The organism is Sanguibacter gelidistatuariae (genome assembly GCF_900096585.1).
Classification (GTDB): Bacteria; Actinomycetota; Actinomycetes; order Actinomycetales; family Cellulomonadaceae; genus Sanguibacter; species Sanguibacter gelidistatuariae.
This window is the reverse complement of sequence record NZ_FMYH01000004.1, coordinates 229,625-344,967: the sequence shown is the minus strand read 5'-3', so window position 1 is coordinate 344,967 and position 115,343 is coordinate 229,625. Positions and strand designations below refer to the sequence as shown.

Genomic DNA, 115,343 nt, shown 5'->3' with positions numbered 1-115,343 from the left:
CAGCGCACACCACGTGAAGAAGCCTGGCTCGTGCCTGAGTAATGTTACCTGAGCCCACCCAGGGGCAGGCTCACGAGGGCAGCCGGTCGAACTCCGTGCCATGGCGGGCTCCAGCGGCCAGTATCCTAGCGGTTGACACTCTTTGCCCAGGAGGTAACACCCATGCGTCTGCTCGTCACCGGCGGAGCCGGTTTCATCGGCTCCAACTTCGTCCACCTGACCGTGCGCGAGCGCCCGGACGTCCAGGTTACCGTCCTGGACGCCCTCACTTACGCAGGCGACAAGACTTCCCTCGCCCCCGTCGCGGACAAGGTCACCCTCGTCGAAGGCGATATCACCGACGCCGAGCTGGTCGACCGCCTCGTCGGCGAGTCTGACCTCGTGGTGCACTTCGCGGCGGAATCGCACAACGACAACTCCCTGACCAACCCGTGGCCCTTCGTCCACACGAACCTCATCGGCACATACACGCTGCTCGAGGCGGTCCGTAAGCACGGCGTGCGCTTCCACCACATCTCGACCGACGAGGTCTACGGCGACCTCGAGCTCGACGACCCGGCGAAGTTCACCGCGGACACCCCTTACAATCCGTCCAGCCCGTACTCCTCGACGAAGGCCGGCTCGGACCTGCTGGTGCGCGCGTGGGCCCGGTCCTTCGGCATCCAGGCAACGATCTCGAACTGCTCCAACAACTACGGGCCGTACCAGCACATCGAGAAGTTCATTCCCCGCCAGATCACCAACCTCATCGACGGCATCAAGCCCCGCCTCTACGGCAAGGGCGAGAACGTCCGCGACTGGATCCACGTCGAAGACCACAACTCCGCCGTGTGGACCATCATCGAGAAGGGCCAGATCGGGGAGACCTACCTCATCGGCGCCGACGGCGAGAAGAACAACCTCGAGGTGGTCGAGGCCCTCCTCGAAGCCTTCGGCCTGGCCAAGGACGACTTTGACCACGTCAAGGACCGCGCCGGCCATGACCTGCGCTACGCGATCGACTCCTCCAAGCTCCGCGACGAGCTCGGCTGGGAGCCGAAGTACACCGACTTCCAGTCCGGCCTCCAAGCCACCGTCGACTGGTACAAGGCCAACGAAGCCTGGTGGCGCCCCGCCAAGGAAGCAACCGAGGCCAAGTACGCAGCCGCAGGCCACTGACCGCACGTTGCACCACACAGAAGGGTCCAGGAGCGATGCTCCTGGACCCTTCTGCATTCACTCAGCCACACGCAGCAATCAGGCGGTGCGCCCTTCGCCAATGACCACCCGCGGAATCCCAGCCCACACCGCCGGGTCCGTCACCCGCCGCCCATCCACCAACAACCGCAACCCCGGCACCTGCGCCGGAGTGATCGTCCGATACTCCGCGTGGTCCGCCTGGACCACAGCAACATCAGCAGCCTGCCCGTAGTGGTAGGCGTCGAACCCCAGGCCGGCGAGCTCCTCGTCGGTGTACATCGGGTCGTGAACCACGACGCGCGCGCGCCGCCCACGCAGGGCGTCGACGGTCGCGAAGACGCCGGAGAACGCCGTCTCCTTCACTCCCCCGCGGTAGGACGCCCCGAGCACCACGACCAGCAGTCCCTCGAGCGAACCCAGCAGGCTCTCCGCCTGCGCCACGACCCGCTCGGGCACCGCGGCGTTGACCGCCCGCGCCTCCCGCACGATCGAGGCGTCCGGGTCGACCGACAGGTACAGCCGCGGGTACACCGGGATGCAATGACCCCCGACGGCGATGCCCGGCCGGTGAATGTGGCTGTAGGGCTGGGAGTTGCACGCCTCGATGACGGAGTAGACGTCGATGCCGACCTTCTCGGCGAAGGCGCCGAACTGGTTGGCGAGGCCGATGTTCACGTCGCGGTAGGTGGTCTCGGCGAGCTTGGCCATCTCGGCGGCCTCCGCGGAGCCCAGGTCCCAGACGCCGTTCGGCCGGGCCAGGTCGGGGCGCTCGTCGAAGGTGAGCACCGCCTCGTAGAACGCCTTGGCGCGGCGTGCGCCCTCCTCGCTCAGCCCGCCGATGAGCTTGGGGTACTTGCGCAGGTCGGCGAAGACCCGGCCGGTGAGCACCCGCTCGGGGGAGAAGACGAGGTGGAAGTCGGTGCCTTCTGTGAGACCCGAGACCTCCTCCAGCAGTGGCTTCCAGCGCCCGCGGGTGACTCCCACGGGCAGCGTCGTCTCGTAGGAGACGAGGGTCCCCGGAGTCAGGTGTTCACCGAGCGAGCGGGTCGCTGCATCCATCCAGCCGAAGTCCGGGGCGGCGGTCTCCTCGTCGACGAAGAGCGGCACGACGAGCACGACCGCGTCGGCACCGGGGATCGCGTCGGCGTAGTCGGTCGTGGCCCGCAGGCGCCCGGCCGGGACGAGCTCGGCCAGCTTCTCAGCCAGGTGCGCCTCGCCCGGGAAGGGCTCGGTGCCGGCATTGACCAGGTCGACCACCGCGGCATTAACGTCCACCCCGACCACGTCGTGGCCCTGGTCGGCGAACTGGACGGCCAGCGGGAGGCCGATCTTTCCGAGAGCGACAACTGCGATGCGCATGAACACCTTCACCTGGTCCGATTGAGTAGGCACAAATCTCCCTGCAGGATACTGCCCTCAGCGTCGCGCAAGGACAGAGGCGGCCATGAGCCGCAGCGGCGCCTCCCGCGCGAACAGACGCGTCAGGTCGGCGGTGACCACAGTCGTCGGGCGGCCGTGCCGCCGGCGCGCGTGAGCGAGCGCGATCAGCTGCCCGACGTCGCTCGCCGGGTCCGCGACCGCGCGCAGCACCGCGCAGTCGGCTCGGGAGAGCACCCGCTCGCATCCGGGTGCCGCGTGCAGGACGGCGCTCACGACGTCGGCCAGCGCCGCCCGTTCTGCGGGCGTCCAGAACGGCGCCGTCCGGTTGAGGAGCAGCCCGAACACGTGGATGCGGAGGAACTTCACCGCGGCGGCGCGGCGGGCGGGCAGCGGGAGCGCGGTGAACCAGCCCTGGCTCACGAGGTCTGTAAGAAACGCCAGCTCGGCCGTGACCGGGCGGGTGATCCCGGTGATCCGGTCCCCCGCGTCGTCCTGGACGAGGTAGGCCGGGCCGCGCCGGTCGAAGGCGATAGGCGCGCCGGAGAACCACAGCCGGGTCACGAAGGCCACGTCCTCGCCCACCTCGTGGCCGAGGGTGAAGCGCAGGCCGAGCCGCTCGAGCGTCGCGCGCTCGAGCAGGCCGAGCGGGGCCGAGCGGTAGGACAGCCGGTCCCGGACGCCGTCAAGCCGCGTGGTGCGCAGGGGACGGGCGGGCGGTGTGGGCACGACGGCCGCAACGGACCCGTCGGGGTGTGCCTTAGCCAGGCGCGCGATGACCGCGGCCGCACCGGTACTGCGCGCCAGGGCGAGCCAGGAGGCGATCGCGCCCGGGGCGAGCCGGTCGTCGGAGCCCATGACCGCCACGTAGGGCGCGCGGGCCGCGTCGAGGCCGTGGTTGAACGGGCCAGCAGGACTGCGGGTGTCGTCGGTGTAGGCGAGGACACGCACGCTCGACCCTTGGGGGACGGCCACGCCGGCGAGGTTGGCCTCGACGAGCGCGGGGGCGACGTTGTGCGCCACCACGGTTACCCGGACAGGGACAGGGTCTCCCGCCGCAGGACTCGTGGGAGTCGCGGCCGCGAGAGCCGAGGCGACGGCGCGCGCGATGGGACGCTGTGCGGTGTGTACCGCGATGACGACGTCGACCACTACGTCGGCCGGGCTGCCGGTGGCGTCCGTCGCGGTCATGCCCCGCGCCCCGCTCGGGCCAGGTCGTAGGCGTCGAGATAGCCGCGCCGGACCGTCTCAGGGCTGAACCGGTCGCCGAGGGTCGCGGCGACGTCCCCGGCGCTCAGCCCGTCGGTTGCCCGCCACACCCGCTCGATCGCGTCCGCGTAGGCCGCCGCGTCTTGGTGGTCCACGAGCTCCCCGACGCTCGCGTCGATGTACTCCCCCTGACCGCCGGTGGCGCCCACGACGACGGGGCGTCCGTGCACGAGGGCCTCGGCGGCCGAGACGCAGAAGTTGTCCGCCTTGGTCGGCAGGAAGAACAGGTCGGCCGCGTCGAGGGCCGCGCTCACCCCCGCGGTGTCGACGTTGCCGAGCAGGGTGAGCCGGTCGGAGACGGCGAGGTCGGCGGCGAGCGCGAGCGCGTCGTCGTGCAGGGGGCCGCTGCCTGCCCACGTGAGGCGGACGTCGTGGCCGCGGGACCCGAGCTCGGCGAGGCAGCGCACGGCGAGCAGCGGGTCTTTACGGTCGATCAGCCCACCCACCCCGACGAGCTCGAGCGGGCGTCCCTCCCCCGGGCTGCGCTCGGTGAGGGCGGCCGGGGCGGGAACGATGCACGGCACGATCACGGTGGACCGGTCGCGGCGTTCGGCGCGGATCGGGCGGGCGAGGTACTCGCACACCGCCGTGACGACGTCGGGCCGCCTCAGGAGCGGGCGCAGGACCGGCAGGGCGAGGCGCCAGGCGGGCGGGAGGGTGGCCGGGGTGGTCAGGCCGGACCAGTGCTCGGTGTGCACCCACGGCGCGGTGGGGCGGGTGCGGGCGAAGGGCAGCAGCGACGGGAAGGCCATGGTGTGCACGAGGTCCGCGCCGGCGAGCAGGGGCTCGAGCAGGCGGCGGGCACGCAGGATCTGGTCGGGGCGCTGGGGGGACATGACGATGCGGTGCACCACCAGGCCGTCGTGGTCGATCGTGTCGACGTCGGCCTCGCGGCGGTCGGCCAGGTGCGGGGCGATGAGGTGGACCACCTCGACGTCGTGGTCGCGGGCCAGGACGCGGACGTCCTTCTCTACGAAGGTGCCCACCGTGGGCGCCTTGGGGCTGGGGAACCACGCGGTCACGGCGATGATCTTCACGCCCCGACGCTATCAGCGCTGCCTACCTCGGCCGTGGCGGCGCGTGGGGGCGTCCCGGGCGCAGGCCCAGGTCAGCCGTAGACTCGTCAACCGTGAAGCTCCTCTCCGTGGTCGGCGCCCGCCCGCAGTTCGTCAAGCTCGCCCCGATCGCCCACGCGGCGGCCGCCGCGGGCGTCGAGCACGTGATCGTGCACACCGGGCAGCACTACGACCCGATGCTCTCCGACGTGTTCTTCACCGACCTGTCCATCCCCGCCCCGGACGTGCATCTCGGCGTCGGGTCGGGCAGCCATGGGCAGCAGACCGGTGCGATTCTCGCCGCGCTCGACGGCGTGCTCGAGAGGGAACGCCCGGACTGGGTGCTCGTCTACGGGGACACCAACTCGACCCTCGCCGCCGCGTTGTCGGCTGTGAAGCTGCACCTGCCGGTCGCGCACCTGGAGGCGGGGCTGCGGTCCTTCAACCGGGCCATGCCCGAGGAGCACAACCGGGTGCTCACCGACCACGCCGCCGACCTGCTGCTCGCGCCCACCACCGTGGCGGCCTCGCACCTACGCGCTGAGGGGCTGGGCGGGCGGACGATCGTCGTCGGCGACGTCATGACGGACGTGCTGCTGACCGTGCGGGATTCCCTCTCCGGCGCACCGGCGTCCGTGCTCACGAGCGCAGGGGTGAGCGCCGGGGACTTCTACGTGGCGACCATCCACCGCGCGGAGAACACCGACGACCCCGTTCACCTCGCCGAGATCGCCACGAGCCTCAAGGCGTTGGACCGCCCGGTCGTGCTGCTCGCGCACCCGCGGCTGGTGGCGCGGTCCGCGGCTGCGGGGATCGACTGGTCGGGTGGTGCTGTGGTACTGCATCCCCCGCTGGCCTACCCCGACCTGCTCGCCGCGACCATGGCGAGCGCGGGCGTGGTGACCGACTCCGGTGGCCTGCAGAAGGAGGCGTTCCTGCTGCGGGTGCCGTGCACCACGGTGCGGACGGAGACGGAGTGGGTCGAGACGGTCGAGCTGGGGTGGAACGTGCTCGCCTCCTCCGCCCAGGAGATTTTCGCCGGGGTGCAGCGGCCGGCGCCGGAGCCGACCGAGGCAGCGCCCTACGGGGACGGACATGCGGCAGAGCGGGTGATTCAGGAGCTGGTCGGCCGGGTCGGCTAGAGTTCTGTGACACACGCCACAGAGGTCGTTCAGTTCGCGACGTGGCGCAGCTGCACCGTCAAGGGACAACCGACTGCGGGGAGATGCTCTGATGCCCACCCCGCTGCCCTCCCGACCCGGCACCGTGCGGTCCATCGGCGGGTTCACCGTGGTCGATCTCGTCATCGTCCTGATTCTGGGGATCCTCGCCACGATCGCCGCCGTCGGGTACACCCAGGTGACGGACCACGCGACGACATCCGCCTCAGCTGCCCAACCCCGCCAGCTCGCCGAGACGGTCCCGGCGGCGGCACCCTCAGACAGCGCGCCGCTGCTGGATGGCGCCCTGGCCACCTCTGCCCTCGAGGAGCCGCACGGAATGCAGATCAACGATCCGCTGGCGGCCGCCGCCCCGTGGGCACCGCTGAGCACAGCCGGAACCTCCGACGACGCAGCCCTAGCAGACTCCACGCCGGCGCCGGCTGGCGAGCCGACCCCGGCTGACGAGCCGGCGCGGGCCAGGACGGCGTTCGGGTCCATGTGGGTCTGGGACAACTCCCTGACTCCTGACCAGGACAACCGCGGGACCGGCTACGCAGCCGCCGACCCGCAGACCCTCGTGGCCTTCGCTCGCCAGAACAACCTGAGCCAGGTCCACATCGCCGCACCGTGGGTGTCCGACGAAGGGCCCATCGCGGCCTGGATGGACGAGACGACCACAGCCCTGCACGACGCCGGGTTCGAGGTTGGCGTGCTCGGCGGCGACCCAGGCTGGCTCGACGACCCGTCACTGGCTGTGACGTGGACCCTGGATGCGATCAGCACACGCCCCGTCGACTACGTCGAGCTCTCCCTGGAGCCGTGGACGCTGCCTTCCTGGAACACCGACCGGGTCGGGACTGTCGAACGGTGGGAAGCCACGATGGACGCGGTCAAGGCCGCCCTACCCACAGGTGTGAAACTCGCCCTGGACGCCCCCTACTGGCTGGCGACTACACCCGCTCCGGACGGAGGCACGCTCTTCGACGCTGTCCTGGAGCGCGCGGATGCGCTCTCCATCGTGACGTTCGTCGACCACGCAGCAGACTTCGACGGGATCATCGCCCTGTCAGCTCCGGCCCGTACCGCCGCCGGCGCAGCGGGTATCCCGTACATGGTGGGCCTGGAGACGGACACCCCGGCCGTCGCCGGCGGTGCGGCTTTCACGTTCTACGACGACGGCGGCGATGCCCTGGTGCGCGAGGCCGAGCTGGTCGGCGAGGCCCTGGCTGGCGACCCGTTGTACGGAGGAGTGGACGTTGAGCACTACCGCGCGTGGCGGTCCCTCCTCGGTATGTCCTGACCGTCGACGTCGGGGCCGCCGATTCGCGCCGTCACCGTGAGCCCGAGGGAACGCGAATCGACCGTGCACCACGATGGTCACCGAACTTCCACTGCCCCCGACTACCAGTCCACTTCTGGTGCCGCTGTCTCAAGAGCCTCGATCAGCCGTGGTTCGAGGATGTTCTTGGTCGACTCGACAAAGGTTTTGGTGAGGTGGGATGCCTGCCGATAGACAAGCACCTCCCCCATCACCGCGGGGCACATCCCATCGGGGCAGATGACATCGTTCATGTCCAGCACACGGGTGCCGGGGACGAGGCGGGCGGCCTCGCGCTGGACCTCAGCCGTCAGGGTTTGTGTGCCCGGGAACGAGCAAGCTGAGAGGTTCTCCAGGTTCTCGGCGACGCACTCGTACACCTCCCCGGTCGGGGACGGGTTGTTGGTGAGCGCGATCACCGGGATGCCGCTGTCCGCGAGCTTTGCCCAGCGCGACTCGAGAGCGGCGACCATCCCCTCGTCGGTCGCTTCGCTCTCACTGTCCTCCGGGTCCGTGAGCGCCGCGCTCGAGTATTGAGAGGTCAGGACGACGTCGGGTCGCAGGGCTGTGATCTCCTCGACCGCACGCGAGTTCCAGTCCACGCACGAGGAGTAGATCCCTGCCTCGTCCCCGGTGGCGCCGTCGTAGAGACCGCAGGACGACTTGGTCATCGTGACGAGCCTCCAGCCGTGCGCGGTCGCGAGCTGGTCGAGGACAGGTTGCCACTGGAGTGCCTTCGAGTCGCCCACGAGCGCGATGACGTGCTCGCTCGCACCGTCTCCGTACTCGCACAGGACGACATTGCTGGTGGCCTGGTCCTGCTGACAACCTTCGGCGTAGGAGACCGGGACGTCTAGGGTCGCCGTCTCCGGGCTGGGGACGATGCGCTGCGCAGACGTCACTTCCCACAGGCTGCTCGCGGCTGCGGGGTCGTCTCGGACGACCTCCGCCCCCGGTGGCGGAGAACTCACTGGGTCTGTCGCCGTCGACGGGACCACCAGCACGAGGACCAGCCCTGCGGCGACGCCGACCGCGGTGAAGTTGGCCCCGACAGAGAGTGACAGCGACGTCGACTTGAGGCGCTGCGCGAAGCGGACCGGGTTCTCGACGAGGACAAGAGAGAGCCACGCCGGGACGACGGACAGGGCCACGATCGCGACTCCACGACCGACCCCGAGGTCGTCATTCCAGTAGGCGGTCGCGGCGATGAGCAGCGGCCAGTGCCACAGATAGAGGGAGTAGGAGAGTCCACCGACCCACACCATGGGCTGGGCAGACAACAGCCTCCCTGCGCCGGCGTCACGGGCGACCTCTCCGCCGGCCAGCACGGCCGCGGTGCCGAGCACCGGCACGAGCGCCAGATGACCAGGCCACGCCGTGTCGGCGTCGAACAGCAAGGCGCTCAGTGCGACGGCCGACAGCCCTGTCGCAGCCAGGATGGTCGCGTGACGGACCGGCAGGCGCCTGATGTGGGGAAGCGCGAGAGCGACGCCCGCGCCCACGGCGAGTTCCCAGAGTCTGGTCGGCGTCGCGAAGAAAGCGGCCTCCGGGTTGTGCCCCGTCTCGGTCACGGACCACAGGAACGACGGCACCGCCACGAGCAGGAGAGCGGGGCCCAGCAAGATCCGCGGCGACCTGCCGACCCGACGCGACACGAGCAGGACGGCGACGATGAGGATCGGCCAGACGAGGTAGAACTGCTCTTCGACGGCCAGGGACCAGAAGTGCTGGACCGGTGAGGCGCCGATGCCCTCGGCCAGGTAGTCGACGGACCGGTCGGCGAACCGCCAGTTCGCGACGTAGGCGGCGGCGCTGACGATGTCCCACCCGAACACCCGGCGGTCGGTGACCGGAAGGACGATGTAGGTCAGCGCTGCGGTGGCGACGAGGACCAGTGCCGTCGCCGGGAGAAGCCGCTTTGCGCGCCGCGCGTAGAAGGTGGGGAGGGAGATGCGCCCGGTCTTCGCGATCTCGCGGAGAAGGAGTCCTGTGATGAGGAAGCCCGAGATCACGAAGAACACGTCGACTCCGACGAACCCGCCCGGGATCCATGGCAGCCCTGCGTGATAGAAGAGGACGAGCCCGATGGCGACGGCCCGCATGCCTTCGATGTCCGGTCTGAACCGCGAGCCATGCGCCTGACGCGGTGGCGCAACCGACAACGACACCACGGGCGATCTCCATCTTCTGGTGCGCGCGAGCACCCTCGTCGGAGCGTGGGGAAAGGACGAGGGTGACTCTAGGCCCCGGCGAGGATCTGCTCAACGGCGGTCGCCCAGCCCTCGGACTGCACCTGCGCCGACAGCTCGCGAGCGCAGCCTGCCGAGGCCACCTTCCACGCCGCGACGTCCACCGGGTCGAGCACGTCCAGAACAGCGGCAAAGGCCCCCGCGGTGAAGTCCTGCGTCACCGCCCCCAGCCCGCGCGCCTCGACCTCGCGGGCCATCTCCGGGCTCGGCCCGACGATGACCCCCAACCGCGCCTGGACGTAGTCGAAGAACTTGTTCGGCAGCGTCCACTCGTAGTTGTAGTTCACGGGCGGCAGCACGAAGACTCCGACGTCGTAGGCGTTGAGGGTGCGTACCAGGTCCGCGTACGGGACCGGGTCGAGGACCCGTACCCGCGTCGATCCGGCGCATCGCGCGCGCAGCTCGGCGAGGTAGGCGGGGTCGTTGGGCATGAGCAGCAGGTCGAGGGTGACCTCGGCGCTCGACTGCTCGACGCCGTCGATCATCACCTCGAGGGTACGGTTGCGCTGGGCGTTGCCGCTGTGCACGAGCCGGATCGGGGAACCCACAGGCAGGGCGTCGAGCTCGGCGTAGGGCGCGGCGTTCGTCACGACGGTGACCGGGACGCCCAGCTCGCGGGTGTACCGGTCGGCGATCCCCTGCCCGACGGTGGTGACCGATGCGGCCCGGGTGACGAATCGCCTGCAGATCCACCGGATGTACGGCGCCACGAACCAGCGCCAGCGCGGCACCTCGCTGTTCTGGCCGGGGGCGTACTCGTGCAGGTCGGCGTGCACGCCGCGGCGCGGGGCGAGCGACAGCGCGAGCGGGACCGTGTCGACGTCGTCGGCCAGGATCACGTCGAAGGCGTCGACCGGCAGCACGCCACGAGCGTGGGCGACGGCCGCGTTGCCCCAGTAGACGCGCCGGTACTGGCGGGCCAGTAGCCACTTGGGGTCCTTGCGCCACGCCGGCAGGTCGGCGGGAACCTCGTGATGGGCGACGACGCCCGCGGGCGCGGGGCCGTAGCCGCACGTCGTCACGTCATAGATGCCGGAGAAGAGGTTGACCTGCTTGAGCACGCGCGCATCGTCGGCGATGGGCGAGAACGACAGGATGAGCAGCGACGGGCGGGCAGCCACGTCCGGATCTGCGGCCGGCTGCTGGCCGGGCGCGCTCATGTCATGCCGCTGGCGTCGAGCACCCGGCGGTACAGGCCGAGCAGCTGGGCGGCCTCGCCCTCCCAGGTGAGCTGCTGCGCGGCCGCGCGGGCCGCCGCGCGGAACTGCTCGGGGGCCGCGAGCACGTCGGAGACCACGCGGGCGAGGTCGTGCGGGGAATCGGAGCTGAAGACCTCCCCGACGCCGTAGTCGCGCACGATCTGCGCGGTGTCCGGCAGGTCGGCCGCCGCGACGGGCAGCCCCGCGTGGATGGCCTCGAAGAGCTTGTTGGGCAGGGAGTAGCGGTAGCTCAGGCAGGTCGGGCGGACGTAGACGACCGACAGGTCGGCGTCCGCGAGGGCCGCGGCGACCTCGGTCGGGCCGACGCGCCCGACGAAGTGCACACGGTCGGTCACGCCGAGGTCGGCGGCCATGACCTTGAGCGGCTCGATGTACGTCGGTTCCCCGTAGCCGAGGAGGACGAAGTGCACATCGGCCGGAAGCTCGACCATGGCACGCAGAGTCTCCTCGATGCCGCGCGAGGTGGTGATCCGTCCCCCGTACGCGATGACCTGGTCCTCGGGCCGCAGGCCGGCGAGGCTGCGCAGCCGTCCCTGGGAGGGGTCGAGCGGAGCGCTGGGCCGACCGGGGATGTTGCGCACCAGGGTGGGCAGCACGGGGAGGCGATAGGTGTCCTGCAGCCAGGTGGCGATCGACGGCGAGACGGTGATGACCCCGGCCGCTCGGCGGGCGTGGCGTCGCTCGCTGATCTTCTCGACGACCTTGGCGACGGGGCGCGCACCGGAGACGTTGCGGTGCGTCCATAGCTCGTGGGAGTCGTAGACGACCGGCACCCCGGCCCGGGAGGCCGGCGCGAGGGTGTTCGCGTCGTTGGCGTGCACGACGTCGGGGCGCCACTCGGCGAGCGCCTTGCGGGCACCGCGGTGGTAGATCGCGAGGCTGACGACCTGGTAGGTCTTCATCCACAGGCTGTCGAAGGTCTTCTTCGCGCGGGACTTCATCGACTGCGAGCGAGCCACTCCCTCCTGAGGCACCGAGACCGCGACAGCGGAGGGCACCGGAGCGGACGTCCAACGCGCGCGGGACGGTGCCGGGACGTCGACGATCAGCGCGCCCGCCGGTGCCCCCGAACCGACCCGCAGGACCTTCTTGGCGAGGGCCGCGAGCCGCGGCGCCGACCGGACCAGCTCGAACTCGGGTACGCGCAGCAGCTCGACGCCCGAGTCGAGAGTCTCCAGCCCCTCCGGGAAGCCGGCTCGCGCGCGGGCGACGGCGACGATGCGGACATCCGCGCCGGCGTCGTGCAGGGTCGCGGCGGTCTTGAGGACGCGGGCGTCGGCGTGGCAGTCGTTGTAGACGAGGACGCCGACCCGCAGCGGGCGGCCGTCGACCGTCGGGAGCACGATCGGAGCCGGTGAGGCGGCGGGCTGGTCCTGCGTGCTCATGCGGAGTCCTCGGCGGGTCGAGTCGGGGGCAGGGACGGTTCGTCAGCGAGACCGGCCAGTGCGGCCTGGTGGGCGAAGTCCGGCTCCGCGGCGACCACCTCGGCGAAGGTCCCGGAGATCACCAGCTCGCCGTCGCGCATGAAGCACACCGCGTCGGAGTGCCGGATGGTGGCGAGACGGTGCGCCACGACGATGACCGTGACGTCTCCGCGCAGCTCCTGGATCGCCTGGGTGACCAGGGCCTCGGTTCCGGTATCCAGGGAGCTCGTGGCCTCGTCCATGATGAGCACCATCGGGTCGGCGTAGAGCGCACGGGCAATGCCCAGTCGTTGACGCTGCCCACCCGAGAGGTTCATCCCCCGCTCGCCGATCGGGGCGTCGATGCCGCCCTCGCGGGCGTCGATGATGTCGAGCACCTGCGCCCGTTCCAGGGATCGGCGCACCTTGTCCCGGTCGATGCCCTCCTCAGTCCAGGACAGGGCGACGTTCTGGGCGACGCTCGCGTCGAAGAGGGACACCTCCTGGGGCACGTAGCCGACCCGCTTGCGCCAGGACGCCAGCACCCCGGCGAGGGGCAGGTCGTCGACGAAGATCTGCCCTGCGGTCGGCTCGAGCAGCCCGAGGATCAGGTCCACGAGGGTCGACTTGCCCGAGCCGGACGCCCCGACCAGGGCCATCGACGAGCCGAAGGGGATCGTGAGGTCCACCCCACGCACGGCCGCGCGGTCGCTGCCAGGGTACGTAAACGTGACGCCGTCCAGGACCATGGCGCGTGCGTCGTCGGGCAGGGGCGCGCCGGGGCCGGCCTCCAGCCGCTGCGCGGAGTTGCGCTTGCCGCGCTCGATCTCGTCGATGACCTTCTGGGCGAAGGGGATCGAGGCGGCCGTGGAGGCCATGATCGACTGGAACCGGGTGATCGAGGGGACGATGCGGAAACCAGCGACGCCGAACAGCGCAATCGCGCCGAGCGCGCCGCCGGAGCCGCTCCCCTCCATCGAGCCGACGAGGGCGGCGAGGGCGAAGCCGCCGACGAGGGCGGCCTCGAGGACGTAGCGCGGGACCACCCCGAGAAAGGACATGTTCGCCCGTGCCTGCGAGCTGCGTAGTCGGACCCCCTGGACCAGCGCGGACACCTCTCCGCCCTTGTCGCGCAAAGTGATCTCCTTGAGCGAGGCGACCATCTCGCTGACCAGGCGCACCGCGCGAGTGGAGTAGTTGCGGTTGTCGTGGCCGGCGGCCACGGCCTTGCGCAGCACCCAGCCGTAGAGGAAGGCCCCGATGAGGCCGAAGTAGACCACCGTGACGGCCGCCATGAGCGGCTGTGCGATCACGAGCACGGCGAGCACCGCGACGAAGGTGAATGCCTCGCCCGAGAGCATCGTGAACGGGATGAGGACGCCCGAGACGGTCGTGGCCACCCCGACGTCGGTCGAGCGGACCAGGTCGGTCGAGTTGCGCCCGAGCCGGTCCGTCCACGGGGAGACGAAGAAGGCGTCGAGCAGCTGGCGGCCGAGCTCCTGCTCGAAGCGGGCGAACCGGCGGGTCGCGAACCACTGCAGGATGATCGCGCACACGCCCTTCGTGATGATCAGCACCCCGACCACGATGAGCAGCCCGACAAACTCGGACGTCTCGTCAAAGGTCCCGAGCAGCGGAAGGGTCACCGACTGGTCGGAGGAGGCAAGCATCGGCGCCAGGGTGAGGGCCAGCAGACCGAGCGCCACGACGTCGAGGATGGCCAGCGCGCCGGACATCGCCGCAAAGAGCAGCACGAAGCGGCGGCTGCCCGCGGGCAGCAGCCTCAGCAGCGTCCGGACGGTGTGGATCAGGCTGGTCATGAGGGAGATCTGTCCTTCGGTGGGCTGAGGCAACCGGCCACGACGGCGGCGGCCTGCGCGCCCGCACGGGTGGCAGAGGCGTTGTCCTGGACCCACCCTGCCAGGCGCTCGCGCTCAGCCGGCGTGGGCCGCGCCGCCAAGGCACCGATCATCGCCTCGGCGACGGCCTCGACATCGAAGTTGGTCACCGCCCCCAGCGCGTTGTCGGTGATCACGGCCCGGGCCGGGCCGGGCCCGGCGTAGACGACCGGGGTGCCGCAGGCGACCGCGGCGAAGACCTTGGTCGGGAAGGCGAAGTCATAGCCCAGTCCTGGGCGCAGCGAGACCAGCGCCCCGTGCGCCCCGCGCAGCCACTGCGCGGCGACCTCGGGAGGCACGGGTCCGCGCAGCTCCACTGCTCCGTCGGGAAGCGTGGCGGCCCGGTCGGCGATCATCGACCACGCGCTGCCCTGGCCGAGGAACGCCACTCGGGCCTCTGGGACGGCCTCTCGCACGCGGGCGAGCGCATCGACGAAGATCTCCGCGCCCTGCCACTCCGACGCCGTCCCCGCGTAGACGAGGTACGGCGCCGTCGGCGCGTCGACGGCCGGTGGGCCTTCCGGGGTGAAGACGGTCGTATCGATCCCGTTACGCACGACCGTCACCGCGGCTGGGTCCACGCCGAGCTCACCGAGGCGGGCCGCGACGCCGTCGGACACGGCGATCACCGCGCGCGCCCCGCGCAGGGCCCAGCGCTCCATGGCTGCGACGACCCTCACGAGCGGCGCGGGCGCGCCGGTGCTCGCCGCGGCGTCGGACCACACGTCGGCCGCGTAGTAGACGTAGGGGACGCGGCGCAGCGCGCTGATCACCCGGACGACGACACCGGTGGTCGGCGGCGGCTCGCTCACTACGACCGTGGGCCGGCGGATGAGCAGCAGACGCAGGGCGAGGGGGGCGTCGAAGCTCAGGTACTGGAGGTAGCCGCGGACGACGCCGGAAGGGTCGCGGAGCACCGGCCAGCGCTTGACGGTGACGTTGGCGGGGAAACCCGCGGTGCTTTCGCCGGCCGCCCGGGCGGCCTCCGGCGTCGGGCGCACGGTGAGCACCGTGACGCGGCCGGCCCGCCGGCTCAGCGCGCGGGTGAGCGCGGCGAGCCGGAAGGACGCCGCCGCGGCCTCGGGAGCGAAGATGCGGCTGGCAACGACCACGTGTGCCGTGGGCTCTGCTGCAGGTCTCACCTCACCCAAGGCGGACGCTCTGCCCGCTCTGGGCCGATTCGACCATCGCCTCGGCGACCCGCAGCGTCGCCAATCCCTCCTCGAGGGTGACGATGTCGTTGCTGATCCCCAGGACTGCGTCCCGGAACGCCTCGTGCTCGACCCGCAGCGGCTCACGCTTGGCGAGGGCGAAGCGGATGACGTCGCCCTCGGAGACCCCGCGGAAGGCCGCGATCGAGTCCCACTCGGTGGCCACGGTGCCGTTGGCGTAGAACGTGAGGTCGGCGCTCGCGGTGTCCGCGACGAAGGCCCCGCGCTCGCCCGTGACGACCGTGACCCGCTCCTTCATGGGCGAGAGCCAGTTGACCGTGTGGTTGACGATCACGCCGTTGGCGAGCGTGCCGGTGGCCAGGACCATGTCCTCGAACTGGCGCCCACTGCGGTGGGCGACCTGGGCGGAGATGGTCGCGTAGGGGCTCTGCGCGACCCAGGCGGTGAGGTCGATGTCGTGGGAGGCGAGGTCCTTGACCACGCCGACGTCGGCGATCCGGGCTGGGAACGGCCCCTGGCGGCGGGTGATGATCTGGTAGATCTCGCCGAGCTCGCCGTCCGCGAGCCGGCGGCGCAGATCCTGCAGGGCGGGGTTGAACCGCTCGATGTGCCCGACCGCGCCGACCAGCCCGGCTGCCGCGAAGGCGTCGACGATCCGCTGCCCGGCTTCACCGGAGTTCGCGACGGGCTTCTCGATGAGCGCGTGCACGCCCGCCTCGGCGAGGGCAAGGGCGATCGCCTCGTGGTAGATCGTGGGGACGGCGACGACGGCCGTGTCGAGCCCAGCGGCGATGAGCGCCTGGACGTCCTGGAGCACCGGCAGACCGCCGGCGACGCCGTGCGGGTCACCAGCCGGGTCGGCGACGGCCACGAGGTCGACCCCGTCGACCTCACGCAGCACGCGGGCGTGGTGGCGGCCCATCGCGCCCAGGCCGATCAGCCCGGCGCGGAGGTTGCTCGAGCCGGCGGCCATCAGGAGCCGGCCTTGACGACCGCAACGACGCCGGCGACGATCCGCTCGAGGTCTCCCGTGGTCAACGACGGGTGCACGGGCAGGGAGATGACCTGCTGGGCGGCCTCTTCGGTGCGCGGCAGGTCGAGTCCCGGCGCGTACTTCTCGAGGGAGGGCAGGCGATGGTTGGGGATCGGGTAGTAGACCCCGGAGCCGACGCCGTGCTCCTCGCGCAGCGCCTGGACGATCCGGTTCCGGTCCCCGGCGACGCGGATCGTGTACTGGTGGTAGACGTGCACCGCGTCGTCGTGGACGGGCGGGATGGTGACCCCGGCCAGACCGCCAAGACCGGCGTCGAGCAGGCCGGCGTTGGTCTGGCGCTGCTCGGTCCAGCCGGCCAGCTTGGTCAGCTGCACCCGGCCGATCGCGGCGTGCAGGTCGGTCATCCGGGCGTTGAAGCCGACGAGCTCGTTGGCGTACTGGGTCTCCATGCCCTGGTTGCGCAGCAGCCGGACGTTACGGGCGATCTGATCGCTCGCGCAGGCGACCATGCCGCCCTCGCCGCTCGTCATGTTCTTCGTCGGGTACAGGCTGAACATCGCGAAATCGCCGAAGGAGCCGACCGGCGCGCCGTTCAGCTGGGCGCCGTGGGCCTGCGCCGCGTCCTCGAAGAGCAGGAGACTGAACTCGTCCGCGATCGCCCGCAGCTCGACCATCGCGGCCGGGTGACCGTAGAGATGCACGGGCATGATCGCCTTGGTGCGCTCTGTGATCGAGGCCCGCACGGAGGCGGGGTCCAGGCAGAAGAAGTCCGGCTCGATGTCCGCGAAGACGGGCGTGGCACCGGTCAGAGCGACCGAGTTGCCGGTCGCGGCGAAGGTGAAGGACGGCACGATGACCTCGTCGCCGGGGCCGATGCCCGCGGCGAGCAGGCCCAGGTGCAGGCCGGACGTGCCGGAGTTGACCGCGACGCACTGGCGTCCGGCCACGAGCTGGTCGGCGAACTCGGCCTCGAAGGCCTTGACCTCGGGGCCTTGGGCGATCATGCCCGAGCGCAGCACGCGGTCGACCGCGGCCCTCTCGTCGTCTCCGATGATGGGCTTTGCGGCGGGGATGAGTGGAAGACTCATGGTCACACGACCTCTCTCAGGGTGGCGTCAACAGCCTCGTACACGGTCGCGGTGACGGGACAGGACCAACGTCCGTTCCCGTCGTCGACCAAGGGGCGCCCGGCCTTGCCAACCCACCCTCGCTGGCGGGCGGGTACGCCCGCGACGATGGCAAAGTCCGGCACGTCCTTGGTCACCACGGCGCCGGCGGCGACAGTCGCCCAGGCGCCGATGCGCACCGGTGCGACACAGACCGCGCGGGCGCCGATCGAGGCACCGGTGCCGATCTCGACACCGACCGCGTGCCAGTCGTCGGCGCTCTTGATGGACCCGTCCGGGTTGATCGCACGCGGGTACTGGTCGTTGGTCAGCACGACGGCCGGGCCGATGAACACGCCGTCGCCCAAGGTGGCCGGCTCGTAGACCAACGCGTAGTTCTGAATCTTGCAGTCCGACCCCGCCCGTACGCCGGAACCGATGTAAGCCCCTCGCCCGACGACGCAGCGCTCACCGAGCACCGCTCCCCCGCGCACCTGGGCGAGGTGCCAGATCTGGGAACCCTCGCCGATCTGCACGTCTGCGTCGATGTCCGCAGAAGCCGCGATCTTGACAGCCATTCATCACTCCAGATCGTTCCGGCGCGAGAACACGACGTGCGCGCGCATTCGCGAGCCTAACGGAACTCGGTGCAAGAATGGCGCCATGTCTGAGCCCGCCGCACCGCCGCATCCGAGCTCAACCTCGGGATATGGCGCCGACTGGCTCGTCATCCCGCTCTTCAACGAGGCGTCCGTGATCGCCGACGTGATCGCCGACGCCCTTCCCACCTTCCCCAACATCGTGTGCGTCGACGACGGCAGCACCGACGGTTCGGGCGAGGCGGCCCGCGCAGCCGGGGCCCGGGTGCTCAGCCACGCCGTGAACCTCGGCCAGGGCGCGGCGCTGCAGACCGGGATCTCCTTCGTCTGCGAGCAGCCCGGCGCGCGCTCGCTGGTCACCTTCGACGCCGACGGCCAGCACCAGGTCGCCGACGCCCGGGCCATGGTCGACCTCATCGCCTCGGGCGAGACCGCGATCGTCTTCGGCTCGCGGTTCCTGGACGGGAGGACCAAGCCGGGCATGGTCAAGCGCGTCGTCCTGACGTTCGCGGTGTGGTTCACCAAGCAGAGCACCGGCATGCGCCTGACCGATGCGCACAACGGGCTGCGGGCCATGACCATCCCGGCCGCCCGGAAGGTCGACCTCACCCAGGACCGGATGGCCCACGCGAGCGAGATCGTATTGCAGCTGGGCCGGACGGGGCTCGACTGGCGCGAGTACCCGGTGCACGTCCTCTATACCGACTACTCCCGCGGCAAGGGCCAGTCGATCTGGAACTCGGTCAACATCCTCGTCGACCTCCTCTTCAAATAACTCTTCTCCTCTCTTCCCTCTCCCACGACCGAAGGAGCACCATGGGCGGCAACGTCCTGCTGATCCAGATCATCCTGCTCGCCGCCGTGGCGGGCATCGCGGTGCTGCTCACGCGCTCGACCGCGGGCGCCCGCCACCAGGCGATCCGCCGGCTGTGCCTCCTGCTCTTCGTCGTGGGGGCCGCGGCGTCGGTCATCTTCCCGCAGGTGCTGTCTCGGGTGGCGAACGCCGTGGGCGTCGGGCGCGGGGCCGACCTCCTGCTGTATGCGCTCGTCATCGCGTTCCTCAGCTACATCTCAACCAGCCACCGGCGGATGAACCGGATGTCGCGGCAGATCACCTTGCTGACCCGGGAGCTCACGCTCTCCGAAGCGCGCTCGGGCGCCGAGGCACCTCCCGAGGCGCACAGCCCCGCCACACCTTCTGACGCCCCCGACTCCGCCACGCCGGCCGAGGTGCGCAGTCCGCTTTCCCTGCCCGACGACGGCCCGCGCGCACCCTGACCTGCCGTTCTGTGACGGCCTTCACACATCCGACACGACACACGCGCACAACCGGGACCTTTCCGGCCTCCGGTCGCCCTAGAGTCTGCTGCTATGACTCGGTCCGTCGCGCCTCTGCCGCTCGCGCACGCTCGCACCCGTCCGCGCCGACGAGCGGCCCGGACAGCAGGGATCGTCTGCGTCGGAGCCCTGACCTTCGCCGTGGTGGGCGCCGGGGCCGCGTTCTGGACGCTGGACCACAACATCGCTCGCCTCCCCGTCAGCGACCTGCTCAGTGACCGTCCACCGGCTCCCGTCCGCGATCCTCAGGACCCGAACGCCGGTGTCCCGGTCAACATCCTGCTGCTCGGCTCCGACACGCGGGAGGGCGACAACCTCGCCCTCGGCGGCGCCGACGGGTCGGTGGCCTCCGACACCACGCTCGTGGTGCACCTGTCGGCGGACCGGAGCCGGGTCGAGGTCGTCTCCATCCCGCGTGACTCGATCGTCGATGTGCCCGAGTGCCGGACGACCAGCGGCAAGGTCCTACCCGCCGTCAAGGACACGATGTTCAACCATGCCTTCAGCCGCGGATGGTTCAACGGCGGAGACCTGACCTCCGCGACCGCCTGCGCGATGGCCACCGTCGAGTCCCTCACCGGCATCTACCTCGACGGCGCGATCGTCGCGGACTTCAACGGGTTCTCCGCGATGGTCGAGGCCCTCGGAGGAGTGCCCATCACGATCCCCGAGGCGATCTCCTCCCCCAAGGCCGGCGGCCTGGTCCTGGCGGCCGGGTACCAGGTGCTCACCCCGTGGGAGGCCACCCAGCTGTCCCGGGCGCGGACCGGGACCGGGTGGGGCCTGGAGATCGGTTCCGACCTCAAGCGCATCGAACGCCAGCAGGCCCTGCTCGCGGCGATGGCGACCGCGGTCACGGAGAAGAACCTGCTCACCGACCTGCCCGCGCTCACTCAGTTCGTCAGTGCGGCGACCAAGTCCTTGACGGTCAGCGACAGCCTCAGCTCGGTCCGCGATCTCACCGGTCTTGCGCTGAGCCTCAAGGCGACGGGTACGGACAACATCGTCTTCACCAAGGTCCCGGTCGCGGAGGCACCCCAGGACAAGGACCGCGTGGTGTGGACGGATGCGGCCGGACCCCTGTGGGAGCGGATCAAGGCTGATCAGCCGCCCACGGGCGCTGATCAGTAGCGATCTCCACAATCCCTCCACCAGGCTGCCCCGGCGACTACTCCGCCCGTGCGCCCGGCAGACCTAGGATTACCAATCGTGACGACTCCCCATGCCTCGACCCGGGCCGCCCAGCGTGCGCAGAACACTGCGGCTGCGGCGCGCGACCCCCGCCACGCTCGGACCGTCCGCACGCACTCCATGATGCGCCTCATCGGCCTGGTCCTCACCGGGGTATTCGCCTTCGTGGCCACCGGGGCCGGCGCCATCTACTACAAGATGCAGAACAACATCGAGTCGATCGACGTCTCCGACCTGCTCGCCGGCGTCGACGGGCTGCCCAGCGCACCCACCGAGGACCCCAAGGACCCCAAGGCCGGCGTGCCGGTCAACATCCTGCTCATGGGCTCCGACGACCGCAGCGGCGAGAACGCCACCATCGGCGGCGAAGCGGGAGGCATGCGCTCGGACACGACGATCGTCATGCACATCTCGGCCGACCGGACCCGGGTCGACCTCGTCTCCATCCCCCGCGACTCCATGGTCGCCATCCCGTCCTGCACCATGACCGACGGGTCCACGACAAAGGCGCAGAAGAAGGCGATGTTCAACTCCGCCTTCGCCACCGGCTGGGACAACGGCGGGGACATCGCCTCCGCGGCCGGCTGCTCCATGCTCACGGTCATGTCCATCACGGACGTCTACCTCGACGGCTTCGTCGTCGTCGACTTCGCCGGCTTCCAGTCCATGATCGACTCGATCGGCGGGGTGCCGATCTGCCTCCCGGAGGCCATCGTGTCCCCGGAGGCGAACCTCAACCTCGCGGCCGGGCAGCAGACCCTCAACGGTGAGCAGGCCCTCGGCCTCGCCCGGGCCCGCAAGGGCACCGGCCTCAACGGCTCGGACCTCACCCGCATCTCCCGCCAGCAGGAGCTGCTCGGCGCGACCGCGAACACCCTCCTGGACAAGAACCTCCTCACCGACGCACCCGGGTTGCTGAAGTTCCTCAACGCCGCGACGTCGTCGCTCAAGGCGAGCCCCGAGTTCGCCTCGCTGCAGAACCTCAGCGGGCTGGCCATGTCATTGCGCGGGATCGACGCCGCGAAGATCAACTTCCTCATGGTCCCGGTCGCGGACGACCCCGCGGACAAGAACCGCGTCGTGTGGACCTCCGCGGCCGACGACGTGTGGGCGAACATCGCCGCCGACCGGCCGATCGACGGTTCCACGCCGGTCGAGGCCCCGACAGACGCTCCGGCCGCCACTCCCGAGGACGCCGCCACCGACGAACCGACGAGCACGGCAACCACCGAGCCGACGCAGACCGCCACGACGACCGCTCCCCCGAAGGGTCTGACCACGGCCGCGGACACAACCGCCACCTGCGGTTGATCGGGTAACCCATGACTCCCGACGACCAGCCCCGTCCGGCCTCGATCCCGCCGCCGAGCTTCACCCCGCAGTCCGGTCGCCCGCCACGTCCCTCTGCCCGGGACTCCTCGATCGAGGTCGGCGACACCGGCGACGGCGCGCTGCGGGCAGTCCCAGCCAGCGTCGGCTCCAATGCTGGCGCGGGTGCGAGCCGTAGCGAGCCCACGCCGCCCGCTGTGCGCCGGACGTCGTCGGGCATGGCTGGCCAGCTGAGCGGCAACGCCCCGCGACCCGGTTCGTCGGGGCGGATCCCGGCACCGGCACCGCGCGCGGCCACGCCACCTTCCGCGCACCCGGCGCGCCCGGTCTCCGGATCGACCCGACCGGCCGCCTTCCCGCCCGCGGCAGGCACCAGCGTGCCCAGGCCTGTCCAGGGAGCCGCGCCTCTGAAGGCGGCTGCCGGTGCGGGCGGTCCCGGAGCGGTCCGGGCGCACGGCGCCGGGGCACCCGGCGGCTCAGGGCCGCACGGTTCGGGGCCGCACGCCCCAGGTCCCCAGGATGCGCGACGCGCCAAGCCACGCTGGGGCCGCATCGCGGCCCTCGCCGTCGCGCTGCTGCTTGTCCTGGCGATCGCCTGGCCGGTCGGGCTGCTGCTCTGGGCAAACGGCAAGATCAACCACATCGACGCGCTCTCGGGAGCCGCGAACACCCCAGGCACCACCTATCTGCTCGCCGGCTCCGACTCGCGCGCCGACGGCGCCGTCGGCGACGACGGGACGGAGGGGGCACGGACAGACACGATCATGGTGCTGCACGTCCCCGACTCCGGGCCCACGTCGCTGATCAGCCTGCCGCGAGACTCCTACGTCGACATCCCCGGCAACAAGGCCAACAAGCTCAACGCCGCCTACTCCTGGGGTGGCGCACCGCTGCTGGTCCAGACCGTCGAGGGCATGACGGGGCTGACCGTCGACCACTACATCGAGATCGGGTTTAGCGGCGTCGAGACGATCGTCGACGCGGTCGGCGGCGTCGAGCTGTGCCTGGACTACGACGTCAACGACCCCAACAGCGGCCTCGTGTGGGCTGCTGGCTGCCACACGGCGGACGGCACGACCGCGCTCGCCTTCTCCCGGATGCGCTACTCCGACCCGCAGGGTGACATCGGCCGAGCCGAGCGCCAGCGTCAGGTGATCGGCGCGGTGACCTCGGCCGTGCAGAACAAGTCGATCCTGTTCAAGCCGGGTACGCAGCGCGAGCTCATCAGCGCTGGGCTCGACGTGCTGACCGTCGACCAGGACACCAACATCATCGACCTGGGCAAGATGGCGCTCGCCTTCCGGGCCGCGAACGGTCCCGGTGGCGTCACCGGCACACCGCCGCTGAGCAGCCTCGACTACCGGCCGGGTGGCGTCGGGTCCGCCGTGCAGCTGAACGCGGAGCTCAGCCCGCAGTTCTGGACCGACATCCGTGACGGGAAGATGGCCGCCGGCGTGGTCGGAGGGCTGCCGCAGTAGGTTCCTGCTCTCGGGCCGCTCCCCTGCGGAGGGGCCCGAGGCGCTCAGGCCGTGAAGCCGGTGCGCTGCTCGCGTCCGGCGCGCAGCCGGGCGCCCTTGGCCTTGGCCTGCTCGCTCAGTCCGTCCTGGAAGTCGACCATCGCCTGGCGCAGCGCGAGGGACGCCTCGTCAGTCCCGCTCGCCAGGATCCGAGCGGCCAGCAGACCCGCGTTGCGGGCCCCGCCGATCGACACGGTCGCGACCGGGACGCCGGCCGGCATCTGCACGATCGAGAGCAGGGAGTCCATCCCGTCGAGGTAGGCGAGCGGGACGGGGACCCCGATCACCGGCAGCGGGGTCACCGCGGCGAGCATGCCGGGCAGGTGCGCCGCCCCGCCTGCGCCCGCGATGATGACGCGAAGCCCACGCCCGGCGGCCTCGCGGCCGTAGTCGATCATCTCGGTGGGCATCCGGTGCGCGGAGACGACGTCGACCTCGATCGCCACCCCGAACTCGGTCAGCGCGTCCGCGGCGGCCTGCATGACCGGCCAGTCGGAGTCCGACCCCATGACGATCCCGACGACTGCGTTGCTCATGGCTGTTCCCTTGCTCGGCTGACTTGTCATGTGCTGGCGCGTGGCGTGAGCCGCGCTATTCCCCGCGCAAGATCGCGGCGGCGGCCATCGCCCGGCGTCGGACATCGTCGAGGTCGGTGCCGCTGACGTTGACGTGACCAAGCTTGCGGCCCGGACGCACGTCCTTGCCGTAGAGGTTTACGCGGGCATCGGGGAACTGCGCGAGGACGGCCGGGAGCGCGTCGGTCATCTGGGCGAGGGAGCTGCCCAGCACGTTCGCCATGACGGTCCAGGGCGCAGTCGTAGCCGTCTCGCCCAGCGGGAGGTCGAGGACGGCGCGCAGGTGCTGCTCGAACTGGCTGGTCACCGACCCGTCGATGGTCCAGTGACCGGAGTTGTGGGGGCGCATGGCCAGCTCGTTGACGATGATGACCGGCTCGGCGCCGGGCACGCGCACCTCGAAGAGCTCGACGGCGAGCACGCCCGTCACGTCGAGCCCCTCCGCGATCGCGACGGCGACGGAGCGCGCGCGCTCGGCCTCGGCCGCGGTGAGGTCCGGTGCGGGTGCCACGACCTCGGAGCAGACGCCGTCGCGCTGGACGGACTCGACAACGGGCCACGTGCGGACCTCACCGCTCGGGCGGCGCGCCACGAGGACGGCGAGCTCGCGGGCGAAGGGGACCTTCTCCTCCACGAGCAGGGTCGGGCCGCCCGCGCTCACGCCGGCGAACCAGTCGGCGACGTCGTCGGGGGCAGAGACGACTCGTACGCCCTTGCCGTCGTAGCCGCCGCGGGACGTCTTGACGACCGCCTCCCCGCCGGGGCTCGCGGCGAGGAAGTCGGCCAGCTCGGTCCGAGCTGTGGCTTCGTCGCGGGAGAGTTCGGCCCAGCGCGGGCACGGCGCGCCGAGTTCGGTGAGACGGCGCCGCATGATGATCTTGTCCTGCGCCTGGACCAGCGCGTGGGGTCCGGGGCGGACGGGGGTGCCGGCCGCGACGAGCTCGTGGAGCAGGTCGTTCGGCACGTGCTCGTGCTCGAAGGTGAGGACGTCGGCGCCCGCGACGAGCGCGCGGATCGCGGCGTCGTCGCTGGCCACGCCGATCGGGGAGTCGACGACGACCTGCGCCGCCGAGGAGTCCGCCGCCTCGACCAGGACGCGCAGGTGCACGCCCAGCTCAGCCGCCGCGGGGGCCATCATCCGGGCGAGCTGCCCGCCGCCTACTACTGCAATCACTGGAGCTGCCACAGTGAGCCAGCCTAGTCGAGACCGGTGCGACCACGGACCGTGGTTCATACGGAATAGTCTTCGACCATGACGATGCAAGATCGCCCGAGCGACGACGATCCCGGCGCCATGACCAGCGTTGGCCTCACGGGGGCGGACGTGACGGGTGCGGAGGCCGTGGCCGCTGCCGACCCGGACGCGCGAGCACCCGGCCGGCGAGCCGCCCTGCTTGCACGGCTCTATGAGCTCATGCGGTTCGGCATGGTCGGCGGTGTCGCCTTCGTCGTCGACACAGGCTTGTTCAACCTGTTGCGCTTCGGTCCCGGTGATCTGCTCGAGGCCAAGCCGATCACCGCGAAGATCATCTCTGTGGCAGTGGCGACCGTGGTGTCCTGGCTCGGCAACAGATTCTGGACCTTCTCCGACCGGCGCACCGAGACTCACCTGCGCGAGTTCGCCGGCTTTGTCGTGGTGAACATCGGCGGGATGGCGATCGCGATCGCGAGCCTGGGTGTGTCCCACTACGTGCTCGACCTGCGCTCCCCGCTCGCGGACAATATCTCCGCGAACGGAGTCGGCCTCGTGCTCGGCATGGTCTTCCGCTACTACGCCTACCGCACCTGGGTCTTCACGGCCAAGGACCCCTCCCGCCCGCTGACCGCGGCGTCGAACTCGTGAACGGCTCGTCGAACTCGTGAACGGCTCGTCGAACTCGTGAACTAGCGCCGCTTCCCGCGTCAGGATGCCGGTGGCTCACGAGTTCGGCGAGCGATTCACGAGTTCGGCGAGGGCGACGCCGGCGACGTCGGGGCGCCCTCCGAGGGCGCCCTCCCCGAACGCTGGGTGCGGGCGAAGGGCTGCCTCGTGTCCGGTTTGGGCAGCCGTCCGCCCGCACTCAGCGGTCGGTTACCAGCTGCGGCGGCGTTTGGAGCGGCTGGAGATGGGGGCGCCGCGCGGCAGGACCAGCTCGGGGTCCATGGTCCGCGGGACCCCCGCCAGGAACACCGAGAAGACCGGCGGCCGGCGTTGGGAGAGCTCGAGGCGGCCGCCGTCGGCCGCGACCAGGTCACGAGCGAGGGCGAGCCCCAGGCCGGTCCCCCTGCCCGAGGTGACCTCCCGCTCGAAGATGCGCGGGGCGAGGTCGTCGGGGACGCCCGGGCCCTCGTCGGAGACCTGGATAGCCATGGCCCCACTGGGGCCGGACGGCTTGGAGTGGACCGTCGTCGTGCCCGCGCCGTGCTTGAGGGAGTTCTCGATGAGGGTCGCGAGCACCTGTGCGAGGGCGCCCGGTGTGGCGAGCACGTGGGCATCGGGTGAGACGTCGATGACGAGCTTGCGGTTGTGCTTGAGGAAGGTCGGCGCCCATTCCTCCTCCTGCTGCTGGACCACCTCGATGAGGTGCACGGCCTCGGTCGTGCCGCCCGAGGTGCGCGAGCGCGTCAGCAGGTCGTCGACCACCTGGACGAGGCGTTCTACCTGTTCGAGGGAGATCCGCGCTTCCTCCTGGACTTCCTCGTTGTCCCCGGCGGCCAGGGAGATCTCCTCCAGGCGCATGGACAGCGCGGTCAGCGGAGTGCGCAGCTGGTGGGAGGCGTCCGAGGCGAACTGCCGTTCGGCGGCCAGCCGCCCGGCCATCCGGTCCGAGCTGCGGGCCAGCTCGGCCGCCACGAGGTCGATCTCCTCGACGCCGGACGGTTCGATGCGCGGTCGCACCTGGCCCGATCCAAGCTGCTCGGCGGAGGCCGCCAGATAGACGAGCGGGGCGGAGAGCCGGTTGGCCTGCCACACGGCCGTGACGATGCCCGCGCCGAAGGCCACCACGGCCGCCGCGATGACCAGCATGACGACCTGCGCGCTGCGCAGGTAGATGTCCCAGTAGGACACCGCGACCTGGATCGTCGCGTTGGACTGCGTGAGGATCGGTCGCTCGACGACCTTGCCCGCGATCGGGTTCCCGGCGGACAGGTTGGTGCCGTCCGGGCTGACGACCTGGATGTACGCGGCGATCCGGCCGTTCTCCCCGCCGACGTAGCGGTCGAGGAACGCCTCGTCGATCGCCTCCCCGCGGGTCAGCCGCCCCTCGACCGAGCGGCCGAGCTCGGAGGTGCGTGCCTGCAGGTCACGAATCTCGTTGTCGCGAACGAGGTTCGCACCGAGGATGGCCAGCGGCAGTCCCAGGAGGATGACGGCGACCGCCACCGCGGAGACGGTGGCCAGCAGTACTCGACGACGCATGCTCTAGCGCTCCCGACCGGGGCTGCCCCACGCGGGGGCGGCCCGGAGTTCTGTCAGTTCTCGCCGGACTCGAAGCGGAAGCCCAGTCCCCGGACGGTGGTGATGTAACGGGGGGAATTGGCATCGTCACCGAGCTTGCGGCGCAGCCAGGACACGTGCATGTCGAGGGTCTTGGTCGAGCCGATCGGCTCTGATCCCCAGACCTCGCGCATGAGGGTGTCTCGCACGACGACGGTCCCGGCGCCCTGCACGAGGACGCGCAGCAGCTCGAATTCCTTGGTCGTCAGGTGCAGCTCGCGCTCGCCCTGGAAGGCGCGGTGCGCGGCGACGTCGACCTTGACGTCCTGGGCCTGGAGCTCCTCGGCGTCGGCGGGGTCGCCGTGGGTGCGGCGCAGCAGCGCCCGGACCCGGGCGAGCAGCTCGGCCAGACGGAAAGGCTTGGTCACGTAGTCGTCGGCCCCGGCGTCGAGCCCGACGACGAGGTCGACCTCGTCGGCCCGCGCAGTGAGCACGAGGACGGGCGTGGTCAGGCCCAGGCCGCGGATCGCGCGGGCGACCTCGAGGCCGTCCATGTCCGGGAGGCCAAGGTCGAGGACGATGAGGTCAGCAGCAGACGCGTTGTCGATTGCGCCTTGACCTGTTCCTTGCACAACGACGTTGTATCCCTCGCGGGAGAGCGCGCGCGCCAAAGGTTCGGCAATAGCCGGGTCGTCTTCTGCCAGAAGTACGTTGGTCATTCGCCCATGCTAGGTCATGAAACACCCGGGGGACCTATCGGGAGCGGTGCCAAACTCGTCACACGTCACGGCCGGCACAGAAAAGCCCCAATTGGCACTCGGACGCCGGCCGTGTCCCCCTCCGGGCCTGTCCCCCGCTCGCGGCCTCCCCCTGGGGACTGACGCGATATCCAACCATCGTGCCTAGGCTGGGCGCCATGAACTGGTACGACGCGATCGGCCGATGGTCCGACGCCCACCGCTCCGCCGTCGACATCATCATGACCGGTGTGCTGCTCGCCGTGATCGTCCCGTTCTCCGCGGCGACCGGCAGCGGTGAGTTCCTGATCATGTCCGAGCCCAACGGCCCTGCGCTCGGTGTGATGTCGTTCTTCGTCATCGCCCCGCTCGCCGTGCGCCGCACCCACCCGGTCCTGTCGGTGGTCCTCGTCTACGGCGCGATCCTGGGCCACCAGCTGCTCGGTGTCCCACTGATCATCCCGGCCGACATCTTCGTCCTGGTCGCCTTGTTCTCGGTGACCGTCTACGGCCCCCGCTGGGCGCACCAGGTGGCGATCACCTCGGGCCTGTTCGGCTGCTTCTTGCTCGGCGTCTTCATCGGCGTACAGGGTGACATGCTCAACGCGATCGCCGTGACGACCGTGCTCACCGGGTCGATGTTCCTGGCGACGTGGGCGTTCGGGCTCGTGCGCCGGGTCAGCCGCAGCTCGATCACCGCGCTGCGCGACCGTGCGCTGCGCCTGGAGATCGAGCGCGACCAGCAGGCTCAGATCGCCACCGCCGCCGAACGGTCGCGCATCGCCCGGGAGATGCACGACATCGTCGCCCACTCCCTCTCGGTCATGATCGCCCAGGCCGACGGCGGCCGGTACATGGCCGCCGCCGAGCCGGAGGCCGCCACCCGCACGCTGGGCACGATCGCCGAGACGGGCCGGGCGGCCCTGGCCGACATGCGGCGCCTGCTCGGGGTGCTGCGCAGCGAACCCGGGGACCCCGGGGCGGGTGAGCACGGCGGCACGCTCGCCGGCCTCGCGCCCCAGCCTGCGGCGTCGGACATCGAGACACTCGTAGCCCAGGTCCGCGCCTCGGGGCTGCGGATCTCCCTCGTGCGGATGGGTGTGGCGCGCACGCTGCCCCCGGGCACCGGGCTGACCCTCTATCGGATCTGCCAGGAGGCTCTCACCAACATCCTCAAGCACGCCGGCCCGGACCCGACCGTCACGGTTGTGCTCACCTGGGGCCCGCGCAGCGTCCAGCTCCAGGTGGACGACGACGGCCGCGGCGCCTCCGCGAACGGCGACGGCGCAGGCCAGGGCCTGCTGGGTATGCGCGAGCGGGCCGCCATGTTCGGCGGGACCGTCGTCTCGGGCCCCCGACCGGGCGGCGGCTTCCGTGTGATGCTTGACCTCCCGCTCCCCGAGCAACGCACCGATCCCGTCACCTGACCTGTCATCTGATCTGTCACCTGACCCAGCTCACCCACCTCACAAGGAGCCCGCGCAACCATGTACCTCGCGACCGAGCCCGCGCCGCCCATCCGCGTCGCGATCGTCGACGACCAGCAGCTGCTGCGGGCCGGTTTCCGGATGGTGATCGACTCCCAGCCGGACCTGTCCGTCGTCCTGGAGGCCGCCGACGGCGCCCAGGCGGTGCGCCTGCTGACCGACCACGAGGTCGACGTCGTGCTCATGGACGTGCGGATGCCCAACCTCGACGGGCTGGCGGCCACGGCGCAGCTCACCGAGATCTGGGCGGCCACCCGGGGCGAGGTCGTGCCGCGGATCATCGTGCTGACCACCTTCGACCTCGACGAGTACGCCCTCGAGGCGATCCGCGCCGGGGCGAGCGGGTTCCTGCTCAAGGACGCCCCGCCCGAGGAGATGCTCGGCGCGATCCGCACCGTGTTCTCCGGCGACGCGGTGATCGCCCCCTCGACCACGCGCCGTCTGCTCGACCGGCTGATCGTCCCGCTCCCCCAGGAACAGCTGGTCGACTCCGCCCAGGCGACCGCGATCGACTCGCTCACCGACCGCGAGCGCGAGGTGCTCCTGGCCATGGCCAGGGGGCGGTCCAACCAGGAGATCGCCGCGGACCTGTTCGTCGCGGAGGCGACCGTCAAGACGCACGTGGGGCGGATCTTGTCCAAGCTCGGGGCGCGCGACCGGGTGCAGGCCGTGGTCACCGCCTACGAGACCGGGCTCGTCCGTCCCGGGGAATGACCTGCTGCGCTCCGTCTCCCCCTGCGGGATGACATTGACGGCGGGCAAGACCCACCCCCAGCCCGACGCCGGCTCCCGGCCGCTCTCACTAGCGTGGGTCATGCGCTGAGGACCTGGGTCTACCCGGGCCTCGGCGACCATTTCTTGTTCCCCGCCGTACTTGGAGAATTCGTGGACACCACCGTGTACCAGACCCCGCCGCCCGTACCCGAGACCTCGACGCCCGCCGTGCGGGCTCGGTCCCTGACCAAGCTGTACGGCCACGGCGAGGGCATGGTCCGGGCGCTCGACGGCGTCGACGTCGACTTCGCCGCGGGGCAGTTCACCGCGATCATGGGGCCCTCCGGATCGGGCAAGTCGACGCTCATGCACCTGCTCGCAGGCCTCGACACCGCGTCGTCGGGCGAGGCCTTCATCGGCAGCACCGACGTGACCAAGCTCGACGACAACCAGCTGACCACGCTGCGCCGGGACCGCGTCGGCTTCGTCTTCCAGTCCTTCAACCTGCTGCCGATGTTCACCGCGGAGCAGAACATCACCCTCCCCCTAACCCTGGCCGGGGTGAAGATCGACGCCGACACCAAGGAATGGCTGGCCACCCTGGTCACAACCCTCGGCCTGGGCGAGCGGCTCTCCCACCGCCCGGCCGAGCTGTCCGGTGGGCAGCAGCAGCGGGTCGCGATCGCACGGGCGCTCATCGCCCGCCCGGAGGTCGTCTTCGCCGACGAGCCCACCGGGAACCTGGACACCCGCTCGGGGGCCGAGGTGCTGAGCTTCCTGCGCCGCTCGGTCCGTGAGCTCGGGCGCACCATCATCATGGTCACCCACGACCCCGCCGCGGCCGCCTACGCCGACCGCGTCGTGCTCATCGCCGACGGCCGGATCGCCGGGGACATCGCCAACCCGACCCCCGAGTCTGTCCTGGCCGGGCTGGACGCGCTGCGGACTTTTGAGACGACGGCCGACACGGGCGCGACCGGTCCGGGCGCGACGGGCACGACGGGCGCGACGGGCGCGACGGGCGCGACTGCGACCGGCGCGACCGCGCAGGTGAGCGTCTGATGTTTGGCCTCACACTCGCCCAGATGCGACGCAGCCTCGGCCGGCTGACGGCCGCGGGCATCGCGATCGTCATCGGGACAGCCTTCGTCGCGGCCACCCTGCTCGCCGGGGAGGTCCTCAAACGGTCCAGCTACGACTCGGTCGCGGCGAGCTTCGCCGACGCCGCGCTCATCGTGCGGCCCACCTCCGACCCGGACGCAGCCGGGTACGGCTCCCCGCTCACGCAGGGGGATCTGACCACCATCCGGCTGACCGACGGCGTCCGCGCCGCCGACCCCGTGGCGTCGACCTACGTCGTGCTCGGCCAGGGGGGCAAGTCCGTCTACCAGACCGTCATCGGGGTGGGTTCCGACCCGTCCCTGCAGCCGCTCGCGGTCACCGAGGGCGCCCTTCCCAGCAGTCCGGACGAGATCGCCCTGCCCGCCGACGTCGTGGCCAGGCTGGGCACCACGGTCGGTGGCACGGTCACGCAGACCGTGACCGTCGTGGTCCCCGGCGCCGGGAGCGAGGACGAGTGGGAGTGGGAGGAGACGAAGGTGACGCTCGTCGTGACCGGTCTCGTCGACGACCCCAACGGCGCGTTCTCGATGACCGGGGGGGCCGGCCTGCTCACTGATGACGCCATCCAGACGCGGATATCCTTCGACTTCGGCGGCGACGTCCAGTTCCGGGAGGCGACCGTCGCGCTCGAGGACGGCGCGGACGTGGAGAGCGTGCGCGCTGACCTGGAGTCCACGATCGGCCAACTGGGCTTCACCGTGCTGACCAAGGACGAGGCCGCGGCCGCATCCGTCACCGCGCTGACCAACGATGAGGACGTCTTCACCATGACGATCCTCGCCTTCGCCGCGATCGCGCTGCTCGTCGCGGCCCTGGTGATCGCGAACACCTTCCAGGTCATCGTCGCCCAACGCACCCGCACCCTCGCCCTGCTGCGCTGCGTGGGTGCGAGCAAGCGGCAGCTTCGCTCATCCGTCCTGCTCGAGGCGTCACTGCTGGGCGTGATCGCCTCGGCGATCGGCTTCGCGCTCGGCGCGCTGCTCGTGCAGATCACGGTCCTCGCCCTGCAGCGGGTCGACCTCGACATCCCCATCCCGCGGTCGATCACCATCACGGTCGCGTCCGTGGTGTGGCCGCTCGCGGTCGGCACCCTCGTCACCGTGCTGGCCAGCCTGGTCCCGGCACGCGCCGCGACCAGGGTCGCCCCGCTCGCTGCCCTGCGCCCGGCCGAGCTGGACGGGCTGTCGAAGTCCTCGAGCAAGGTCCGGCTGATCTTCTCGCTCCTGCTCGTCGTCGGCGGGGGCGCCCTGATGGCGATCGGTCTTGGGCTCTCGGCGTCGTCCTCGGTCGAGTTCGGTCTGATGACCGCCATGCTCGGCGGCGCCGCGTCCTTCGTGGGCGTGCTGCTCGGAGCGGTGTTCTGGGTCCCGAAGATCGTCGCGGGCATCGCCCGCCTGCTCAGCCGGTTCGGTGCGAGCGCCCAGCTCGCGGCCGCCAACACGGTGCGCAACCCGCGCCGGACGGCTGCGACGTCCACCGCGCTGCTCATCGGGGTGACGCTCGTGGCGATGATGTCCGTCGGCGCGGCCACCGCCCGCAACTCCCTCGCCACGACCCTCGACGAGCAGTATCCCTTCGACGTGGCGATCGACGCCGGGGTGATCAGCTCCGCGCCCGATGACGGGACGGACCCCGCAACGGGCCTGACCCCCGCACTGATCGAGGACCTGTCCAAGGTCTCCGGCGTCGCCGCCATGGCGCAGCTCTCCGGCACGAACGTCACGGTCACCTGGCCCGACGACTCGACCTCCCAGGACGTGGTCGTCAACGCCGTGGACCCGGCCGCCGCCGCCGCGGCGGTCAACCCGGATGGCCTCTTCGACGGCCTCGACGACCAGACCGTGGTCGTCGGCCTCTTCGTCGCGAGCGCCTACCACCTCGACTCGGGGTCGACGCTGCAGCTCGCCGGCGTCGACGGAACCGTCACGGTCAACGTCGTGGTGGCTAACATCGGCTCCGACAACATCATCGCGACGCCCGCGGTCGGTCGCGAGCTCGACGGCGCGGCCGTGGTCAACGGGGTGTGGCTCAAGATCACCGACCCCTCCGATGCCTCCGCCATCGTCGCCGACATCCGGGACACGATGTCCCAGACGCCGGCAGCACTGACCGGTGCGGCGATGGAGCGGGCCGCGATGCAGCAGGTGATCGACACGATCCTGGCCGTCATCATCGGGCTGCTCGGGATCGCGGTGGTCATCGCGCTGATCGGGGTGGCGAACACCCTGTCCCTGTCGGTCCTGGAACGCCGGCGCGAGTCGGCCACCCTGCGGGCCATCGGGCTGAGCCGGCGTCAGCTGCGCACGACGCTAGCAATCGAGGGCACGCTCATCGCCGGGGTGGGCGCGGTCCTGGGTGTCCTGCTCGGCCTGGTCTACGGCTGGATCGGGTCCACGGTCGTCCTGGGGTCCTTCGCGGGCGTCCGGCTGACGGTCCCGTGGCGCGACCTCGTCCTCGTCGTGGCGATCGCCATCGCGGCCGGGCTGCTGGCCTCGGTGCTGCCCGCCCGCAGCGCGGCCAGGACGTCCCCGGTCGAGGCGCTCGCGGTCGAGTAGGCGTCGAGTTCGCCCGGCCCGGCCGGCCGGACTCCTGCTAGCCGCCTGCCCCAGCTCCGGCCGGGCAACCCGGCCGGCCGCCTGCCCGGTCCCCAGCCACCCAGCTCCGGCCATAGGTGCACGGAATCCGCCTCGTTTTTCCTGAGGACAGGGCGGAATTCGTGCACCTACGGATGGGAGAACGGGGACCGGACGGGGACCGGAAGGGCGGGCTGGGTGGCGGGTGATCGGGGGTGAAACCTTGTGGGTCGGTCGTGGTCAGAACGCGCGGTTCGAGGGTCTGTGGATCGTCGGGATGTCCCCGGCGGGCCACGGGCCCTCGGTCGTTCCCGACGCGTGCAGGGCAGGCTCGCAGGGTGCGATCCCTCCTGCCCATCCCGCTGCCCGACCCCGCCACGCCACCCGCGGCTGGGTCCGGAGCCGCGTCGGCCGCGTCGGCCGCGTCACCCGCCGCGTCACCAGGACCTTCATCCGGCGCGCCCGCCGCCTTCTCCCCCGCGCCCCTCGCTCCACCCGCGGACCTCGACGGCGTGCCCGTCACGATGCACCCGGGCCAGGACGTCCATCTCGCCCTTGCCCGTCCGCTCGGCGAGCTGCGCGCCGAGCTCGCCGCCTGCACCGGCCGCCCCGAACTCGTCCACGCACCGCTCTACGTCGACGACCGCCGCCTCGACGATCACCACGTCGTCGGCCATCCCCCGCTCCTCGCCGGAGCCGTCCTGCGCACCACCCCGACCCCCTGCCCGACGCCGGAGCGCGCCCTGGCAGCGCCCGTCCACCTCGCGGTACTCGCCGGCCGGCGCGCGGGTGATCTGCTCCCGCTCGAGGTGAGTGGGACGGTCGATGCGCTCGGCGTCCGGCTGCGGGTGAGGCGAGACCGGCGGGGCGGGGTGCGTGTCGCGGTTCGCGCGGACCGTAGGCGGATGAGGCGCGGGCGGGCAGATCGTGGTCAGGTGGAGCGCGGCCACGCGGACCGCGGGCGGGCGGACCGTCGTCGGGCGGACCGCGGGCAGGCGGACGGGAGGCACAGGCGCGACGGATGCCGCCGCCGGGTGAGCCTGACCAGCCCGACCGGTCGGGTCAACGAGGTCGGGCGCGGCGGGTGCCTGTCGCAGTGGCCGCCTCGGGTCCGGTGGCCGCGGTCCCCGTGGCGTCGTTGGCGGCAAGGACACCTGCTGACCATTCAGGATGGGACGAAGCCCGAGCATCTGGCCCCGACCGTCATGGTCGAGCTGCGGGACCAGCCCGTCCTGGCTGAGCGCACGTACTCGGCCGTGCTCGCGGCACTCGAACCCGACGACGGTGGCCCACCTGCGCTCGCCGCGGGCACCCGCCCGATGACCGGCACCCTCCTTGCGGGCATGATTCCCGCGATCGGCTCGATCACGCTCGCGATCGTCCTGCACAATCCGCTCTTCGCGATCATGGCCCTCACCGCTCCTTTGATGATCCTCGGGCCACTGCTGGCCCGGCGCCGGCGCGGGCGCCTCGGCGGGAAGGAGACTGCCGCCGCACACTCGCCGACCGGTCACGGGTCGCGGCGCGCGGCCGGGCAAGACACCACGCTCCAGGGCTCGTGGGACAGCCCGTGGGGACGGGCCGCCCTGCGCGCCGGTGTGCCTCCCGCGGACCTGCTCACTGCGGCCGCGGCCTGTGCCGCCTTGCCTGGCCCCGTGCCGCCCGTCGTCGCCGGGTCACCGCCGCCCCTCGCCGGTCGAAACCCGGCACTGCCGGGCGACCTCTCAGACGGGTGCCTCGCCATCGTCGGCCCCCGGGCACAGGGGGCGGCGCTGGCCGCGCGGATGCTCGTCTCGTTGCACGCGGGCGGTCGCGGGGAGACCGTGACAGTCCTGTGCGATGCGTCCCGACGGGAGGCGTGGGCCTGGGCGCGCTGGCTCCCGCAGGCCCGGATCCGCGCGCCGTCCCCTGACCTGTCGCTCGAGGCGGGTCCGGGCGGGCTGCTCGTCGTGGACTGCCTCACGCTCGGTCCGCTGGTCACCCGCCTGGGTGCCTGGCATGCAACCCACGCCGAGCATGCCGCGCTCATCGTGCTGGTCGCCGACGTCGCATCGGTGCCGTCCTGGTGCGCGGCCCGGGCTGTGATCGAGGTCGGCGGTGGTGCTGGGGGTGCCGGGGGTACTGTGAGCACTGACCCCTGGGGAGCGCGCGTGGTGTGGTCCTCGCCTGGCACCGCCGAGGAGGTCACCACTTTCGACGGGGTCGCCCCAGGCTGGCTCGACTCGTACGCACGCCGGGTCGCGGCACTGAGCCAGCGCGGACGGTGGAACCATCTCCCGCGCCGCGCCGGAGCAGCTCTCACCGCTGCGGCGTCCGGATCGAATGCCGCCGACCGCACCCACGGTCTTCACCTCCCCCGCCGCGCCGCACTCATCGAGGTCCCAGGGATCTGGGAGGTGGAACGCCGGTGGCGTGAGAACTCTCATGGACCGGCCCGGGCGAGGGCGGCCGGGGGCACCGCCCGGGCGAACGAGACGCTCGAGGCGCGGATCGGCGTCGGGCACGGAGGGGAGGCGGTGACCATCGATCTGTTGCGCGACGGTCCGCACGCCCTCGTGGCCGGGACGACCGGCTCCGGGAAGTCCGAGCTGCTCCAGACGCTCGTCCTCACCCTCGCGCTCGCCCACTCCCCGGATGACCTGACCGTGGCGCTCGTCGATTACAAGGGCGGGGCGAGCTTCGGGGAGTGCGCGCGGCTGCCGCACGTCGTCGGGCAGGTGACCGACCTCGACCCAGGGGCGGCCGAGCGCGCCCTGACCGGGCTGCGGGCCGAGCTGCGCCGGCGCGAACGGCTCTTCGCCGGCGTAGGCGCCGGTGACCTCGCGACCTACCGCGCGCGGCGGGGCGGAGAGGGGGCGTTGCCCCGGCTGCTGATCGTCGTCGACGAGTTCCGCGCCATGGCCGACGACCACCCCGACTTCATCCCGGGCCTGGTCCGGATCGCCGCGCAGGGGCGGTCCCTCGGCATCCACCTGGTCCTCGCGACCCAGCGACCCAGCGGCGCGATCACGGGGGACATGCGTGCGAACATCTCGCTGCGGATCGCCCTGCGGGTCGCCGGGGTGGCGGACTCTCAGGACGTGATCGACGCGCCAGACGCCGCGTGGATCCCCGCGGACCTCCCCGGCCGGGCGGTCGTGCGGCGCGGCCTGGGGCCTCCGGAGGAGCTCCAGACCTACTTCGCGGGCGGCCTGACGACGCGGTCGGGGCCCAGGGTGTGGCACTCCCCGCGGGACGGGGCGGCCGACGACGCGTGCTCGCCGGACGAGGCCGGGGGCGCGGCGAGGGCGGCGGGGCTGGCGGAGGGGACGGCCGGGGTGGCCGTGGGCAGCCGCGTGACTCGCTCGCTCATGAGGTGCGCGGGCGAGGTGCGGGCCGGGGACGCGAGACCCGCGGCCGCCGACCCGGTCGCCGCCCTCGTCTCCCACGCGGTCCAGGTGGCCGCCCAGCTAGGGATCGGCCAGCCGCGCGTGCCGTGGACCCCCGCGCTGCCCACCCGGATCCGGTGGGAGGACCTGGACACAGCTGGTTCCCCGTCCTCCGTGCTCCTGCTGGGGCTCGCCGACCACCCGCAGGACCAGCAGCACCGCTCCTTCGGATGGGCTCCCGGCGACGGGCACCTGCTGGTCCTGGGCCGCGCTGGGTCGGGGCGCACGTGTGCGCTGCGCACCGTTGCCCGCGCGGCGCTTGCGGCCGGGCACACCGTGCACCTGCTGGGGTCGGCGGCCCTGACGACCGGCTTCGACGCGGCCGATCCGCACCTGGGGACCGTCGCAGACCGATGGGACCCGCGCCGGGTGGCCAGGCTCCTGACGGTGCTCATGTCGACGGACGCGGCCGCGGCCGCGGACGAGGGCGCGTCCGAGGGGCGCGGACCCATCCGGCACGTGGTCGTCGTCGACGGCCTCGAGGACCTGCTCCAGGCGATGAGCTCGCTGCACCGTGGCGCGGGCCTGGACCTGTTCTTGTCGGTGTTGCGCGAGGGGCCGTCCCGCGGAATCGCCTTTGCGCTGTCCGGTGCGGCCGTGCCGACGTCAGCGCTCGCTGCGCTGATCCGGCACCGGTTGATCTTCTGCGGCGGGGACAAGCACGAGGATGCCTTCCTCGGGATCCCCTCGGTGCTGGCCGGCCTGGGCGGAGGGCCTGGACGCGCCGTCCTGGTCACCGGCCCGACGCCGCTGCTCTGCCAGGTCGCCGTCGCCGAGAGCGTGGGGCATGCCGCGGGCACGGGGCTCGCGGAACCCGGGCTCGGTGGTCCCGGCCTCGGTGGTCCCGGCCTCGCGAGTCCATGGATGGACGCGGGCGTTGGTGGGGGCGCAGGTACGGGATCGGTGTGGTCTTCGCGGTCTGCGCGGCGGACTCGGATCGTGGAGGTGCCATTCCAGGCGCGAACGATGGAGGCAGCTGCCCCGGCACCCGGGCTGGTGCTGCTCGGTCGTGGCGGAGACGACGCGGGCCCGCTGTGGGTGCGCGTCTCCCATAGCTTCCTGGTCTGCGGTCCGCACGGTTCAGGACGCACCGCTGTGCTCGCCCGGCTGCTGAGCGCACCGAGCGACGCGGACGGTCCCAGCACCGGTTCCGGTTCCGGTTCCGGCGACTCGATCCTCGGGGTGATCAGCCGGGATGCCCGGCTGGCCGACCGTGCTCGCGCACTGGGAGACGTCCCGGTCCTGAGCCGTCTGACACCAGCGGCAGCCGACCGGTTCGTCGACGACGTGCATGCGCGTCTGACGGCCCGGGCCGGGCACCGACCGCTCCGGCCGCTTCGTCTTGTCATCGACGACCTCGACACGTTCTCCCTCTCGTGCCCCACGGCGCTGGATGCTCTGTGCGCCCTCGCCGACGGCGGAGCGGGCGGAGCGGGCGGAGCGGGCGGAGCGGGCAGCGAGGGCGGTGCGGAGGACGCCGTCGTGCTCGTTGCCTCGGCAACGACCGTCGCGGCCGCTGGTGCCTTCCGCGGCGCCCTGGCAGACCTGCGCGCGGCTCGCTATGGCCTGGTGCTCACCCCTGGGGTGCCGGGGAGCTCGGAGATCTTCGGGTCTGACCTCGGCTGGCACGTCGAGCCGGAGATGCACCGGCCGGGACGCGGCGTCCTCGTGGACGGATCGACGTCGACGTTCGTCCAGGTGATCGACGAGTCGGAGCCCACCGGGCCTCGGTAGTCAGTCCTGGTGGAAGGAGAAGGTCGTTCGTCCCGTGTAGTGAGACACCGGCGGGCTCAGGAGCCCCACGAGGGTGGCCCCACCCACCACCACGAGGACGCCACCGAGCACTGCGGCGCCTCCCTGGATGAAGCTGATCCCGACGAGGACGGCCAGCACCTGGACGGTGACCGTGGGCCCGCGGACCCACGGGCGCCCTGCACCCAGGCCCACGGCGCAGGCGAGCAGCAGCCAGGCCCCCAGCGCCGCACTCACAACCAGGGCGAGCGCAACGGAGACGACCCGGTCAGAACCGCCGAGGAGGTCGATCAGCCCGACGACGACCAGGACAACCAGCACCAGCGCCTCGAGCGCCAGCGCGCACGAGGTGATCCAGACGCTCAGCGGCTTCCACCGGGCGAGCCACGTCTGCGCACGACCGGGGGCGGGCGCGGGGGGCGGTGCGGCGGGGTCGCGATCGTTGCTAGCCATAGATGACTTCGACAATAACGGACGCTGGATGCCGCTGAGGACACTCGGAGGGGACCCGCCACGCGACGCCCCGGAACCAACCGGTTGAAAACTTCATCACAATCACAAGATTGGCACCATTCAGCCCTTGACGCGGGGCGTCGGGGCGTGCTTATAACTCACTCCAGAGTCGCGTTCGACCAATAGTGTGACCAAGGACTCAGTCGTCACACAATAGAAACCTTCCCGTAACCCTTGTGCCGTGGCTCATTGAGGTGTGAACTAGTTACCAGCAGTTACAAGCCCCCCACTGAGCCAGATCCCCTTCACAGGGCTGACTCCACCCTGCCTAGGAGATCCCATGGATTGGCGTCACCGCGCAGCCTGCCTCGACGAAGACCCCGAGCTGTTCTTCCCGATCGGGAACACTGGTCCGGCGATCCTTCAGATCGATGAGGCCAAGGCTGTCTGCCGTCGCTGCGACGTAGTCGATACCTGCCTCAAGTGGGCCATCGAGTCTGGCCAGGATGCTGGCGTCTGGGGTGGCCTGTCCGAGGACGAGCGCCGCGCCCTCAAGCGCCGCACCGCCCGCGCCCGCCGCGCCAGCTGAAGCACCCCAGCACAACTCGCGCCCAGCGCGCAAAAGAGCCCGGCCCCGAGAGGGACCGGGCTCTTTTGCATGCTCGACTTGCATGCTCGACTTGCATGCCCGACGCCGAACATCTCCGCTGAGTGCGGTTGTTTGGCTGCCCAAACCGGACATCAGGCAGCCATTTGACCGCACTCAGCGGGGCGGGCTAGGCGGGGAAGGCTAGGCGGGGAGTGTCAGGCGGTGACGCCTCGGAGGGTGACTGAGACAGTGACGATCGTCCCGCCGGCGTCGCGGGCCGCCCACTCGATCTCGCCCTGGAGCTCGTTGGTCACCAGGGTCCGCACAATCTGAGTCCCCAGCCCGCCCGAGGGGCCTTTGCCCTCGCTCATGCCGACGCCGTCGTCGGCCACGGTCACACGCAGGTGCTTGCCGTCGCGCAGGGCGTGAATCTCGACTGTCCCGCCGCCCGACTTGGACAGCCCGTGCTCGACGGCGTTGGTCACCAGCTCGGTCAGCACGAGCGCCAGCGCGGTGGCGTCCTGGGCGGGAACCAGGCCGAACGACCCGCTCTGCACGGTCCGCACGCTTACCCCGGCGGATGCGACGTCGGCCGCGAGGCGCAGCGCGCGTCCCACCATCGTGTCGAACTCGACCTCTTCGTCGAGGGTCTGGGACAGGCTGTCGTGCACCAGTGCGATCGTGGCGACCCGCCGCATCGCCTCCTCGAGCGCCTCCTTGGCCTCGGGCACCGTCATCCGTCGCGCCTGGAGGCGCAGCAGTGCGGCAACCGTCTGCAGGTTGTTCTTCACCCGGTGGTGGATCTCCCGGATCGTCGCGTCCTTGGTGATGAGCTCGCGCTCACGTCGGCGCAGCTCGGAGACGTCCCGGCACATGAGCACCGCACCGATGCGCCGCCCGTGCTCGGTGAGCGGGACCGAGCGGATCGACAGGCACACGCCCTTGGAATCGATCTCGGTGCGCCACGGCGCACGACCCATGACGACCAGCGGCATGGACTCGTCGACCGGTGCCTTGTGCTCGATGAGCGCGGTCGCGACCTCGATGAGGGACTCGCCGACGAGCGCGCCGATCACACCGAGACGATGGAAACAGCTCAGCGCGTTCGGGCTCGCGTAGAGGACCTCGCCCTCGGAGTTGAGCCTGATGAGGCCGTCACCGACCCGGGGCGCGCCGCGCCGCGGTCCGGTCGCGCCGTCGGGCGAAGGGAAGTCGCCGGTGGCGACCATGTTCATCAGGTCGTCGGCGGCCTCGACATAGTTGAGCTCGAGCCGGCTCGGGGTGCGCCCGCTGCCCAGGTTCGTCTGGCGCGCGACGACGGCGATCGCCCGGCCGGCGCGGACGACCGGGACCGTCTCCTCGCGCACCGCGTACGTCCCGAACCAGCGCGGCTCCCGGGAACGCTGCGTGCTCTCCTCCACGAGGGCCCGTTCGAGCTGAGGAAGCAGGCCCTCCGGGGCGAAGGACCCGACGATGTCGTCGTAGTGCACGGTCGCGCCCGTGCTCGGCCGGCACTGGGCGACCGCGATGAACGCGCCGTCTGGCATGGGCAGCCACAGCACGAGGTCGGCGAAGGCTAGATCGGAGATGAGTTGCCAGTCCCCGATGAGGAGGTGCAGCCATTCGGCGTCGGCGGGTTCCAGCAGGCCGTACTTGGACACAAGGTTGCTCATGGTCGACACAGACGAAGCCTACGCGGACGACGCGAAGAGACCGTGTTCGGTAGGCTCAGGACACCTGACACCCGCCAAGGAGACTTCCACGATGCGCGCGAGCATTGACCTTCAATTTCCCGTACCGACGGACGCAGTCGTGCGGCTGGTCAATGACGTCGAGTTCATCCGGCTCAAGGCCGAGCACGTCGGCTCCCGCGTGGTCCAGGTCGATGTGACACCCGGTCCCGACGGCAGCTTCACGTCGTCGGTGCGCCGCACCATCGCGAGCGACCAGATCCCGCCTCAGGTGCGCTCATTCGTGGGCAACGAGCTCGAGATCCGCCAGACCGAGGCATGGGCCGAACCGATGGACGGCCCCCAGGGCCAACGCCACGGCACGGTGTCGGTCGAGATCACCGGGGCCCCCGTCCGACTGACCGGATCGATCCTCCTGGTCCCCACCGCGGATGGATCACGCATGACCTACACGGGCGAGGTCAAGTCCCCGATCCCGATCTTCGGGGCGAGCATCGAGGCGGCCGCCACGGAAGCGATCCGCAGCGCACTGACCCAGGAAGCCGCCTACGCAACGGTGTGGCTGGCGGGTCAAGAACCGTCCTGAACCGGCTTCCGCTCCCCGGGCACCGGGCCCAACGTAACGATTTCGCATACGGCTCCCAGCGCACAACGCCCTGACCTGCAGTTATGCAAATGACGCCCCCACGAACACCCTTCGACAGATCAGGCTTGCTTGACAGGTGGAACCGCTCCCACCAAGATCGTTAATGGCGCATGGGAGCGCTTCCAGATATCTGGGAGAGTGTGACCACGCACGTATTGACGAGCACCTCCCACGAGATGGCTCGAGATCCTCACGACAGACACGAACGGCGCAGAAGCCGCACGTCGACAAAGGAGTCCTCGAATGACCAGCATCATCCGTACCCGCCGCATGGCAACCGTTGTAGCCGGCGCGTCGATCTTCGCACTGACCCTCTCTGCCTGCTCGAGCGACGGCACCGAGAAAACGCCCGAGGCGTCGAAGGGGGCCGACGGCAACATCACGCTGACGGTCGCGACCTTTAACCAGTTCGGCTACACCCCCGAGCTCCTGAAGGAGTACGAGGACGCCAACCCCGGCATCAAGGTCGAACAGACCGTCGCGGCACTGTCCGGCGACGCTCGCACGAACCTCACCACGCGCCTCGCGGCTGGCGGCGACGGACTGGCCGACGTCGAGGCCATCGAGGTCGACTGGATGCCTGAGCTCTCCGAGATCGCCGACAGCTTCGAAGACCTCGCGGGCCCCGACGTCACGGGCCGCTACGTGCCGTGGAAGGAAGCCCAGGGTACCGCCGACGGCAAGCTCATCGGCCTCGGCACGGACATCGGCCCGGAGGCCATCTGCTACCGCGCAGACCTCTTCGAGGCTGCTGGCCTGCCTTCCGACCGCGAGGGGGTCGCCGAGCTGCTCGGCGGTAAGGACGCCACCTGGGAGAAGTACTTCGAGGTCGGCCACCAGTTCGTCGCCAACTCTGACTCGGCCTGGTTCGACTCCGCGGTCGCCATCATGCAGAGCCAGATCGGCCAGCTCCCCGCAGCGTATGAGAACGCGTCCACGGGTGAGCCCACGGACCTCGCTTCGAACACCGTCATCAAGGGCATGTACGACACCATCCTCACGGAGTCGGTCGACCTGTCCGCCCGCCTCGGCATGTGGGGCGACGACTGGGCCGCAGGCTTCCAGAGCAACGCCTTCGCCACGATGCCGTGCCCGCCGTGGATGACCTCGGTCATCTCGGGCAACGCCGACGGCGTTGACGGATGGAACGTTGCTGACGTCTTCCCCGGCGGCGGTGGCAACTGGGGCGGATCATTCCTCACGGTCCCCTCGACCGGCAAGAACACCGCCGAGGCCGCCAAGCTCGCGACCTGGCTGACCGCCCCGGAGCAGCAGGCCAAGGCCTTCGCCTCCGCCGGCACCTTCCCCAGCCAGATCGAGGCTCAGGCTCTTCCGCAGGTCAAGGACGCCACGAACGAGTTCTTCGCTGACGCTCCTGTCGGCCAGATCTTCTCCAACCGCGCCAACCAGATCAGCGCGACCCCGCCGTTCAAGGGCCTGAACTACTTCGCGATCCAGCAGATTGTCATGGATGCCCTCAACCGCGTGGACATCGACGGCGGCAAGGCCGACGACTCTTGGAACCTGGCGCTGACCAACTTCGGCGAGCTCGGCTTCTGAGAAACGCAACGGGTCGGCTGACACCGCCCGGATGACAACGACGGGCGCTGCCGGAAGGCACAACCTTCCGGCAGCGCCCGTCCGTCCACATCACCACCTTGCTCACCCGTGCAGGCCCGCCCGCACATCGCCGAAGGAACCCCATGGCCGTCCTGTCCCCACCAAAGCCATCAAGCGATGAAGACCGAATCCCTCGACGGATCGCCTTCAGCCAGAAAGTTGGCAGGTGGGATGTAAAGCTCTCGCCGTACCTCTACATCTCACCGTTCTTCATCCTCTTCGCGATCACTGGGCTCTTCCCCCTGATCTACACCGGCTACGTCTCGCTCTTCGACTGGCACCTGATCGCCGGCAAGCGCGCGTTCGTCGGCTTCGACAACTTCGACGCGGTCCTCCACTCGCCGAGCTTCTGGAAGGCGCTGCGCAACACCTTCTCGATCTTCCTGCTCTCCTCCGTGCCGCAGGTCGTCATGGCGATCATCCTGGCCGCGGTGCTCTCAGCGAACCTCCGTGCCAAGACCTTCTGGCGGATGGGCGTGCTGCTGCCCTACGTCGTGGCCCCGGTGGCCGTCGGACTCATCTTCGGCAAGCTCTTCGCGGACGAGTCCGGCCTCATCAACGCCGTCCTCACCCACATCGGCCTCGATCCGGTCCGCTGGCACGTCGACATCCTGCCCAGCCACTTCGCGATCTCCACGATGGTCAACTTCCGCTGGACCGGGTACAACACCCTGATCTTCCTCGCCGCGATGCAGGCCATCCCCCGCGACCTCTACGAGGCCGCAATTCTTGACGGCGCCGGTCGCCTGCGCCAGTTCTTCTCGATCACCATCCCGCAGTTGCGTCCCACCCTCATCTTCGTGATCATCACGTCCACGATCGGTGGACTGCAGATCTTCGACGAGCCGCGCATGTTCAGCTCCGGCGGCGACGGCGGTGCGAGCCGGCAGTGGATGACCGTGACGATGTACCTCTACGAGCTCGGCTGGGGCAACCAGAAGAGCTTCGGACGAGCCTCAGCCGTCGCGCTCCTCCTTTTCCTCATCATCGTCATCATCGGGCTGATCAACTTCCTCATCACGACGAGGATCGCCACCTCCGGTGACATCAAGGTCAAGAAGAGCAAGTCCCGCAACTCAAACAACCGGAGGACGCGATGAGCTCCATCCCCGTCATCGCCCAGACCGCAGGCAAGGGCGCCGCACGGTCCGCAGCCAAGCGCCGCAAGGCCAAGCTCGCTGGCCCGGATCGTCGGCCCGGCTGGGTCACGTACGTGATTCTCGTGATCGTGCTACTTATCTCCGCATACCCCTTGTACTACGTGATCCAGCTCGCGTCCTCGGACTCGCTGACGATCGTGCGCAACCCGATCCCCGGTCTTCTCCCCCAGGGCAACCTGTTCACGAACTTCAGCCGCGTCTTCGACTCGAACATCCCGCTGGTCAAGGGCTTCATCAACTCCCTGACCATCGCGGTCGTCCAGTCCATCACTGTGGTCATCTTCTCGACCCTGGCTGGTTACTCCTTCGCTAAGCTCCGTTTCCGGGGCCGCGGTCCGCTGCTCGTCTTCGTCATCGCGACGATGGCCATCCCGTCCCAGCTCGGCATCGTTCCGCTCTTCATCGTCATGTCGGAGATCGGCTGGTCCGGCAAGATCATCGCCGTGATCGTGCCCGGCATGGTCACCGCCTTCGGCGTGTTTTGGATGACCCAGTACCTCGAGGGGGCACTGCCCTACGAACTCATCGAGGCCGCCAGGGTCGACGGCGCTTCTATGATCCGCACGTTCTGGCACATCGCCATGCCGGCGGCCCGTCCTGCGGCGGCGATGCTGGCCCTGTTCACCTTCATCGGGAGCTGGACGGCCTTCTTCTGGCCATTCATCATCCTGGGCAGCAAGAACCCAACCCTGCCGATGGTCATGCAGTTGCTCAACTCAAACTACTTCACTGACTTCTCGCTCGTGATGGCCGGCGTGCTGCTGTCGACCCTGCCGCTCGTCGTCGTGTTCGCCTTCGCCGGGCGCCACCTGGTTGCCGGCATCATGGCGGGCGCCGTCAAGGGGTAGTTCTCCCCACACCATCCCTCGATGACCTGATCGGTCTCGAAGGACTCGTCCGGGGCGCAGCCGCAACTGCGCCCCGGATGAAGCAGTCGCATCGGCGGGGCGCACTCACGCTCATGTCTAGCCGGATTTCGCCGCTGCCTGTCGGCTTCCAAGGCTCCTGGTGCGCCGACAGCATTGTGGGCACTAGCATCAATCCGCGACCCACTCATGTTCCAAAACTAGCCAGGAAACGTCGTCGGCCGCAGTGGCGCGGCCGAGAGGAGACATGATGGGCCAGCAAGCTCCCACATTGGAGGAGGTCGCGCATGCGGCCGGTGTGTCACGGTCTACGGCGTCGCGCGCGATCAACGGCGGCTCACGCGTCTCCCCCGAGGCCCAGCAGGCGGTGGACGACGCGATCGCCCGGCTCGGGTACGTCCCCAACCGCGCGGCCCGCTCCCTCGTCACCCGCCGCACCAACTCGATCGCCCTGGTGGTGCCCGAGCCCGACGAACGTGTGCTGACCGACCCGTTCTTCGCCGCCACCGTGCGCGGCATCAACTCCGCGCTGCGGGACTGGGACCTGCAGCTGGTGCTGCTCTTCGCCCAGCCGGACGAGACTCCCGGGCGAATCTCCCGCTACCTGCGCAACGGCCACGTCGACGGCGCGATCGTCGTGTCCCACCACCGCCGCGACGACCTCGAGGGCGCGATCGAGGACTCCAGGATCCCCGCTGTCTTCGTGGGCCGCCCGTTCCGAGACTTCCCCGGCCTGCGCTTCGTCGACGTCGACAACGTCGCCGGAGGCTTTCTCGCCACGAACCATCTGATCGCCCAGGGCCGCACGAACATCGCCCACGTCGGCGGTCCCTCGGACATGGCCGCCGGTGAGGACCGCCTCGCCGGTTGGCGCCAGGCGCTGACCGAGGCGGGGATGGCCGAGGGGCCGCTCGCCCGCGGTGACTTCACGACCGTCTCCGGTGTCCAGGCCATGGAGACGATCCTGGCCCTCGACCCGACCGTCGACGCCGTCTTTGCCGCCTCTGACCTCATGGCCATGGGGGTGCTTCGGGTGCTCGCCAAGCACGGCCGATCCGTGCCCGAGGACGTCGCCGTCATCGGCTACGACGACCTCGGCGTCGCTGAAGGCTCGGTGCCCGCCCTGACCACGATCAGCAACCCGGTCGTGCGGATGGCGAGGTACGCCACGGACGAGCTGCTCGTGAGCCTCGGCTTCCTCGACAAGGACGACTTCGTCGCCCAGGCGGGCGATTCCGTGCCCGTCGTCGAGAAGGACGGGCACATCATCCTGGCCCCCGTCCTGGTGCCCCGCGCCTCGTCCTGACATCCCCGCTCGTCACAGTTCTGATCCGTCGCAGTTCTGATCCGTCGCAGTTCTGATCCGTCGCAGTTCTGATCCGTCGCAGTTCTGATCCGTCACAGTTCCGATCCGTCGCAGTTCCGATAAGGAGCGGCCATGACCTCCACCCAGCCGGATCCGGCTGGGTCGGGCGCCCGACCGACGCACTGCACGAACGCTGGGTTGCCCAGGGTCTCGCCTCGGCCAGGAGCAGCCACGAGCCGGTCCCCGCGGACCTGCGGATTGCCGTCGCGCACGCCCCGATCCTCGACCTCGGGGTGCAGGACACAGGTGCGGACGGCGCCGCGTGGGCCCTGACCAACCGGGCCCTGCCGGTCGGGCGCGGCGGGGAGGAAGACGCCGGCCTCGCGTTGGCCTGGACCCTGCGCGGGGCACCCCACACCTACCGCAGGGCCGACCTCGCGGCCGTAGCCTGCGGGGTGTCCCCGTTCAGCGAGCCCGATGCCGCCAGGCGGATCTATGGCGCCGCCAAACCCCTGCGCGCCGCAGGGATCGACGTGCTCGACGCCCTGCGGACCGTCGCCAGTCATCTCCACGAGATCGTCACCGAGCCCATGCCCAAGGGCGAGGTCTCCAGCCGGCTCACCCCCCTGCTCCCCGCCCCGTACCTGCGCTGGTGCGCGCCCTGCCACGCGACCCATACCTTCGAGATGCCGTTCCGCCTGGCCGCCCTGCAGGCCGGGCTCGACCTGGTGCCCGGCACCTCTCCCCCGACGCTGCGACCGATCCCCGGGTGGCACCTAGATCCCTTCCCGCTCGCGCCCCCCGAACAGGAAGGGGATCAACCACCCGCTGGCCCGCGCGACGTCCTGGCGAGCTTCCGCCGGTTCTACCCCTACGCCGGCCCCAAGCACGCGGCCGCCTATCTCGACGCCCCGGTCGCCGAGGTCACCCGGCGCTGGCCCCAGGTCACCGCGGAGCCGACCGACCAGGCCGGCGCATCGGGCGCGCATGAGCACGGGGAGTCGGGCGCGCTCCGACTGCTCGGCCCCTACGACCCCTTCCTCCAGCTCAAGGACCGTGAGCTGCTGATCTCGGACGCAGCCCTGCGCAAGCGGGTGTGGCCCACCCTGGGACGGCCCGGCGTCGTCGTGGCCGACGGCACAGCGATCGCGCTGTGGCGTCCGCGGGCGACGGGCCGTTCGCTCAGCGTGCGCCTGGAGGAGCTCGAACCGCTCGCCCGCAGCACAGCCGCGCGAATCGAGGGCGAGGGCGCGCGGCTGGCCGCCCACCGTGGCCTGACCTTCGCGGGAATCACCCGGCTCTGACGCTGCGCCTCGCGCCCGTTGGCGTAGGTTGACGTGAGTGAGACCCACACGATCACCAGGAGCGACGACGATGTCACCTACCACTGTCTCCGGGCCAACGGCCCCGCCTATCGCGGCGGCGCCTCTCCCCTCCGAGGCCGCCCGCCCGTCCGCCCGCGGGGGCGCCGACGGGTCCGCCCAGAGCCGCAGCGAGGCCTCCCTCCCGTGGGCGAACGCCCTCGGTCAGCTCGCCGGAGCGGTCCGGATCCTGGAGTACGACGAGGGCTTGCACGAGATGCTCGCGACGCCTCGGCGGGAGGTCAACGTCGCCATCCCGCTGCGGCGCGACGACGGCCGGATCGAGCTGTTCAAGGGCTACCGCGTCCAGCACAACGTCTCCCGAGGTCCGGGCAAGGGTGGCCTGCGGTTCCACCCCAGCGTCGACGTCGACGAGGTCCGCGCCCTGGCGATGCTCATGACGTGGAAGTGCGCCGTCGTCGACATCCCCTACGGCGGGGCGAAGGGCGGTGTGGGCATCGATCCGCTCGCCTACAGCCAGGCCGAGCTCGAGCGGGTGACCCGCCGGTACACGAGCGAGATCATGCCGATGATCGGTCCCGAGCAGGACATCATGGCGCCCGACATGGGCACGAACGAGCAGACCATGGCGTGGATCATGGACACGTACTCGGCCAGCCAGGGGTACACCATCCCCGCGGTCGTGACCGGCAAGCCGATCGCGCTGGGCGGGTCCCTGGGACGCACGACGGCGACGTCGCGCGGCGTCGTGCATGTCACGCGGGCGGCCCTGGCGCAGGCGGGGAGCGACCTGGCGGGGGCGACCGTGGCCGTGCAGGGCTTCGGCAAGGTGGGGGCGCACGCCGCGGACATCTTCGCCGCGGAGGGCGCCCGGGTGGTCGCCGTGAGCGATCAGTTCGGTGGGCTGCACAACGCGGACGGGATCGACGTCGCGCGGCTCCTCGCCCACGTGGAAGCCACGGGGTCGGTCGTCGGATTCGACGGCGCGGATCCCATCGACAACGCCGCCCTGCTCGCGCTCGAGGTCGACGTCCTCGTTCCGGCCGCGGTCGAGGGCGTGCTCGACGCCGTCACCGCGCCTGCGGTGCGAGCCCGGTTCGTCGTCGAGGGCGCCAACGGCCCGACCACGGCCGAAGCCGACGCGATCCTGGCCAGCCAGGGCATCGTCGTCGTGCCGGACATCCTCGCGAACGCGGGAGGCGTCGTCGTGTCCTACTTCGAGTGGGCGCAGGCCAACCAGGCCTACCGGTGGACGCTGAGCGAGATCGAGAGCCGCCTCGCCGAGCGGATGCATACCGCCTTCGCCGACGTGACCGACGTCGCGGCCCAGCAGGGCCTCACCCTGCGGGACGCGGCCCTGGTGATCGGGGTCCGCCGGGTAGCCGAGGCCCACCAGATCCGAGGCCTCTACCCCTGATCCACCCACCCGTCCCCACCCGCTGAGTGCGGTCGATCGGCTGGACATTCCCGACATCGGGCAGCCGTTTGACCGCACTCAGCGGAAGAGGGCGCGATGCTGGGCGGGTCCCGTCCGGCTCCGGGCGGGTCCCGTCCGGCTCCGGGCGCCGGCGGTCAGTCTTCGGAGAGGGGCTGGCGGGCGGCCCAGGCGTGCAGGTCTGTGCGCGGGCCGGTGAAGAAGGGGACCTCGTCGCGGACGTGGCGGCGGGCCTCGGTCGCGCGCAGGTCCCGCATGAGGTCGACGATCCGGTCGAGCTCGGCGGCCTCGAAGGCGAGGATCCACTCGTAGTCGCCGAGGGCGAAGGCGGAGACGGTGTTCGCGCGGACGTCCTTGTAGCCGGCCGCGGCCATGCCGTGGTCGCGGAGCATCGTGGAGCGCTCGTCGGCGGGCAGCAGGTACCAGTCGTAGGACCGCACGAAGGGGTACACGCAGATGTACTTCTCGGGGGCCTCGTCGGCCATGAACGCGGGAATGTGGCCGCGGTTGAACTCCGCCGGGCGGTGCAGGGCCGCGACCGACCACACGGGCTCGAGGTGACGCCCCAGGTCGCTCGCACGCAGGCGCTGGTAGGCGTGCTGGACGGACTCGATCGAAGGTCCGTGCCACCAGACCATCAGGTCCGCGTCCGAGCGCAGCCCGCCGACGTCGTACCAGCCGCGCACGGTCAGCTCGGTGTCGATGCCCGACGCCGCGCCGCCCACCGCGGTGAGCGCGGCGTCGATCATGGCCGTGCGCTCGGCGTCGTCCGCGGGCAGCGTCTGGACCGTCGAGAACACCGACCACATGGTGTAGCGGACGGTCGCGTTGACGGGCTCGGTGCTGACGAGCTCGCCGGTGTCGGGGCGGTGGTGGGTCTCGGGTGCGTGCGTCATGGGTGGTGGCCTGCTCTCAGGTGGTGGGGTCGGACGGCTGATGCAACGGTATCGCCGTCAGGTGTACAGGCCGGTGCTGCACAGCGCGGGCACGCCGCTGTCCTCGCCGTCGCGCCGGCGGCAGCAGCCCGGGCGGCACACGGAGTCGAAGGCGCCCATGGAACCCACGGACTCCTCCGCCACGTCTTCCCCGCGGGCGAGGGCTGCTCGCTCCAGGACGAGGTCGACCAGACCGGCCACGAACGGCGCCCGGGTGCCGACCGTGCCGGCGCGCACGGCCGTGAGGCCGAGGTCGCGCGCGGTGGCCAGGGCCTCGGTGTCAAGGTCGTAGACGACCTCCATGTGGTCGGAGACGAAGCCGATCGGGGACAGCACGACGGCGCGCGTGCCGGCCCTGGCGAGCTCGCCGAGGTGGTCGTTGACGTCCGGCTCGAGCCACGGCTGGCTGGGCGGGCCCGAGCGCGAGCAGTAGGCCAGGGTCCACTCGACCGGGTGGCCAAGCTCGGCGGCGACCCGCTCGGCGACCACCCCCGCGAGGTCGAGGTGCTGGGCGGAGTACGTGGCGCCGGAGACCGCGGAGGCGGCCTCCATGGTGAGAGGGATGGAGTGCGTGACGAAGACCAGGTGGGCTCCGGTTCCGTCCGCGAGCTCGCGGTACGCCTCGACGACCGCGTCGACGTTCGCCTGGGCGAAGCCGGGGTGGTTGAAGTAGGAGCGCACCTTGTCGAACTGGATACCCGTCGACCCGTGCTCACCCAGCTCGCCGCGGGCCTCGAGCGTCAGCGCGAGGTCTTCGCGGTACTGACGGCACCCCGAGTAGGAGGAGTACGCACTGGTCACGAGGGCAACAGCGCGCTGGGCGCCCAGGTCAGCCAGCTCGGCGACGGCGTCGCGCGTGTACGGCTCCCAGTTGCGGTTGCCCCACACGACGGGCAGGTCGATGCCCCGCGCGGCGAGCTCGGCCTCGAGCGCGGCCTTGAGCGCAAGGTTCTGGCCGTTGATCGGGCTCTTGCCGCCGAAGCCGTAGTAGTGCTCCCCGACCTCCTCGAGGCGGGCGTCGGGGATCCCCTTGCCGGCCGTGACGTTGCGCAGGAAGGGCACGACGTCCTCAGGCTTGTTCGGCCCGCCGAAGGAGTAGAGGAGGAGGGCGTCGTAGGGGAGCGGGGAGGGACGCGAGCCGTCGGTGGACGGTCCAGGCGCCGGGGTCTCGATGGCCATGCCTGCCATCATCGCACCGGTTGCAGGGGTGCCGCGGAGAGAAGCCCACAACCTCCGTTGTGACGTTGAACCGACACCCTGTCATCTTCGCGGCGGCAGTACGACGGCGGCGCGACGGCGGCGCGACGGCCGTGCGGCGGCAGCGCGGCGGCAGCCTCAGCCCGTCGCCCCGATCAGCCAGTCGAGCGCCTCCCGGGCTGTCCACTCCCCCGGGTGGATCGTGGCGAGCCGCTTCGCGCCGTCGATGTCCACCCCGAGGGTGAGCAGCCCCAGCTCCTCGTGGCCGTCCGCGCGCTGCTGCCCGAGCCCGACGTCCGCGGTGAGCGCGTTGCACAGGCAGACCCGGCCGACGGTGTCCTCGACCGCGCCGCCCTTGCGCACGTACACGTGGACCGGTTCCGCGGGGCAGCGGTAGCCGACCGCGCCCGTCTCGCGCTGGTAGGGGGTGCGCAGGTAGCCGAGGTCGCACAGCCGCGGGCGGTCCGCCAGGACCTCGGGGTCCGAGAGCGTCCCGGGGACCTGGGCGACCTTGAAGGGGAAGCCGGTCGGTGAGGCGAAGGGGTCGGTGCGGATCTCGAGGGTGCCCGCGCGCAGCCGGGTCAGCAGGTCGTCACGCAGACTCGGGTCGAGGCCGGACTCCTGAGCCAGGGCGAAGACCGTGCCCACCTGCACCCCGGCGGCCCCGGCCGCGCGCGCGGTCGCGAGCGCCTCGGGGGTCCCCTGCGATCCGGCCAGCCAGAACGGCAGCCCGATCGCCGCGACCTTGGCGACGTCCGCCTCGTCGCGCGGCCCGAACACCGGTTGGCCGAGATCGTCGAGCGTAAGCCGTCCGCGCGGCGGGGCGTTGTGCCCGCCGGCCCGCGAGCCCTCCACGACAAAGCCGTCCGGGCAGATGTGGGAGTCCCGGGCGAGATAGGAGGCGAGCGCGTGGGCGGAGACGATCGCGAGGAAGGTCGGGCGGGTCAAGGGCGGGAGATCGGCGTCGAGCAGCTCGGCGGGGTCGAGGCGGACGCTGTGGCCCGCGGGGGCGCCGGAGACCTCGACCGGCAGGTCGACCGCCTCGTGCCCGGCCAGCCGGTCGAGCAGGTGCGGGATGTCTCGGGGGATCCCGGCGCCCATGACGACATAGTCTGCGCCGGCGAGCATCGATCCGTAAGCCGCGGTCGGGGTCGCCATCTGGACCTTCTCGAGGAAGTTGATCCCCACCTGGCCACCGTGCCCCTCCTTGGCGAGCCACACCTCGACGAAGGCCCCGAGGATCATGAGCTCCTGCGCGAGCCGGGTCTGGCGCAGCGCGAGCCGCGGGATCGGCGCATAGGGCTCGCGGGGCGCGCGGCCGCCGGCGCGGAAATACCGCTTGACCACGCGGTGGGCGAAGGTCGGCACCGGGAAGGCCGCGAGCGCGCGGCGCACGGCTCCGTCCGGGTCGCCGTCCTGCAGCCGGCGGGCCAGGACAAGATCGAGCGCCGTCCCAGAGACGACGCCGAGCTGGCCGGCGCGGGCGACGGCGGAGGCGAGCCGCCAGGACGACACGGCGATGCCCATGCCGCCCTGGATCACCCGCGGCAGGGGTCGGTCGAACGTCGGGACGGGCAGCATGGACAGCGCGGTCATGAACGTCCCCTTCGATACCTACGGTGGCGTAACTTACTGAACCGTAGGCTCCGCGCACCCCGCCTCCCTGGGCCAAAGGTCCCGGCAGGCCCGCTCCGCCCCGTCCAGCGTTTGTCAGCATTGTTTACTAACTCGGTTTTCCGGCTAGGCTCGATCGGGTGACTTCTTCCGCGGCGCCGTACGGTCTCCTCCCTGCCCCTGTCCACGTCGAGACCCCCGCGGAGGGCGCGTTCTTCGTGCTCGACGACGGCGCGCGGGTGAGCGCTCACCCGGCCCTGCGCGCGGGTGCGCGCTGGTGGCGCGCGGTCACCGAGGCCGCCTTTGGCCTCGACCTCGCCTTCCAGGTCACGAAGCCATCTGACGCGGCGTCATCCAACTCGGCGCAATCCACCACGAGTCCGTCCGACGACGCGCACTCCACCCTCCCCACCGCGGCCCTCCCCACCGCGGCCGTCTCCTTCGACCTCGACGAGACCCTGCCCGCGGCCGGCTATCGCCTGCAGATCGGCGCGACCGGCGTCGTCGTGCAGGCGGGTGGCGCCGAGGGCGCCCACAGCGCCGCCCAGACCCTGCGCCAGCTCGCGGGGCCGCGCGCCTTCCGCGTGGCCGGCCCGCCCACGCACGTCGCACTCCCCCACATCGCCGTCGCCGACCACCCGCGCTACCCGTGGCGCGGGGTCCTGCTCGACGTAGCCCGCCACTTCCTGCCCAAGCGCGACGTGCTGCGCTTCATCGACCTGGCCGCCGCGCACAAGCTCAACGTGCTCCAGCTGCACCTGACCGACGACCAGGGCTGGCGGATGGAGATCACCCGCTACCCGAAGCTGACCGAGGTCGGCTCCTGGCGCGCCGAGACCGGCGTCGGCACCTGGCGGAGCGGGATCACGGACGGGCAGCCGCACGGCGGCTTCTACACCCAGGACGACCTCCGCGAGATCGTCGCCTTCGCCCGCGAGCGCGGCGTGACCGTCGTCCCCGAGATCGACGTGCCGGGTCACGTCGAGGCGGCCGTGGCGGCCTACCCCGAGCTCGGCACCCGCAAGCAGCCGCACACCGTGCGCACCACGTGGGGGGTCAGCACCGAGGTTCTCGACCCCTCCGAGGCCTCGCTCGAGTTCTTCCGGGGCGTGCTCGACGAGGTCCTCGACGTCTTCGACTCCCCATGGATCGGCCTGGGCGGGGACGAGGTCCCCACGACGCTGTGGCTGGACAGCCCCGAGATCGTCGCGCAGGCGACCGCCCTCGGGCTCGAGCACGTCCGCGAGCTGCACGGCTGGTTCATCGCCCGGCTGAGCGAGCACGTCATCGCCGCCGGACGCCGTCCGGTCGTCTGGGACGAGGCATTCTCCCCCGCCCTGCCCACCGAGGCGATCGTCACCGCGTGGCGCGGCGTGACGGTCGGCGCGGTGGCCATGGAGGCCGGGCACGACGTCGTCATGGCCCCCGAGCAGGTCGTCTACCTCGACCACCGGTCCGGTGAGGGACCTGGGGAACCGACCCCCGTCGGGTTCCTGCGGACCATCGAGGACGTGCTCGCCTTCGAGACCGTGCCCGCCGAGGTCTACCGGCTGCACCCCGACCTCGACTCCGCCCCCGGTGCGCTCGTCGGCGCGCAGGCGCAGGTCTGGACCGAGCACCTCGAGTCCGCGCGCCGGATCGACTACCTGACGTTCCCGCGGCTGGCGGCCTTCGCCGAGGTCGTGTGGAGCCCGCCGACCGATCGCGCGCCCGGCTCCCCCGCCTCGACCGAGTTCATGGCGCGCCTGGCCGTGCACCTGCCGCGCCTGGACGCCGCGGGGGTCGACTACCGCCCCCTGGACGGACCCAGGCCCTGGCAGTCGCGCCCGGGTGCGGAGGGCTTCCCCCGCGACCTGGCCGCCGAGATGGCCGCGGCCGGCTGGGCCGGCGCGGGCGGCTGGCACGAGGACAACGCTGACGAGGCCGGTACAGCCGGAGCCGACGCAGGAGCGCACGCATGACGATCATCCACGGGGCCCGCCTGCCCGACGCCCACAGCGCCGACGGCCTCAGCCACCCGGTCGACCTGCACCTGAGCGACACCGTCGTGTCCGTCACTCAGTCGGGGGCGCGGCCCACCGGCGACGGCCACGTCATCGATGCCGACGGCCGGATCGCCTTCCCCGGGTTCATCGACTCCCACGTCCACGGCGAGGCCGCGGTCCTGGATACCGACGTCCAGCACGCCATGCTCCGCCAGGGGGTGACGAGCATCGTCGTCGGGCAGGACGGCGTGTCCTACGCGCCCTCCGCGCGCGCTGCGGGCGGGCCCGCCATGCCCGACGCCGGAGCGGGCGCCCCAGGCGCCTTCGCCTGGGCGACGGGCTACTTCTCCGCGATCAACGGCGAGCACCCGACCTTCCGCGGCGGCTCCGTCGCGGAGCTGCTCGCCACGTACGACCGGACCACCCCGCTCAACGTCGCCTACCTCGTGCCGCACGGCACGCTGCGCTACGGCGCGCTCGGCGATGCGGCCCGCCCGGCGACGCCGGGCGAGATCGCGGCCATGGCCGACGCGCTGATCCGCGGCCTCGACGAGGGCGCCTGCGGCATGTCGACCGGGCTCGAGTACGTGCCCGCCTCCTACGCCGAGCGCCAGGAGCTGCTTGCGCTCACCGCGGTCCTGGCCGGGCGCGGGCTCCCGCACGTGAGCCACATGCGCGGCTACGAGGAGAAGGCCGGCGCAGCGATGGCCGAGCTCATGGACCTCGCCCGGGAGACGGACGTGGCCACCCACGTCTCGCACTATCACGGCCCCGCCGCCGAGCTCGCCGGCTACGTCGACGCGGCCCTCGCCGAGGGCCTCGACGTCACCTTCGACTCCTACCCCTACCTGCGCGGCTGCTCGATCCTGTCGATGGTCTCCCTACCCACCTGGCTGCCCATCGCCGACCCCGCCCGGACCGTGCAGCTGCTACGCGACGAATCCGTCCTGGCCCGCCTGCACACCGAGCACTTCCCCGCCCTGGCCGACCTCTGGGGGCGCGTCACCATGGCGGCCGTGCCCGGCGAGCTGAACTGGACCGAGGGCATGACCCTGCCCGACGTCGCCGCTCGCCTGGGCCTGTCCCCCGCGGACGCCGCGGTCGAGCTGCTGGTCAGCACGGGTCTGCGGGCCGGGTGCGTGTTCGCCCAGCCGCCGACCAACTCCCCCGAGTCGGTGCGAACGCTGCTGCGCCACGGCGCACACATGGGCGGGTCCGACGCGATCTACGCCGGCGGGCGCCCGCACCCACGCGGCTGGGGCGCCTTCGCGCGGTTCCTCTCAGAGCACGTCCGCGACCTCGGCGACTGGACGTGGGCCGACGCCCAGGACCACCTGTCGACCGCGGCCGCCCGTCGCTTCGGCTTCACGGACCGCGGGCAGCTGCTGCCCGGCATGGCGGCCGACGTCGTGCTCGTGGACCCCGACCGGGTGCGCGACGAGGCGACGTATGAGAACCCGCGCCAGCTCGCTAGCGGGATCGACGACGTGCTCGTCGCCGGCGTGCCGGTGCTGGTGGGGGGCGCGATGACTGGGCTCCTGCCGGGGCGGGCGCTGCGGCCGGGGGGCTCTCGCCCGGCCGCGCCTACCGCCGTCCGCACCGAGGGCGGGGTGCGGTCGTGAACGCCGTCGGCCTCATCGTTCCTGCTGACCGGCCCGGAACACCTGCCGCGCCGCTGGGCCCCCGGACCAAGGGGCTGCTGCTGACCGGCCCGGCCTCACTCGATGGCGTGGTCGGTGCCTCCGCTGCGCATCGCCCGCTCGTTACCGGACCACAGTTCTCCTGGCCGCTGCTCACCCTCGATGAGGACGCCGTCGAGCACAACCTGACGCTCATGGAGCGGCTGTGCGCGCGCGCCAGCGTCGAGCACGCCCCGCACGTCAAGACGGCGATGTCCGCCCAGCTCTTCGCGCGCCAACGGGCGCACGGCGCATGGGGGGCGACCGTGGCCAACGCCGCCCAGCTGCGGACCGTGCGGGACTGGGGCACCGAGCGGGTGTTCCTCGCCAACGAGCTGTACGACCCGCGGGAGATCGCCTGGATCCGCGAGGAGCTCACGCGGGCGGTTGCCGCGGAGGCGGGTTCTGTGGCGCGCGGCAACGCCGGGCCGGCCGCGGAGATCTGGCTGTACGTCGACTCCCAGGTGGGGCTCGACCTGCTCGCCCGCGGCTTCGCCGGGACTCCCCCGGAGGTCCGCGCGCGGCTCGGGGTGCTCGTCGAGCTCGGCGTGGCCGGTGGGCGGACGGGCGTGCGCGGGGTCGCCGCGGCGATCGACCTGGCCCGTGCGGTCGCGGGTTCCGGGCTCACCTTGGTCGGCGTGGCCGGCTACGAGGGCTCCGCCGCCTCGGGCACCTCGCAGGCCGACCTGGCCACGGTGGCCGCCTACTGCCAGGACCTGCGCGCGGTCGCCGCGGGCATCTGCGCCGCGGGACTCATCCCGGCGGGGCGACCGGTCGTCGTGTCCGCGGGCGGCAGCTCCTTCCTCGACGTCGTGCTCGCCGAGCTGCCGGGGGAGGTGATGGTCGGGCAGGCCAGCAGCGGCACGCAACCCGGCGACGTCGCGCAGTCGGGCGACGTCGCGCAGTCGGGCGACGTCGCGCAGTCGGGCGAGGCCTCCGCCGGACCGGCCGCCTGGCCGGTGCGCGTCGTCGTGCGATCGGGGGCGTACATCACCCACGACCACGGGTTCTGCGCCCGGATGGACCCGTGGACCCGGATCCCCGGCGCCGAGCCGATGCGCGCCGCCGCGACCGTGTGGGGCCAGGTGCTCTCGGTGCCCGAGCCCGGACTGGCGATCTGCGGCGTCGGGCGCCGCGACGTGTCCTACGACATCGACCTCCCGGTCGCCCTGACCGTGCGCCGCGCGCTCGAGGACGGGACGCCGGGACCGGTCACCGACCTGGCCGGGGCGCAGGTCACCGCGCTCAACGACCAGCACCTCTACCTGACCGTCACGGCGGAGGCGGGCCTGGCGCCCGGCGACGTCGTCGGCTTCGGTATCTCCCACCCGTGCACGCTCTTCGACAAGTGGCGGATGGCCGTGATCGTCGACAACTCCGACCGCGTCGTCGAGATCGTCACAACCGACTTCTGATCGTCTCCATCCACCAGCACCACCATCGATGAAGGACTCTCATGACCAAGATCGCCGTCAGCACCCCGAACGCACCGGCCCCCGCGCACACCTTCCACCAGGGCATCCGCAAGGGTCCCTTCGTCCAGGTCTCCGGACAGGGGCCGGTCGACCCCGCCACGAGCGAATACCTCTTCCCCGGTGACGTGGCCGCCCAGACCACCCGCACCCTGGAGAACATCAAGGCGATCATCGAGGCGTCCGGGGCGACCTTCGACGACGTCGTCATGCTCCGCGTTTACCTCACCAAGCGCGAGGACTTCCCGATCATGAACGAGGCCTACGGCGCGTTCGTCTCCGCGAACTCCCCCAAGGGCGTGCTGCCCGCCCGCACCACGGTCTTCACCGGCCTGCCCCGCGAAGAGATGCTCGTCGAGATCGACGCCTTCGCGATCACCGACTGACGGTCGCCGACCACCCGACCACCCGGTCGCCAGCGACCCGGTCGCCGAACTCGTGAGCGCGCCGCCGAACTCGTGAGCGCGCCGCCGAACTCGTGAGCCACGGGACGTCCGCGGTCCTGGACCGCCGTGGCTCACGAGTTCGGCGAGCCGTTCACGAGTTCGACGGGGTTGTGGGGGCCTCGTTGGCGGTTAGTCGATCGGCGAGACGCGGATGAGGTTTCCGTCGGGGTCTGCGACGAGGAAGGTGCGGCCGAACACTTCGTCGTAGGGCTCGTCGACAACTGTGACGCCCTTCGCGACCCATCGGGCGAAGACCTCGTCGACGGCGGCGGCGGAGCCTGGCACCATCAGCCCAACCTCGAAGGTGCGCGGAACCTCCGCCGTGACCTGATCGGCCCGCCCGCTCCACAACGCGAACAGGACGCCGGGGGCGACCTCGAAGGACACGTACCGAGGGGTGACCATGACAGGCTCGATCTCGAACAGGTCCCGATAGAAGTCGGTCGCTCGCACGACGTCAGTCACGTAGACGAGGAAGAGGTTGGGTGCGGACATGGCGGGCTCCTGACTGGACGGCGACCGATGCTCGGCCCCTGCACCAACTATCCCGGTCGTCGAGCTCGTGAGCGCGCCGGCGAGCTCGTGAGCCACGGGACGTTCGCGGTCCTGGACCACCGTGGCTCACGAGTTCGGCGAGCCGTTCACGAGTTCGACGGGGAGGGGGCGGGGGTGCGAGGGGGCGCGGGTGCGGGGGTGTTAGCTACGCCGCCAGGAACTGGACCTTCCAGATCTCTGGGCCTTCCTGGAGGTAGCTGACCTCGAAGCGGCCGGGCCAGCGGGCGTCGATCTGGCGCAGGAGCGGGAGCGGGGCGTGCGGGGCGAGCAGCACCAGCCCGCCGCCGGCTGCCACCACCTCGAGCGCGCCGAAGATCGTCGCGTGGCGGATCGCGTGCGGGATGGCGGTCGCGTCCAGCTCGGGGAAGCCTGCGTCGTCGTGCCCGCCGCAGCCGCAGGAGCCGCCCGCCGGCGCCGAGGCGGCACCGTCCGGGCCGGCGTCGGGCACCGCATGGTCGTGACCAGCATGGTCGTGACCAGCGTCGTCGTGACCAGCGTCGTCGCCCCCGCTCAGCGACACGTGCATCCCCTCGAGCACCTCGGCCAACGACACGTCAGGCGAGCCGGCGAGCAGCGGCAGGATGAGCTCGTTCTCCTTGGCCAGGTGGCTCGCGAAGACGACCCGGAGCGCGTGCGCGTTGGCTGCCACGACCACCGGGTTGACGGCCTTGCGGATCGCCTCGACGAGCTCGGTCAGGATCGCGTGCTCATCGATCATCGCGTCGATCAGCAGGCGTCCACGCGGGTCCTGGTGGGCGGCGGGGTACATGGCCGCCTCTTCCGCGAGCGCGTGCGGCAGCAGTTCGGCCGCGCACCAGGCCACGAGGGCCGCGCGCTCGTGCTCGGCTCCGCGGACGTCGTTGTTGATGACCGCCGAGAAGACCCGGTGGACATGCGCCTCGAGCGCTCCGGAGAGCTCGGCGTGATGGCTCACGACGGCCTCGACGGCGGCCGCGTCCGCGGCGCTCGAGGCGATGACGACGGTGTTCGGGGCGACAGACATGGCAAGGACCTCCGGACGGACACCCGCGACGAAGATAGGGACAAAGCCCTAGACGGGACTGGTCAAAACTTTATTACACTGGAAACCGTGAAAATCATTCGGAACGGCACCGAGGCGCAGTACGGCCCCCGGCCCACACCTGCCGGGCACCGCCGCAGGCGGCTGACCCCCGCCCAGTCGGCGATCCTGGACCACCTGGTCGACCAGCCCGAGCCGTGCACCGTGACCGCGCTCGCCGAGATGATGCACCAGCACCCCAACACCGTCCGCGAGCACCTCGACGCCCTCGTGGCCGCCAGCGCCGCGACCCGGACCCCAGCGCCCACGACCGGGCGGGGCCGGCCAGCCTGGCTCTACGAGGCCACGATCGAGGCCCGGCTCAGCGAGGACGCGCAGGAGTACGCCAGTCTGGCCGCGGCCCTCGCCGGGCACATCGCCCGCACCAGCGCGAACCCGGCCGCCGACGCCGACGCCGCCGGCATGGAGTGGGGACGGGACCTCATCCGCACCGCGATGGCGTCCGGCGACATGGACGAAGACATGGACGACATGGGCGGCGTCGCCGGCGACGGCGACCACCGCGCCGATGACCCCGCCGCCGAGCTCTGTGCCCGACGCCGCGTCGTCACCCTCCTCGACGAGCTCGGCTTCTCCCCCGAGGCCGACGACGACGCGACGGTCATCCGCCTGCGCCGCTGCCCGCTGCTCGCCGCCGCCCACCTGCACCCCGAGGTCGTCTGCGGGGTGCACCTCGGCCTCGCCCAGGGCGCCCTGGCCGAGCTCGGCGCCGCCTCCGAGGGCCTCACGCTCCTCCCCTTCGCCGAACGCGGCGCGTGCCGGCTGCACCTCACGGCAGTCCCGGAGTGATCCGCCGCCTGGTGTTCCTGCTGCCCGCGGGGCTCGCCATGCTCGCCGGCCTGGATGCGGCACTGCTGCTGCTCGGCCTGCCCGCGCCGTTGACCACGGACCGCCTGCCCGACGTCCACGGGATGCTCCTCGTCCTCGGTTTCGTCGGGACGGTCATCGCCCTCGAGCGCTCCGTGGCGCTGCGCTCGAGGGCCGGCTTCGCGGCCCCAGCGCTGCTCGGGATCGGTGCGCTCGTGCTGCTCAGCCCCGCACCGCTGCGCGTCGGCCAGTTCCTCCTGGTCGCCGGCTGCGCTGCCCTGGTCGGCATCTACGTCCCGCTCTTTCGCCGCTCCTACGACGATTCGGTCATGATCCAGGCCCTCGGCGCGGTCCTCGCCCTCGGCGGAGCCCTGCTGTGGACGGCCGGGGTACCCATGCCCGACGTCCTGCCGTGGCTGGCCGGCTTCATCGTCGCCACGATCATCGGCGAGCGCCTCGAGCTGGCCCGCGTGATCCGCCTCGCCCCGCGCACGGTCAACCAGCTCCTCGCCCTCGTCGTGGCACTCATGGCGTCGGTCACCGCGACCCTGCTGTGGCCGGGCCCCGGCTACGCGCTGCTCGGCGCGACCATCCTGGCCCTGGTCGCCTGGCTCGCCGTGCACGACGTCGCGCGGCGCACCATCCGCTCGACCGGGCTGCCGCGATTCATGGCCGGCTGCCTGCTCGCCGGATACGCCTGGCTCGCGGTGGCCGGCGGGGTATGGCTGCTGCACGGGCGGACCAGCGAGGGCTTCGCCTACGACGCAGTGATCCACTCCGTCTTCCTCGGCTTCACGCTGTCGATGATCTTCGCCCACGCCCCGGTCATCCTGCCCGCGGTCCTGCGAGTCCGGTTGCCTTACCACCCTGTGATGATCGTCCCCGCCGCGCTGCTGCACGCCTCCCTGGCCCTGCGGGTCCTGGTCGGCGACGCCCGGCAGATCGAGTGGGCGCGGCAGGTCGGCGGCGTCCTCAACATCACGGCACTGCTGCTGTTCGTCGTGATCACCGTGGCGTCGATCGTCGTCGCCTCCCGGAGGAGCCCGGCCGCGTCGAGCGCCCGACGGCCGACCACGACACCCGACTCCACGGCCCCAGACTCCACGAGCCCAGCCGCGCCCATCACCTCCCCCACCGCCCCCACATCCCGAACGGTGGCCCCGTGACCGCGCCCCGCCCGTCCACACCCCGCCCTTCCACGCCGCGCCCCGCCTCGATCGGCCTCCGCCCGACCAGCCCGCCGCCAACCGGCTCCCGCACCGCGTGGCACCTGCGCGCCAACCTGCCGACCGCGTTCTGGCTGCTCGCCACGTTCGCCGTCGCGCTCGGGCACCGCTTCGTGCCCGAGGGCGGCTGGCTGCTCGTACACATGTTGTTGCTCGGGGCGGTGACCAACGCGATCCTCGTGTGGTCGGCGCACTTCGCCGACGCGCTCCTGCACCGCCCGGTCACAGTCGCCTCCCGGCGCTGGCAGGTGGCCCGGATCGCGCTCCTCAACGCGGGGATCGTTGTCGTCATCGCCGGGGTGCTCACCGCCACGTGGCAGGTCACCGCGGTCGGCGCGACGGGGGTCGGCGCGGCCGTGGCCGCGCACGGTGCAGTTCTCGGCCTGCAGTCGCGGCGGGCACTTCCCTCCCGCTTCACGTCGACCATCACGTACTACGTCACCGCGTGCATGCTGCTGCCGGTCGGCGCGGCCCTCGGGGCGCTGCTCTCAGCCGGCCTGGACGACCGCTGGCACAACCGCGTCGTCTTCGCGCACGTCACGCTCAACCTGCTGGGCTTCGTGGGCCTGACCGTCACGGGCACCCTCATGACGCTGTGGCCGACCATCCTGCGGACCAAGATCGCCGACGGCGCCGAGCGCGCAGCCCGTCGCGGACTCGTCGTGCTCCTCGTGTCCCTGTCCGTCCTGCTCGTCGGCGCGCTCACCGGCCAGCGGCTGATCGCCGGCGCGGGGGTCCTCGGCTACGCGGCCGGGCTCGTCACGATCTGCGTCCCGCTGGTCGCCGTCGCCCGCGTCAAGCCCCCGACGTCCTACGCCGCGTGGTCCGTGGCCGCCGGCGTGACGTGGCTGCTGGGGTCCCTGCTCACCCTCGTGGTCATCGCCGCGATCGGTCCCACCTGGTCCGACGCCGCGGCGCACGTCGGCCTGGTGACCTCCGCTCTGGTCGCCGGTTTCGCCGCGCAGGTGCTCCTCGGGGCACTGTCCTACCTGCTGCCGGTCGTCCTGGGCGGCGGCCCCGGTGCCGTGCGCGCGACGTCGGCCGCGATGGACCGCGCCGCGCCCATTCGGCTGATCCTCATCAATGGCGGCCTGGCGCTCTGCGTGCTGCCGGTGCCGAGCCTCGTGCGGGTGCTCGCCTCGATGCTCGTGCTCGTGGGCTTCGCGTTCTTCGTCGGCTGCGTCGTGAGCATCCTGCGGCTGCACCGCGCGCGGTCGAGGGCCGGGACAGCCTCCCCCGCCCTGGTCTCGGCCACGACTCCGGCGGAGCGGGTAGCCGCCGCGGCCGCAGCGCCGCCACCCGCCCGCCGCACCGGCCTCGTCGGGGTCGCTATCGGTGCCCTCGTGCTGGCCGTCGTCGCCGGGGTCAGCCTCGACCCGGCCGCCCTCGGCATCGGGAAGTCCGCCGCGGGCGCCGTCGCCGCCACCGGGGAGACCACAACCGTCCAGGTCGAGGCTCGGGACATGCGGTTCTTCCCCGACTCGGTCGACGTCCCGGTCGGCAACACCCTGATCATCGAGTTGACGAACGTCGACACCCAGGTCCACGACCTGGCCCTGGACACCGGGGCGACGAGCGGCCGGCTGTCCCCGGGGGCGACTGCGCGGATCGAGGCGGGGGTCATCGGGCGCACGGTCGACGGCTGGTGCACCGTGATCGGCCACCGGCAGATGGGCATGGTCTTCACCGTGAACGTCGTCGGCGCGGACGGCCAGCCCCTCGCGGAAGGCGACGGGGCCGCGGAGGGCGGCGCGGCGTCGGGCACGGGGGACGGTATGGATGGCGAGATGGACCACTCGACGATGCCCGGCGGGGAGGCCGCGGCGAGCGCCGCGGACGACCTCGACTTCATGCGCAAGCCCGCCGCCGACTTCCGCGCCCGCGACGCCGCGCTCGCGCCGGCCCGCGCAGACGGGGGCGATCCCAGCAGCCCCGCGACGCACGCGATCACCCTCACGGTCTCCGAGACGGTGACCGAGGTGGCGCCCGGCGTCACCCAGAAGCTGTGGACCTTTGGCGGCACCGCGCCGGGGCCGACGCTGCACGGCAAGATCGGCGACACCTTCGACGTGACACTGGTCAATGACGGGACGATCGGGCACTCGATCGACTTCCACGCCGGGGCGCTCGCGCCCGACCAGCCGATGCGGACCATCGCGCCGGGTGAGTCGCTGACGTACCGGTTCACTGCGACGCGTGCCGGGATCTGGATGTATCACTGCTCGACCATGCCGATGAGCGCGCACATCGCCAACGGGATGTTCGGTGCGGTGATCATCGACCCGGAGGGGCTGGCTCCGGTGGACCGGGAGTACGTGCTTGTGCAGTCGGAGTTCTATCTCGGGCCCCAGGGCGGGGAGGTCGACACGGCGAAGATCGCCGCCGAGACGCCCGACATCGTGGCCTTCAACGGCTACGCCAACCAGTACGACGTCGACCCGCTCACCGCGCGGGTCGGCGAGCGGGTGCGGGTCTGGGTGCTGGCGGCCGGGCCGAGCCGCGGCACGTCGTTCCACGTGGTCGGCGGGCAGTTCGACACGGTGTTCCTCGAGGGCGCCTACACGCTGCAGCCTGGCACGCCTAGCGCGGTCGCGGGCGGCGGGGCGCAGGCCCTCGGCCTGACCACGGCGCAGGGCGGCTTCGTCGAGCTCGAGTTCGGTGAGGCGGGGACATACCCCTTCGTCAGCCACTCCATGGTCGACGCCGAACGCGGCGCCCACGGCCTCCTCAAGGTCACCGACTAACCCGCCCACCATCGGCCCGCCCGCCCACCTGCCCGCCTGCCCGCCCAACAATCGCTGAGTGCTGGGGGCGGGGGGTCGGGGTGGGGGTGGGGTGGGTGCAGTCAGCGGCCGAGGCGACGTTCTCGGGCGGCGTAGGAGCGCAGCGCGCGCAGGTAGTCGACGCGACGGAACTCCGGCCAGTGCGCCTCGCAGAAGTAGAACTCCGAGTGGGCGCTCTGCCACAGCAGGAACCCGCCCAGGCGCTGCTCGCCCGACGTGCGGATGACCAGCTCGGGGTCGGGCTGGCCCTTGGTGTAGAGGTGCTCGGCAATGTTGTCGACGTCGATGCTCTCGGCGATCTCGGCGATCGTGGCGCCCGCCTGGGCGCGCTCACGCAGGAAGTCGCGCACGGCGTCGGCGATCTCGTGGCGCCCGCCGTAGCCGATCGCGACGTTGACCTGCAGGCCGTCGATCTCCTCGGTCTCGGCCTGCGCGGCGCGCAGCGTGTCCGCGAACTTCTCCGGCAGCAGATCCAGCCGCCCGACGACGCGCAGCCGCCACCGCTTGCTCGCGGCCAGGCTGCACACGGCATCCTCGATGATCGCGAGCAGGGCCTCGAGCTCCTCGGCGGCGCGGGAGAGGTTGTCGGTGGACAGCATCCACAACGTCACCACCTCGATCCCCAGATCTTCACTCCACCCGAGGAATTCCTCGATCTTGTCCGCGCCGCGGCGATGGCCGTGCGCGGCGGGCTCCCCGAAGGACTTCGCCCAGCGCCGGTTGCCGTCGAGGATGACACCGACGTGGCGCGGGAACGACTGGTGCGCAAGCGAGGCCGCGAGGCGCTTCTCATAGAGCCCGTAGAGCAGGTGGGGCATTCGCACGCGCGTTCCTCCGATGATCAGTGCAGAGAGTCACACGGTACCGGAGCGCGGCCCCGCGCGTGAAAGGATCAGATGAGCCGATCTTCACCGGTCCCACTGGCTACTGACCAGTAACCTACGTCGGCGTAGGTTACTGTCGTTCCTGACTCAGGAACCATACGACGAGGAGCTCTCCATGGCCACGACCTCACCGGCCGACATGCCCGACTCCTCGCCGGTCACGCCGCCGGTCACGCCGCCGGACGCCGCGCCGGGCACCGCGCCGGACGCCGCGCCGGACGCCGCGCCGGAGACGATCGACGAGGTCGCCGACGCCGGGCTGGTCCGCCGGAGCGAGAAGCCTCGTCTGCGCGGCTGGGTGCACGCGGTGACCTTCCCGATCGCGCTCGTGGCGGGCATCATCCTCGTCGCCATGGCCCCGCCGGTCGCCGGGAAGGTCTCCACGGCTGTCTTCGGGCTGAGCGCGATCCTGCTGTTCGGGACGAGCGCGGTCTACCACCTCGGGACCTGGTCGCCGCGGACGGCCGCGGCGCTGCGCCGGGCCGACCACTCCAACATCTTCCTCATCATCGCCGGCACGTACACCCCGCTGGCGGTGCTGATGCTGCCCAAGAGCATGGCGACGGTGCTGCTGATCATCGTCTGGGTCGGCGCCCTGCTCGGGCTCGCTGCCCGGATCATCTGGCTGGGCGCCCCGCGCTGGGTGTACGTCCCGATCTACCTCGCCCTGGGCTGGGTCGCGGTCGGATACATGCCGCAGTTCTGGACCTACGGCAGCCCGACGATCGTCTGGCTCATCTCGATCGGCGGCCTCGCCTACACGGTCGGCGCCGTGATCTACGCGCTCAAGCGCCCCAACCCGGTCCCGGGCTGGTTCGGCTTCCACGAGATCTTCCACGTGCTCACGGTCATCGGCTTCGGCTGCCACTACGCAGCCATCATGCTCGCCGCGACCGCCGCCTAAAGCTCCGCGACCGACCACCGGCCCACTCCACCGGCCCCGCTCGACCACCCAGCCCTGCGCGCCGCCCGCCCTGCTCCGCCACCCGCCCTGCGCCGCCGTCGACAGGTGCGCAAACTCCGCCCTGCTCTTGGCGAATTCAGGGCGGAATTTGCGCACCTATCGATGGGGATGGGCGAGTGGGCGGGTTGGGGTGGTCAGACGGGTGGGAGGCCCGACCGTGGGGAGTCAGTCAGTCAGTCGGAGTGAGCGGAGCCGTCGGCGCTGTCGGGACGGGGACGACGGTGTAGCGGCGGTTGGCCAGGGACGGGTTGCGGTCGCGCTCGGCCGCGATGCCGGCCGCGTCGATGTCTGCGCTGGTCACGGCTGCGGCGTCGGCCAGTTCGATTGCGACCGAGCCGTCCGGACCGACCAGGAGCGAGTGCCCGCTGACCCCCTTGCCGGCCTGCCCGACGGCGAGCACGGCGCACGTGTTCTCGATCGCCCGGGCGCGGGCCAGCACCCTCCACTGGTCGACCTTCCCGGGCCCTGCAGCCCAGGCCGCCGGGACGACGAGGACCTGCGCACCGGCGTCGACCAGGCGCCTGGCGCTCTCGGGGAAGCGCAGGTCGTAGCACGTCATGATGCCGACGGCGAGGTCGCCGACGGTGACCACGAGCGGCGGTGCGGCCGGGTCACCGGGCTCGAGCCGGTCGGACTCGCGGTGGCCGAAGGCGTCGTAGAGGTGAACCTTGCGGTACGCCCCCACGACCTCTCCCCCGCGCACCACGACGACGATGTTGCTCGCCCGGGGCGCGGCGGCCGCTCGGTCCGGACCAGGGTCGGCCCCGTGCGCAGCCCCCTCCGGGAACGTGACCATCCCCGCGACGATCGTCACGCCGGTCTCCGCCGACTGCTCGCGGAGCAGCTGGACGAACGGCCCCGCGAGGGACTCGGCGTGCTCGATGCCCACCCCGCGCGGGTCGTAGCCGCTCGCGTACTCGGGGAGCACGAGCAGGTCCGCCGAGACCAGGGCCGCCTCCGCGCAGGCCTGGCGCACCACGACGACATTCGCGCTGTGGTCCGCGCTCACCTCGAGCTGGGCGATCGTGACGCGCACCTTAGACGCCGTCGGCTACCGGATGGGTCCCGCCGGATCCATCAGCTCCGCCAGACCCCGACCCGCCAGACCCAGACCCGCCCGACCCAACAGACCCGCCCGACGTCTCCGTCCCGTCGCCGAAGGTCGCCGACGCGGTCGTCTCGACGCCCGCGCGGTGGTTGACCTTGCGCAGCTTCTTCGTCATGGAGAGCATGAGGAAGATCGCCGCGACCGCGACCACGAAGATCGCGAGGAACCCGCCCAGCCCCGGGGAGACGTCGCTGACCTCGAGGTCGGGTCGCATGGTGGGGACCCCGGAGGGTTCGGTCGTGCTCACCGGCTCGGGAGTGGCGTCGTCGGCCAGGTGCAGCGCGGCGGCCACCCCAGGGTCGGCGAAGACCAGTGTGGTGATAGTCATGCGCTGAGCCCCTCGTTCCCGGTGATGCCCGCGAACAAGTCGTCCTCGGGCGTGGTCGTCGCTACCCGCGACTCGGCGAGCTCGTACTCCTCGACCGGCCACATCTCGATCTCGAGGTCGCGCGGGATGGCGAAGAAGAAGCCGTCGGGGTCGATCTGTGTGGCGTGTGCGCGCAGTGCGCCGTCGCGCGCGTCGAAGTAGTCCGAGCAGGCGATCCGGGTAGTCACCTCGCGCTCGGGGATCTCCCGGGCGGCCCGTGACTCGACCCAGTCGCCGAAGGGCGACTCGAGGCCGGCGTCGAGCATGGCCTGGTGCATGCTGCGGATGCGGTTCATCGAGAAGTCGTGGTTGTAGTAGAGCTTGAGCGGCTCCCAGGGCTGCCCGCGGTCGCGGTAGCGGTCGCTGTCCCCGGCTGCGTGAAAGGCTTCCTTCGCGACCCGGTGGGTCATGATGTGGTCCGGGTGCGGGTATCCACCGGTCGGGTCGTAGGTGGTGATCACGTGCGGGCGGAAGTCGCGGACGAGCTCCACGAGAGGCGCGGCGGCCTCCTCTAGGGGGACCAGCGCGAAGCAACCCGGCGGGAGCGGCGGCAGCGGGTCACCCTCCGGAAGCCCGGAGTCGACGAAGCCCAGCCAACGGTGCTGCACACCCAGGGCCTGCGCGGCCTCGGCCATCTCGACCGTGCGCACCTGGCGCATCTCGTCGAGGTCGGTGATGTCACGGCCGTAGCTGGGGTTGAGGATGCTGCCCCGTTCCCCGCCTGTGCAGCTCACGACGAGCACCTCGACGCCCTCGGCGCTGTAGCGCGCGGTAGTCGCCGCGCCCTTGCTCGACTCATCGTCCGGGTGGGCATGCACGGCCATGAGCCGCAACGGCGTAGTAGTCACGCGTCCTCCAAGGGATCTTGCTGAGTGCGCCAGGCCCCGCGCGGCCAGCGATTTCGGCAACGCGGCGATCATGACAATAATCGACTACAGCCAATGATCCCCCAGAAGACCGCCAGGTCTGCACTCTGGTGGACTGGAACCCGCCGGAAAGGCGTTCGCCGTGCCCGAGCAGCTCGACCCCAGCCACGACTCAAGCCACGACCCCGAGTCGACCACCCCTCACGATCTCGGGACGCGGTACACCACCGCGCCGAACCCGCGCGCCCGCCGCCTCAAGTTCGCCGGGTCCGTCGCCGGCATCGCCGTCATGGTCGCCATCGCCGCGTACCTGTCCTTCGGCAACACTGCCAGCAGCGTGCGCGGTCAGGAGTTCGGGTTCTCGGTCAAGGGTCCCGAGGCGATCGACATCACCTTCGACGTCGCCAAGCCCAAGGACGCGACCGTCATCTGCACGCTCAACGCCCTGAACACCAACTATGCCCAGGTGGGGACGAAGGACGTCACGATCGGCCCGTCCGATGTCGGGGAGGCCCGATACACCACGCAGATCGCCACGACCGAGCTCGCCGTGACCGCGGTGATCGAGAGCTGCACGCTCGTCGACTGACCTCTCCGGCCGCGTCTGGCCCTGGTGGCACCGCCATTGCTACACTGACCTATTCAGACGCTGACCCGGTGGGCGATCTGGCGGTGCACCTTCGCCAGTTCCCAGCACGTCCCGGCACGAGCACTGAGGCCGGGGGCAGTGCCGAGGCGTACCCAGTACGCAATCGGCCCCATTCTCGCGCTGACGTGCGCCGATCGACAGGGCCCCGCGCGAGAAGACACCACACACCCGATTCACTACGGACACATTCAGCGTGTCTTATGGTTCTTAGGTAAGGAAGGAGCGACCTGTGACCGAGACGAACGTCACCTGGCTGACCCAGGAGGCACACGACCGACTCCAGGCCGAGCTGGCGCACCTCACGGGGAAGGGCCGCGACGAGATCATCGACCGCATCGCGAGAGCTCGCGACGAGGGCGACCTCAAGGAGAACGGCGGCTACCACGCCGCCCGCGAGGAGCAGGGCAAGAGCGAGGCCCGGATCAAGGAGCTCACGGCGAAGCTGCGCACGGTCCGGATCGGCTCGCCTCAGGACGACGGCGTCGTCGAGCCCGGCATGGTCGTCACGGCCCTCGTCGGCGGCGACGAGATGGTCTTCCTGCTCGGCTCGCGTGAGATCGCCGACACGGCAGACATCGACGTCTACTCCGACCGATCTCCGCTCGGCGCCGCGATCCTCGGCAAGAAGGTCGGCGAGAAGGCGAGCTTCTCCGCGCCCAACGGCAAGCAGATCGAGGTCGAGGTCACGAACGCCAAGCCCTACGAGGGCTGAGCGCGGACGACGTCCACGCATGCACGACGGCGGGGCCGCACCGGATGATCCGGTGCGGCCCCGCCGTCGTCCACCAGCACCCTGCCCGACGACGCAGCAACGGCCTCCGCGCGCACCGCACCCGGGCGCACCACCCGCGCCGCCGCTACTCGCTGAGGTTGTAGCCCTCGGCCCGCAGGTGGTCGAGCAGCGCCGCGCAGTGCTCGGGGCCCTTCGTCTCGACCTGCATCGTGACCTCGACCTCGTCGATCGCGAGGTCGACCCCGGTCCGGACGTGGTCGACGTGCATGATGTTCCCGCCCGAGGACGCCAGGTCCTGGAGCAGGTCGGCGAGCGCACCGGGCCGGTCGACCAGGCGCACCCGGAGCTGGAGGTAGCGTCCCGCCGAGGCGAGGCCGTGCCGCACGACCCGCAGCAGCACGAGCGGGTCGATGTTCCCGCCGGAGAGCACGGCCACGACCGGGCCCTCGTACTCCCCCGGGTAGGCCATCAGCGCCGCGACCCCAGCGACCCCGGCCGGCTCGACGACAAGCTTCGCCCGCTCGGCGATGAACAGCAGGGCCCGGGAGAGATCCTCTTCGGTCACGGTCCGGATCTGGGCGCCGCCGTCCCGGATGATCTCGAAGGGCACCTTCCCCGGGGTGCTCACGGCGATGCCGTCGGCCATCGTGGACGCCGTGGTCGCCCTCGTGGGCACGCCCGCGGCGAGCGACCCGGGGTACCCGCCGGCCCGGGCCGACTGCACCCCGACGACCTTCACGTGCGGCGCGATCTCGGCCATCGCGGCCACGATCCCGGCCGCGAGCCCGCCCCCACCGACAGGCACGACGACAGTGCGCACGTCGGGCACCTGCTCGAGGATCTCCAGGGCGATCGTCCCCTGCCCCGCCACGATGTCCTCATGGTCGAAGGGGTGGATGAGGACCGCGCCGCTGCGCAGGGACTCCTCGTGCGCGGCGGCGAGCACGTCGTCGACCGTGGTGCCCACCAGGCGCACCTCGGCGCCGTACTCGCGGGTGGCCGCGATCTTGGGCAGGGCCGCATCGGTGGGCATGTAGACGACCGCGCGGATACCCAGCAGCCGCGCGCCGAGCGCAACGCCCTGCGCGTGGTTCCCGGCGCTGGCAGCGACGACCCCGCGGGCCTTGTCCTCCTCGCTCAGTCGAGCCATCCGCACGTAGGCCCCACGGAGCTTGAACGATCCCGAGCGCTGGAGGTTCTCGCACTTGAGGAACACCGGGGCGCCGACCACCGCGGCCAGTGCGCTCGAGCGCTCGACCGGGGTCACCGCGACGACGCCCTCGAGCAGGGCGGCCGCCTCACGGATCGCCTCGATCCCTACCCGAAGGCGCGGTCGGGGCATGGCGCTCTGATCGGCGTCGGCCATCATGAGTCGCCTTTCGTCGCCTGCGGCAGCTCGCCGGGCGCGTCGCCCACGAGGTGCTCGGCGCTCGTGATCATCACGGCCCGGCGACCGGCGGGTCGCAGGCTCATATGGTCGTCGAAGCCGAGCTCAGGGAACTTGTCGTGGCCGTGGAAGTACAGCACGACCGTGTTGAGGACGGCCGCGATCGGCACCGCGAAGAGGGCGCCGACAATTCCGGCGACAAGCGTTCCGCCGGTGACCACGAGCAGCACGGCGACGGGGTGCATCGACACGGCCTGACCCATGAGCCAGGGCTGGAGCACGTTGGACTCGATCTGCTGGACCAGCAGCACGACGCCGAGCATGATGAGCCCGGCGGGCCACCCGTTCGCGACCAGGGCGACCAGGACCGCCATCGCGCCGGTGAAGATCGCGCCGACGAAGGGGACGAACGACCCGATGAAGACGAGCACGGCGAGCGGCAGGGCGAGGGGGACCCCGAGGATCGCTGCTCCCGCGCCGATACCCACGGCGTCGATGAAGGCCACGAGGATCTGGGTACGGGCGTAGGAGGCGAGCGTGACCAGGCCACGCCGGCCGGCCTGATGGGTGCGTTCGCGGGTGTGCCGCGGGAGGAGACCAACCACCCAGCTCCAGATCCGGCGGCCGTCCATGAGGAAGAAGAGTGTGCAGAAGAGCGCGATGACCGCACCGGCGAGGACCTGGCCGACCGTGGTCGTGACGGACAGTGCACCGGAGAGCAACGTCCCGGTGTTCTTCTCGATCGCAGCGAGCGCGTCGTCGAGATACTTCTCGATCGTCGTGCTGTCCAGTCCCAAGGGTCCCGTGGAGAGCCAGTCGAGGCCCTGCTGCAGGCCCTCGGTGGCCTTGTCCCGGAGGTCGCTGAAGCCCTTGAGGATCTCGTTCCCGGCGATGAAGACGAGCCCACAGATCGCGGCGATCAGCCCGATCACGGACGTCGCGGCGGCGAGCCCGACCGCGAACCGCAGGCGTACCCGCAGGAACGTGGCGAGGGGTTGCAGCAGGACGGTCAGCAGCAGCGCGATCGCCACCGGGACGACGATGACCTTGAGGTAGGCGATGATCGAGAAGACCACCGCGAGCCCGAGGGCGATCGCGAGGAAGCGCCACGCCCAGGCCGCCGCGGACCGCACGCTGCCCGCTACGGCGTCGGCTCCGACCCGCGGCCTGGCCCCGGTCGCGGCGCCCAAGGTCTGTGAGGTCACCCGGAAGGCATGGCCGGTGGTCGACGGCTCGCCGGTCCCCTGGGGTTCGTCGGTGGCGGGGGTGGCGCTCGGCGCGCCCTCTCCTTCGCCCGGTGCGACGGCGTCGTGCGGGTCGGTGGTGCCTTGCGGATCGACGCCCATCAGGTGCGTTGCCCTTCGTCAGGAGTGTGCTGGCCGGGAAGGTGTGGCCTGGGTGCGCCGCGGCGGCATGCGCGCGCATCTGCAAGGCTACGACGGCGCGGGCCGGGGAACAGTCCGAACACTCCTGGTGTTTGCGATCATGGGGACAACTCCCCAAGACATTCACCACCGCGGAGGACTCATGTTCGGCTCCCTGTTCGGTTCGTCGCTCAAGACGACCATGGTCACCCCCGAGCGGGCGCTCTCCGGGCGACCCGCGCCGTCGTACACCGTGCCCGCGACCCACGCGGTGCTCCCGGCGCCGCTGGCCGGCCCGTGGCCGGAGGGCACCCGCGTCATCTACCTCGCCCTCGGCTGCTTCTGGGGTGCGGAGAAGGAGTTCTGGCAGCTGCCCGGCGTGGTCACGACCGCCGCCGGCTACCAGGGCGGCTTCACGCCCAACCCGACGTATGAGGAGGTGTGCACGGCGATGACCGGTCACACCGAGGCTGTCATGGTCGCCTACGACCCCGCGGTCGTCTCCGACGGGGAGATCCTGCGCCAATTCTGGGAGTCTCACGACCCCACGCAGGGCTTCCGCCAGGGCAACGACGTGGGCACCCAGTACCGCTCGGCGATCTACTGGACGACGCCGGAGCAGGAGTCCGCGGCCCGGCGCACCGCCGAAGACTTCGGGGCGAGCCTCGCCGCGCGCGGATTCGGGCAGGTCACCACGGACCTGCGGTCGGCCCAGGAGGCAGGCCCGTTCTACTACGCGGAGGGCTACCACCAGCAGTACCTCGCGAAGAACCCGAACGGCTACTGCCCCGTGCACTCGACCGGAGTCGCCTGCGTGGTGCCAGAGGGGGCGTGAGGCTGGCCTGACCAGCCCTCGCCGCCCCTGACGCGACGACCGGGCCAGGTGGGCCTAGCCTCGAAAGATGACTACTCACCCGATGATCTTCGTCAACCTCCCGATCGCCGACGTCGCCGCGTCACGGTCATTCTGGTCGACGCTGGGCTACTCCTTCAACGAGCAGTTCAGCGACGAGAACGCCCTGTGCCTGGTCTTCAGCGACTCGATCTTCGCCATGCTGCTCCAGCGTGACTTCTTCCAGTCGTTCACCGACAAGCCGGTGGTCGACGCGCGCACCTCGGCGCAGGTCCTCAACGGCCTCGCGATGACCAGCCGCGCCGAGGTCGACGCGCTCGTCGACGCCGCCGTCGCGGCGGGGGCGACCGAGCCGCGTCCGGCCCAGGACCAAGGCTTCATGTACGAGCGCGGCTTCAGCGACCTCGACGGTCACGACTGGGAGATCATGTGGATGGATCCCTCGGCCGTCGAGCCGACCTGAGCCGCACCTGCCGCGCGTGATCTGCGCGGCGACCTACCGGTTCCCGCGCTTACCCAGCCGCTTGCCGGTGAGCTTTCCGCCACGAGCGGCGGCCTTGCGCGCGCCTGCCGCCTTGCGGTCGGCGGCCTGACGAGCCAAGGCAGCCTTCTCCTCAGCCTTGGTCCGGACCTTGGGCGCTGACCCCTTCTTGCCCGACTCGGCCGCTGGCTCGGCGGCTGCGCTGCGACCCCGGGAGCTGTTCGCCGTGCGGCCTCGCACGATGCCGATGAACTCCTCGACCAGCTCGGTCATGTTCTCCTCGACCCAGGCGAAGCCGATCCGGGAAGACGGGGCTCCGGTCACCGGGCGATAGGTGAGGTCCTTGCGGTGGTGCGCCCGCGCGACCGACTGCGGCACGACGACCACGCCGATGCCCGCGGCCACGAGCTCGATCGCCGCGGCCGTCGTCGCTGGACGTTCGGCTGCGGGCCGCCCCGGAGTGGTGTCCCACTCGAGCAGGTCATCGAGGGGGTGCAGGAACACCTCGTCGGCAAGGTCGAGCACGCTCACCTCGTCGAAGGCCGCGATCGCGTGCTCGACGGGCACGACGACGACGGGGATCTCGGTGTAGAGGGGGATGACTCCCATGCCCTCCTGGTCGATCGGGAGGCGGAGCAGCCCGGCCTCCACATCTCCCGCGCGCAACGCGGCGCCGCGGTCCATGACGTCGACCGGAACCAGCTGGAGCGGCACGTCCGCGAGGCGTTCACGCCAGACGCCGACCCACTTCGCGGGAGTCACCCCGGGAGCGAAGGCCAGCCGGAACGGCGCGACGGAGGGTTCGGCGGGGCCGGCGGGGTCGTCGTGAGAAGCCTGGTCCACCGCGGTAGGAGTCGCGTCGGGAGTCGCGTCGGAGATTGCGTCGAGCGGGTCGTCCTGGGGGTCGTTGTGCACACAGTCAGGCTACCTGCCGAAAGATCGATACCCTTAGACCATGACGTCCCAGAAGACCCCCCAGACCATGAAGCCCGCCACTGCGGCCAAGAAGCTGGGCGTGTATCTGCCTGCGACACCCCAGGAGTTCCAGGAGACCGTGATCTCCCGCGAAGAACTGAACGTCTTGCAAGCCAGCCCGCCCGAGTGGCTCGTCGAGCTCCGCAAGAACGGACCGCACCCGCGGCCCACTGTCGCCGCCCGCCTCGGGGTCTCGATCGCCGGGCTGGCTCGCGGCGAGGTCAGCGAGGCCCTGACGACCGACGAGATCAACGAGATCCGCGACGACGAGCCGGACTGGCTGGTGCGCGAGCGCAAGGTTCAGCTTGAGGTCCTGGCCGAGGAGCAGCGCGTCCGCGAACGTGACGCCAAGCTCGCCGCCAAGGTCGAGCGCCGCGCCAACAACAGCGCCGCCGGTCGCTCCTGATCGCAGCACGCACGACCTAGCACGCACGAACGGCTGGCTCCCCATCGGGGGCCAGCCGTTCGTGCGTTCCGGCGAGCGCCGCTCTGAGCGGGAGCGTCTCAGACCTCGCTGGCTCCCGGCACGCTGGCCCCAGAAGCGCTCGTCACACCCGAGCCGCCGCCCGCGTCGGAGTGCCCGAGGCTGCGCCCGGGCGCGACGCGGTCCCGGACGAGCTGCTTGAGCACGGTGATCTCGGGGAAGCCGCCGTCGACCTTGCGGTTCCAGATGGTCTCGGAGCCGACGGCGATCCGGAACACCCCACCCGTGGCGGGCACGAGCGCCACCTCGGCAAGGTCGTCGGAGAACGTGGTGAGCAGCTCTTGCGCCATCCAGGCCGCCCGGAGCAACCACTTGCACTGTGTGCAATAGATGATCTGCACGCGTGCCTTGGGCGCAGGAGCCTCGACCGTCAGGCTGATCGCCTGCGCGACGGCGTCGACGTCGCCCGCGGCAGTCACCGGCCCAACGCCTGCTCGAGGTCGGCGAGCAGGTCCGCCACGTCCTCGATGCCGACCGAGACCCGCACGAGGTCGTCGGGCACCTCGAGCGCCGACCCGACGACCGAGGCGTGGGTCATCTTCGCGGGGTGCTCGATGAGCGACTCCACTCCCCCGAGCGACTCCGCGAGGGTGAACACCTTGGTGCGGGAGACGACGTCGAGCGCGCTCTCCAGGGACCCGGTGCGGAAGGAGATCATCCCCCCGAAGGCCGACATCTGCCGGGCCGCGAGCGCGTGCTGGGGATGGCTGGGCAGCCCCGGGTAGAGCACCGACTCCACGCGGGGGTGCGCCTCGAGGAACAGGGCGATCTCGCCGGCGTTCTGGGAGTGCCGCTCCATCCGCAGCCCGAGGGTCTTCAGGCCGCGCAGCGTGAGCCAGGCGTCGAAGGGACCGGCGATCGCGCCGGCGGCGTTCTGCAGGAAGCCGACCGCGTCGGCAAGGGTCTGGGAGCCGGTCGGGCCGGTCGCTCCCCCAGGCAGGACCGCGCCGACCGCCGTGACGACCGCGCCGCCGACGACGTCGGAGTGCCCGCCGATGTACTTCGTCGTGGAGTGCACCACGACGTCCGCGCCGAGGGTCAGCGGGCGCTGCAGGGCGGGGGTGGCGAAGGTGTTGTCGACGATGAGCAGCGCCCCGGCGGTGTGCGCGACGTCGGCCAGCGCGGGGATGTCGCTCACCCCGAGGAGGGGGTTGGACGGCGTCTCGACCCACACCGCGGCCGTCTGGCCGGGGCGGATCGCGGCTGCGACGGCGGCCGGGTCGGAGGTGTTCACGGGGGTGAAGTCGACGCCCCAGGCGCCCAGCACCTTCGACACGAGGCGGTACGTGCCGCCGTAGGCGTCGTCAGGGATGACCAGGTGTCCGCCGGGGCGCAGCACGGCGCGCAGCAGGGTGTCCTCGGCGGCCAAACCCGAGGAGAAGGCGAAGGCCCGAGACCCGAGCTCGACCGCGGCGAGCGCGTCCTCGAGTGCGGTGCGGGTGGGGTTGGCGGAGCGGGAGTACTCATACCCCCCGCGCAGGCCGCCGACGCCGTCCTGCTTGTACGTGGAGACCTGGTAGATCGGGGGGACGACGGCGCCCGTCGAGGCATCGGGATCCTGCCCGGCGTGGATGGCGCGGGTCGCAAATCCGGAGGTGGACCAGTCTGGGTGCTCGCTCGAGTTCGTCACCCGTCCAGGCTACCGCCGCCCGCCCGAATCGCTGAGTGCGTGAAGATGTACGCGACATGCCGGGGCAACACGTGTATTTTCACGCACTCAGCGGGTGGGGTGGGGGCGGGCTAGCGGACTAGCGGGCTAGGAAGCCGAGAAGGTCGTGGCGGGTGAGCACGCCGACCGGCAGGCCGCCGTCGATGACCATGACGGCGTCGTCGGACTGCAGGGCGACACGGACGGTGTCGACCGGCTCCCCCGCGCCGATGAGCGGCAGCCGTGCGGCCATGTGCTTGCCGACCGTGTCGGTGAGCGCGGCGGCGCCGGAGAACACGGCGTCGAGCAGCTCGCGTTCGCTGACCGACCCGGCCACCTCGCCGATGACCACGGGCGGCTCGGCGAGCACGACGGGGATCTGCGAGACGCCGAACTCCCGCAGGATCTCGATCGCGTCGCGGACCGTCTCAGTCGGGTGGGTGTGCACGAGGTCGGGCAGTCCGCCGGACTTGCCCCGCAGGATGTCGCCTGCGGTGACGCCCTGCTCGGCGCCGATGAACCCGTAGGACCGCATCCACGCGTCGGAGAAGATCTTGGACATGTACCCGCGCCCGGAGTCCGGGAGCAGCACGACGATGACCGCCGCCGCGGCGGCAACCGGGTCCTCCTCCTCGAGCCGGCGAGCCAGGCGCAGCGCGGCGACCACGGCCATCCCGCAGGAGCCGCCCACCAGCAGGCCCTCCTCGCGGGCCAGGCGCCGGGTCATGGTGAAGGAGTCCGCGTCTGAGACCGCGATGATCTCGTGCGGGACCGCGGGGTCGTAGGCGGCCGGCCAGAAGTCCTCTCCGACGCCCTCGACGAGGTAGGGACGCCCGGTCCCCCCGGAGTAGACCGAGCCTTCCGGGTCGGCGCCCACGACGTGGACCTCTCCGGTCGCGCGGTCGGCCGAGGCGTCCCGCAGGAACCGCCCGGTTCCGGTGATCGTGCCGCCGGTACCCACCCCGGCGACGAAGTGCGTCACGCGGCCGTCGGTGTCAGCCCAGATCTCGGGACCCGTGGTCTCGTAGTGGCTCGCCGGGCCGGCCGGGTTGGCGTACTGGTTCGGCTTCCAGGCTCCCTCGATCTCGGAGACCAGCCGGTCAGAGACGGAGTAGTAGGAGTCCGGGTGGTCGGGGGCGACCGAGGTCGGGGTGACCACGACCTCCGCGCCGTAGGCCTTGAGCACGTCGCGCTTGTCGACCGAGACCTTGTCGGGGCAGACGAACACGCAGTGGTAGCCCTTGCGCTGGGCCACCAGCGCCAGCCCGACACCGGTGTTCCCTGACGTCGGCTCGACGATCGTGCCGCCGGGGCGGAGCTCACCGCTCGCCTCGGCCGCCTCGATCATCTTCAGCGCGATGCGGTCCTTGACCGACCCGCCGGGGTTGACGTACTCGACCTTGGCCAGGATGGTCGCGGACAGGCCCGCGGTCACCACCCCCAGCTTGACCAGGGGGGTGTTGCCGACCAGCTCGCTGATGTGTTCCGCGTATCTCATGCCCCCACGGTATCCATCGTCACAGCCGCGGGACGACCGTGGGCCCGTCGCGGCCGATCGTCACGTCGAGCCGCAGGGCACCGGGCACCCCCTCCTGAATCACGAACATCACGTGGGTGTCACCCATCCGAGCGCCGGGGACCTCGACCACGCTGTACCGGCCAACGGACTTGAGGCGGTCCCTGAGCACGGCCCGGAAGTCCTCGGAGGACCGCACGGTCCCCTCCAGGGCGGAGACGTTCGCGCTGGACCCGTGCGTGAGTGCCCGGACGTAGCCGTGTACGGCGTTGCTGGGCGAGTCCTCGCCCAGGCCGCTGTCGAGCGCGGGCCTGCCTGCGTCGTCGTACAGCGGGAGGATCTCGGTGAGACGCACTCCGTCGAAGTAGGGGCCTTGGACGGCCGTGCCGTGGGCGTCGACTGCGCCGCCCACGGCCGAGGCCCAGGACACCGCGTACTCGGCCGAGGTGACCGCGTCCGGGCCGGTGGCGTAGCGGTAGGTCGTCTCGACCACGACGCGGGCTACCGGGTCGCCGACAGGGCTCGTGCCGACCACGTCGACGTCGGTGGCCTCGACGTCGACCGTGACCGGGCGCGGACCGGCGGAGGCGATGTCTTCGAGGTACGCCGCGTGGGCCTCGATGAGCGCCAAGGGCTGGCTCGCAAGGTTGAAGTGCCGCGAGAGCGCGTCCGGTGCCTCGTCGACGGTAGCGTCGGCCGACAGGAACGGCGCGACCTCCTCCGGGTCGTCGGCGAGGCCGACTGTCTTCACCGTGGGCTCGGCCGTGAACCGCTGCTCGAGCGCCGCCAGCATGAGCACCAACCGGTCGGCCTGCGCCTGGGCCTGGGCCTCGGATGGCGCGCCGGCGACCGGATCGAGTGGGAGCAGCGGCGCGGCCTCACCGCATCCGGCCAGGACCGTCGCCGCCATCGCGAGTGCGACGACCGTCGTCGCCACCCGCACAAATCCCCCCAGAGACGTGTTCACCGGTCCAGCCTGACCTATCGCACGCTCCGTGGCATCCCACCACGGGCTGATATCTCACCGTGGCAGTCGGCCTTTCGGCCGAGTCAGCCGCCGCCCCTGCCACCTACCCGACGGCCGCGCCCAACCCGGCCCCTCCCGCCGAGCTCGTGAGTCCCTCACCGAGTCCCCCGCCCAACTCGTGAGTCCCCCGCCGAGCTCGTGAGTCCCCCGCCCAACTCGTGAGTCCCCCGCCGAACTCGTGAGCTACCGGTGTTTCGACCCGCGAAACAGCCCTAACTCACGAGCTCGGCGAGCCGTTCACGAGTTCGGCGGGAGGGAGGGGAGGGAGGGAGGGAGGGGGCGGGAGGGAGGGGAGGGGAGGGGAGGGAGGGGAGGGCTGGAGGGAGGGGGCGGGGAGGGAGGGAGGGGGCGCTCAGGGGGCACGACGACGTGCGGCCGCCCTCCCCGGAGGGAGGACGGCCGCACGGTCGTGCCGGATGGAGACCCGAGGGTCAGCCGACGCCCACGACGTCGACGACGAAGACGAGCGTGGCGCCCGCTCCGATGCCGGCCTGGGGGACGCCGCGCTGGCCGTAGCCGAGCTCCGGCGGAATCGAGAGCAGGACACGGGAGCCGACGAGCTGACCCACCAGGCCCTGGTCCCAGCCGCCGATCACGGCGCCCAGACCGATCGGGAAATCGATCGTGGCCCCGCGGTCGTAGGAGTTGTCGAAGACACCGCCGTCCCAGGACTGGCCGAGGTAGTGCACGACGATGTTGTCTCCGGCAGCAACCTCTGCGCCGTCGCCCTGGACGAGGACCTTGACCTGCAGGCCCTCAGGCGCACCACCTGTGGGGAAGGTGATCTGCGGCTTCTCGCCGAATCCGCCGGTGGCCTGGGGTAGTTCGATCGACATGTGTCGGTACCTCTCGTAGATGGGGTGAACTCAGTTGCGGAAGATGGCCAGCAGGCGCAGGAACTCCAGGTACAGCCAGATCAGCGTGACCATGAGACCGAAGGCCGCCGACCAGGCGAACTTCGCCGGGACGCCGTTGCGCACGCCGCGCTGGATGGCGTCGAAGTCCACGATGAGCGAGGCCGAGGCCAGACCCACCGCGATGAGACCCACGATGATGCCCCAGCCGCCGCTGCGCAGCGGGCCGAACTGGCCGCCGCCGACGTTCGCGAACATGAGGACGACGTTGACCAGGGAGAAGATCAGGTAGCCGACCATGGCGAAGAGCAGCCAGCGGGTGAACCGCGGCGTGACTCGGACGCGCCCGGAGCGGAACAGCATGAGGCAGGCCGCGAAGGTGCAGACCGTGGCGAGCACGGCCTGGGCCACGATGCCGTTGAACTGCGATTCGTACATCGCGCTGATCCCGCCGAGGAACACACCCTGGGCGATCGTGTAGCCGACGATGAGGACGGGGCTGGGGTTCCGCCGGAAGGCGTTGACCAGACCGAGGACCAGACCGACGATCGCGCCGGCCCACCACATGTCCGGGAACATCACCCAGGTGACCGCGCCGACGGCGACGAGCAGCGCGAGCAGCCCACCAGTCTTGATGATGACGTCGTCGTAGGTCAGCCGCCCGGTCTGAGCGGTCGTGGCCGAGGGCGCGTCGTACATGGTGCCGAGCGTCGAGGCGTCCGTGGCCGGGTAGCCCGCTCCGTACTGCCCGTACTGGGGCGCCTGCCCGGTCGGTGAACCGTTCAGCGGCGCACCGTTGAGCGTCGTGCCGTTCGACTTCGCGCCGAACACGTCGCTGTTAGCAAAGACTGGATTTCCCACTCGTGCCTCCTGGTCGCGGTTCCGGTCCGACGCCGTGGCGCCAGCCGAGGGATTCTCGCTGGCCGGATGATTGTGCTCTTCAAGAGTAGTCAACGAACAACCCGGTGCCAACGTTCCCGAGCCGGAACTGGCCATGTGGCCGACCCCGCTTCGGCCACATGGCGGTGGCGGTCAGGCCTCGTCCCTTCGAAGATGGATATGTCGCCCCGCGCCGTCTGCGGAGCACCACTCACGGGAGAGAGATCCAATGATCGAGGTACAGAACCTCACGAAGAGGTACGGGCACAAGACCGCCGTGGACGGAGTCTCCTTCACGGTCGCACCGGGGATCGTCACCGGCTTCCTCGGCCCCAACGGGGCCGGGAAGTCGACCACCATGCGGATGATCGTCGGGCTGGACCGCCCCACCCACGGGTCGGTCACGGTCAACGGCAAGCCGTACGCGGCGCACCGCTCACCGCTGACCGAAGTCGGCGCCCTGCTCGACGCGAAGGCCGTGCACACCGGGCGCAGCGCGTACAACCACCTCCGGGCGATGGCCGCGACCCACGGCATCCCGCTCTCCCGGGTGCACGAGGTCATCGAGATGACTGGGCTGCAGTCCGTGGCCAAGAAGCGGGTTGGCGGCTTCTCCCTCGGCATGGGCCAGCGCCTGGGCATCGCCGTCGCGCTGCTCGGCAACCCGCGCACGCTCCTCCTCGACGAGCCGGTCAACGGGCTCGACCCCGAAGGCGTCCTGTGGGTCCGTCAGCTCGTCCGCTCTCTCGCGAGCGAGGGCCGGACGGTCTTCCTCTCGAGCCACCTGATGAGCGAGATGGCGCTGACTGCGGACCACATCGTGGTCATCGGCCGCGGCAAGATCCTCGCCGACGCGCCGGTCTCCCAGATCCTCGCGGCGGCGTCGGGCAACGGCGTGCGGGTGCGCAGCCCGCAGGCCACCCTCCTGGCCGAGCTCATCGCCCCGACGGGAGCGCAGGTCACCAGCAGCGAACCCGGTCTGCTCTATGTCAACGGGGCCGACGCGGCCGCGATCGGCGAGCTTGCCGCGTCCTCCGGGGTCGTCCTGCACGAGCTCACCCCCATCGAGACCACCCTCGAAGCGGCCTACATGGAGCTCACGGCCGACTCGGTCGAGTACCACTCCGCACCGACGGGTCCGTCGGGCCCTCCCGCCATCTCACGTCCGACCACCACCCTCACCGGAGGAAAGTGATGTCCGCCGCCACCCTGACCCGCCCGTCGGCCGGTCCCACCTCCAAGTTCATCGTCACCTTCCCCCGGCTGCTGCGCAGCGAGCTCATCAAGTTCCTCACGGTCCGCTCGACCCTCTGGTCGCTGTCGGTCGCCGTGGTCCTCGTGATCGGCTTCGGCGCGATCATGGCCTCCGCGTCCAAGAGCCAGGACGCATTTGGAGACGGCGTGTCCGTGGGCGCGATGGCCCCGATCGTCGGCGTGTACTTCGCCCAGCTCGTCTACGTCGTGCTCGGCGTGATCGGCATCGGGTCGGAATACTCCACCGGGATGATCCGCTCGACGCTGAGCGCAGCGCCGACCCGCACGCCCGCGCTGCTGGCCAAGACGGTCGTGCTCGGAATCGCGTCCTTCGTGGTGTCCTTCGTCTCGATCGTGGTGGCCTTCTTCCTGGTCCAGGCGATCTTGTCGTCGACCGACCACGCGGCGAGCCTGGGCGACCCGCACGTGCTGCGGATGCTCGTCGGCGCAGCGCTGTACCTGTCCTTCATGACGATGTTCTCGCTGTCCATCGGGGCGATCGTGCGCAACACCGCAGCGGGCATCTCGATCGTCGTGGGCCTGCTGCTCATCCTGCCGACCTTCCTGCCGATCATCCCGTGGAAGCCGCTCAAGGAGATCGTCAAGTACCTGCCCGGCGTGGGCGACGCCGTCATGCTCCCCCCGGGGCAGAGCACGCACACCGCCTGGGTCGGATTCGCGATCCTCGCCGCCTGGACCGTCGTGGGCACGATCGTCGCCGCCGTGCTGCTCAAGCGCCGCGACGCCTGAGGACCACCCGCCAGCACCCACCATGGCGCCCAGCAGGTCGAACGCTTGCCACATCGGCTCGCGCGCGATCTACTGGGCGCCATGTCTGATGCCAGTGACGTCATCATCGTCGGAGCAGGTCTTGCCGGGCTCGTCGCCGCCGCGGAGGCGGCGGACGCGGGGCGCACGGTGACCGTCGTCGACCAGGAAGGTCCGCAGTCCTTGGGCGGGCAGGCCTTCTGGTCCTTCGGCGGGCTGTTCCTCGTCGACTCCCCCGAGCAGCGCCGGATGGGCATCAAGGACTCCGCCGAGCTCGCCTGGCAGGACTGGACCGGCTCGGCCGGCTTCGACCGGCCCGAGGACCACTGGCCTCGTCAGTGGGCGCGTGCCTACGTGGACTTCGCAGCCGGTGAGAAGCGCGCCTGGCTGCACGCCATGGGCGTGCGCTTCTTCCCCGTGGTCGGCTGGGCCGAGCGCGGCGGCTACACCGCGCAGGGGCACGGCAACTCCGTCCCCCGATTCCACATCACCTGGGGCACCGGCCCCGGCATCTGCGAGCCGTTTGTCGCCCGGGTGCTCGACCACGCCAAGACCGGCCGGATCATCATGAAGTTCCGCCACCGCGTCGACGGGCTCACCATGCACGACGGCGTGGTCACCGGCGTGCACGGCGCGCGCCTCACACGCAGCACCGCCAGGCGCGGGGAGTCCTCGAGCCGGGAGGTCACGGGCGACTTCGAGCTGAGCGCCGGGGCCGTGATCGTCTCCTCCGGTGGCATCGGCGGCGACCAGGACCTCGTGCGGGCCGCCTGGCCGGACCGGCTGGGCACCCCGCCCGAGCACATGATCACCGGGGTCCCCGCCCACGTCGACGGGCGGATGCTCGCCCTGACCGAGGCGGCCGGCGGACGGGTGATCAACCGGGACCGCATGTGGCACTACGTCGAGGGGATCAAGAACTGGGATCCGGTGTGGCCCGCCCACGGTATCCGGATCCTGCCCGGCCCGTCCTCGCTGTGGCTCGACGCGACCGGCGACCGCCTGCCGGTGCCGCTCTTCCCCGGATTCGACACCCTGGGCACGCTCACGCACCTGCGCACGACCGGGCACGACTACAGCTGGTTCGTGCTCAACCAGGCCATCATCGAGAAGGAGTTTGCGCTCTCCGGCTCCGAGCAGAACCCCGACCTGACGGGGCGATCCGTCAAAGGAGTCTTCGGCCGGCTGAAGAAGGGCGCGACCGCGCCGGTCGAGGCGTTCAAGCGCAACGGCGAGGACTTCGTCGTCGCGCAGACCCTTGCCGAGCTGGCCGCCGGGATGAACGCGGTCACCGGGGACACGCTCATCACCGAGGCCGCGCTGCGCTCGGTCGTCGAGGCGCGCGACCGCGAGGTCGTCAACACCTTCACCAAGGACCTGCAGATCACTGCCATGCGCGGGGCCCGCAACTACCTGGGTGACAAGCTCATCCGGGTGGCCACCCCGGGGCCGATCCTCGACCCGGCAGCCGGGCCGCTGATCGCCGTCCGGCTGCACGTCATCACCCGCAAGACCCTCGGCGGCCTGGAGACGGACCTCTCCGGCCGGGTCCTGTCCGACGGCGGCGCCCCGGTCCCGGGGCTGTACGCGGCCGGCGAGGTGGCCGGGTTCGGCGGGGGCGGGGTGCACGGCTACCGCTCGCTCGAGGGCACGTTCCTCGGTGGGTGCCTCTTCTCCGGACGACAGGCCGGTCGCGCCGCGGCCGCCGGGTAGGACCACCAGGACGGACACCGGGCCTGGTCCTGCCCCTAGACTCAGGCGATGACCAGCGAAGCCTTCGGATCGCCCAGGCCGCGCGTCTCCGCGCTGGCCCGCTTCGTCAACCGGGCCTTCAGCGGCGGCCCGCGGTCTGCCGTCGTCGCGAACCAGCTTCCCTTCGCCTTCACCTTTCTTGTCGTCGTCGTGCTCGTGCGCCTCACCTCACGCACGGCCTTCGAGACGCCGGAGTTCCTCATCGGCGCGGCGATCGGTGTCGCCGCCACGGTCGCGGCTGCCGCCGTGCCGTGGCCCCGGAGGACCTCGCTGCTGATCCTGGCGATACCGCTCGCGGACTTCGTCGCTATCGGCCTCACCCGTAGCGCCACGCTGCAGGTCATCGGCGCACTCGGGCTGCTGTGCATCTTCCCGGCCGTGTGGTTGGCCTACCACTTCTACTGGAAGGGCGTCCTGCTCGGGACGGCGGCGACCGTCGTCGTGCTCGTCGTCCCCGATCTGACCACCGGCGCCGACTTCGACCTGAAGTTCTGGTTCCGGGTCCTGCTGCTTCCCTTCATCGTCTTGATGCTCGGGGCGGCGATCGCCGTGGTGACCGAGTACTGGCGGGTCCAGCAGGCGGAGCTGCGTGACAACGAGAAGTCCGCGCGCCGGGCCTCTCAGCTGCTCGAGACCATCATCGACACGGTGGACATCGGCCTGCTGACGATCGATGCCGACGGCAACGACGTGCTCTACAACCGTCGCCAGCTGCAGTTCCACGATCTGGCCTCTCCCAACGACGCGGTCGACCCGACCGAGGCCGGCCACTTCCTCTTCGATGTCGACACCGCCGCCCCGATCCCGGTGGCCGACCGGCCCGTCGTGCGCACGATCGCCGGTGAGATGCTCACCGACTTCCAGATGGCGATGGGCCGTGACCCGCTGCAGCGGCGGATCGTCTCGGTGACCTCGCGTCCGATCCTCGACGACGACGGCGCGGCGGACGGCGCCGTCATCGCCTTCCAGGACGTGACCGAGATGAACGCGGCCATGCGGTCCAAGGACAGCTTCGTCGCAACCGTCTCGCACGAGCTGCGCACCCCGCTCACGTCGATCATCGGCTACCTCTCGCTCATCGACGACGGGCGGGAAGACGGCGACTACGACCTGCCGCCCGAGGTGGTCGGCCACCTCGCCGTGATCTCCCGCAACGCCGAACAGCTGCTCCTGCTCGTCTCCGACCTGCTCACCACGGCCCAGGCCGAGGCGGGGTCGTTGCGGTTCCGGATGACCGACGTGCGCATCGACCAGCTCGCCACCCGTGCCCTGGAGTCCTTCCGCCCGCGGGCCAGCGCGGCCGACGTCACCCTCAAGGTGGAGATCGACCCCACCCCGATCCAGTCCGGAGACCACGGTCGACTCTCCCAGGTCTTGGACAACGTGCTCTCCAACGCCATCAAGTACACCCGGCCCGGCGGGACCGTCCTGGTCCGGGTCGAGGCGACCGGCTCCGCGAGCGTCGTCACAGTGACCGACTCCGGGATCGGGATGTCCTCGGCCGACGTGGGCATGCTGTTCACGAAGTTCTTCCGGGCAGACACGGCCCGGGAGAACGCGATCCCCGGCATCGGTCTCGGGCTGGTCATCTCCAAGGCGATCGTCGACGGGCACGAGGGTTCCATCGTCGTCACCAGCACGCTCGGAGTCGGCACGACGATCCAGGTGACACTCCCCCGCCTCGGCGCCTGACCCCCGGCTGCCCGGCCCCGCCTGCAGGCCGCCTCCTGCCGCCTGCCGCCGGCCAGCACCGATAGGTGTCCGTTTTCCGCCCTGCCCACCGGGAGAACAGGGCGGTAAACGGACACCTATGGACCGGGAACCGGCGTTTGGGGGGGAGCGGTCAGGCGACTGCGGGCGGGCGTGGCTAGGCGGCGGGCGGGCTGGGTTGGGCGGCGATCAGGCCGGCTACCGTGGCCCGGAGCTCGCGGGCGCGGAAGGGCTTCGCGAGGAAGGCGCACGTCTCGGTCAGTTCCTCCTCCTGGCTGCGCGCGGACAGCAGCAGGACGGGCAGGTCGCCATTCCGGGGGTCGGCTCGCAGCCGACGCAGCACCTCATAGCCGTCGATGTCGGGCAACCCGACGTCGAGCGTGACGAGCGCGGGTCGCACCGTCGCCACGAGGGCGAGGCCCTCGAGCCCGCAGCGGGCGATGTGCACCTGGAGGCCGCCCCGGACCAGGACCGAGTGGATGAGCGCGCGGATGTCGGCGTCGTCCTCGATCACGACGACGGCAGGCCCCTGCGCGCTCGGGTGCGATCCCCCGAGCGCAGAACCAGCCATGTCCCATCCGTCGCCCATAGGCCGATCTTAGGGGCAAGCCATCTTCGTCTGCTTGGTGCGGTACCGCCCGGCACGCACCGCCGATGCTGCGCACGCCTCACGCAGCCACGGCTAGACCCGCTCCTCAGCCTTGCGGTCTCGGGCGAGGAGCGGCAGGCCCGTCCCTGCAGCACCCGAGGGCTCGCCCTGGTGGGTAGCGGCCACGGGTCCGGTGAGGGCGCGCAGGGCATTGAGGATTGTCACCAGGTCGACGACCTCCTGCAGCCCCGCCCCGACGATCGCGGGGATGGCACCGAAGGCCGCGAGGACCATGAGAACCACGCTGAGCCCGATGCCGATGCCGATGCTCTGGACCGCGACGCGGATGGTGCGCTGGGAGATCTGCACGGCCGTGGCCACCCGGACCAGGTCGTCGACCATGATCACGACGTCCGCCGACTCGCTCGCCGCCGTCGCCCCACGCGCGCCCATCGCCACCCCGACGTCCGCGGCGGCCAGCACCGGGGCGTCGTTCACGCCGTCGCCGACCATCATCACCGGACGGCGGTCGACGGCCTGGACGGCCGCGACCTTGTCGGCAGGCAGGCACTCGGCACGCACGTGGGTCAGGCCCAGCTCAGCGGCGACATGCTCGGCGGTCTCTCGTGCGTCGCCGGTGAGCATGAGGGAGTCGGCGACCCCGAGCCGCCGCAGCTCGCGCAACGTGGCAGGCGCGTCGCCGCGAATCTCGTCCGCCAGGACGATCGCGCCCCACACCGCGCCGTCGACCGCCGCGTAGACGGCCGTCTCACCCCCGGCGAGGCGGACCTGCACTTCCCGCACAGCTCCACCCGGCACCGCGGCGCCCTGGGCCGACGTCGGCCCAGGGTGCCCGGCCGCCGTCTCGCCGATCGCATCGGCGACGAAGGACGCCTTGCCCACCACCACCCGGCGACCGGCGACCGTGGCCCGCAAGCCGAAGCCGGGGACCTCCTCGACCTGCGCGTCGGCGTCGACCACCAGGCCTCGGTCATTCGCCTCCTCGACGAACGCCCGGGCCAGGACGTGTGCGGAGTACTGCTCGGCCGCCGCCACGAGGGCGACGAGTGCGTCATCGCTGACTCCATCGACGGGAAGCACCCGGGAGACCCGCGGCGCACCGTAGGTGAGCGTCCCGGTCTTGTCGAAGGCGACGGTCCGCACCCGTGCCAGCCGCTCGAGCGCGCCGCCGTCCTTGACGATGATGCCGTTCTTGGCCGCTCGGCTCATCCCGGCGATGAAGGCGACCGGGGCGGCGATGAGCAGGGGGCACGGGGTAGCCACGACGAGAACCTCGGCGAAGCGCACGACGTCGCCGCTGACCCACCAGGCCAACCCGGCAAGAAGAAAGGCGAAGGCCGTAAAAGGGACTGCGTACCGGTCCGCCATCCGCACGAAGGGCGCGCGGCTGCCCGAAGCGGACTCGACGAGCTCGACGATCCGCTGGTACTGCGAGTTCGCCGCGACCTCGACGGCCTGCACCCGGACCAGGTGCGGACCGTTGACCGCACCGCTCAGCACGGTCTCACCTGCCCGACGATCGACCGGCAGGCTCTCCCCCGTGATGGAGGACTCGTCGAAGGACGCGGTGTCGGAGAGCACGGTCGCGTCGACCGGGACCATCTCCCCCGGCTTGACGACGAGCGTCTGACCGATCGTGATCTCGGCGACAGGGCGGTCGACCACGCTGCCGTCCGCCGTCTCCACATGAGCCTGACTCGGCGCACGGTCGAGCAGGCTCGTGAGCTCGCGCCGCGCCCGCCCGGCGGCGACGTCCTCGAGGGCTTCGCCTCCGGAGAGCATGAGCACGATGACCAGGGAGGCCCAGAACTCACCGACCGCCACCGTGGCGACGATCGCGGTGACAGCCAGGATGTCGACCCCCCAGGTCCCCCTGCGGATATCGGCGACCATCGACCATCCCTGTCGCAGCGCGACGGCGAGAGCATAGGCGCTGACCAGCCAGCGGGTGGCTGGGGACGCACCGGCACCGGACAGCACGAGGGCGACGACGGCGACACAGACGGTGAGTGCCACCAGTGGATACCGGCGAACAATGCTCTGAACGCGTTTCATGATTCATATCTATCGCCGACCGACAATGATTTCAAGCAAGCCCAGGCTGCCCTTTCCAGAATCTCCTCGAGAATGTCAAGATAGGCTTGCCGAACTCAGCGGTTGCGGTCTGGTCAGGTGTTGCGACGATGGACATCGACGATCAGGAGCCAGAGATGAACACCACCGCACGCAGGTCAGAGACCTTTCTTGTGATCGGAGGCGGGCTCGCCGGCGCGAGCGCCGCGCGGACCCTGCGCACCGAGGGGTTCGACGGTCGGCTCGTGCTGCTCGCCGGGGAGGACGAGGTCCCCTACATCCGCCCTCCGTTGTCCAAGGAGTTCCTCACCGGTGCGGCTGAGCGCAAGGACACCTGGGTCGAGCCGGAAGCCTGGTACGCCGGCCACGACGTCGAGCTGCTCCGCGGGTGCACGGCCACGAGCATCGACGTCGCGGAGCATGTGGTCGTCCTCGACAACCATTCCCGCCTCGCGTACACCCGGGCCCTCGTCGCGACCGGCGCGTCCCCGCGCCGGCTGCCGCTCGAGGAATTCCCCGACTTCACCGGGGTCCACTACCTGCGCACCCTGGCCAGCTCAGAACAGCTGCGGGCCGAGCTGCGAGAGGGTGGGCGGCGTGTCGTCGTCGTGGGCGCGGGCTGGATCGGGCTCGAGGTGGCCTCGGCCGCGCGCGGCTACGGCAACGAGGTGACCGTGCTGGGCCGCGAGACGACGCCGCTCGAGCCTGTCCTCGGGGCCGAGCTCGGCTCCTACTTCGCCGATGTTCACCGCCGCAACGGGGTGACGCTACGGATGGGCGTCGACGTGGCCGGCTTCACCGGCGCCCACGACGGCGTCCACCTCGGTCTCCACCACGCTCCGCACACCGCGCACGGCGCGGTGACCGCGGTGGTCCTGCGCGACGGCGAGAAGATCCCCGCCGACGTCGTCGTGGTCGGCATCGGAGCGGTACCCAACACCGAGCTCGCCAGCGGGGTGGGCCTGGTCGACGACAACGGGATCGTCGTCGACGCGAGCCTGAGCGCTGGCCTGGATGTGTGGGCGGCGGGCGACGTGGCACGGGCCTTCCATCCGATCCTGGGCAAGCACCTGCGGATCGAGCACTGGGCCAACGCCGAGCACCAGGGCGCGGCGGCTGCCCGCTCGATGCTCGGCCAGCCGGTCAGCTATGACCGGGTGCCCTACTTCTACACCGACCAGTTCGACCTGGGGATGGAGTTCTCCGGCTATGGCGACCTCATGCCCGGTGCGAGCGTCGTCTACCGCGGAGACCGGGCGAGCGGTGAGTTCATCGCGTTCTGGGTCGCGCCACATGGCAGGGGGAACCGCGTGGTCGCGGGCATGAACGTCAACGTGTGGGACGTCAATCCCGCGATCGACGCCCTCATCGCCTCGGGGCAGGCGGTCGATCTGGCCCGCCTGAGAGATCCGAGCACGCCGCTCGAGGACCTCAGCTCGGCGCCGACCGGCTGACGAGGCCGCTCTCGTAGGCGGCGACCACCAGCTGCACCCGGCTGGTCAGGCCAAGCTTGGTGAGCAGCGAGCGGATGTGGCTCTTGACGGTCGCCTCGGTCAGGAAGAGACCGGCGGCGATGTCTCGGTTGCTGCCGCCGGTGACCACGGCCAGCAGCACGTCGCGTTCGCGGGGACTGATGGTGTTCATCAGGGCCGCGCCCGGCGTCCGCGCTGATGGCGAGCCGGCGGGTGAGCCCGCGGGCTGGGCGCGCACGTCACGGCTGAAGAGCTCGACGTACCGCTCGATGATGGACCGGGTGACGGACGGGTCGAGCAGGGAGTCCCCCGCATGCACCCGGTGGATCGCAGTGATCAGCGTGGCCGGATCGACGTCTTTGAGCAAGAATCCGCTCGCCCCGGCGCGCAGCGCCCCGAAGAGGTACTCCTCGTCGTTGAAGGTTGTCAGCACGATGGTCCGGACGTCGGCGAGGGTCGGGTCAGCCGTGAGGATGCGGGTCGCCTCGACGCCGTCCAGGCGCGGCATCCGGATGTCCATGAGGACGACGTCGGGGCGCAGTGCGCGAACCACGTCGAGGGCCTCCTGACCGTCCTTGGCCTCCCCGACCACCGTGATGTCGGGCTCGTTGTCGAGGATCATCGTCAGGCCCAGCCGGATGGTCGGCTGATCATCGACGACCACGACACGCACGCTGGGATGGGTGGCCACCTCGCTGACGATCGTCGTGGGGATGTGGGCCCGCGCAGGTTCTTGGGTCATCTCAGTTCCTTGCATCGTCACAGGTCCTCGCATCGTCACAGGTCTTTGGGTCACAGGTCTTTGGGCAGGTGCGCGCGGACGAGCCAGCCGCCATCCGGGTCGGGGCCAGCGGAGAACCGGCCGCCGCAGGTCACGGCGCGTTCACCCATGTTGCGCACGCCGTTGCCGTCTCGCCGGGCCTCGCCGGGCTGTGTGGGCGGTCGCGCCGGACCGGGGTCGTGGACGGTGAGAACGATGTGCCGGGGACGCCGACTGAGCGACAGCGTCGCCGTCGTCGCTGTCGAGTGCAGCAGCACGTTGGTCAGCGACTCCTGGGCGATCCGCACGAGGGCCAGCTCGGCCGCCGGCCCGAGCGCGAGGTTCACCTCGGGGATCATGACCGTCACATCGAGTCCGGCCTGCGCCATCCGCTGAGCGGCCCCGCGCAGGTCGTCCAGACGCGGGGCGGGGGTGAGGGCGCCGCCCTCTCCCGGGCTCTCGCGCAGCATGTCGACGATCGTGCGCATCGCCTTGAGCGCGTCCTTACCAGCCTCCGCAATCCACTCTGTGGCCAGCAGCGGCGCATCGGGCTGGTTGGGCGCCACCCGGGTCGCGGCCTGCGCCCGGATGACGATCGCGCTCATATGATGCGCGACGACGTCGTGCAGCTCCCGAGCGATGCGCAGCCGCTCGGCTGAGACGGCCTGCTCGGCGACGACGCCCTGCAGCCGCTGGAGCTCGGCATTCTGGTTGATGAGTGACTGCGAGCTCAACGCCAGCCTGTGCATGACCACCCCGAGCGCGACCGCGCCGGTGGTCAGGGCGAACATGACCAGGACCGTGGACGGCCGGCCCTGGAAGTCAAAGCCGAGGGCCCTCAGGTCCCACCCGGAAGTAATGGCCGGGCCCCCGCGCAAGCGCAGCGAGAGCCCGGCTGCACCGGCGACCACGACGGCGACTGCCGGGCGGACCCGCGCCGAGTGCGTGGCGCCGAAGGCCGCGATGAGGATAGGCAGCACGTGGAAGTCGGACTGCAGGCCCGTGCGGTAGCCGAGCGGGTAGCAGAGCATCGTCAGCCAGAAGACCGTCCACGGGATCGTTCGGCGGCCGGCGAGCGCAAAGACCATCCAGGCGCCAGCCCACCAGTACGTGCTGATCCACCGGGGGTGCCAGTATCCGCCCTGGTCGGCGAGCCGGACCGCGAGGAACCAGATCCCACCGACCACGAGGGCGACGATCACGTCGCGCACCCAGGGCGGCCGCGTCGGACGCGGCTGCCCCTCGCGCGGCTGCATTGTCGCCCGCGTGTCGGGCACCGGCGCCTGAGGCGGCAGTGCCTGAGGCGGAGAGTCGGTCACGGTGACCACCGTACGGTGCCTGGCTCCCGGCGGCGACGTCCGAAGGGAGGACCGGCGCGCCCGGCCGGTCCTCCCACGGGTGGAGGGCGCAGGGAACGTGTCCGAGCCCGGCGGACCTCTGGGCGGCCAGGCTCCCCCGCCATTCCCCCCCCAGGGGTCGATGTGCCAGCCCGCGACAGGCGCAAAGATGACTGTCATGGCACACGACCTCGACGACCCAGCGCGTCGGCGGATCCCCCGACGTCCTGGGCACGACCCTGCTGTCCCGGCTGCTCGCGTGCCAGCCAGGCAGCCCCCGGCCGGGCCACCCTCCGCCGGGCAGCCCTCCGCTGGGCAGCCCTCCGCTGGGCAGCCGCTCTCCAGCCCGCATGCCGAAGCGCTTGTCCGGCGCACGGCAGGCCACCGCACGGCAGGCCACCGCCCGGTGGGCCCGGCCGACACCGGCGCCGTGCGGGCCGCCGCGCCGGCCCAGAACCCGGCCTGGGCAGCGCCCCGCGCCGGCACCCAGCCTTGGCCGCCCACCTCCCGCCCTACCTCCCGACCCAGCGGCGCGTCCCGGCGAGGGCGCAGGACCACGGCGGGCCTCGTCGTCGGACTCGTGGCAGTCGTCGTGGCCGTGGGTCTCCTGCTGGGAGGAGTCTTCTCGCGGCCGTCCGCGGCCGGGACCACGACCGGCCCGATTTCCGCGGCCGGTCCCGTGCCCGCTCCTGGTCCCGCGACGCATCTCGACGACGGCCTCCGCGCCACCTTCGACGAGGCCGCAGCCGACGCCGCACGCGACGGCGTCGAGCTGACCCTCACCTCGGGCTGGCGCAGCGCGGCAGACCAGCAAGGGCTGGTCGACGCGGCCTTGGAACGTTACGGGTCGGCCGAGGCGGCCCGCCGTTGGGTGCTGCCACCGGAGGCCTCCGCCCACGTGGCGGGCCTGGCGATCGACGTCGGCCCCACCGAGGGGGCCCTGTGGCTGGGCGAGCGGTCGGAGCGGTACGGGTTGTGCCGCACGTACGCGAACGAGGTGTGGCACTTCGAACCGGTCATCGAACGGGGCGGGACCTGCCCGTCCATGCATGAGGACGCATCCGACGGCTGGGCGGGCCACGCGTGACCCGCGCGCCCCACACCCGCTCCTCGCCGGAAACGACGTGACGCCGGGCTCGCGTGCTGGGACACTGGAGGTCGTCCACGAGCGCAGGTTCACCACCGCGGCAAGGAGCACGATGTCTGAGGCAGACCAGCAGCTAGGCCGCGACGACCTGCGCGGGGACTGCGGCAGCTGCTTCGGGCTGTGCTGCGTCGCGCTGCCCTTCGCCAGGTCGTCAGACTTCGCCATCACCAAGGCCGCGGGCACGCCGTGCCCCAACCTCGAGCCGACCTTCGGCTGCGGCATCCACGCCAAGCTACGTCCGAGCGGCTTCCGGGGCTGCACCGTCTACGACTGCTTCGGCGCCGGGCAGCAGGTCGCCCAGGTCATCTACTCGGGGGTCAGCTGGCGGGAGGCACCCGCGACCATGACCGAGATGTTCGAGGTGTTCCCGGTCGTGCGTCACCTCCACGAGCTCATCTGGTATCTCACCGATGCGCTCTCCCGAGCGGCCACTGCGCCGGTCCACGACGGCCTGCGCGCGGCGTCGGCCGCTACCGAAGAGCTGGCGGCCGGCCGGCCGGAGGCACTGCTCGCCCTCGACGTCGACGCCTACCGCCAGGAGGTCAACGTCCTGCTCACCCGGGCGAGTGAGCTCGTGCGCGCCTGTGCGCCGGGCAAGCCCAAGGACCGCCGGGGCGCCGACCTCATCGGTGCCAAGCTCGCGGGTGCGGACCTGCGCGGGGCCACCTTGCGCGGAGCTCTCCTCATCGGCGCCAACCTGCGCGGTGCAGACCTGCGCTGGTCCGACCTCATCGGGGCGGACCTGCGGGACGCGGACCTGCGCGGAGCCAACCTCACCGACGCGCTCTTCCTTACCCAGCCGCAGCTCACCGCCGCCCGCGGCGACGCGGCCACGCGCATCCCCGCGGGCCTCGACCTGCCGGCGCACTGGGCCGACGACGCACGCTGAGCCTGCCTGACGCCGTCCCACCGGCTCCTCGCGCACGTGGCTGCGCGGGGCTCGCCGCGACGGCCGGTCACTCCGGGGGCGACCCCAGAGCCGCACGGTCACGGTCGCCCAGCCGGTGCGCAGCGATCGGAAACACCAGCACGGACAGCACCCCGGCCCCGACGAGGGCCGCTGCCACCGACCGGGACATCACCCCGTCGTCGACCGCCAGCTTGGTGAGCGCGACGAGGAGCGGCAGCGTCGTCGCGCTGTACAGGGCGACCTGCACCCGTTCTCCTCCCGCCAGGGCCCTGCGGAACCAGGCGAGCACCGGACCGCTGCGCACCACGAGCAGCAGCGCGAGGAAGACGAAGGGCATCCACGGCTCCTTGCCGATCGAGTCGATGTCCAGGCCCATGCCGGAGCTGACGAAGAACACCGGGATGAACACTCCCCAACCGATGACGTCCATCTTCTCCTCAAGCTTCTCGACGTCGCCCGGTGCCCAGCGGCGCAGGATCATCCCGGCCAGGAAGGCGCCCAGCACGGCATCGAAGCCGAGGCTCGCGGCGGCGGCGAGCAGCGCGACGAGCAGGACGAGCGTCAGCCGCACCGTCGTCTGGCCTGTGCCGTGCTCGCTGCGGAGCAGCACCGCCTCGGTCCGGGGAAGCCGGATCTTCGTCGGTAGGAGCGCCAGCAGCACCGCCACGACCGCGAAGACGACGAGCAGGACGGCTGCTGCACCGCTGCGCCGGGACCCGAGCAGCAGGGCCATGGCCACGATCGGTCCGAGCTCGCCCACCGCGCCCACCGCGAAGACGGCCGTGCCGAAGCGGGTGCCGAGCTGGCCGGCGTCGCGCAGAACCGGCAGGAGCACGCCCAGGGCCGTCGTCGTCAGGGCGATCGAGCCCGCGGCCAGCGCCTGGCTGGTGGCCGGCGCGGCCACCACGAAGACGAGTGCGACGGCGACCACCAGCGAGGTGCACCACGCGCCGATCGCCAGACGCCCGGCGCGCTGGCGCATGATCGCCGGGTCCAGCTCGTACCCCGCGAACAGGAAGAGGAAGCCCAAGCCGAGGTCGGAGAGCAGAACCACCGATGCCTGCGAAGACCAGTCCAGCATCTGAGGGCCGATGATCACTCCGCCGAGCAGCAGCACGACCACCTGGGGGACGCGCGCACGGGCGGGCAGCAGCCCCACGAGGAGCGGGCTGAGAAAGGCCACGACGACGACGGGCAGCAAGGCCGCGTAGGGGTCGTCCATCCGCTGCCTCCGCTGGTCGACGCGTCGTGCCGTGCACCAGATCACGGTGGCACATCGCACTGCCGGGCGCGCGGGGAGGGGCAAGGGCGTCGCAAAGCGTTGTTTGGTACCCCCAGTGGGACTCGAACCCACACTGTGCCGATTTTAAGTCGGCTGCCTCTGCCAATTGGGCTATGGGGGCGAGAGACGCGCTCGTCGCCACGCTGGACGATACAACAACGGGACCACACCGCGTGCGGTGTGGTCCCGTTGTTGTCGTGAGATCAGGCCTACTTGTCGGCCTTCTCCTCGGCGTCCTTCGCCGCGGGGGCAGCCGGCGCCGCCGGAGCGTCCTTCGGCTTGACCGGGGCGGACACGGCGCGGAACTCAGCGCGCGGGTCGTGGATCGAGCCGAGGGAGACGACCTCGCGGCGCAGCAGCCACGTGCCGACCCAGTTGGTCGTGATGCGGATCTTGCGGCTCGCGGTCGGCATGGCGCTCACGTGGTACATGCGGTGCATGACCCACGCCGGGAAGCCGCGGAGCTTGATCTTGCCGAAGAGGATCGCGACGCCCTTGTGCAGGCCGAGCGAGGCGACGGTGCCGAGGTTCTTGTGCTTGTACTCCTTGACCTCGCCGCTGTGCAGCGTCGAGTACAGGTTGTCTGCGAGCATCTTGGCCTCGCGGATCGCGTGCTGGGCGTTCGGCGGGCAGAACGTCCCCGGGTTGAACAGGTCAGGGACCGCGGCGCAGTCACCGGCGCCCCAGGCATCGGGGACGACGTTGCCGTCGGCGTCGACGACCTGCAGGGTCGCCAGCACCGTGAGCCGGCCCATCCGGTCGAGCGGCAGGTCAGAGGTGCCCAGGACAGGGTTGGCCTTGACGCCGGCGGTCCACACGATCGTGTCGGTGTCGAACTCGACGCCGGTCGAGGTGACGACGTGGCCGTCGACGCACGAGCTGAGGAAGGTGGAGAGGTGGAACTCGATGCCACGCTTCTTCATCTCGTCGAGAGCGTAGTTGGCCATCTCGAGGGTCAGCTCGGGCAGGATCCGGTCCGAGCCCTCGATCATGACGAAACGCACGTCGGACTGGTCGACCCCGGTGAGGTTCTTGACCGCCGCGCGGGCCATGTCCTCGGTCTCGGCCATCGCCTCGATGCCCGCGAAGCCACCACCGATGAAGGTGAACGTCAGCATCCGCTTGCGCAGGTCCGGGTCCCAGGTCGAGCTGGCGAGGTTGATCCGGTTGAGGATCTGGTTGCGCACGGCAACCGCTTCCTCGACGTTCTTGAAGCCGATGGCCTCCTCGGCCAGGCCCGGGATCGGCAGGGTGCGCGCGACGGAGCCGAGGCCGACCACGAGGTGGTCGTAGGTGATCTCGTAGGAGTCGCCCTCTTCGGGGGTGATCTCGATCTTGCGCTCGCCGTGGTTGATGTTGGTGACCTTGCCCTGCAGCGTGTCCACGCGCTTGAGCGCACGGCGGTGCGGGGCGACGACGTCGCGGTCGGCGATCGACCCGGCGGCCACCTCGGGCAGGAATGGCGCATAGGTCATGTACGGGCGCGGGTCGACGACGACGATCGCGGCCTCGCGGCGTCCCATCCGCTTGCGCAGGCGACGTGCGGAATACAGACCGACCGATCCACCGCCGAGCACGACGATGCGTGGGACCTTGCGGGGGCGCGGCGCAGCGGCTGCTGCCGCTGAAGCATTCTGGGCAGGCGGATCCGAAATCAGGTCAGTCTGAGGCATGCCTCAACTATATTCCGGGGTGTCAGATCCGGCGAAGCCTCGGCTGCGTGATCCCGGGCACAGTGACCGACAGAGGCGGCGCCCGCTGCTCGGGCACCGCCTCTGATCTCGCATCCTGGATCTCAAGACGCCGATGTTGCCTGCGTCCTGCCTACGTCTAGCCCTGGGGCTACCCCGCGGGAGGCACGTCCGCGACCCCCGGTGCGAGGGGGTCCGCCGGGTCTGCGGGCGCCGGATCCGCGGGCGCAGTATCGCCTGATGCAGCACTGTCGGACGCACCGTCTCCGGGTGCGACGTCGGTGGCCGGGTCGGTGGGAGCCGTGGGGTCGGTCGGTGCGACCTGCCCCGGGTCCCCGGGCTCGACCGCGGGCGCGCCCTGGTCCTTGGCGATCGGAGCCAGCTGGGCGAAGGGCGGGGGCATGACCGTCGGGCTCACGCCGTCGGGCAGGACCCAGTTCTGGGTCTTGTCGTCCCACTCGCCGTCCTGGTCGTTCCACATGCGCAGCGGGAACGCGTTCCAGATGTCGCGACCATATGAGTCCTGGGCCGCGCTCCAGTACCTGCTCAGCCCCGTGCTCTCGTCCCAGAGACCGCCCTCGCGGTCGACCCGGACCGGGCGCCCCTTGTCGTCGACGATCTGGGCCTGGTCGATGAACTTGCCGTCGGCGTCGTAGACGAAGAGGTTCGTCACGGGCAGGCCACCGAAGTAGACACCGTCGGCGATCGGTTCGGGCCCGCCGTAATTGATGTAGTCGACCTGCGTGCTGTGCGCGACCGCCGTCGCGAGCGTCGGGAAGAGCCCGACTACGGCCACCACGCTCACGGCGGTCAGGACGTGGCGCCCCTTGCCGGCGAGGGTCCACCGGCCCTGGCCGTACTGGACGCTGGCCGCGACGACGCCGAGCAGGAGGAGGATCCCGAAGAGGTTGTTCGGGACGAAGGCCACGTTCTCCGAGCCGGAGACCATCGTGACGAAGATGCTGTACAGCACCCAGCCGCGGGCCACCCACCACACCGGGCGCAGGGCCTCGGCCGTCGCGCGGACGCCCGGCCACCATGGCTGCGCCACGAGGCGCGCGCGGACGTCGATGAGGCGCGTCCGCAGTCGGTGGACGAGTGGCGGCTTGGCCGGCTTCGGGGCCTTGACCAGGCTCGGCGCGGGCAGCCCGGCCGCGGACCGCAGCTCCTCGGCGTAGGCCTTGGGCGGGCCGAAGCGCTCGGCGAGGTTGATGATCGACGTCGTCGCGGCGTCGGGCAGGGACGTGGTGGACGACGGCGTGGTCGCGGCGTCGCGCGTTCCTGCCAGCGGGATCTCGCCGGTGACCGGGCGGGCCTCGGGGTCTTCGAGCGCCTCGATGAGGTCTGCCTCGAGGCCGTCGGTGAGGTCCTCGATCTGCTCGAAGGTCAGGTCAGCGAGGTGCGCACGCACCTGGGCCGCGTAGGCGGCGACATGGTCGGACAAGACGGCGGCGGTCATCACGCTGCTCCCTTCATGAGGAGGGCGCTCATCGCACCCGAGAAGATGTGCCATTCCTTGCGCTGGGTCTCGAGCATCGCTCGGCCCTGGGGGGTGATGCCGTAGTACTTGCGGTGCGGGCCCTCGTCCGAGGGGACGACGTAGCTGCTGAGCACGCCCGCGGAGTACAGACGCCGCAACGTCCCGTAGACCGAGGCGTCACCGACCTCCTCGAGGCCGGCGCTGCGCAGCCTGCGCACGACGTCGTAGCCGTAGCCGTCGGCGTCGTCGAGCACCGCGAGGACCGCGGCGTCGAGCACACCTTTGAGTAGCTGGGTGGTATCCATCTGCCCTCCTGAGCCGAGAAGCGCACGCTCCGTGCGCCGGTGCGCGATGGCCGTCTCGACGTCCCCCTGCGACGTCGCGACCTGCTCACGCACACCACACGGTACTACGCACACCGCACTACCGGTCACAAGGAAGTAGTGCGCGGCGTGTCGTACCTTGCGACGCGTCGTACCGAGGAGACATCCGGTAGACGACCGAGCGCACGGAACCGGATGGTTCCGTGCGCTCGGTCGGTACGCTCCGCGGAGCGGAGCCTCAGGCGAGCGACCACGCGATGCCGTCGAGGATGTCGTGCTCGCTCGTGACCACGGTGGTGAGCTGCCCGCCGGCGGCCGCCACGTCGTCGCGCACCCGGGTGACCACCTCGGACCAGACGAGGGCCCCGGCAGCGATGACGTCGACCCTGCCGGGGTGCATGAAGCCCAGGGCAGCGCGCTCGTCGCGGGTGCGGGTCAGCAGGTCCTCGCAGGCCGCGAGGGTGTCCTCGACGGTCAGGACCGCGCCGTTGATCCTGTTGCGGTCGTACTTCGCAAGGCCGAGCGCGTGCGCCGTCACAGTCGTCACGGACCCGGCCAGCCCGACGAGCGTGCGCGCCTGCCCGAGCGGGACCACCGTGCTCGCCTCGTCGAGGGCGGCCCGGACATCGGCCCGCGCGGCGGCGACCTGCTCGCCGGTGGGCGGGTCGGTGACCAGGTGCCGTTCGGTCATCCGCACGCAGCCGACGTCCATCGACAGGGCCTGCTCGGGGAGAGCCTGACCCAGCACGATCTCGGTCGAGCCGCCGCCGAGGTCGACGACGAGGAACGGGCCGACGTGCTCGCTGCCGAGCACGCTGGTCGCGCCACGGAAGGACAGCGCGGCCTCTTCCTCACCCGAGACCACCTCGGGCTCGACGCCGATCGCGGCCACGACCCCGTCGACGAAGTCCTGGCGGTTCTCCGCGTCCCGGGAGGCCGACGTCGCCACGAAGCGGATGTGCTCGGCGCCCAGGTCACGGCAGATCTGCGCGTAGCGGCCGGTCGCCTCGAGGGTGCGCGCAAGAGCCTCGGGCGCCAGCCGTCCGGTCTTGTCCACGCCTTGGCCCAGCCGCACGACCTCCATGAGCCGCACGACGTCGGTCAGCGTCCCGGCCACCGGGTCGAGGTCGGCGACCAGCAGGCGGATCGAGTTGGTGCCGCAGTCGATCGCCGCGACCCGCTCGCTCCCCGGAGCGACAGGCGGAGCGGCCGCCGGAGCCGCCGGCGCTGAGTTAGGAGCCAGAACTTCCGGCGCGGTCACGGACGAGGCGGTCACGGACGGCACGGTCACGGACGAGGAAGGAGTACCCGAAGTCATGAGCACTAGCCTGCCACCTCCCCCTGACACCCAACCCCAACTCTCCGCCTCCCATCCACCACCACCCTCCCCTCCCCTCCGATAGGTGTCCGATTTCCGCCCCGCTCATCGGCAAAATAGGGCGGGAATCGGACACCTATCGGAGGGGGCGGTCGGTGGGAGGTTGTCCCCAGGGCAGGAAGGCGGCTGTCCGGTCACCGGAGCGGATGCGGAGAGATCTCCGCGCGGAGTCGGCGGGCAGGCTGAATGGTATGACCGCCTTTACAACCCATGCAGCCCTCGCTGCAGGCGTATCCGAGAAGGAGCTCCGAGGGCGCCGTTTCGTTGCCCCGCTCCACGGCGTCCGCATGCGGGCGGACGCACCGGTAGACCCCCTGACACCGTTCCATGCCGTCGCGACGATCCTGCGCGACGGCGTCGCCTTCAGCCATGTCAGCGCTCTGCGGATTTGTGAAATCGAGGCCCCCTGGCCCATGGACCGTGATCGCCGAATCCATGTTGTCGCACCGGACAGAGCGCGACGACCGAAACGGCCTGGCATCGTTGCGCACGGAGGCGGCCCGGCAAGCGTGATGCGGTTCAACGGGCTGCTCGTGACCACACCCGCGCAGACGTGGCTGCACTGCTCGAAGGTCCTTCCCTTCGCCGACCTGGTCGTCCTGGGAGACGCGATGATGCGCCGGAAGAACCCGGCTACATCCCTGCTGACACTGCGTCAGATCACGGAAGCCGCCTTCAAGACCCATGGCGTAATCCAGGCCCGCGCGGCGCTCCCGTACCTACGGCCCGGGACCGATTCATCCATGGAGACACGGACCCGGATGGTCCTCGTCGACGCCGGCCTGCCCTGCCCCGCAGTCAACATCCGTGCCTACGACGAGCACGGAAACTTCCTCGCACTGCCAGACATGAGCTACCCCGACCTGCGGATCGCGATCGAGTACGACGGCGACATCCACCGCACGGACCGAGCCACCTGGCTCCGCGACGTCGAACGTCGCCAGCGACTCGAAGACGCCGGCTGGCGCATTATCACCGTCACGGCGAACGACGTCAGGCACCCCGCTCGCCTCATCGCCCGAGTCCGCACAGCCATCCACACCCGCCAGGCCACAACCTGACCAGTACCGGCCCAGCCCAACCCAACCCAACCCAACCCAGCCCAGCCCAGCCCAGCCCAGCCCAGCCCAGCCCAGCCCAGCCCCCGACCATAGGTGCGCGAATCCCGCCCTGTTTTGCCAAAAGATGGGGCGGAATTCGTGCACCTATCGAAGGAGCGGAGGGTCGGAGCGGAGGGTCGGAGTGGGGCGGTGTGGCGGGAGGGCGGGAACGCGAGCGCGAGTGCAGGTCGGTCAGCAGGTGCAGCGGTCTGGGCGCCAGGAGTCCTTGATGAGGTCCAGGGCCTCGTCGCCGAGGGGGTTGACGCCGGGGCCGGCCGCGAGGGCGTGGCCGACCAGGACGTGCAGGCACTTGACGCGGGTCGGCATGCCGCCGGCGGAGATCCCGTCGATCTCGTCGACGTGGCCGAGGGCCTCGCGCTGGGCGAGGTAGTGCTCGTGCGCCACCTGGTAGGCAGAGGCGAGCTCGGCATCTTCGAGCAGACGCTCTGACATCTCCCGCATGACGCCGTTGGCCTCAAGGGTGCTTGCGGCCGCCACCGCACCCGGGCTGGTCAGGTAGAACGTGGTCGGGAACGGGGTGCCGTCGTCGAGCCGGGGGGCTGTGCGAACGACGAGCGGGCGGCCGCACACGCACCGCGCGGCGATGCCCACGACTCCCCGAGGAAGCCGACCGAGCTGCTCGGCGAGGACCTCGAGGTCGCGGTCGGTCACGGCGCTGGGGTCAGGTACGACGGCGGGAGCCGGGTCAGTCACGGATCTGTTCCAATCATCGGGCGGGCAGGTTCGCTGCCCTATTCTCTCCCGACTCGACCGTGCCCGGCGCGCACCCAGCGAGCACCTGGGGCGGACACGAGGCGCAGCCAGCGGTGTCAACCAGCGTCAGGTCGCGTTGCCGGCGATCTGCACCGACTCCCAGATGGTCGAGTACCACGGCTGGGAGCTTGTGAGCCCGGTCGTCACCGCGCCGTCGGTGATCGGCTCGTGCGCGTCAGCGGCGGGCACCTCGACGACGGAGTCCGGGTCGATCACCCGGTAGGGGGTCTCGCCGGGGAAGACGAAGGTCAGCCGCCCACGCGCCTGGGAGATCACGTACTTGGGGTCTTTCCAGCGGTTCCGCTCGTTCTCCAGATCGGCATTCTTGACCAGGCTCGCGTCGAGCTGGGCGCTGAGCAGCTGGTTGGCGGTGCGCTGCTTCCCGTACTGCAGGGCCGTCGGCATGATGAGGATGAACCCCATGAGGGTGACGAGCAGCAGCACGGCTGCGCGGACCGTGAAGATCCGCATCCATCCGGTCGGACGCAGGGCCGGCGCCGGACGCCGCCCGGACGGCGCACTTCGGATCGATCCCGTGCGCGACGACGACGGGCGGGCGGAGTTGGTTGCTGACGGGTGGGCCCCCGTCCGGGAGCCGCCCGAGCCAGCCGTCTTCCCGGTGGGACGCACCACGGCCGGGGTGTCCCCGGTGCGGGCGCGGTCGCCCGAGCGGCGCGGTGTGGAGCGCGCCGCAGAGCTGCCGGTCGGGCGGGGTGCGGGAGGACGTGAAGCGGGGGGCACCTGGCGATTGTCCCCCTGCACCGACCGCGGGCCGGTGAACGACTCGCCGCCTCCACATCACACACACACGAACGCCCGGCGGACAGAAGTCCGTCGGGCGTCCGCGCGTCAGCTTGCAGCCGACGTGATGGTCAGGCGTTCCAGCGAGGGAATGCGGCAGCACCGGCGTAGCGCGCGGAGTCGCCGAGGCTCTCCTCGATACGCAGCAGCTGGTTGTACTTGTTGATGCGCTCGCCACGGGCGGGAGCACCGGTCTTGATCTGGCCAGCGTTGGTCGCGACGGCGAGGTCGGCGATCGTGGTGTCCTCGGTCTCGCCGGAGCGGTGCGAGATCATCGCGGTGTAGCCAGCGCGCTGCGCGAGCTGCACGGCGTCGAGGGTCTCGGTGAGGGTACCGATCTGGTTGAGCTTGACCAGGAGCGAGTTGGCCGAGCGCTCCTTGATGCCGCGGGCCAGACGCTCGGGGTTGGTGACGAAGAGGTCGTCGCCGACGATCTGGACCTTGTCCCCGACCAGTGCGACGAGCTCGGACCAGGAGCTCCACTCGTCCTCGGACAGCGGGTCCTCGATGGAGACGAGGGGGTAGTCAGCAACAAGCTGCTTGTAGTACTCGACCATCTCGGCCGGGGTCGTCGCCTTGCCCTCGAACTGGTAGGCGCCGTCCTTGAAGAACTCGGTCGCAGCGACGTCGAGCGCGAGGCCCACGTCGACGCCGGGCTTGAAGCCGGCCTTCTCGATCGCGACGAGGATCAGGTCGAGCGCGGCACGGTTGCTCGAGAGGTTCGGGGCGAAGCCACCCTCGTCGCCAAGACCGGTGGACAGGCCCTCGGACTTGAGGACGGACTTGAGGGAGTGGTAGACCTCGGCACCGATGCGCAGGCCCTCGCGGAACGAGGACGCACCGATCGGGGCAACCATGAACTCCTGGATGTCGACGTTGGAGTCAGCGTGCGAGCCACCGTTGAGGATGTTCATCATCGGGACGGGCAGCACGTGGGCGTTGGGGCCACCGACGTAGCGGAAGTACTCCAGGCCTGCGGACTCCGCAGCGGCCTGGGACACGGCGAGGGAGACACCGAGGATCGCGTTGGCGCCGAGCTTGCCCTTGTTGGGGGTTCCATCGAGGTCGATCAGCGTGGCGTCGAGCTCGCGCTGCTCCTCGGCCTCGAGGCCGATGACCTCGGGGGCGATCTCTTCGTTGACGGCGTCAACGGCGTCCTGCACACCCTTGCCCAGGTAGCGGGCCTTGTCTCCGTCGCGGCGCTCGACTGCTTCGAATGCACCCGTGGACGCGCCCGAGGGCACTCCGGCACGGGCGGACGAGCCGTCGTCGAGCACGACCTCGACCTCAACGGTGGGGTTTCCGCGGGAGTCGAGGATCTCGCGTGCGTAAACAACTTCGATGCTGGCCACAGATGCTCCTTCGTGGGACTTTGGGGTTACCACCCAAGAGTAGTCGGAATCGACTGGGTGAGGACAGGGATGTTTGACCTATGGAACGTCAGTGTTCATCTCACCTCGCCCGCCCACGTGCGCCGCACGGACGGCCGCGCTGCGTCAGTACGCGCCCTTGTGGGCCACGATCGCCTTGAAGGTCTTGGCAAGGATGACGAAGTCGCTGAACACCGTCCAGTTCTCGGTGTAGAAGACATCCTTGCGCAGGCCCACCTTCCACTCGAGATCAGAGCGGCCGCTGACCTGCCACAGGCCCGTGATCCCGGGCTTGACGAGCAGCCGGCGCGCTGCGTGCCCGTCGTACTTGGCCACCTCGCCCGGCAGCTGAGGGCGAGGCCCCACGAGGGCCATGTCACCGCGCAGGACGTTGAAGAACTGGGGCAGCTCGTCGATGCTGTACCGACGCATGTACCGGCCGATCGTCGTCACCCGCGGGTCGTCGCGGATCTTGAACAGCGGACCGCCCGCCTCGTTCAGGTCGGCGAGGGAGGCGACCTCGGCATCCGCTCCGGTCCGCATCGACCGGAACTTCAGCATCTGGAACGGCGTGCCGTCGCGGCCGATGCGCTCCTGGCGGTAGAGCACCGAACCCGGGCTGGTGGCCTTGACGACCACGGCGACCAGGGCCAGCGGGACGGCCAGCACGACGACCGCGCCGAGCGCGAGCAGCCAGTCGATGACGGTCTTGGCCAGGTACTTCCCGCCGGAGAACGTCGGTGCGTCGATGTGCACGAGCGACAGCCCCTCGGCCGGGCTCATGAGGACCCGCGGTCCAGCGACGTCGACCAGACCCGGGACGACGATGAGCTCGGTCCCTGTCGTCTCGAGCTCCCACCCGAGGTTGCGCACGACCGTCGAGGTCAGGGAGTCGCAGCCGCCGACTGCGACGCTGCGGGCCCCGGTCTGGCGCACGGCGGCGGGCACGTCGAGCACGTCTCCCAGGACGGGGACCCCCTCGATCAGCGCGCCGAGCTCGCGGTCACCGTCGGGCACGCAGGCACCGACGACGACGTAGCCAGCCTGCGGGTTCGCATGCAGCTCGGTGATGAGATCGAGGACACCCGCGCGCGATCCCGCGACGATCAACGGCGAGAGGCACTCCCCGCTGCTCCGCTGGCCCTGGAGCCACCGGCGAGCGTGAAAACGTCCACCCAGCAGCAGTGCGATGCCGAGCGGGAGCGCGACGGCGACGTACCCGCGGGCGAGGTCGAATCGCAGGAGGTAGGAGACACCTGCGACCACGGCGAAGAACTTCCAGGTGGCCTGGAAGACCTTGTGGTACTCGGTGACGCCGACTCCGACGATGCGGCGGTCGCGGGATCGCTCCATCGACAGCGCGAGGAGCCAGCCGGGGAAGAGCAGGAGGGAGATGAGGACGTATGACGTCGTCGGCTCGACGATGCCGCCGCCGGGGAACCCGAGTGCGAAGCGCACGACGAAGGCCACGGTCAGCGCAAAGGCCACAAGGACCGCGTCTACGACGAAGAGCCGTGTCTGGTGAGCCCGGGACCACGGGGCGACGTCGATCGTGGCAACGTGCCGCATGGTCGTGGCCCGCAGGGAGCGTTGGATCGGGATGGCCCCGCTGTCGGGACTGTTGGAGTCGCTGTGCCGCGCCTTGGACGGGTCGGGCGTCGGGACTGGCTCGATGCGGGGCGTGGGGCCGGAAGCAGGGCCGGCTGGCGTGGTGGGGCGGGACGACGACAGGAGGGAAACGGGTGAGACTGCACCGGCTGCTCGGATCAAGGTCATCGGTCTGCGCAAGGGAATCGATGGCAGTCGCGGCCACAGTGAATGTGTCATCCTCAACCTCGCTCGTGCGCACTCTGGGAGTCGGTCACGAGCGATCGTAGGATCGCCACCCTGGGGGTCCGCTAGGGCTGGGAGCGGAGTTCATTCCAAGATCACCCCGGCGGATCCGAGCGGGTGAAATCCCTAGCCCGACGCCTCACCCCACCTCTCACCCACGCATCGAAAGAGGCCGCTGACCTGCGAGGCCATGGTCAATTACGGCCATTCCCGGGGTGTTCAGCACTCTGCCGGGGCGGCCGCCTCGGCGAGTCGCCGCTCGCTCGCGGCGATGTCCGACTCGACGTGTCGCAGGGCCGCCCTCAGCGCTCCTTCAGCATCGATGCCGTCGGCCAGCGCCCTGCGCACCAGGTCGAGCAGCCCGGCGCCGATCGCCTCCGTACGGCGCGTCTCGTCGAAGACCTCCGCGCCCGCTCCAGATCCGGTGCCCGACGCCGCAGCGAGCCTCGCGTCGTCGGGCACCGGCTCGGCTACCGGAACCAGGCCCGCGCGCTGCGCGCGGACCAAGACCTTCTGGGCCCGCGAGAGCGCGCCGAGGTCGAGCGGGATGCCCTCCAGGACCGACGTGCGCCGCTTCTCCTGCTGCTTGATCGCGTCCCAGCTCGCCCGCAGCCGCTCGTCGTCGACGTAGGTCTCCTCGGCGAAGACGTGCGGGTGCCGCCGGACGAGCTTGCTCGTGAGGTCCCGGGCCACATCGCCGATGTCGAAGGGGTCGTCGGGGTGCTCCTGAGCGACCCGGGCGTTGAAGACCACCTGCAGCAGCAGGTCGCCAAGCTCCTCGCGGATGCCGGGGCGGTCGCCCTGCTCGACGGCCTCGACGAGCTCGTAGGCCTCCTCGAGCGTGTACTTCATGAGCGAGGCGTGGGTCTGCTGGGCATCCCAGGGGCACCCGCCCGGAGAGCGGAGCCGGTCCATCACGTCGATCAGCGCGGCGAGGGCAACAGAGGCGTCGGGTGCGGCAGTCATGGTCACATTCTCTTCCAGGACGTCGTCGTCCAGACACGACGCTGCCGGGTCACCTGGAAGGTGACCCGGCAGCTCGACGCCTCGGCGTGGTCGTGCGGGCGCTGGTCAGCGCCGATCCGCCCCGACCGGCTCGGCCGCCACGAGGGCGCCGACGATGTCCTCGACCCGCTGCTTGGCGTCGCCGAAGAGCATCGCGGTGTTCTCCTTGAAGAACAGCGGGTTCTGCACACCCGCGTAGCCCGTGGCCATCGAGCGCTTGAAGACGATGACCTGCTTCGCCTTCCACACCTCCAGGACCGGCATCCCGGCGATGGGAGAGGTCGGGTCGTCGAGGGCGGCCGGGTTGACCGTGTCGTTGGCACCGATGACAAGCACGACGTCGGTGCTGGCGAGGTCGTCGTTGATCTCGTCCATCTCCAGGACGATGTCGTAGGGCACCTTGGCCTCAGCGAGCAGCACGTTCATGTGACCGGGCAGGCGCCCGGCGACGGGGTGCACGCCGAAGCGCACCTCGATGCCCTGTGCCCGCAGCCGTGAGACGAGGTCGGCGACCGGGTACTGGGCCTTGGCCACGGCCATGCCGTAGCCGGGCGTGATGACGACCGAGCGCGCAGCCATGAGCAGGTCGGCCACCTCGGCGGCCGAGACCTCGCGGTGCTCGCCGTAGTCGGTCGCGTCGCCGCCCGCGGCGGGTGCGCCGTCGTCGGACCCGAAACCGCCGAGGATCACCGAGATGAAGGATCGGTTCATGGCCTTGCACATGATGTAGGACAGGATCGCACCGGAGGAACCGACGAGTGCGCCCACGATGATGAGCAGGTTGTTGCTCAGCATGAACCCGGCCGCGGCCGCGGCCCACCCCGAGTAGGAGTTGAGCATCGAGACGACGACCGGCATGTCGCCCCCGCCGATCGAGGCGACCAGGTGCCAGCCGATCGCCAGGGAGACCACCGCGAGGAGCAGCAGCGGCAGGACCGCCGGGCTCGCCAGGAACCAGGCCATGAGGCCGGCGGTGACCACGAGGCCGGCGAGGTTGAGCAGGTTGCGTCCGGGCAGCTTGAGCGGGGAGGACTTGATGCGCCCCGACAGCTTGAGGTAAGCGACGATCGACCCTGTGAAGGTGATCGCGCCGATGAAGATGCCGAGGAACACCTCGACGAGGTGCACCTTGTCCGCGTGCGTCTCGGTCAGGTAGGAGTTGAAGCCGACGAGCACGGCGGACAGGCCGACGAAGCTGTGCAGCATCGCGATCATCTCTGGCATCTGCGTCATCTCGACGCGGCGCGCCTGCCAGGTGCCCAGGGAGGCACCGATGCCGAAGACGAGCGCGATGAGCAGGGCCGTGACCAGGACGGGCCGCTCAGAATCGTCCAGGCTGAGGGCGATCGTGGCGCCGAGCGCCAGGACCATGCCGGTCATCCCGAAGAGCGCGCCGCGACGGGCGGTGGCCTGCTTGGAGAGCCCGGCGAGGCTGAGGATGAACAGGATGGCCGCGATGACGTACACGGCCTGCGCGAGGGAGGCGAGCGTCATGTCAGGCATCCTTCCGGAACATGGAGATCATCCGGTAGGCCACGAGGAACCCACCGAAGATGTTGATGCTCGCGACGGTTGCCGCGATGAAGGCGAGTGCGGTGACCCACCAGTTGTCGCTGCCGATCTGCAGCAGCGCGCCGACCAGGATGATCCCGGAGATGGCGTTCGTCTGGGCCATGAGTGGGGTGTGCAGGGAGTGGCTCACCTTGGAGATGACGTAGTACCCGACGAACACGGCGAGCACGAAGACGGTGAAGTTCCCTGCGAAGGCGGCGGGTGAGAACGTGATCGCGAGCCCGAGCAGGACCGCGCCGAGGCCGTAGCCGACCAGCTGGCGCTGCCCCTTGCGGTGCGCGGCTTCCTTGTCCTGCTGCGCCTGGACGGCCGGGTCGACGACCGGTACCGCCACGGTCGCGGCGGCCGGGGCGGCCGAGACCTGGACCGGCGGCGGTGGCCAGAGGATCTCACCGGCGAGCGTGACCGTCATCCCGCGCTGGACCACGTCCTCCATGTCGAGGACCACCTGGCCGTCGGCGTTCGGGGTGAGCAGCTTCATGAGGTTGACGATGTTCGTACCGAAGAGCTGCGAGGTGTGCTTGGGCAGCCGGCTCGTGAGGTCGGTGTAGCCGATGATCGTCACGCCGTTGTCGGTGACGATCTTGGAGCCGGGGACCGTGAGCTCGCAGTTGCCGCCGCCCGAGGCGGCGAGGTCGACGATGACGCTGCCGGGCCGCATGGCGGCGACCATCGCCGCGGTGATGGTGCGCGGGGCGGAGCCGCGCACCAGCGCGGTCGTGATGATGATGTCGGCCTTGGCGCTCTCTTCCGCGTACGTGCGGGAGGTGAGGCGCTCCTGCTCGGCGGTCATCTCCTGGGCGTAGCCGTCCGCGGAGACCTCCTGCTGGGCGGCCTGGGCCTGGACGAACTGCGCGCCCATGGACTCGATCTGCTCGCCCGCCTCGGGGCGCACGTCGAAGGCCCGGACCTGGGCGCCGAGGCTTCCGGCGGTCCCGATGGCCGCGAGCCCGGCGACGCCGCCTCCGATGACGAAGACCTTGGCAGGGGCGGTCTTGCCCGCGGCCGTCACCTGTCCGGTGAACATGCCGCCGTAGGACTCTGCGGCCTCGACGACCGCGCGGTAGCCGGCGACGTTGGACATGGTGCTGAGCACGTCGAGGGCCTGCGCGCGGGAGATGCGCGGCACGGCGTCGAGCGCGAGGGCGCTGACGCCCCGCTCGGCGAAGGCGTCCACAAGCTCCGGGTGGGCGGCGGGCGCCATCATCGAGACGATGGTCGCGCCCGGCTGGAGCTGGGCGATCGCGTCGGGTTCGGGGGCGTTGACGCAGGTCACCACGTCACTGCTCCATGCCTCGGCGGCATCGCCGACGGAGGCGCCGGCCTCGCGGTAGGCGGCGTCGGGGAAGCTCGCCTGGGCGCCTGCGCCCGCCTCGATCACGACGTCGTACCCGAGCTTGACGAGCTGGGCCACAGTCGTGGGGGTCGCGGCCACGAGCCGTTCCCCTGCCCGGGTCTCCCGGGGGATGCCGATCCTCATCGAGTCTCCTCGTTCGCTGTTCTTCCAGTGTCCACCCGGGCACCGACAGCCGGGATGGGGTGCTGCGCTCGATCACGGTCTTCTCGATCGACCGTACGGTTTCATGATCGCGTACCCGGAGAGAGGTCCGTCAGGACCAAAGCCCCCAGGAACCGCCCATACCCGGGCCGTGTGGCACACGTCACGCGGGCGCGGAGCGGGATGCCGACCAGGTACGCGAGAGACACCCTCTCACGTCGGGAAGCGCTTTCCAAATGAGCGACGCCGGGGCCTCGTTCGCTCACTGCCTCACTGCCTCACTGCCTCACTGCCTCACTGCCTCACGAGGACAGGCTGGATCGCATCCCACGCTCGCGACTCGAGGGTCCGCGCGTAGGCGGGGGTGATGTGCTGGGCGTCTCGATAGACGAGCACGCTGCCGATGACCGCAGGACAGACCGTCACCGTGCAGAACCACGAGGACGTGTCGACCAGGTCCACGTCGCTCAGGGCCGCCGCCTCGATCTGGTGGTCAACAGGCATCGCGTCGGTCACCACGCGAGCACACACCCCGGGATCGTCCAGATGTTCCAGGACACAGTCGGACGTGGCATCGTCGGGGAGCATGAGCGGGTTGTCTGACAGCACTACGACCGGGAGCCCGGCGTCCGTCAGCTCGGTCCACGCCTCGGCGAACCCGTCCGCCGGGCTCGGTACCCCCGGCGACACGACCCAGTCGACTGCCGAACGCCCTGACGTCACGACCAGGTCGATCGTCGGGTCGGCAAGAAGCGCCTCGGTCGTCGCGTCGTTGGACCGCAAGCACGGCCCGCCGCGAGCCGCGTCGGTCGCCCGCTGCGCGGTCGAGAACGGACAGCTGCTGTGGAAGTACGTGACGATCCGGACGCCCTCGCGCGCGGCGACGGCCTGGAACGTCGGCAGGTACTGCTCGATGTGTGAGTCCCCGACCAGCGCAATGACCGTCTCCGCCCCCTCCGGACCAAAGTGGCACACGGGTGCCCGGTCCGCCGCCATGTCCGACTTGCAGCGCCCGTCCGCGCCGTCTGGGAGCTCCGCGCGCGCACTCTCCGGCGAGGGGACGACGACCGCGTGGCCGGAGGCGAACGTGGAGAATCCGTCCGCGGAGATCGACCCGGCCCCCAGATCTGCGGGCGGATCAGCCAGCAGCGCGGCCGCCGCACGGTCGCGATCGGAGGTACGTGAGTCCGCGACGGCGCGGGGCAGCTGCACCGCGAGCAGGCACACGACTGTGACGGCCGCGGCGGTGACGAGCACCTGGGTCCGGGTGGCCCCTGGCCTCACCCGACGCTGGAGCGGCACCTCGACGACCTTCCGCGTGACCCCCGCCAGTGCCAGCGAGAGCACGAGGACCACCATGCCCTGGGCCAGGCGGCCCCACCCCACCAGGACGAACGGCACGCAGACGACCAACGGCCAGTGCCACAGGTAGAGCGAGTACGACACGTCGCCGAGCCACTGGACTCCCCGGACCGATACCGCGCGCCGCAGTCCCGCGGTGCTCCCGGCACGCGCCGCCCAGATGACCAGGGCGGCACCTACCGTCGGGACGAGGGCAAGGACCCCGGGGAAGCCCTCGATCGGCACGAGCACCATCCCGGCGGCGATGAGGGCGAGCCCCGCCCAGGCTGCGACCCCTCGCAGCAGCGCGCCCGCGGGTCGGCCGAGGCTCAGCGCGAGGACCGCGCCGAGTCCGAGCTCCCAGAACCGGCTGTGGCTGACGAAGTAGGCAGAGGGGTCCCCGCGCGTGGTGAGGAGGACCGACCAGGCGAACGACACGACGGTCGCCGCGACCACGATCACGAGGACGACCCGCCGGACCTGCGCCACCGTCCGAGCGACCCTGCGTGCGGCGAGCAGGAACGCGACCGGCCAGAGGATGTAGAACTGCTCCTCGATCGACAACGACCAGTAGTGCTGAAACGGGCTCGACGCGACGCCCTGCGCCAGGTAGTCCACGGAGTCGCCGGCGAGGACCCAGTTCTGCACGTATAGGAGCGAGGCGGTCCCCTGCCGGGTCAGCTCACCCCAGCGGAGCTCGGGCAGGACCGCAAGACCCAGGAGCGCCGTGACCGCCACGACGAGGGAGGCGGCCGGGAGGATCCGTCGGACGCGCCGGACGTAGAAGGCGCCCAGGTCGAAGCGCCCGGTCCGCGCCCTCTCGCTCATCATGTGGGACGAGATCAGGTACCCCGAGATGACGAAGAAGACGTCGACGCCGATGAAGCCGGCGGGCAAGAGTCCGGGCCACAGGTGGTAGACCACAACACCGGTGACGGCGATCGCGCGCAGCGCCTGGACCTCAGGCAGGAACACCGGTGACGCGCGCGCCTGCGGCGCTCGAGCCGGACGA

Annotated in this window: 96 protein-coding genes and 1 tRNA gene (1 of these 97 cut by a window edge); 43 read left to right on the top strand and 54 right to left on the bottom strand. The window is 70.9% G+C overall.

Annotation, left to right across the window (positions count from 1 at the left end; translation table 11 throughout):
* Nucleotides 1–162: 162 nt before the first annotated feature.
* Complete coding sequence (rfbB, locus tag BLQ50_RS11470; protein WP_093183778.1) at nt 163–1,158, top strand: dTDP-glucose 4,6-dehydratase; 996 nt, start codon at nt 163–165, stop codon at nt 1,156–1,158.
* A gap of 78 nt (nt 1,159–1,236) precedes the next feature.
* On the opposite strand, the gene BLQ50_RS11465 is transcribed toward rfbB, so the two are convergent.
* From BLQ50_RS11465 to BLQ50_RS11455, 3 genes are read right to left on the bottom strand one after another with little or no spacing between them, the layout of a single operon-like run.
* Nucleotides 1,237–2,538, bottom strand: coding sequence for a nucleotide sugar dehydrogenase (locus BLQ50_RS11465; RefSeq protein ID WP_093183845.1), 1,302 nt, complete (start codon nt 2,536–2,538; stop codon nt 1,237–1,239).
* 57 nt (nt 2,539–2,595) lie between these two features.
* Nucleotides 2,596–3,747, bottom strand: a complete 1,152-nt coding sequence (locus BLQ50_RS11460) for a glycosyltransferase (protein ID WP_093183776.1) — start codon at nt 3,745–3,747, stop codon at nt 2,596–2,598.
* A complete protein-coding gene (locus tag BLQ50_RS11455) occupies nt 3,744–4,862 on the bottom strand; it encodes a glycosyltransferase (RefSeq protein ID WP_093183774.1) in 1,119 nt (372 codons plus the stop codon). Before BLQ50_RS11455 ends, BLQ50_RS11460 begins: the two co-directional genes overlap by 4 nt.
* Nucleotides 4,863–4,954: 92 nt before the next feature.
* Between BLQ50_RS11455 and wecB the strand changes: the two genes are divergently transcribed.
* Both wecB and BLQ50_RS11445 read left to right on the top strand, forming a co-directional pair.
* Nucleotides 4,955–6,022, top strand: a complete 1,068-nt coding sequence (wecB, locus tag BLQ50_RS11450; RefSeq protein ID WP_093183773.1) for a non-hydrolyzing UDP-N-acetylglucosamine 2-epimerase — start codon at nt 4,955–4,957, stop codon at nt 6,020–6,022.
* A gap of 91 nt (nt 6,023–6,113) precedes the next feature.
* Nucleotides 6,114–7,343, top strand: coding sequence for a pilus assembly FimT family protein (locus BLQ50_RS11445; RefSeq protein WP_245701134.1), 1,230 nt, complete (start codon nt 6,114–6,116; stop codon nt 7,341–7,343).
* Nucleotides 7,344–7,444: 101 nt separating this feature from the next.
* Here BLQ50_RS11445 and BLQ50_RS11440 read toward each other — a convergent pair whose 3' ends face one another.
* The 8 genes from BLQ50_RS11440 to BLQ50_RS11405 form a co-directional block, all read right to left on the bottom strand.
* Nucleotides 7,445–9,463 (bottom strand): acyltransferase family protein, encoded by a 2,019-nt coding sequence (locus BLQ50_RS11440; RefSeq protein WP_093183771.1) that lies wholly within the window; start codon nt 9,461–9,463, stop codon nt 7,445–7,447.
* Between the two features lie 137 nt (nt 9,464–9,600).
* Nucleotides 9,601–10,770 (bottom strand): glycosyltransferase family protein, encoded by a 1,170-nt coding sequence (locus BLQ50_RS11435; RefSeq protein WP_093183769.1) that lies wholly within the window; start codon nt 10,768–10,770, stop codon nt 9,601–9,603.
* Entirely contained in the window at nt 10,767–12,215 is a 1,449-nt protein-coding gene (locus BLQ50_RS11430) for a glycosyltransferase family 4 protein (RefSeq protein ID WP_093183768.1), read from the bottom strand. Before BLQ50_RS11430 ends, BLQ50_RS11435 begins: the two co-directional genes overlap by 4 nt.
* Nucleotides 12,212–14,053, bottom strand: a complete 1,842-nt coding sequence (locus tag BLQ50_RS11425; protein WP_093183766.1) for an ABC transporter ATP-binding protein — start codon at nt 14,051–14,053, stop codon at nt 12,212–12,214. Before BLQ50_RS11425 ends, BLQ50_RS11430 begins: the two co-directional genes overlap by 4 nt.
* A complete protein-coding gene (locus tag BLQ50_RS11420) occupies nt 14,050–15,243 on the bottom strand; it encodes a glycosyltransferase family 4 protein (RefSeq protein WP_245701132.1) in 1,194 nt (397 codons plus the stop codon). Before BLQ50_RS11420 ends, BLQ50_RS11425 begins: the two co-directional genes overlap by 4 nt.
* A 31-nt stretch (nt 15,244–15,274) precedes the next feature.
* Nucleotides 15,275–16,276 carry a Gfo/Idh/MocA family protein gene (locus tag BLQ50_RS11415; RefSeq protein WP_093183762.1) on the bottom strand — a complete coding sequence of 334 codons (1,002 nt, stop codon included), beginning with the start codon at nt 16,274–16,276 and terminating at the stop codon, nt 15,275–15,277.
* Nucleotides 16,276–17,385, bottom strand: coding sequence for a DegT/DnrJ/EryC1/StrS family aminotransferase (locus BLQ50_RS11410; protein WP_093183761.1), 1,110 nt, complete (start codon nt 17,383–17,385; stop codon nt 16,276–16,278). Before BLQ50_RS11410 ends, BLQ50_RS11415 begins: the two co-directional genes overlap by 1 nt.
* Nucleotides 17,386–17,387: 2 nt before the next feature.
* Complete coding sequence (locus BLQ50_RS11405) at nt 17,388–17,981, bottom strand: acyltransferase (RefSeq protein WP_093183759.1); 594 nt, start codon at nt 17,979–17,981, stop codon at nt 17,388–17,390.
* Between the two features lie 85 nt (nt 17,982–18,066).
* On the opposite strand from BLQ50_RS11405, the gene BLQ50_RS11400 reads away from it, so the two are divergent.
* From BLQ50_RS11400 to BLQ50_RS11380, 5 genes are all read left to right on the top strand, one after another.
* Complete coding sequence (locus tag BLQ50_RS11400) at nt 18,067–18,777, top strand: glycosyltransferase family 2 protein (protein ID WP_093183757.1); 711 nt, start codon at nt 18,067–18,069, stop codon at nt 18,775–18,777.
* Between the two features lie 41 nt (nt 18,778–18,818).
* On the top strand, nt 18,819–19,280 hold the full coding sequence (locus tag BLQ50_RS11395; protein ID WP_245701131.1) for a DUF2304 domain-containing protein: 462 nt from the start codon (nt 18,819–18,821) through the stop codon (nt 19,278–19,280).
* Between the two features lie 93 nt (nt 19,281–19,373).
* Nucleotides 19,374–20,471 carry an LCP family protein gene (locus tag BLQ50_RS11390; RefSeq protein WP_093183755.1) on the top strand — a complete coding sequence of 366 codons (1,098 nt, stop codon included), beginning with the start codon at nt 19,374–19,376 and terminating at the stop codon, nt 20,469–20,471.
* Nucleotides 20,472–20,549: 78 nt separating this feature from the next.
* Nucleotides 20,550–21,842 (top strand): LCP family protein, encoded by a 1,293-nt coding sequence (locus tag BLQ50_RS11385; protein ID WP_245701129.1) that lies wholly within the window; start codon nt 20,550–20,552, stop codon nt 21,840–21,842.
* An 11-nt stretch (nt 21,843–21,853) separates the two neighbouring features.
* Nucleotides 21,854–23,338: an LCP family protein gene (locus BLQ50_RS11380; protein ID WP_245701128.1), complete on the top strand. Its 1,485-nt coding sequence runs from the start codon at nt 21,854–21,856 to the stop codon at nt 23,336–23,338.
* Nucleotides 23,339–23,382: 44 nt separating this feature from the next.
* Here the strand turns inward: BLQ50_RS11380 and purE are convergent, their stop codons facing one another.
* Entirely contained in the window at nt 23,383–23,913 is a 531-nt protein-coding gene (gene purE, locus BLQ50_RS11375; RefSeq protein WP_093183754.1) for a 5-(carboxyamino)imidazole ribonucleotide mutase, read from the bottom strand.
* A 55-nt stretch (nt 23,914–23,968) separates the two neighbouring features.
* Nucleotides 23,969–25,138, bottom strand: coding sequence for a 5-(carboxyamino)imidazole ribonucleotide synthase (locus BLQ50_RS11370; protein WP_245701126.1), 1,170 nt, complete (start codon nt 25,136–25,138; stop codon nt 23,969–23,971).
* Between the two features lie 66 nt (nt 25,139–25,204).
* Here BLQ50_RS11370 and BLQ50_RS11365 point away from each other — a divergent pair, with 66 nt between their 5' ends.
* Nucleotides 25,205–25,795: a GtrA family protein gene (locus BLQ50_RS11365; RefSeq protein WP_425424095.1), complete on the top strand. Its 591-nt coding sequence runs from the start codon at nt 25,205–25,207 to the stop codon at nt 25,793–25,795.
* Between the two features lie 228 nt (nt 25,796–26,023).
* Here the strand turns inward: BLQ50_RS11365 and BLQ50_RS11360 are convergent, their stop codons facing one another.
* Together BLQ50_RS11360 and BLQ50_RS11355 are read right to left on the bottom strand one after the other, a co-directional pair.
* Nucleotides 26,024–27,352, bottom strand: a complete 1,329-nt coding sequence (locus BLQ50_RS11360) for an ATP-binding protein (protein ID WP_093183750.1) — start codon at nt 27,350–27,352, stop codon at nt 26,024–26,026.
* A 53-nt stretch (nt 27,353–27,405) separates the two neighbouring features.
* Entirely contained in the window at nt 27,406–28,089 is a 684-nt protein-coding gene (locus tag BLQ50_RS11355) for a response regulator transcription factor (RefSeq protein ID WP_093183749.1), read from the bottom strand.
* Between the two features lie 197 nt (nt 28,090–28,286).
* Between BLQ50_RS11355 and BLQ50_RS11350 the strand changes: the two genes are divergently transcribed.
* The 4 genes from BLQ50_RS11350 to BLQ50_RS11335 all read left to right on the top strand — a co-directional run bounded on the left by BLQ50_RS11350 (nt 28,287) and on the right by BLQ50_RS11335 (nt 33,985).
* Nucleotides 28,287–29,534, top strand: a complete 1,248-nt coding sequence (locus tag BLQ50_RS11350; protein ID WP_093183747.1) for a sensor histidine kinase — start codon at nt 28,287–28,289, stop codon at nt 29,532–29,534.
* Nucleotides 29,535–29,594: 60 nt separating this feature from the next.
* Nucleotides 29,595–30,308, top strand: a complete 714-nt coding sequence (locus BLQ50_RS11345) for a response regulator (protein ID WP_093183746.1) — start codon at nt 29,595–29,597, stop codon at nt 30,306–30,308.
* A 171-nt stretch (nt 30,309–30,479) separates the two neighbouring features.
* Entirely contained in the window at nt 30,480–31,370 is an 891-nt protein-coding gene (locus tag BLQ50_RS11340) for an ABC transporter ATP-binding protein (RefSeq protein ID WP_245701125.1), read from the top strand.
* The gene (locus BLQ50_RS11335; RefSeq protein WP_093183744.1) at nt 31,370–33,985 is read left to right on the top strand and encodes an FtsX-like permease family protein; all 2,616 of its coding nucleotides are present in this window, start codon (nt 31,370–31,372) and stop codon (nt 33,983–33,985) included. Before BLQ50_RS11340 ends, BLQ50_RS11335 begins: the two co-directional genes overlap by 1 nt.
* Nucleotides 33,986–34,452: 467 nt before the next feature.
* Here BLQ50_RS11335 and BLQ50_RS18650 read toward each other — a convergent pair whose 3' ends face one another.
* Nucleotides 34,453–35,013 (bottom strand): hypothetical protein, encoded by a 561-nt coding sequence (locus BLQ50_RS18650; RefSeq protein ID WP_175559098.1) that lies wholly within the window; start codon nt 35,011–35,013, stop codon nt 34,453–34,455.
* A gap of 24 nt (nt 35,014–35,037) precedes the next feature.
* Between BLQ50_RS18650 and BLQ50_RS11325 the strand changes: the two genes are divergently transcribed.
* A complete protein-coding gene (locus tag BLQ50_RS11325) occupies nt 35,038–39,165 on the top strand; it encodes an FtsK/SpoIIIE domain-containing protein (RefSeq protein WP_217629157.1) in 4,128 nt (1,375 codons plus the stop codon).
* On the opposite strand, the gene BLQ50_RS11320 is transcribed toward BLQ50_RS11325, so the two are convergent.
* Entirely contained in the window at nt 39,166–39,636 is a 471-nt protein-coding gene (locus BLQ50_RS11320) for a hypothetical protein (protein ID WP_093183739.1), read from the bottom strand. It lies immediately after the preceding gene.
* A 340-nt stretch (nt 39,637–39,976) separates the two neighbouring features.
* Here BLQ50_RS11320 and BLQ50_RS11315 point away from each other — a divergent pair, with 340 nt between their 5' ends.
* Nucleotides 39,977–40,225, top strand: a complete 249-nt coding sequence (locus BLQ50_RS11315; protein WP_093183738.1) for a WhiB family transcriptional regulator — start codon at nt 39,977–39,979, stop codon at nt 40,223–40,225.
* 215 nt (nt 40,226–40,440) lie between these two features.
* On the opposite strand, the gene BLQ50_RS11310 is transcribed toward BLQ50_RS11315, so the two are convergent.
* Nucleotides 40,441–41,898, bottom strand: coding sequence for a sensor histidine kinase (locus tag BLQ50_RS11310; RefSeq protein ID WP_093183736.1), 1,458 nt, complete (start codon nt 41,896–41,898; stop codon nt 40,441–40,443).
* A 91-nt stretch (nt 41,899–41,989) separates the two neighbouring features.
* On the opposite strand from BLQ50_RS11310, the gene BLQ50_RS11305 reads away from it, so the two are divergent.
* The 7 genes from BLQ50_RS11305 (at nt 41,990) to BLQ50_RS11275 (ending at nt 50,253) form a co-directional block, all read left to right on the top strand.
* A complete protein-coding gene (locus tag BLQ50_RS11305; RefSeq protein WP_175559108.1) occupies nt 41,990–42,502 on the top strand; it encodes a DUF2505 domain-containing protein in 513 nt (170 codons plus the stop codon).
* 303 nt (nt 42,503–42,805) lie between these two features.
* Nucleotides 42,806–44,122 carry an ABC transporter substrate-binding protein gene (locus tag BLQ50_RS11300; RefSeq protein ID WP_093183735.1) on the top strand — a complete coding sequence of 439 codons (1,317 nt, stop codon included), beginning with the start codon at nt 42,806–42,808 and terminating at the stop codon, nt 44,120–44,122.
* Nucleotides 44,123–44,265: 143 nt separating this feature from the next.
* Nucleotides 44,266–45,282: a carbohydrate ABC transporter permease gene (locus BLQ50_RS11295; protein WP_093183733.1), complete on the top strand. Its 1,017-nt coding sequence runs from the start codon at nt 44,266–44,268 to the stop codon at nt 45,280–45,282.
* Nucleotides 45,279–46,190, top strand: a complete 912-nt coding sequence (locus BLQ50_RS11290) for a carbohydrate ABC transporter permease (protein WP_093183731.1) — start codon at nt 45,279–45,281, stop codon at nt 46,188–46,190. Before BLQ50_RS11295 ends, BLQ50_RS11290 begins: the two co-directional genes overlap by 4 nt.
* Nucleotides 46,191–46,458: 268 nt before the next feature.
* On the top strand, nt 46,459–47,514 hold the full coding sequence (locus BLQ50_RS11285) for a LacI family DNA-binding transcriptional regulator (protein ID WP_093183730.1): 1,056 nt from the start codon (nt 46,459–46,461) through the stop codon (nt 47,512–47,514).
* Between the two features lie 293 nt (nt 47,515–47,807).
* A complete protein-coding gene (locus BLQ50_RS11280) occupies nt 47,808–48,818 on the top strand; it encodes a DNA glycosylase AlkZ-like family protein (protein ID WP_175559107.1) in 1,011 nt (336 codons plus the stop codon).
* Nucleotides 48,819–48,888: 70 nt separating this feature from the next.
* A complete protein-coding gene (locus tag BLQ50_RS11275; protein ID WP_093183727.1) occupies nt 48,889–50,253 on the top strand; it encodes a Glu/Leu/Phe/Val family dehydrogenase in 1,365 nt (454 codons plus the stop codon).
* A 155-nt stretch (nt 50,254–50,408) separates the two neighbouring features.
* Here BLQ50_RS11275 and hemQ read toward each other — a convergent pair whose 3' ends face one another.
* From hemQ to BLQ50_RS11260, 3 genes are all read right to left on the bottom strand, one after another.
* Nucleotides 50,409–51,167: a hydrogen peroxide-dependent heme synthase gene (gene hemQ, locus BLQ50_RS11270; protein ID WP_093183725.1), complete on the bottom strand. Its 759-nt coding sequence runs from the start codon at nt 51,165–51,167 to the stop codon at nt 50,409–50,411.
* 57 nt (nt 51,168–51,224) lie between these two features.
* Nucleotides 51,225–52,385: a ferrochelatase gene (locus BLQ50_RS11265; protein WP_093183724.1), complete on the bottom strand. Its 1,161-nt coding sequence runs from the start codon at nt 52,383–52,385 to the stop codon at nt 51,225–51,227.
* 156 nt (nt 52,386–52,541) lie between these two features.
* Nucleotides 52,542–53,999 (bottom strand): nitronate monooxygenase, encoded by a 1,458-nt coding sequence (locus BLQ50_RS11260; RefSeq protein ID WP_093183722.1) that lies wholly within the window; start codon nt 53,997–53,999, stop codon nt 52,542–52,544.
* A 158-nt stretch (nt 54,000–54,157) separates the two neighbouring features.
* Here BLQ50_RS11260 and BLQ50_RS11255 point away from each other — a divergent pair, with 158 nt between their 5' ends.
* From BLQ50_RS11255 to BLQ50_RS11240, 4 genes are read left to right on the top strand one after another with little or no spacing between them, the layout of a single operon-like run.
* Nucleotides 54,158–55,978: a beta-N-acetylhexosaminidase gene (locus tag BLQ50_RS11255; RefSeq protein ID WP_093183721.1), complete on the top strand. Its 1,821-nt coding sequence runs from the start codon at nt 54,158–54,160 to the stop codon at nt 55,976–55,978.
* A complete protein-coding gene (locus BLQ50_RS11250) occupies nt 55,975–57,624 on the top strand; it encodes an N-acyl-D-amino-acid deacylase family protein (RefSeq protein WP_093183719.1) in 1,650 nt (549 codons plus the stop codon). The genes BLQ50_RS11255 and BLQ50_RS11250 overlap by 4 nt, the downstream gene beginning before the upstream one ends.
* A complete protein-coding gene (locus BLQ50_RS11245; RefSeq protein ID WP_245701123.1) occupies nt 57,621–59,096 on the top strand; it encodes an alanine racemase in 1,476 nt (491 codons plus the stop codon). The genes BLQ50_RS11250 and BLQ50_RS11245 overlap by 4 nt, the downstream gene beginning before the upstream one ends.
* Before the next feature lie 41 nt (nt 59,097–59,137).
* Complete coding sequence (locus BLQ50_RS11240; RefSeq protein ID WP_093183718.1) at nt 59,138–59,539, top strand: RidA family protein; 402 nt, start codon at nt 59,138–59,140, stop codon at nt 59,537–59,539.
* Between the two features lie 189 nt (nt 59,540–59,728).
* On the opposite strand, the gene BLQ50_RS11235 is transcribed toward BLQ50_RS11240, so the two are convergent.
* Together BLQ50_RS11235 and BLQ50_RS19290 are read right to left on the bottom strand one after the other, a co-directional pair.
* Nucleotides 59,729–60,094, bottom strand: a complete 366-nt coding sequence (locus BLQ50_RS11235; RefSeq protein ID WP_093183716.1) for a VOC family protein — start codon at nt 60,092–60,094, stop codon at nt 59,729–59,731.
* A 205-nt stretch (nt 60,095–60,299) separates the two neighbouring features.
* Nucleotides 60,300–61,157: a DUF2249 domain-containing protein gene (locus tag BLQ50_RS19290; protein WP_093183715.1), complete on the bottom strand. Its 858-nt coding sequence runs from the start codon at nt 61,155–61,157 to the stop codon at nt 60,300–60,302.
* Between the two features lie 87 nt (nt 61,158–61,244).
* On the opposite strand from BLQ50_RS19290, the gene BLQ50_RS11225 reads away from it, so the two are divergent.
* From BLQ50_RS11225 to BLQ50_RS11215, 3 genes are read left to right on the top strand one after another with little or no spacing between them, the layout of a single operon-like run.
* A complete protein-coding gene (locus BLQ50_RS11225; protein WP_217629156.1) occupies nt 61,245–62,024 on the top strand; it encodes a helix-turn-helix transcriptional regulator in 780 nt (259 codons plus the stop codon).
* The gene (locus BLQ50_RS11220; RefSeq protein WP_217629155.1) at nt 62,021–63,208 is read left to right on the top strand and encodes a hypothetical protein; all 1,188 of its coding nucleotides are present in this window, start codon (nt 62,021–62,023) and stop codon (nt 63,206–63,208) included. The genes BLQ50_RS11225 and BLQ50_RS11220 overlap by 4 nt, the downstream gene beginning before the upstream one ends.
* Nucleotides 63,205–66,012 carry a multicopper oxidase domain-containing protein gene (locus BLQ50_RS11215; RefSeq protein WP_245701121.1) on the top strand — a complete coding sequence of 936 codons (2,808 nt, stop codon included), beginning with the start codon at nt 63,205–63,207 and terminating at the stop codon, nt 66,010–66,012. The genes BLQ50_RS11220 and BLQ50_RS11215 overlap by 4 nt, the downstream gene beginning before the upstream one ends.
* A 101-nt stretch (nt 66,013–66,113) precedes the next feature.
* On the opposite strand, the gene BLQ50_RS11210 is transcribed toward BLQ50_RS11215, so the two are convergent.
* Entirely contained in the window at nt 66,114–66,875 is a 762-nt protein-coding gene (locus tag BLQ50_RS11210; RefSeq protein WP_093183714.1) for an isoprenyl transferase, read from the bottom strand.
* 175 nt (nt 66,876–67,050) lie between these two features.
* Here BLQ50_RS11210 and trhA point away from each other — a divergent pair, with 175 nt between their 5' ends.
* A complete protein-coding gene (trhA, locus tag BLQ50_RS11205; protein ID WP_093183712.1) occupies nt 67,051–67,839 on the top strand; it encodes a PAQR family membrane homeostasis protein TrhA in 789 nt (262 codons plus the stop codon).
* 229 nt (nt 67,840–68,068) lie between these two features.
* Here trhA and BLQ50_RS11200 read toward each other — a convergent pair whose 3' ends face one another.
* From BLQ50_RS11200 to mca, 3 genes are read right to left on the bottom strand one after another with little or no spacing between them, the layout of a single operon-like run.
* On the bottom strand, nt 68,069–68,935 hold the full coding sequence (locus BLQ50_RS11200) for a nitrilase-related carbon-nitrogen hydrolase (RefSeq protein ID WP_093183710.1): 867 nt from the start codon (nt 68,933–68,935) through the stop codon (nt 68,069–68,071).
* A 1-nt stretch (nt 68,936) separates the two neighbouring features.
* Nucleotides 68,937–69,335 (bottom strand): hypothetical protein, encoded by a 399-nt coding sequence (locus BLQ50_RS11195; RefSeq protein ID WP_093183709.1) that lies wholly within the window; start codon nt 69,333–69,335, stop codon nt 68,937–68,939.
* Nucleotides 69,332–70,198: a mycothiol conjugate amidase Mca gene (mca, locus tag BLQ50_RS11190; RefSeq protein ID WP_175559112.1), complete on the bottom strand. Its 867-nt coding sequence runs from the start codon at nt 70,196–70,198 to the stop codon at nt 69,332–69,334. The genes BLQ50_RS11195 and mca overlap by 4 nt, the downstream gene beginning before the upstream one ends.
* A 184-nt stretch (nt 70,199–70,382) precedes the next feature.
* Between mca and BLQ50_RS11185 the strand changes: the two genes are divergently transcribed.
* A complete protein-coding gene (locus BLQ50_RS11185) occupies nt 70,383–70,829 on the top strand; it encodes a DUF4307 domain-containing protein (RefSeq protein ID WP_093183706.1) in 447 nt (148 codons plus the stop codon).
* Between the two features lie 289 nt (nt 70,830–71,118).
* Complete coding sequence (gene greA / locus BLQ50_RS11180) at nt 71,119–71,601, top strand: transcription elongation factor GreA (RefSeq protein WP_093183704.1); 483 nt, start codon at nt 71,119–71,121, stop codon at nt 71,599–71,601.
* Between the two features lie 145 nt (nt 71,602–71,746).
* Here the strand turns inward: greA and ilvA are convergent, their stop codons facing one another.
* Together ilvA and BLQ50_RS11170 are read right to left on the bottom strand one after the other, a co-directional pair.
* Nucleotides 71,747–72,988, bottom strand: coding sequence for a threonine ammonia-lyase (gene ilvA / locus BLQ50_RS11175; RefSeq protein WP_245701119.1), 1,242 nt, complete (start codon nt 72,986–72,988; stop codon nt 71,747–71,749).
* Complete coding sequence (locus BLQ50_RS11170; protein ID WP_093183703.1) at nt 72,988–74,355, bottom strand: AI-2E family transporter; 1,368 nt, start codon at nt 74,353–74,355, stop codon at nt 72,988–72,990. Before BLQ50_RS11170 ends, ilvA begins: the two co-directional genes overlap by 1 nt.
* 181 nt (nt 74,356–74,536) lie before the next feature.
* On the opposite strand from BLQ50_RS11170, the gene msrA reads away from it, so the two are divergent.
* Both msrA and BLQ50_RS11160 read left to right on the top strand, forming a co-directional pair.
* The gene (gene msrA / locus BLQ50_RS11165) at nt 74,537–75,208 is read left to right on the top strand and encodes a peptide-methionine (S)-S-oxide reductase MsrA (protein ID WP_093183701.1); all 672 of its coding nucleotides are present in this window, start codon (nt 74,537–74,539) and stop codon (nt 75,206–75,208) included.
* A 67-nt stretch (nt 75,209–75,275) separates the two neighbouring features.
* Nucleotides 75,276–75,689, top strand: a complete 414-nt coding sequence (locus tag BLQ50_RS11160) for a VOC family protein (RefSeq protein WP_093183699.1) — start codon at nt 75,276–75,278, stop codon at nt 75,687–75,689.
* 33 nt (nt 75,690–75,722) lie between these two features.
* On the opposite strand, the gene BLQ50_RS11155 is transcribed toward BLQ50_RS11160, so the two are convergent.
* A complete protein-coding gene (locus BLQ50_RS11155; protein ID WP_245701118.1) occupies nt 75,723–76,622 on the bottom strand; it encodes a LysR substrate-binding domain-containing protein in 900 nt (299 codons plus the stop codon).
* A 40-nt stretch (nt 76,623–76,662) separates the two neighbouring features.
* Between BLQ50_RS11155 and BLQ50_RS11150 the strand changes: the two genes are divergently transcribed.
* Nucleotides 76,663–77,088 (top strand): DUF5997 family protein, encoded by a 426-nt coding sequence (locus BLQ50_RS11150; RefSeq protein ID WP_093183697.1) that lies wholly within the window; start codon nt 76,663–76,665, stop codon nt 77,086–77,088.
* A 98-nt stretch (nt 77,089–77,186) separates the two neighbouring features.
* Here the strand turns inward: BLQ50_RS11150 and BLQ50_RS11145 are convergent, their stop codons facing one another.
* The 6 genes from BLQ50_RS11145 to BLQ50_RS11115 form a co-directional block, all read right to left on the bottom strand.
* Complete coding sequence (locus tag BLQ50_RS11145) at nt 77,187–77,585, bottom strand: Rdx family protein (RefSeq protein ID WP_245701117.1); 399 nt, start codon at nt 77,583–77,585, stop codon at nt 77,187–77,189.
* Entirely contained in the window at nt 77,582–78,796 is a 1,215-nt protein-coding gene (locus BLQ50_RS11140; protein WP_093183696.1) for a cystathionine gamma-synthase, read from the bottom strand. Before BLQ50_RS11140 ends, BLQ50_RS11145 begins: the two co-directional genes overlap by 4 nt.
* Before the next feature lie 118 nt (nt 78,797–78,914).
* Nucleotides 78,915–80,312: a cystathionine beta-synthase gene (locus BLQ50_RS11135; protein WP_093183694.1), complete on the bottom strand. Its 1,398-nt coding sequence runs from the start codon at nt 80,310–80,312 to the stop codon at nt 78,915–78,917.
* Between the two features lie 19 nt (nt 80,313–80,331).
* A complete protein-coding gene (locus BLQ50_RS11130; protein WP_139185805.1) occupies nt 80,332–81,297 on the bottom strand; it encodes a hypothetical protein in 966 nt (321 codons plus the stop codon).
* Nucleotides 81,298–81,788: 491 nt separating this feature from the next.
* A complete protein-coding gene (locus BLQ50_RS11120) occupies nt 81,789–82,193 on the bottom strand; it encodes an FKBP-type peptidyl-prolyl cis-trans isomerase (RefSeq protein WP_093183691.1) in 405 nt (134 codons plus the stop codon).
* Nucleotides 82,194–82,223: 30 nt separating this feature from the next.
* Nucleotides 82,224–83,072, bottom strand: coding sequence for a Bax inhibitor-1/YccA family protein (locus BLQ50_RS11115; protein ID WP_093183690.1), 849 nt, complete (start codon nt 83,070–83,072; stop codon nt 82,224–82,226).
* A 247-nt stretch (nt 83,073–83,319) separates the two neighbouring features.
* On the opposite strand from BLQ50_RS11115, the gene BLQ50_RS11110 reads away from it, so the two are divergent.
* From BLQ50_RS11110 to BLQ50_RS11095, 4 genes are all read left to right on the top strand, one after another.
* Nucleotides 83,320–84,285, top strand: coding sequence for an ABC transporter ATP-binding protein (locus BLQ50_RS11110; RefSeq protein WP_093183688.1), 966 nt, complete (start codon nt 83,320–83,322; stop codon nt 84,283–84,285).
* Nucleotides 84,285–85,094, top strand: coding sequence for an ABC-2 transporter permease (locus BLQ50_RS11105; protein WP_093183687.1), 810 nt, complete (start codon nt 84,285–84,287; stop codon nt 85,092–85,094). Before BLQ50_RS11110 ends, BLQ50_RS11105 begins: the two co-directional genes overlap by 1 nt.
* Nucleotides 85,095–85,175: 81 nt before the next feature.
* Nucleotides 85,176–86,825 (top strand): FAD-binding dehydrogenase, encoded by a 1,650-nt coding sequence (locus BLQ50_RS11100; protein ID WP_093183685.1) that lies wholly within the window; start codon nt 85,176–85,178, stop codon nt 86,823–86,825.
* A gap of 48 nt (nt 86,826–86,873) precedes the next feature.
* Nucleotides 86,874–88,556 carry a sensor histidine kinase gene (locus BLQ50_RS11095; protein ID WP_093183684.1) on the top strand — a complete coding sequence of 561 codons (1,683 nt, stop codon included), beginning with the start codon at nt 86,874–86,876 and terminating at the stop codon, nt 88,554–88,556.
* A 175-nt stretch (nt 88,557–88,731) separates the two neighbouring features.
* On the opposite strand, the gene BLQ50_RS11090 is transcribed toward BLQ50_RS11095, so the two are convergent.
* Together BLQ50_RS11090 and BLQ50_RS11085 are read right to left on the bottom strand one after the other, a co-directional pair.
* Nucleotides 88,732–89,163 (bottom strand): response regulator transcription factor, encoded by a 432-nt coding sequence (locus tag BLQ50_RS11090; protein ID WP_093183682.1) that lies wholly within the window; start codon nt 89,161–89,163, stop codon nt 88,732–88,734.
* Between the two features lie 93 nt (nt 89,164–89,256).
* On the bottom strand, nt 89,257–91,200 hold the full coding sequence (locus tag BLQ50_RS11085; protein ID WP_342672062.1) for a heavy metal translocating P-type ATPase: 1,944 nt from the start codon (nt 91,198–91,200) through the stop codon (nt 89,257–89,259).
* A gap of 194 nt (nt 91,201–91,394) precedes the next feature.
* Between BLQ50_RS11085 and BLQ50_RS11080 the strand changes: the two genes are divergently transcribed.
* A complete protein-coding gene (locus tag BLQ50_RS11080; RefSeq protein ID WP_093183825.1) occupies nt 91,395–92,711 on the top strand; it encodes an NAD(P)/FAD-dependent oxidoreductase in 1,317 nt (438 codons plus the stop codon).
* Here the strand turns inward: BLQ50_RS11080 and BLQ50_RS11075 are convergent.
* Together BLQ50_RS11075 and BLQ50_RS11070 are read right to left on the bottom strand one after the other, a co-directional pair.
* Complete coding sequence (locus BLQ50_RS11075) at nt 92,689–93,471, bottom strand: response regulator transcription factor (RefSeq protein ID WP_093183679.1); 783 nt, start codon at nt 93,469–93,471, stop codon at nt 92,689–92,691. The two genes, BLQ50_RS11080 and BLQ50_RS11075, sit on opposite strands and share 23 nt — an antisense overlap.
* Nucleotides 93,472–93,521: 50 nt before the next feature.
* Entirely contained in the window at nt 93,522–94,808 is a 1,287-nt protein-coding gene (locus BLQ50_RS11070) for a sensor histidine kinase (RefSeq protein ID WP_175559106.1), read from the bottom strand.
* Nucleotides 94,809–94,995: 187 nt separating this feature from the next.
* On the opposite strand from BLQ50_RS11070, the gene BLQ50_RS18835 reads away from it, so the two are divergent.
* Nucleotides 94,996–95,913, top strand: coding sequence for a D-alanyl-D-alanine carboxypeptidase family protein (locus tag BLQ50_RS18835; protein WP_217629154.1), 918 nt, complete (start codon nt 94,996–94,998; stop codon nt 95,911–95,913).
* 112 nt (nt 95,914–96,025) lie between these two features.
* Nucleotides 96,026–96,862 (top strand): pentapeptide repeat-containing protein, encoded by an 837-nt coding sequence (locus tag BLQ50_RS11060; RefSeq protein WP_093183674.1) that lies wholly within the window; start codon nt 96,026–96,028, stop codon nt 96,860–96,862.
* Nucleotides 96,863–96,929: 67 nt separating this feature from the next.
* Here the strand turns inward: BLQ50_RS11060 and BLQ50_RS11055 are convergent, their stop codons facing one another.
* The 6 genes from BLQ50_RS11055 to BLQ50_RS11030 form a co-directional block, all read right to left on the bottom strand.
* Entirely contained in the window at nt 96,930–98,105 is a 1,176-nt protein-coding gene (locus BLQ50_RS11055; protein ID WP_093183673.1) for a cation:proton antiporter, read from the bottom strand.
* 104 nt (nt 98,106–98,209) lie between these two features.
* A tRNA-Leu gene (locus tag BLQ50_RS11050) sits at nt 98,210–98,286 on the bottom strand.
* A gap of 88 nt (nt 98,287–98,374) precedes the next feature.
* Entirely contained in the window at nt 98,375–99,838 is a 1,464-nt protein-coding gene (locus BLQ50_RS11045) for an NAD(P)/FAD-dependent oxidoreductase (RefSeq protein ID WP_093183671.1), read from the bottom strand.
* 169 nt (nt 99,839–100,007) lie between these two features.
* Nucleotides 100,008–101,315 (bottom strand): hypothetical protein, encoded by a 1,308-nt coding sequence (locus BLQ50_RS11040; RefSeq protein WP_093183669.1) that lies wholly within the window; start codon nt 101,313–101,315, stop codon nt 100,008–100,010.
* A complete protein-coding gene (locus BLQ50_RS11035; RefSeq protein ID WP_093183823.1) occupies nt 101,315–101,641 on the bottom strand; it encodes a PadR family transcriptional regulator in 327 nt (108 codons plus the stop codon). Before BLQ50_RS11035 ends, BLQ50_RS11040 begins: the two co-directional genes overlap by 1 nt.
* A 256-nt stretch (nt 101,642–101,897) precedes the next feature.
* Entirely contained in the window at nt 101,898–102,977 is a 1,080-nt protein-coding gene (locus tag BLQ50_RS11030; RefSeq protein ID WP_093183822.1) for a Ppx/GppA phosphatase family protein, read from the bottom strand.
* Nucleotides 102,978–103,546: 569 nt separating this feature from the next.
* Here BLQ50_RS11030 and BLQ50_RS18645 point away from each other — a divergent pair.
* On the top strand, nt 103,547–104,098 hold the full coding sequence (locus BLQ50_RS18645) for an endonuclease domain-containing protein (RefSeq protein WP_175559105.1): 552 nt from the start codon (nt 103,547–103,549) through the stop codon (nt 104,096–104,098).
* Nucleotides 104,099–104,329: 231 nt separating this feature from the next.
* Here the strand turns inward: BLQ50_RS18645 and BLQ50_RS11020 are convergent, their stop codons facing one another.
* The 8 genes from BLQ50_RS11020 to BLQ50_RS10985 form a co-directional block, all read right to left on the bottom strand.
* Nucleotides 104,330–104,851: a DUF501 domain-containing protein gene (locus BLQ50_RS11020; RefSeq protein WP_093183666.1), complete on the bottom strand. Its 522-nt coding sequence runs from the start codon at nt 104,849–104,851 to the stop codon at nt 104,330–104,332.
* 126 nt (nt 104,852–104,977) lie between these two features.
* Nucleotides 104,978–105,652 carry an FtsB family cell division protein gene (locus BLQ50_RS18345; RefSeq protein WP_139185804.1) on the bottom strand — a complete coding sequence of 225 codons (675 nt, stop codon included), beginning with the start codon at nt 105,650–105,652 and terminating at the stop codon, nt 104,978–104,980.
* Between the two features lie 131 nt (nt 105,653–105,783).
* Nucleotides 105,784–107,064, bottom strand: a complete 1,281-nt coding sequence (gene eno, locus BLQ50_RS11010; protein WP_093183663.1) for a phosphopyruvate hydratase — start codon at nt 107,062–107,064, stop codon at nt 105,784–105,786.
* A 144-nt stretch (nt 107,065–107,208) separates the two neighbouring features.
* The gene (locus tag BLQ50_RS11005; protein WP_175559104.1) at nt 107,209–108,858 is read right to left on the bottom strand and encodes a sugar transferase; all 1,650 of its coding nucleotides are present in this window, start codon (nt 108,856–108,858) and stop codon (nt 107,209–107,211) included.
* Between the two features lie 276 nt (nt 108,859–109,134).
* Nucleotides 109,135–109,881 (bottom strand): nucleoside triphosphate pyrophosphohydrolase, encoded by a 747-nt coding sequence (locus BLQ50_RS11000; RefSeq protein WP_093183820.1) that lies wholly within the window; start codon nt 109,879–109,881, stop codon nt 109,135–109,137.
* Nucleotides 109,882–109,986: 105 nt separating this feature from the next.
* Complete coding sequence (gene pntB / locus BLQ50_RS10995) at nt 109,987–111,414, bottom strand: Re/Si-specific NAD(P)(+) transhydrogenase subunit beta (RefSeq protein WP_093183660.1); 1,428 nt, start codon at nt 111,412–111,414, stop codon at nt 109,987–109,989.
* 1 nt (nt 111,415) lies between these two features.
* Nucleotides 111,416–112,972, bottom strand: coding sequence for a Re/Si-specific NAD(P)(+) transhydrogenase subunit alpha (locus tag BLQ50_RS10990; protein WP_093183659.1), 1,557 nt, complete (start codon nt 112,970–112,972; stop codon nt 111,416–111,418).
* A 312-nt stretch (nt 112,973–113,284) separates the two neighbouring features.
* Nucleotides 113,285–115,343 carry the 3' portion of an acyltransferase family protein gene (locus BLQ50_RS10985; protein WP_217629153.1) on the bottom strand. Its footprint extends 26 nt past the window's final position, so the window shows 2,059 of its 2,085 coding nt (coding positions 27–2,085); the start codon falls outside the window, past its right edge; its stop codon occupies nt 113,285–113,287.

Excerpts from the sequence above, each read along its gene's own strand:
- rfbB (WP_093183778.1), top strand. The coding sequence starts at position 163 with ATGCGTCTGCTCGTCACCGGCGGAGCCGGTTTCATCGGCTCCAACTTC.
- BLQ50_RS11465 (WP_093183845.1), bottom strand. The coding sequence starts at position 2,538 with ATGCGCATCGCAGTTGTCGCTCTCGGAAAGATCGGCCTCCCGCTGGCC.
- BLQ50_RS11460 (WP_093183776.1), bottom strand. The coding sequence starts at position 3,747 with ATGACCGCGACGGACGCCACCGGCAGCCCGGCCGACGTAGTGGTCGAC.
- BLQ50_RS11445 (WP_245701134.1), top strand. The coding sequence starts at position 6,114 with ATGCCCACCCCGCTGCCCTCCCGACCCGGCACCGTGCGGTCCATCGGC.
- BLQ50_RS11440 (WP_093183771.1), bottom strand. The coding sequence starts at position 9,463 with ATGCGGGCCGTCGCCATCGGGCTCGTCCTCTTCTATCACGCAGGGCTG.
- BLQ50_RS11435 (WP_093183769.1), bottom strand. The coding sequence starts at position 10,770 with ATGAGCGCGCCCGGCCAGCAGCCGGCCGCAGATCCGGACGTGGCTGCC.
- BLQ50_RS11430 (WP_093183768.1), bottom strand. The coding sequence starts at position 12,215 with ATGAGCACGCAGGACCAGCCCGCCGCCTCACCGGCTCCGATCGTGCTC.
- BLQ50_RS11425 (WP_093183766.1), bottom strand. The coding sequence starts at position 14,053 with ATGACCAGCCTGATCCACACCGTCCGGACGCTGCTGAGGCTGCTGCCC.
- BLQ50_RS11415 (WP_093183762.1), bottom strand. The coding sequence starts at position 16,276 with ATGGCCGCCGGCTCGAGCAACCTCCGCGCCGGGCTGATCGGCCTGGGC.
- BLQ50_RS11410 (WP_093183761.1), bottom strand. The coding sequence starts at position 17,385 with ATGAGTCTTCCACTCATCCCCGCCGCAAAGCCCATCATCGGAGACGAC.
- BLQ50_RS11405 (WP_093183759.1), bottom strand. The coding sequence starts at position 17,981 with ATGGCTGTCAAGATCGCGGCTTCTGCGGACATCGACGCAGACGTGCAG.
- BLQ50_RS11400 (WP_093183757.1), top strand. The coding sequence starts at position 18,067 with ATGTCTGAGCCCGCCGCACCGCCGCATCCGAGCTCAACCTCGGGATAT.
- BLQ50_RS11395 (WP_245701131.1), top strand. The coding sequence starts at position 18,819 with ATGGGCGGCAACGTCCTGCTGATCCAGATCATCCTGCTCGCCGCCGTG.
- BLQ50_RS11390 (WP_093183755.1), top strand. The coding sequence starts at position 19,374 with ATGACTCGGTCCGTCGCGCCTCTGCCGCTCGCGCACGCTCGCACCCGT.
- BLQ50_RS11380 (WP_245701128.1), top strand. The coding sequence starts at position 21,854 with ATGACTCCCGACGACCAGCCCCGTCCGGCCTCGATCCCGCCGCCGAGC.
- purE (WP_093183754.1), bottom strand. The coding sequence starts at position 23,913 with ATGAGCAACGCAGTCGTCGGGATCGTCATGGGGTCGGACTCCGACTGG.
- BLQ50_RS11365 (WP_425424095.1), top strand. The coding sequence starts at position 25,205 with ATGACGATGCAAGATCGCCCGAGCGACGACGATCCCGGCGCCATGACC.
- BLQ50_RS11360 (WP_093183750.1), bottom strand. The coding sequence starts at position 27,352 with ATGCGTCGTCGAGTACTGCTGGCCACCGTCTCCGCGGTGGCGGTCGCC.
- BLQ50_RS11355 (WP_093183749.1), bottom strand. The coding sequence starts at position 28,089 with ATGACCAACGTACTTCTGGCAGAAGACGACCCGGCTATTGCCGAACCT.
- BLQ50_RS11350 (WP_093183747.1), top strand. The coding sequence starts at position 28,287 with ATGAACTGGTACGACGCGATCGGCCGATGGTCCGACGCCCACCGCTCC.
- BLQ50_RS11345 (WP_093183746.1), top strand. The coding sequence starts at position 29,595 with ATGTACCTCGCGACCGAGCCCGCGCCGCCCATCCGCGTCGCGATCGTC.
- BLQ50_RS11335 (WP_093183744.1), top strand. The coding sequence starts at position 31,370 with ATGTTTGGCCTCACACTCGCCCAGATGCGACGCAGCCTCGGCCGGCTG.
- BLQ50_RS11320 (WP_093183739.1), bottom strand. The coding sequence starts at position 39,636 with ATGGCTAGCAACGATCGCGACCCCGCCGCACCGCCCCCCGCGCCCGCC.
- BLQ50_RS11315 (WP_093183738.1), top strand. The coding sequence starts at position 39,977 with ATGGATTGGCGTCACCGCGCAGCCTGCCTCGACGAAGACCCCGAGCTG.
- BLQ50_RS11310 (WP_093183736.1), bottom strand. The coding sequence starts at position 41,898 with ATGAGCAACCTTGTGTCCAAGTACGGCCTGCTGGAACCCGCCGACGCC.
- BLQ50_RS11305 (WP_175559108.1), top strand. The coding sequence starts at position 41,990 with ATGCGCGCGAGCATTGACCTTCAATTTCCCGTACCGACGGACGCAGTC.
- BLQ50_RS11300 (WP_093183735.1), top strand. The coding sequence starts at position 42,806 with ATGACCAGCATCATCCGTACCCGCCGCATGGCAACCGTTGTAGCCGGC.
- BLQ50_RS11295 (WP_093183733.1), top strand. The coding sequence starts at position 44,266 with ATGGCCGTCCTGTCCCCACCAAAGCCATCAAGCGATGAAGACCGAATC.
- BLQ50_RS11290 (WP_093183731.1), top strand. The coding sequence starts at position 45,279 with ATGAGCTCCATCCCCGTCATCGCCCAGACCGCAGGCAAGGGCGCCGCA.
- BLQ50_RS11285 (WP_093183730.1), top strand. The coding sequence starts at position 46,459 with ATGGGCCAGCAAGCTCCCACATTGGAGGAGGTCGCGCATGCGGCCGGT.
- BLQ50_RS11275 (WP_093183727.1), top strand. The coding sequence starts at position 48,889 with ATGTCACCTACCACTGTCTCCGGGCCAACGGCCCCGCCTATCGCGGCG.
- hemQ (WP_093183725.1), bottom strand. The coding sequence starts at position 51,167 with ATGACGCACGCACCCGAGACCCACCACCGCCCCGACACCGGCGAGCTC.
- BLQ50_RS11265 (WP_093183724.1), bottom strand. The coding sequence starts at position 52,385 with ATGGCCATCGAGACCCCGGCGCCTGGACCGTCCACCGACGGCTCGCGT.
- BLQ50_RS11260 (WP_093183722.1), bottom strand. The coding sequence starts at position 53,999 with ATGACCGCGCTGTCCATGCTGCCCGTCCCGACGTTCGACCGACCCCTG.
- BLQ50_RS11250 (WP_093183719.1), top strand. The coding sequence starts at position 55,975 with ATGACGATCATCCACGGGGCCCGCCTGCCCGACGCCCACAGCGCCGAC.
- BLQ50_RS11240 (WP_093183718.1), top strand. The coding sequence starts at position 59,138 with ATGACCAAGATCGCCGTCAGCACCCCGAACGCACCGGCCCCCGCGCAC.
- BLQ50_RS11235 (WP_093183716.1), bottom strand. The coding sequence starts at position 60,094 with ATGTCCGCACCCAACCTCTTCCTCGTCTACGTGACTGACGTCGTGCGA.
- BLQ50_RS19290 (WP_093183715.1), bottom strand. The coding sequence starts at position 61,157 with ATGTCTGTCGCCCCGAACACCGTCGTCATCGCCTCGAGCGCCGCGGAC.
- trhA (WP_093183712.1), top strand. The coding sequence starts at position 67,051 with ATGGCCACGACCTCACCGGCCGACATGCCCGACTCCTCGCCGGTCACG.
- BLQ50_RS11195 (WP_093183709.1), bottom strand. The coding sequence starts at position 69,335 with ATGACTATCACCACACTGGTCTTCGCCGACCCTGGGGTGGCCGCCGCG.
- mca (WP_175559112.1), bottom strand. The coding sequence starts at position 70,198 with ATGGCCGTGCATGCCCACCCGGACGATGAGTCGAGCAAGGGCGCGGCG.
- ilvA (WP_245701119.1), bottom strand. The coding sequence starts at position 72,988 with ATGGCCGACGCCGATCAGAGCGCCATGCCCCGACCGCGCCTTCGGGTA.
- BLQ50_RS11170 (WP_093183703.1), bottom strand. The coding sequence starts at position 74,355 with ATGGGCGTCGATCCGCAAGGCACCACCGACCCGCACGACGCCGTCGCA.
- msrA (WP_093183701.1), top strand. The coding sequence starts at position 74,537 with ATGTTCGGCTCCCTGTTCGGTTCGTCGCTCAAGACGACCATGGTCACC.
- BLQ50_RS11160 (WP_093183699.1), top strand. The coding sequence starts at position 75,276 with ATGACTACTCACCCGATGATCTTCGTCAACCTCCCGATCGCCGACGTC.
- BLQ50_RS11150 (WP_093183697.1), top strand. The coding sequence starts at position 76,663 with ATGACGTCCCAGAAGACCCCCCAGACCATGAAGCCCGCCACTGCGGCC.
- BLQ50_RS11135 (WP_093183694.1), bottom strand. The coding sequence starts at position 80,312 with ATGAGATACGCGGAACACATCAGCGAGCTGGTCGGCAACACCCCCCTG.
- BLQ50_RS11120 (WP_093183691.1), bottom strand. The coding sequence starts at position 82,193 with ATGTCGATCGAACTACCCCAGGCCACCGGCGGATTCGGCGAGAAGCCG.
- BLQ50_RS11110 (WP_093183688.1), top strand. The coding sequence starts at position 83,320 with ATGATCGAGGTACAGAACCTCACGAAGAGGTACGGGCACAAGACCGCC.
- BLQ50_RS11105 (WP_093183687.1), top strand. The coding sequence starts at position 84,285 with ATGTCCGCCGCCACCCTGACCCGCCCGTCGGCCGGTCCCACCTCCAAG.
- BLQ50_RS11100 (WP_093183685.1), top strand. The coding sequence starts at position 85,176 with ATGTCTGATGCCAGTGACGTCATCATCGTCGGAGCAGGTCTTGCCGGG.
- BLQ50_RS11095 (WP_093183684.1), top strand. The coding sequence starts at position 86,874 with ATGACCAGCGAAGCCTTCGGATCGCCCAGGCCGCGCGTCTCCGCGCTG.
- BLQ50_RS11090 (WP_093183682.1), bottom strand. The coding sequence starts at position 89,163 with ATGGGCGACGGATGGGACATGGCTGGTTCTGCGCTCGGGGGATCGCAC.
- BLQ50_RS11080 (WP_093183825.1), top strand. The coding sequence starts at position 91,395 with ATGAACACCACCGCACGCAGGTCAGAGACCTTTCTTGTGATCGGAGGC.
- BLQ50_RS11075 (WP_093183679.1), bottom strand. The coding sequence starts at position 93,471 with ATGACCCAAGAACCTGCGCGGGCCCACATCCCCACGACGATCGTCAGC.
- BLQ50_RS18835 (WP_217629154.1), top strand. The coding sequence starts at position 94,996 with ATGACTGTCATGGCACACGACCTCGACGACCCAGCGCGTCGGCGGATC.
- BLQ50_RS11060 (WP_093183674.1), top strand. The coding sequence starts at position 96,026 with ATGTCTGAGGCAGACCAGCAGCTAGGCCGCGACGACCTGCGCGGGGAC.
- BLQ50_RS11055 (WP_093183673.1), bottom strand. The coding sequence starts at position 98,105 with ATGGACGACCCCTACGCGGCCTTGCTGCCCGTCGTCGTCGTGGCCTTT.
- BLQ50_RS11045 (WP_093183671.1), bottom strand. The coding sequence starts at position 99,838 with ATGCCTCAGACTGACCTGATTTCGGATCCGCCTGCCCAGAATGCTTCA.
- BLQ50_RS11040 (WP_093183669.1), bottom strand. The coding sequence starts at position 101,315 with ATGACCGCCGCCGTCTTGTCCGACCATGTCGCCGCCTACGCGGCCCAG.
- BLQ50_RS11035 (WP_093183823.1), bottom strand. The coding sequence starts at position 101,641 with ATGGATACCACCCAGCTACTCAAAGGTGTGCTCGACGCCGCGGTCCTC.
- BLQ50_RS11030 (WP_093183822.1), bottom strand. The coding sequence starts at position 102,977 with ATGACTTCGGGTACTCCTTCCTCGTCCGTGACCGTGCCGTCCGTGACC.
- BLQ50_RS11005 (WP_175559104.1), bottom strand. The coding sequence starts at position 108,858 with ATGACCTTGATCCGAGCAGCCGGTGCAGTCTCACCCGTTTCCCTCCTG.
- BLQ50_RS11000 (WP_093183820.1), bottom strand. The coding sequence starts at position 109,881 with ATGACTGCCGCACCCGACGCCTCTGTTGCCCTCGCCGCGCTGATCGAC.
- pntB (WP_093183660.1), bottom strand. The coding sequence starts at position 111,414 with ATGACGCTCGCCTCCCTCGCGCAGGCCGTGTACGTCATCGCGGCCATC.
- BLQ50_RS10990 (WP_093183659.1), bottom strand. The coding sequence starts at position 112,972 with ATGAGGATCGGCATCCCCCGGGAGACCCGGGCAGGGGAACGGCTCGTG.